Genomic DNA, 113,493 nt, shown 5'->3' with positions numbered 1-113,493 from the left:
TCGCCAACACGGCGTTCATCAGCGCCCGATCTGTGTCTCCTTGCCACCAGGAGAGGTAGCCGGCCATGGCGGCGGGCGCCGGTTCGGCGTCGTCGGAACGCTCCGCTAGGTATTCGAAGAGGTCGATCATGATCCCGATGCGCTCGGGCGCGGGCTCTCGAACGGCGCTCAGCTTCTTCATGAGCTGCTGGGCCGAGATTCCTCCCATCTTCACCGTGCCCTTGTCCACACCGAAGAGTATGAGCTGGTCGCGTAGCAGGATGTCGTGCATCGCGGCGATGAGCTGACCGGCCGTCTCCTCGCTTCCGATCGCGCTTGCGGGGTCTGCCCCGGCGTCGAGCGCGTCGAGAACGCCCTGCCACAGCTTCACTCCGCGCCGCTTGCCTCCCTTCCAGGCTCGCGCGGCGGCTACGGCGTCACGACGCTCGGGCCACTCCAGGCGCATCCGCTTCTGCGGCGGCTCCCTGCCCGCGGGCGCGTTGCCGTCGAAGACGGCCTGGGCGACGGCGGGGGCAGCCTCGAGTTCGGCGAAGGGCATAACGAGATCCTCGGCGCACAGGTCCTCCCAGGTGCCGTGGCGGGCGTCGAGGCAGGCGGCCCACGAGTCGTAGTCGGTCATCCCCACCGTGACGCAGCCGTCGCCACCCGTGCGCATGTTGATCAGTTGCTGGCAGGCAAGGCCCACCGTGTCGAGGATGTCCACCGAATCGCGGTCATCGAGCATGGTGTGCAGGTCGGAGCCGTACCAGCCGATGTAGAGGTCCTTGACGCAGAACGTGTCGACGAATTCGAGTGCGACGTCGATGATGCCCGCGTGCACCCTGGGGGCATCGACGCGAGCGACGGGCCCGCCCACCCTTCCGTGGATTCCAGTCAGCGCCACAAGGACCACGGATTCCTTCGGTTTGAAGCCGAAGAGGTAGGGGAAGAGGGCGAGCATTTCATGGGGGTGATTGAGTCGTATTCTTTCCATGACGCAAGTATTGCGAACGCCCTGCGTAATCCTTGCCGTGTATACCCACAAATGTGGATAGGGTGTACGCGAAGCGCGGATGTGGTTAACTTTCGCCCTTGCCGATAGGCTCAGGGCATGGAGAGTTTTAGCTCGGCTGTCTCGCACAGCCTCATCCGCGCGCTTGACGAATCTGCGCCCTTTATCGACGACCCCGCCGCCACCTGCCACTGGCGGGAGTTCCTCGCCCCGGCCCGCACGCTCGCCGCGTCCGGTAAGCGTACACGCGCCCTCCTCATCGCGGCCGGCCACGAGGCCTTCGGCGGGGATGGCCGCCCCGTCTACGCCGGCACCGCGGCCGAGCTCTATCAGCTCTCCGCCCTCGTCCACGACGACATCATCGACGAATCTCACACCCGCCGCGGCGCACCCGCCTCACACCGCGCCTTCAGCGCCACGCACGCCGACCTGGGCATGATCGGCCAGGCCGAGGACTTCGGGGCCAAAGCCGCGATCTTGCTCGGCGACTTCCTGCTCTCCCTCGCGGCACTCGAGATTGACCGGGCAGAGGCCGCCGACGCCGCAGCGCTTTCCCGCGCCCGTACGCTCTTCCACGAGATGACGGCCGAGACCGCCTACGGCCAGTACCTTGACTTGCGCGCCGAAACCACCCCCCTGCGCGACGACCTCGGCACCGCACTGGACGAGGCCCTCCTCGTCCTACGCCACAAGTCCGCCCGCTACTCGGTGGAGCTGCCCCTCATGATCGGTGGCGCGCTCGCCGGGGCCTCCCCCGCCGATATCGACGCCCTCTCGGCTGTCGGCCGCCCACTCGGCATCGCCTTCCAATTGCGCGACGACGAGCTCGGCATCTTTGGCAGCCCCAACCAGACCGGCAAACCCGCCGGAGGCGACCTCCGCGAAGGTAAGCACACCGCCCTCCTCGCGCTCGTACGGGAGATGGCCAGCGACGCCGACCGCGCCCTGGTCGACGGGGCCCTCGGGCGCGACCTCACCGACGCCGACGTCGAGGCGGTGCGTGACATCGTGCGCTCCTCGGGCGCGTTCGCTGCGCACGAGCAGATGATCCGGGACTACGAGGAGCAGGCGCTAGCGGCGGCCGACGCCCTGCCCGAGGCACCCCTGCTGCGCGCAGCGATGAGCAGCCTCGAAGAGCGGCGCTCCTAGCACTTAGCCGAGCCCCAAGATGACGCGGCGCACGGCCCTGTGATGGCCGGCGCGTAGCGCGTCGATCGGCGCTACCCCCAGCTCCGACTCGTCGGTGTGGAGCCAGGCGAAGGCCTCCTCCTCGTCAAAACCGCGGTCGGCGAGCATGGTAAGCGTGCCGTGAAGCGAAGGCAGGGCGACGTCGGAGCCATCCTTGGTTGCGATTTGGTCAACGCTGATCATGAGCGCGCGATTGGGCCCGCGCCGCACGGCGAGCAGCCGACGGTCGTTTAGCATTGTGCGCACGTCCTGCTGGCGAATTCCCAGCCGATGGCCGACTTCTGGCACTGACAGATACTCAAGGTCGTCAAACACGCGCACAATATAGCCCACTTTTCAAGATTTGGGTGGAAACACGCCGCCGAGTCGACTAATGTCTCAGGTGAATCATTAATAACATTCTTACCACTTTGCACATATGTCACATGTGCAAAGCCCTAATGGAGGTTCCATGTCCTCATGGCTTCGGCGCTCCGGTGTCGCGCTCGCAGCAACCACGGCCGCCACGTTCATCACACCCGTCGCACAAGCGGCCACCGCTCCGGCCCCGCAAGCCCCGGTCTTTAAGACCCCGGTCTTCAAGGACCCCGAGATGACTTATCAGGTCAAGCCTGGCGACACGCTCTCCACAATCGCCAAGCGCGCCGGTACCACCATTACCGCGATCGCCCGGGCCAACTCCTTAAATTCGGTCAACCTCATCTTCCCCGGCCAGCAGCTGAAGATTCCCTCGGCCGCACAGGCGGCGGCCCCCGCGGCTCCTGCGGCGCCCGTCCAGTCCGCCCCGGCCACCACGGCCTACGTGGTCAAGGCCGGCGACACGCTAGGCCGGATCGCCTCCGCCCACGGCACCACCGTGGCCAAGCTCGCCGCCGATAACGGCATCGCGAACCCTAACCTCATCCACGTGGGTCAGCGCCTGACGATCGCACCGGCCACGACACCTGCCACCACAGCTCCCGCAGCTAAGCCGGCCACCCCCGCCGCTCCTGCCACCAAGCCCGTCGCCCCGGCCGCCACCACCTACGTGGTCCGCGCGGGCGACACCCTGTCGGGTATCGCGGCCAAGCACGGCACCACGGTCGCCGCACTCGTGGCCGCCAACGGTATCTCGAACCCGAACCGCATCGGCGTGGGCCAGACCCTCGTCATCAGCGGCGCGGCGCAGTCCGCTCCGCAGGCGAACGCCGGCCAGTCGTCGTCGGGAACGCAGACCTCCCGCCCGCAGCTGGTGCAGAACAACTTCCCCGGCTACACGTACGCCGATTCCACGGTCGAGGCCGCGAACGACAACAAGTACGCGCTCATCAGCAAGGCCCAGCCCTCGCGCGCCGAGGTCCAGTCGATGATCGTCAGTGTGGCTCGTGACATGGGGGTCGACCCGCGCCTGGCCCTCGCGCACGCCTTCGTCGAATCCGGCTTTGACGCCACGGCGGTCTCTCCTGCCAACGCGATCGGCGTCATGCAGGTCATCCCGTCCTCGGGCCAGTGGGCCTCCCAGATGGTCGGCCGCAACCTCGACCTGCTCAATCCGTATGACAACGTGGTGGCGGGCGTGTCGATCATCCGCTACCTGCAAAACAATGCATCGAGCTTCGATGAGGGCATCGCGGGCTACTACCAGGGCCTTGGCGGCGTGAAAAAGTACGGCATGCGCTCCGACACCGTCGCTTACGTGGCGAAGGTAAAGGCGGCCATGGCCCGCTTCTAAAGCGAAAGACACGGCCGGTCACTGCCTATGGTAGTGGCCGGCTTTCGCTAAGGTAGGAAGCGTGAAACTTGATCCACTTCTCGGCGAGGTCATTGACGATCGCTACGTAATCAGCGCGCGCATCGCGCGCGGCGGCATGGCGACCGTCTACCAGGCCTCGGACCGGCGCCTGGAGCGCAAGGTCGCGATCAAGGTCATCCACGCCCACTTGGCCGAGCAGCCTGACTTCGTGCGTCGTTTCATCTCGGAGGCGCGCGCGGCCGCAGGCCTGTCCAGCCAGCACGTGGTCGCCGTCCACGACCAGGGGGTGGCCACGCTGCCCACGGGCGATCGCCCCTACCTCGTCATGGAGCTCATGTCCGGGCCGGACCTGCGTTCGGAGCTCAACACCTACGGCTCGCTCCCCCTCGGCATCAGCCTTGAGCTGACGCGCCAGGTGCTCGAGGGCCTCGCGGTTGCTCACGACGCCGGCATCATCCATCGCGACATCAAACCCGAAAACGTCCTGCTCACCGAACCACTGGAGACCACCGCACTCGAGCCGCGCTTCCAGGCCAAGCTCACCGACTTCGGCCTGGCCCGCGCCGCCACCGACGCCACCTCCACGCACACGAATTCGATGCTGGGCACCGTGGGCTACGTGGCCCCGGAGTTCATCTCGGATGGCACCACGTCCAAGACGGCCGACATCTACTCGGTGGGCGTCATGCTCTATGAGCTCATCGCCGGCCAGTTGCCCTTCCGCGGCGAGACCGCGATGAACGTCGCGTTCAAACACGTCAATGAGACGATGCCGCGCCTGTCCGACCAGGCCGACTGGATGCCCGCCACCGTCGACTCCCTCATCGCGCTCTTTACCGCCAAGAGCCCCTCGAAGCGCCCGGTCAATGCCCGCGCCGCGCTCGACGCGCTCACCGACGTCATCGCCTCCCTCCCGCAAGAAACGCTCATCCGTCGCATCCCCGTCTTCCCAGCCGAGTCGGCGCGGGTACCCTCCGGTGGCACGTCGGTGTTGCCCGCCGACGCCGTAGCCCCGGTCGCGTCCAAGGCTCCGGCTCCCGGCGGCTCGCGTTCGGACGCGTCGCCCGAACGCGAGCCGGCCGACGACGCCCTGCCGGCGTCCATCCCGCCAGCCATGTCGCACACTGCGGTGCTCGAACGCCGCCACGACACGGAGGTCAGCCAAGACAGGCCGCGCCGTCGGCGCTGGCCCGTCCTGCTGTTGCTGCTCATCGCCCTCATCGGGGGCAGCGCCTACGGGCTGTGGTGGTACTACGCGGAGGGCCCCGGCCTGCGAGTCAACGTCCCCAACGTCATCAACCTCGCCCAGGCCGACGCCGAGGCCGCGCTCACGAACGCCGGCCTCACCTACGAGGTCACGGAGGACTATTCCGACGACATCGAGGCCGGATCCGTCATCAGCGTGGATCCCGACGTCGGCGAGCCGATCCACCCCTCCCAGCCCGTCACTATGGTCGTCTCGCTCGGGATCGAACACGTGGTCGTACCGGACGTCGCCGGCAAGACCCAAGATGAGGCAAGCACGATCCTGCAAGACGGCCGCCTCACCCTCGACGTCACGGAGGCCTACTCGGAGACCGTGCCCGCGGGCACGGTCATCTCGCAGTCGCCCGAGCCCGGCCAATCCGTGCCTCACTCAAGCCTGGTGCAGCTCACCGTGTCCAAGGGGCGCGAACCCATCTCGGTACCTGACCTCACCCGCGACAAGCTGGACTCGGCCAATGCTCGCCTCGAAGAACTGGGCCTGACCAGCACGGTGACCGAGGAATTCTCCGACACGGTGGAGGCCGGCGTCGTCATGACCCAGGAGCCCGTAGCGGGCGAATCGCGCTACCGGGGAGACTCCATCGCGCTCACGGTCTCCAAGGGCCCTGAACTGATCGAAGTGCCCAACGTGTTTGGCAAGCAGGAGGGAGAGGCCACGCAGATCCTCGAAGACGCCGGATTCGTGGTCGCCTACGACCGCTTCCTCGGAGGCTACTTCGGCACCGTGCGAGCTCAGTCGCCCGGCGCGGGCGAGAAGGTCAAGCCCGGCTCGGTCATCACGATCACGATCGTCTAGCGCCCAGGCGTCCGAGGCGCGCCCTGCGCTAGAAGTCCTCGCGCAGGATCTCAGAGACGAGGAAGGCCAGCTCGAGGGACTGCTGGTGGTTGAGGCGCGGGTCCACGAGCGTCTCGTAGCGCTCGCCCAGCTTGGCCTCCACGATCGCCTCGGAACCGCCGAGCACCTCGGTGACGTCGTCGCCCGTGAGCTCGATGTGCAGGCCACCAGGGATCGTGCCCAGCTCGCGATGGACACGGAAGAAGCCGCGCACCTCGTCCAACACGTCGTCGAGCCGGCGGGTCTTGAAGTCCCCCACCGAAATCGTGTTGCCGTGCATCGGGTCGCACATCCAGGTGACCGGCCGGCCGTCGTCGCGAACAGCGTCGATGATCTCGGGGAGCTTATCCACCACCTTCTCAGCCCCAAGCCGCGTGATGAAGGTCAGCCGGCCCTCCTTGCCCTCCGGGTTGAGCTTGTCGATGAGCGCGCGGATCTCGTCCGTGGTGGCGTTCGGGCCAAGCTTGACCCCGATCGGGTTTTGGACGTGCGAGAGCATCTCCACGTGCGCGCCGTCCGCATCGCGCGTGCGCTCGCCGATCCACAGGAAGTGCGCGCCCGTGTTATAGGGCAGGCCCGTGCGCGAATCGATGCGGGTCATCGCGTCCTCGTAGTCAAGCAGGAGCGCCTCGTGCGAAGAGTAAAAATCAACCGTCTTCAGCGAATCGGTGTAGGCTCCGGCGGCGCGCATGAACTGCATCGCCCTATCGATCTCGCGTGCCATCGCCGTGTAGCGGTGATAGGCGGGGTTCGCGGAAAAACCGCGGTTCCACTCGTGGACCTTCGCCAGGTCCGCAAAACCGCCGCCCGCGAAGGCGCGGATCAAGTTGAGGGTGGCCGCTGAGTGCTGGTAGGCCTCTACCAGCCGGTGCGGGTCGGGCGTACGCGCCTCGGGGGTGAAGGCATGCCCGTTGACGGCGTCGCCCATGTAGGAGGGCAGCTCCAGCCCGTCGCGGCCCTCCATCGGGTTCGAGCGCGGCTTGGCGTACTGACCGGCCATCCGGCCCAGCTTCACCACCGGCACCGACGCCGAGTAGGTCAGCACCACCGCCATCTGCAGGATCGTACGGATCTTCGCCCGGATCCTGTCAGCCGTGGCGTCCACGAAGGATTCGGCACAGTCCCCGCCCTGGAGCACGAACGTCTCACCGCGGGAGGCTCGCGCCATCTCCGCCGTGAGGGAATCGGCCTCGCCCGCGAAGATGAGCGGGGGCAAGGAGCGCAGATAGTCGACCGTGGTGCCAAGAAAATCCGCGTCCGGGTAGGCCGGCTGGTGCTTGGCCGAGCGCTCCTTCCATGCCGACAGGAGCTCGCGGGTCATCTCATCTGCATCTTCGAACATAGAACGATTCTAGGCATAAACCGCCCCGGCGCGAATCTGGTCCGGCACACGGAAGGCGGGGAGCGCTCGCTCCCCGCCTTCTATGAGTTGCTCAGCCGTTACTCGGCCGTGGGCTGGGGCTCCCAGTCCTGGCCGATGGCCTCCATGAGCTCCGTGAACCACGGCTGGGTCACGTCGAAGGCCTTGTGGCCCGCGATGCGCGTAAAGTCGATCGTGGTGAGCACGTCGCCGTTCTCCTCGTCGTGGCCGACCACGCCGGAGACGCCCTTGATCGCGGACTCGACCGCGAGGTCGCACATCTGGCCGATCAGCTCCAGGTCACGCTCGTTCGACTTCGCCGAGCGGGAGAAATAGCCCGACTTCTGGACCATGACCTTCTCCGCGCCGATGATCTTGGAGAACTTCTTCGCAAACCACTCGCCGGGGTTGATCGTGTCGAGCTTGACGTGGCCGAACGGATCACGCTCCACCTCGCCGCCGTCCTCGAGGATCTCCTCGACGATCTCCTTCACGCCAGCGCCCTCGGAGAGGAAGATGTTGACGTTGCCCTGCTCGTCCATGATCTTGCGCAGGCGGGAGCCCTCGACGTCGAGGTCGAAGGTGATCTCGGGCAGGTAGAGCGCGTGGATGTCCCAACGCTCCTTCGACAGGCCGGCCGAGGGCACCCAGTCCTGGGCCTCGAGCCACTCACGGTAGTAGCGGCTGGTCTCCGCGGCGAGGTAGCCGCAGCCGCGGCCCATGATCTCGTGGATGATGAGCATGCGCGGGTTGACTCGGTGCTCGCCCACGATGTTCTGGGCAAACAGCGCGCCCTGCTCGGCCGCCGAGTAGGCGCCCAGCGAGTGGCGGATCGGGACGATGTCGTTGTCGATCGTCTTGGGCAGGCCCACCACGGTCAGCTCGTAATCGTGCTCGTGGAGGTAGGCGGCAAGATCGGCGGCCGTGGTGTTCGTGTCATCGCCACCGATCGTGTGCAGCACGTCCACGCCATCCTTGCGCAGCTGCTCGGCCGCCACCTCGAGGGCGTTCTCGCCGGGCTTAATGAGGCCGCGATCCACCAGGTTCTGGGAGTTGGTGAGCTTGACCCGGGAGTTACCGATCGGCGAGCCACCGAACTTGGTGAGGATGTTGGCCTTGGCGCGCGCCTCGTCGTCGAACACCACGAAGTTGCCCGTGAGCAGGCCGTGGTAGCCGTGCTGGTACCCGATGATCTCGGCGTCGGGAAGCTCCTTGGTGTAGCGCTCGATGAGGTCACCCACGGCGGTGGAGAGGCAGGGGGCGTATCCTCCTGCGGTCAGCAGTGCGATGCGGCGAATAGTCATAGGTACCTTCCTTAACTGAGAAACATGTGCCCGCCACAATCTTAGCGTCAATCGTGAAGCCGGTGCGTGCGCTTGGGCCTAGCACGTGACGCGGTAGAGTGGGCGCATGCGTGAAGAAGATGGCCACGACTGGGATGGCGAGTGGATCAAGCTCCAGCAGGAGATAGAGCGCGGGCCGCGCGAGCAGTTTCGCACGTGGACCCCGGCGGAGGTCGACGACGAGGCCTTCGATCCGGCCGACCTGCCGCCGGCCGAGCCCATCGCGCCTGCCTCTCAGCCCGTGCTATCACGCCTGTTCTTCCTGGTGACCGGCGCCGTCGCAGTCCTCTTCATCCTGGGCGTGGCCGACGTGTTGTACTTCTCGCGCGACTGGTGGATGGTCTTTGGCATGATCGGCCTGGTCTCGGCTGCCGCCGGCGTGTATTTCAGCGCGCCCTGGGCCCACCGCCAGGGCGACGACGGCACCCGAGTTTAATTGTCGGAGCTGGGTTCTAGGCTTGGGGCATGACTGAATTACACCCCGGCCGCTCACTCGACCTCACCCCGCGCCATGCCCATCGCGAGGGCGCTCCCCCGCCCGCGCCCGTCCAGCTCGCGCTCGATGAGCTGGGCCCGTCGTTGTTTGACGTCACCTTCGTGGTAGTGGACCTGGAGACGACGGGCGGGCGGCCCGGCCTCAACTCCATCACCGAGTTCGGGGCGGTCAAGGTGCGCGGAGGGGACGTGATCGAGGAGTTCACTTCGCTCGTCAATCCCCGCGTGCCGATCCCGGCCAACATCACGATGCTGACGGGGATCACGAACTCGATGGTGGCCCTCGCCCCTGACTTGGCCGAGGTCATGGCCGGCTTCCTCCGGTTCGTCGGCACCGAGCCGGCCGTGTTCGTGGCCCACAACGCCCGCTTTGACATCTCCCACCTCAAGGGCGCCTGCAGTGAGCTGGGCTACTCGTTCCCCGCCCACCCGGTGATCGACACGGTCAGGCTTGCACGCAAGGTCTTTACCCGCGACGAGACTCCGAACTACAAGCTCGCCACGCTCGCGCGCGTGTGCGGGGCGGAGGTTCAGCCCACCCACCGAGCGCTTGACGACGCGCGGGCGACTGTCGATCTGCTCCACGCCATCCTCTCCCGCCTGGGCGGGATCGGGGTCACGCACCTGGCCGACCTCATGACTGCCACGGACCCGGTGCCGGCCAAGCGCCGCGCCCGGGCCCACCTGGCCGACGGGCTGCCGCGCGGGACGGGCGTGTACCGCTTCATCGGCCCGGGCAGCGAGGTGCTGTACGTGGGCACGTCGGTCAACGTCTACAAGCGGGTACGCCAGTACTTCACGGCGGCAGAACGCCGGGCACGGATGGCCGAGATGGTCGACCTAGCGGTGTCGGTGGAGGCTACTGCCACCGCCACCCAGCTCGAGGCCAGCGTCCTCGAGGTCCGCCTCATCAACGAACTGGACCCGCCCTACAACCGCAGGTCGCGCCGCTCCGCGCAACGTCCGTGGCTAGCGCTTACCTCCGAGCCCTTTCCGCGCCTCAAGGTCACACGCAAGGTGAGATTCGACCAGTTGGGCCAGGTGCTCGGCCCGTTTGGTAGCGCCAAGCAGGCGAGTCGGGCGGTCGAGCTGTTACAGGCGGCAACGGGCCTGCGCGAGTGTACGCCGCGCCTGCCCGCCACCCCCGACGGGCGCCCGGCCTGCCACCTGCATGAGCTCGGCAAGTGCGACGCGCCCTGCCTCACCGGCGCTCCCCAGGAGCAGGCGGTAGCCGCAGTGAGTAGCGCGCTCGCCGGCAACGTGGCGCCCGCGGCCGCGCACGCCCTGGCCAAGATCCGCTCCCTTGCCGCCGAGGCGCGCTACGAGCAGGCAGCCGGCGAACGGGACCGCCTCTACGCTCTGGTCGGCGGGGCGAAGAGCCTCGAGGAGCTACGCAGCCTCGTGGGCAATCCGCGCATCGTGGCCGCGCGCAGGGGCAGGCGCGGCTTCGACGTCGTCGTGATCGACTACGGCATGCTGCGGGCCAGCGCCGCCACCCGGCCGGGCGAAGACCCGGAGGCACTCGGTGCGTGGCTGGACGCGGCCACCGAGCAGCTGCCCGTACCGGAGCTCGCCGCCCACGTCACAGCAGACGAGGTACGCCTGTTGTCCACCTGGCTCATGCACGAGGACGTGCGGCTCATCAAGGTCGCCCGGCCCGAGTTGCTCACGCGCTCGCTCGCGGGCGGCTACGCTGTGGCCCTCCCCCTGCTGCCCCAGTCGCGCGCGGAGGAATAATCCCAGGCCACGGCCCGCTAAACTAGGCCTATCGATCGAACGAAAAGGAGCACCCATGATCACAGCCATTGTCATGATCGACGCCGAAGTCGATCAGATCCCCGAGGTTGCCGACGCCGTGGCAGGGGTGTCGTCGGTGCGCCAGGTCTACTCCGTGACGGGGGACGTGGACCTCATCGCGCTCGTCACTGTCCCCCAGCACGAGGACCTGGCCCAGGTCATCCCCGGCAACATCGCCAAGGTGCCGGGAGTCAAAAATGTCAAGACCTACCTGGCCTTCCAGGAGTTTTCCAAGGCTGACCTCGAGGCGGCCTTCGACATCGGGCTCGATTAAACACCGCGAAGTCGGGTGTGGGGGGGGTGACGGCCGCTGCCGTCACCCCCCACACGCGTATCCGAACTCTCTGGCCCGGTACTCCTTAGCCCCGCGCGCTCTCGGCACGGGCCAGCTCGGCCCAGCGCGTCAGCAGCTCGGAGGCCTTGCCCGAATCGAGGGCATCCTCGGCGATCGCCAGACCGGCGCGCATGCGCGTGACGAAGTCCCCGTCGCCAGGGCGCACGCCCTCGAGCCGCCCGTCGGCCACAATCGCGCCGGCGGCATTGAGGGCCACGGCGTCACGCACCGCTCCCCGCTCGCCGTCCAACACCCGACGCGCGGCGGCCGCGTTGTAGCGGGCGTCCTCACCCCGCAGATCATCCACCGTGGCGGACGCCAGGCCCAAATCGGCCGTGGCGTCCAGGTCATGATAGGTGACCTCGCCGTCGCGAATCTCCCACACCTCGTTCGGCGCGGCGGTGGAGAGCTCGTCGAGTCCGTTCGTGCCGCGGAAGACAAGAGCGCGCGTGCCGCGCCGGGCAAGCACTCCCGCCACCAGCGGCGCCTGCCGCGCGTTCGACACGCCGATCGCGCCTGCCTCGGGCCGGGCCGGGTTGGTCAGCGGGCCGAGCACGTTGAACGCGGTGGGGAGGGCGAGCTCACGGCGCGCGGTGGCCGCGTGCTTCATCGACGGGTGGAACTTGTTGGCGAAGAGGAAGGTGATGCCGATCTGATCAAAGATCCGCTCCACCGCCTCCACGGGCAGGTCAAGGTTAACCCCGAGTTCCTCCAGGCAGTCGGCCGCGCCTGACTTCGAGGAGGAGGCGCGATTGCCGTGCTTAACCACCTTGACCCCGGCCGCGGCGATGACCAAGGAGGCCGTGGTCGAAATGTTGACCGTGCGGAGCCGATCGCCGCCAGTGCCCACGATGTCGAGCGAATCCGAGGGCAGGCTGACCGGGGTGGCGTGGGACTGCATCGAGTCGGCAAGCCCGAGGATCTCGTCGATCGTCTCGCCCTTCGTGGCGAGCGCCGTGAGGAAGCCGGCCAGCGACACGGGAGAGGTCTCACCGCTCATCACCTTGTCCATCGCCCAGGCCGTCTCTTCGGCCGTCAGGTCCTGGCGGCTAATGACTTTGGCGGTGATCTCCGGCCAGGTCATCATGAGTTCAGGGTCTCCCCAAGGACATCGGCGACTGCGGCCGAGAGAGCGCGCGCATCGACCGGGTGGTTGAGGATCGCGTTCGGCGCGGACACGCGCGCCAGCCACTCGTCCTGCGGGCGGCCGATGAGCACGATGTAGGGCATGTCCTCCACCAGCTCGTCGCGTACCATTTTTCCAAAGCCAATTCCGCCAAGCTTGGCCGCCTCGCCATCAAGGATGAGCAGATCGAAGTGGTTTTCCTCCACCAAGAGGTAGGCGCCCTCCCAGGTGGCCGCTTCGGTCCAATTGATGGCGGGACCCTTGCCGACGCGGCGCCCCACGGCCCTCATCACATCGTTACGGGTATCGCGGTTATCCGAATACACCAGCACGTCGACCGAGGTCTTGCCAGCGTCCTGAGTCATTTTTACCTCCACTAACTCGGCTCTGAGCCAATACTACCGATTCGTGCCAGTTTCGTAGAACTCATCCACGATCGCCGATCGGGACGAGTTTCTCTGTGCGCGCATATACGGACTTAATACCCACATGGGCCTGTCCTTGCGAGATACTGGAGGGCGTAGACCTCCGCGGCCACGAGGGCCCGCGGGTTCAACGTTGGAGGAAACATGGTGTACACACTGCCCGAACTTGATTACGACTACGCCGCTCTCGAGCCGCACATCTCGGCCAAGATCATGGAGCTGCACCACAGCAAGCACCACCAGGCCTACGTCGACGGCGCCAACAAGGCCCTCGAGAACCTGGCCGCGGCGCGCGAGGCGGGCGATTTTTCCAAGATCAACCAGTTCCAGAAGGACCTGGCCTTCAACCTGGGTGGACACTCTAACCACTCCGTGTTCTGGAAGAACCTCTCCCCGAACGGTGGCGGCGAGCCCGAGGGCGAGCTGGCTGAGGCGATCAACGAGGCCTTCGGTTCGTTCGAGAACTTCAAGAAGCAGTTCACCGCGGTTGCTACCGGCATCCAGGGCTCCGGCTGGGCCGTCCTCGCCTACGACACGATCAGCAAGAGCCTGACCACCTTCCAGCTGTTCGACCAGCAGGCCAACGTCCCGGTGGGCACTTACCCGATCCTCATGCTCGACATGTGGGAGCACGCCTTCTACCTTGACTACCTCAACGTCAAGGCCGATTACGTCAAGGCCGTGTGGAACGTCTTCAACTGGCAGGACGTGGCTGCCCGCTACGCCGACGCGAAGAACGCTACCCTCATCGTCCGCTAAGACGCAATAAGAAAGTGGGGCCCGTGAGGGCCCCACTTTTGTGTCTCGACTAGTTGCCGGCGAGTCTCGATTAGTTGCCGGACGACGCGGCCGGCGCGGCTTCGATCTGCCCGAGGATGTCAATGACGACGGCGTAGGCCGGCGCCGCCGCATCCTCACCGCCCTCGGAGGCCGGGACCTCCACGAGCACACGGGAACCCACCGGGATCCCCGCAAGGGAATCGAAGAAGCTACCCGCGCCGAGTGTCTGCGATTGCGGCCCGTAAGTGCCGTAGGTGACTTCGGAGGCGGAGTTGTCCCAGAAGGACATCGCGTACTGGTCGTAGATCGTGGTGCCTTCGCCACCGACCGGCTCGCCGTTACCACGGGCGATCACGGTCACCACGGGTTCGCCGGTGGGGGCCTCAGCGCCCTCCTTGACCGTAACCGTGACCGGTTCGCCGAGCGCACCCTCGATCTCCACGGGGAGGTCAGCCAGGTCGGCCTGCATCGTGGCGTTCGCATCGCCCGCCTGGTCCACGCCGTATGCGTCGACCAGCTCTATGTAGAACGCGATCGTGTCCGTCTCACCAATGCCCGCCGCCTCGTTGCCACCGCTCGGACCGTAGCCGAGGTCGGAGGGGATGGACAGGATGAGCTTCGAGCCGGCGGTCTGCCCCGCGAGCCCCTGCGTCCAACCCTGGATCACCTTCGACAACGAGAACGCTGCCGGCGCCCCGCGGCTGAAGGAAGAATCAAAGGGCTCCTCCGAGCCCCACACCTGGCCCACGTAGTGGGCCACCACCGTGTCGGTGGCCGCGATCTCGCGGCCCTCGCCCTTCTCCAACACCTCGACCTTCAAGCCCGCGGGCGCATTCGAGTCGGGGAAGGACAGGATCGGGTTCTCCCCCGAATCGTCGAGCGTGGGCATCTGCGTGCCCGGCGTCTGGTTGGCTGACGTGGTGGTCTCCTCCGGCGCCTGCAGATCGGACTCCGAGCTGCAGGCGGCGGCGCCAAAGGCGAGCGCGAGAGCGGTCACACTAGCAAGTACGCGCATTCTTCTCCTCACATAGTTGTTCCCCACCACGTGGCAGGGAACTCTGGTCTCAGTGGAACGACTCTCCGCACGCGCAGGTGCCGTGTGCCTGAGGGTTGTCGATGGTGAAGCCCTGACGCTCGATCGTGTCAGCAAAGTCGATCGTGGCGCCGTCAAGGTAAGGAGCCGACTTGGCGTCCACGAGGACCTCGACCCCGTCGAACTCCGCCACCGCGTCATCGTCGAAGAGACGCTCGTCGAAGTAGAGCTGGTACATGAGGCCGGAGCAGCCGCCCGGCTGAACTGCGATGCGCAGGCGAAGGTCGTCACGGCCCTCCTGCTCGAGCAAGGACTTGACCTTGGCTGCGGCGACCTCGGTGAGGGTAACGCCGTGGGTTGCGACGGTTTCGCTCATGAATACCTCCATAAAATAGTGTTCTGGACACACACTACCGCCTCACGCTGGCAGTCTCTATGTTGGCCACGTCCCATTCAGCTGAGCGTGATCGATTGGGCAGGCCTAATCCCAGCCCCAGGTGGAGGCGATCGTGCGCATCGAGGTGGTGACGAGCTGGGGCAGGCGGGACAGGTCGGCGAGCGTGTCCGCGTCGTCGACGAAGCGTTCGGGGCGCATCTCGTAGGCGCCGTGCAGCCCGAGGCGGGGTAGCTCGCCCTTGCGCATGCCTGCGGCGTCACTGAGCACGACGACGGGCACGCCCTGTTCTTCGCCCGAACGGGCGGCCGCGTGGAGCCCCGAGGGCAGATCCACGCCGATGGTTCCCAGCACGTAGACGATGAGGTCGGTTTCCGGGATGTGCCCGGCCACGAGGTGGTCGCCCACCAACGACGTCGATGCCCCCAGTAGCTGCAGCATGAGGCCTAGTCCCCCTCCCGGGCCCGCGTACCCGGCCCGCGGGTCGATATCGGCGCCCACGAGTGAGCGCCGCGTGCTGGCACCCGCGGCCTGACCCAGCTCGTGGATCCACGCGCCCGCCTCGCGTTCGAAGTCCTGGGCGCGGTAGCCGTCGAAGCCACGGGTGGCCCACGCCCGGGCCATCCCGTTGACCCCGAGCAGCGGCAGGTCGGAGGGGTAGGTGACGGTCAGTGCCATATCCCGCAGGGCCGCGCGCGCCGCCTCGAGGGCCGCCCCCAGCCCGTCATCCCCGAGGGACTCCCCCGCCAGTTCCCCCAGGACCCCGCGGCCGAGGTCGGTGGGGCTCATGAGGTCGGGCAGGTGCACGTGAATGCGCCGGGCGCCGGCATCGCGCAGCGCGAGGAGGTCGGCGCCCAGGAAGGCCGTGGAGCCCTCTGGGCGCCCGTTCCAGGAAAAGGAATCGGCCAGGTCGATCATCGCCCCGCCGTCCCACACCCAGTGCACTCGCCGCTCCGCCCCGGCGCCCACCTCAACCGCCCGGGCGCTCAGGTGGCGCGATTGCACGACGTCGTCGAGCCCCGTGCCCGCGTGGGCTACGGCCGCGCCTTCGGACGTGAGAAGTGCGAGGACGTCGTCGTACGGGCGGACCTCACGCCACGCGGCGCTCGCCCGCTCACACACGGCACGCGGCCCCATCCCGGGGAGGGCGGAGCAGACGAGGGTGACGTGCATCTACTCGCCGAGCCGGGTGAGCAGCAGCGCCTCGGCGGCGATCGCATTACGCCAGTCGCCGATGTGGAGCGACTCGTTGGCCGAGTGGGCGCGCGTGTCCGGGTCCTCGATGCCGGTCACGAGGATCTGAGCCTGCGGGAATTCACGGGCTAGGTCGGCAATGAACGGGATCGAGCCGCCCACGCCGATGTCCACCGGGTCCGTGCCCCAGGCCTCGCCAAGCGCCCACTCCATGAGCTGGGAGGCCTCGCTCTGGCCGGAGGCTTGGAAGGCCGGGCCGCGCTCGTTGATTACGCAGTCCACGTGCGCGCCGAAGGGCGCGTGGGCCTTGAGGTGATCGATGAGTTTCTCGGCCGCCTCGCCCGAATCCTGGCCGGGGGCCACGCGCAGGGAGAGCACGAAGGTGGTGGACGGGGAGATCGTGTTGGAGGTGAGGCGGACGGGGGTGACGTCCATGGCGGTGACGGCGATCGCGGGCTTAGTCCACAATCTCGAGGTGATCGAACCCGAGCCGGCCAGGCGCACGCCCTCCAGTAGGCCCGCATCTGAGCGGAACTCCTCCTCGGGGTAGTCGACCGGCGTGTCGTCGGTGGCGAGCAGGCCCTCGACTGCAACGTCGCCCGCGTCGTTGTGGAGCGTGGCGATCAGGCGCGAGGCGAGGGTGACCGAGTCGAGGACCGGGCCGCCGTACATGCCCGAGTGCAGCGCGTGGTCGAGCGCGGTGACCGTGACCGACACCTGGGTGACGCCACGCAACGAGGTGGTGAGCGACGGCGTGCCCACCTTCCAATTGTTCGAGTCGGCCACCACGATGACGTCGGCGTCGAGCTCGGCCTTGTAGGCGTGCAGGAAGTCGACGAACGTGGGCGAGCCGACCTCCTCCTCGCCCTCGATGAAAAGGGTGATGCCCACGCCCGGGCGCGCTGCGGCGACAGCGGCGAGGTGGGCGACGACGCCGGCCTTGTCATCCGCGGTGCCGCGGCCGTATAGGCGCCCGTCGCGCTCGGTGGCCACGAACGGGTCAGTGTCCCACAGGGCCAGGTCGCCCACGGGCTGGACGTCGTGGTGAGCGTAGAGGACCACGGTGGGCTTGCCCGGTTCGCCCGCGCGCGTAGCGAGGACGGCGGGGCGGCCCGTTCCGGCCTCGCCCTCGACCTGGATGACCCGCGTGTCAAAGCCGAGGCCGCGGGCCTTGTTCGCGATCCACTGCGCGGATTCGGCAAGGGTGGACTGGTCGAAGGAATCGGCGGAGATTGACGGGATGGCGACCAGCTCAGACAGCGCGGCCAGGGAGTCGTTCATTGATTCATCTACTGAAGAAACTACGTCGTGGTACATACCCACCACTTTAGCGCACACCGTGGCGGGCATAACCGCCGCGGTTTCCAGAAATGTCGGGCCGTGCCGTTAGACTGAACACCAACAGCTCAAAGATAAGGATGGCCGTGTTCGGATCAAAGAAGACGTCGGATTTGGAAGACTCCTCGCTCTCCACTCCTGTGGAGCCACAGCGCAAGGGCTACACCGCTGCCAAGGGCGCGCCCACGCCTCGGCGTAAGGACGTCGAAGCGCGCAACCGCCGCCCCCTTGTTGCCGACACCAAGTCCCTGTCCAAGGCCGAAAAGCGCCAACGCAAGGCCGAAGAGCGCGCCCGCTCGAATGAACTGTACGAAAAGCAGCAGCAGGCCATGCGCACGGGCGACGAGCGCAACATGCCCGCCCAGCACCGCGGCCCCATCCGCTCCTTCGGGCGCGATTACATCGACGCCGCCGCACCCATCTCTGCATTCTTCATGCCAGCCGCGCTACTCCTGCTCCCCCTCATCCTCTTCCAGGGCCGCTTCCCGCAGATCGTAATCCCCGTAGTGTGGGGCATGTACGTGGTCTTCCTCATCATGCTACTGCACGCCATGTGGGTCAGCCGCCGGGCGAAGCAGGCGGCCATGCACAAGTTTGGCGAGGTCCCCTCGGGCTTCTACCTCCAGATGCTCGGCCGGTGCTTCTACCTGCGCCGCTGGCGCCTGCCCGCCCCGCAGGTGTCACGGGGCGAATACCCGGCGGGCGGCACGCGCGCAGAGATGAAGGAAGCCCGCGGCGCAAAGTCGAAGTAGGCCCTACTTTTCCATCTGGCGCGCGGCCATCGCCGCGGGCCTTGACCACATGAGCCACGCGAAGGCCGCAATCGCTCCGAGGGTCGGCAGGTAGAAGTAGGTGCGCCCCGCCTCGAACCACGGGTTGGAGTAGTGGAAGTCCACCACCAGTCCGGCGAGCGGGGCAAACACGTTAATCCCCCACGCCCCGAAGGCCAGGTAGCGCATGCGCCGGCCGTTGTGCTTGGCGCCGGCGAATCCGAGCACCCAGCACAGGGCGGCGAGGATGGAGGTGACCGCCAGCCCGTAGTGCCCGCCCACCATCGAGTTCGTGGCCGCCACCACGGCCCGCCACAGGAAGATCACGGCCCCAACCCCGAGGGCATAAATGAGGACGGAGGGCCACCCGTGGGCGCGGGTGCGGGTGTCTGTCAGTTCTTGGCTCACGGGCCTCTCCTCAACTCGGTTCGCCTCAGTTTACCCCGCCGCCATCCAAGCCGCGGAGGCCGGGAAAGAAATCTCTGGCTATCGCGACATATACTGGGGCAATGACCAATATTATCTGTCACGAATTCACCCAGGACCTTTCTCGCCACCTCGCGATCCTCGCGTCGAAGGATGGCGAGTCCTACACCCTCGACACGCTCGTTGAGGACGCGGAGTTCACTGGCGGCGTTGTTGCCGCGCTGACCACGCTTCAGCCCGGCGAGGGGGTTGCCCGGCTAGTGAACCCGGCCGATACGAGCAAGCTGGTGTTCGTCGTCGTGAACGGCGATTCTACCCGCGACAAGTTTGGCGAGCTCGCGCGCGCTGCCGCCGGGGTCGATGAGCTGTACGTCGCATCCCCCGTCGCCGAGGTGGCCGAGGCTGTTGAGGGCGCGCTGCTCGGCGCCTACGTCTTCGACGAGTACAAGGAGCCGAAGAAGGCACCGCTCGGCGCGCTCGTGCTGCCAGAGGCCGATGACGACGCCGTGGCGCGCGGCGAGATCCTGGCCGAGGCGGGCAACCGTATCCGCGACCTTGTCAACCTCGCCCCCAACGATCTCTACCCCGAGGTGCTCGCCCAGATCGCCGAGGACGAGGCGAGCGCGGCCGGCTGCACCGTCACCGTGTACCGGGAGAAGGCGCTGGAGGAGATCAACGCCGCCGGCATCATCCACGTGGGCCGTGGTTCGAAGCGCCACCCGCGCCTGGTGCGCATCGAGTGGGCCCCGGAGGGCGCGCCGGAGGGCACGATCGCGCTGGTGGGCAAGGGCATCACGTTCGACACGGGCGGCTACTCGCTCAAGCCGTCGAATGCCATGACCGAGATGAAGACCGACATGGGCGGCGCCGCCACCGTGCTCGAGGTGCTCGTGGCCGCCGCGCGGCTGGGCGTCAAGCGCCGCATCGTGGGCTGGATGTGCATCGCGGAGAACATGGTCTCCGGTATCGCCGGCCACCCCGACGACGTCATTACCTACCGCAACGGCACCTCGGTAGAGATCAACAACACCGACGCCGAGGGCCGCCTGGTCCTCGCCGACGGCCTGCTCATGGCCAGCGCCGAGGGCAGCGAGACCATCATTGATATCGCCACCCTGACGGGCGCCCAGATGGTGGCGCTCGGCGAGCGCACCACCGGCATCATGGGCACCGACTACGCCAAGACCCTCACCGACCTGGCGGGCGAGGTGGGCGAGGACGCCTGGCACATGCCGCTGCCCGCTCACCTGCGAGAGAGCCTCGACTCGGACGTTGCCGACATGAAGAACTCCGGCTCGCGCTACGGCGGCATGCTGGTGGCCGGCCTGTTCCTCAAGGAGTTCGTGGACGCGCCGAACTGGGCGCACGTGGACATCGCCGGCCCGTCGTTCAACCGCGGCAAGCCCTACGGGGTGATGCCGAAGGGTGCCACCGGCGCCATGCTGCGCACCCTGCTCGCCGCCGTGGAGAACTAGCGGCCCCGGTTCTTCGCCGACCACTCGCGCATCTCGCGCGGGTAACCGGTGCGGGCCACCTCATACAGCTCAATCCCCAGATCGCGGGCGACCTCAGCGGCGTCGGCGATGCTGGGGATTTTGCGTCGGGTCCATTCCCCGTCGCTCGCCACGAGCACGATCGAGCTCGGGTCACGCGAGGTGGCGGCCTCGAAGTAGGCGGCGACCCCCTGGCGGGTGGCCACGAACTCGGTCAGGTGTTCGACCGTTACCTTCTTGGCGCGGCGCTGGGAAAGCGGCCCCTTCTTTTTCGAAAACAACATTCCCCCAGCCTACCGCGCGCCCTGTTGGAGTCACGCGATTGTCCCCGCCGAGGAAGAAATGTCGGCCGCAAAGTGGAATAATTATAGGGAACGGGTCTGGACCCACCGGGCCATGGCGATCTCGAGGGAGAGGTAAGTGACTGAAAAGGAATACGATGTAGTGATTCTTGGCGCGGGTTCCGGAGGCTACGCATGCGCTCTGCGATCCGCCCAGCTCGGTATGAAGGTGGCGCTCATTGAGGGCGACAAGGTTGGTGGAACCTGCCTTCATCGCGGCTGTATCCCCACCAAGGCTCTCCTACACGCTGCCGAGGTTGCAGACGAAATGCGCGAAGGCCCCTCCATTGGCGTTAAGGGCACCTTCGAAGGCATCGACATGGGGGCGCTCAACACGTACAAGAATGGCGTGGTTGAGAAGATGTTCAAGGGCCTGACCGGCCTTGTGAACGCCGCGGGTATTGACACGATCGCCGGCTGGGGTCGCCTGGTTGCGAAGGACACGGTTGAGGTCAACGGTGAGCGCATCAAGGGCAAGAACATCGTGCTCGCCACGGGTTCATACTCGAAGACGATCGGCCAGACCATCACCGACCGCGTCATCACCTCCGACAAGGCGCTGACCATGGATGTTGTGCCGTCGTCGGTCATCGTGCTTGGCGGTGGCGTGATTGGCTGCGAGTTCGCCTCGGTGTGGAACTCCTACGGCGCCGACGTGACGATCATCGAGGGCCTCGATCATCTCGTGCCGAACGAGGACGAGGACGTGTCGAAGATGCTCGAGCGCTCCTTCCGCAAGCGCAAGATCGCTTTCAAGACCAAGACCATGTTCGACCGGGTTGAGGAGGACGAGAGCGGCGTTCACGTCTTCACCCAGGACGGCAAGCAGTACGACGCCGAATACCTGCTGATCGCCATCGGCCGCGGCCCCTCCACCGCCAACCTCGGCTACGAGGAGCAGGGCATCACCATCGATCGCGGCTTCGTCATCACGAACGAGCGCCTGCACACCGGGGTTGGCAACATCTACGCCGTTGGCGACATCGTCCCCGGCGTTCAGCTCGCCCACCGCGGCTTCCTCCAGGGCCTGTTCGTGGCCGACGAGATCGCGGGCAACAACCCCGCCGTCGTTAATGAGGACAACATCCCGAAGGTCACCTTCTCCAACCCTGAGATCGCCTCCGTGGGCCTGTCGCAGAAGAAGGCCGAGGAGAAGTTCGGCAAGGACAACGTGGAGACCTCCACCTTCAACCTCGCAGGTAACGGCAAGTCCCAGATGCTTGGCACCACCGGTTTCGTTAAGCTGGTCCGTGAAAAGGACGGCCCGATCGTGGGCTTCCATTCGATCGGCGCCCGCATGGGTGAGCAGGTGGGCGAAGGCATGCTGATGGTCGCGTGGGAATCCTACCCGGAAGACTTCGACGGCCTGATCCACGCTCACCCCACTCAGAACGAGTCGGTGGGCGAGGCCATCCTGGCCCTCGCCGGCAAGCCGCTTCACACCCACAACTGACCTAGGAGCAAGACATGTCTGAACCCATTAAGATGCCCGCACTGGGCGAATCCATCGATGAGGGAACGGTCACGACGTGGCTGAAGAACGTTGGCGACACGGTCGAGGCCGACGAGCCCATCGTCGAGGTCTCCACCGACAAGGTTGACACCGAGGTTCCGGCCCCGGCAGCCGGCGTCCTCGAGTCGATCGAGGTCGGAGAAGATGAGACGGTCTCGGTTGGCACCGTGCTCGGCTACATCGGCGACGGCTCCGGCGCCGCTGCTCCGGCCGAGACCCCGGCTAAGGAGCCCGCTGCAGAGCCCGAGGCTCCGGCCCCGGCTCCCGAGGAGCCTGCTGCCCCGGCGGCGTCGGACTCGGGCGTTGAGGTGAAGATGCCCGCGCTCGGCGAATCCGTTGACGAGGGCACCGTCACCACCTGGCTTAAGCAGGTAGGCGACGAGGTGGAGGAAGACGAGCCGATCGTCGAGGTCTCCACCGACAAGGTCGACACCGAAGTCCCGGCCCCGGCGTCGGGCATCCTCACGCAGATCAAGGTCTCCGAAGATGAGACGGTCTCGGTTGGCACCGTGCTCGCCGTCATCGGTGGCGAGGCCCCGGCTGCCCCGGCGCCGGCTGCCCCGAAGGAAGAGCCGAAGGCCGAGCCCGCTCCGGCTCCGGCTCCCAAGGCTGAGCCCGCACCTGCGCCTGCTCCGGCCCAGCCTAAGCCCACTGAGCCCAAGCCCGCCCCTGCGGCTCCGGCACCGGCCGATGGCAAATCGGCCTACGTGACCCCAATCGTGCGCAAGCTCGCCAAGGACCTCGGCGTGGACCTGGCCACGGTCTCCGGCACGGGCGTGGGCGGTCGCATCCGCCGCCAGGATGTCGAGGCCGCCGCTGAGGCCGCCAAGGTCGCGCAGGCCGCTCCGGCACCCGCAGCTCCGGCCGCTCCGGCTGCCCCGGCTGCCCCGGCGGGCGGGATCAAGACTCAGATCGCGCAGAAGGCGAAAGAGGCCGCAACCCTGCGTGGCACCCGCCAGAAGATGACGGGCGTGCGCAAGGCGATCGCCAAGCACATGATCGACTCGCTGGCCACCTCGGCCCAGCTGACCACGGTCATGGAGGTCGATGTCACGCGGATCGTCAAGCTTCGCGCCCAGGCGAAGGCCACCTTCCAGGCGCGCGAGGGCGTGAACCTCACCTACCTGCCGTTCTTCGTGCAGGCGGCCACGGAGGCGCTCAAGGCCCACCCGATCATCAACTCCTCGGTGGAGGACAACGAGATCGTCTACCACGACGTGGAGCACGTGGGCATCGCTGTTGACACCGAGCGCGGCCTGTTCGTCCCCGTGATCAAGAAAGCTGGCGACCTCAACATCGCCGGCATCGCCAAGCAGATCGCAGACCTGGCCGCCCGCACGCGCGACGGCAAGATCAAGGCCGACGAGCTGGCGGGTTCCACCTTCACGATCACGAATACCGGCTCCGCTGGCGCCGCGTTCGACACGCCGATCATCAACCAGCCCAACGTGGCCATCATGGGCACAGGCGCGATCTTCAAGGCGCCGGGCGTGGTCAAGGATCAGGACGGCAACGAGGTCATCGCGATTCGCTCGAAGTGCTTCCTGTCCATCTCCTACGATCACCGCATCATCGACGGCGCTGCCGCCTCGCGCTTCCTGCGTGATGTGAAGTTCCGCCTCGAAGAGGGTGACTTCCCCGAGGTCCTCTAAGTCCTCAGCAAGGGGCCCGGCGCGAGCCGGGCCCCTTTTCTTCCCCTGAACCCACGAGCTTTTAGCCCGATTCCATCAGGCACGGCCGCACCCGGTAGATCTTGGCGTTCCGAATGGCCCACCGCCGGCAGATGCGCTGGCTTTCGTTGGCCGAGTCCGACCCTTCGATGTGTGCCCCGCTTTGGTAGGAGATCACTTCGAGGACGGGACCGTCCGAGGCGCGCATGTTCACCGAAATCACCTCGGTCACCACGGCCTCCACTCGCACGCCGTTGTCTTCCATCCAGGCCTTGAGCTGTTCGTCTTCGGCCCTGGCGGGCGAGCCGTCGACTGTCAGGGCCCACAGCACCTCCCAGTTCTCGCCGACGATCGCGGCGTTTCGCGCGTCGACCATCGCTTGGGCGTACGCCTTCCAGTCCGTCGGATCCGGAGATAGCCCCACCCCGAATCCGACCACGACCGCGAACGCGATCAGCCATATCCTCCACCGCGGCTCGTTCTTCATGCCTCAAGCAGACCACAACCGTCGCCACCCATGATGGCCTTTTCCACAGGCGGTGATGGGCCACCTCGGCACCGCGCTGTCTACAATGGCCGGGTGAGTACGAATTCTTTTGGTGGTTATCGCGATCTTCCCTCGCTGGTGGGCGGGCCCCACTTGGTGGTGTCGTTTTTTGGCCGCCTTCCCACCTCCATGATCATCATCGGCGTGTTGACCCTCATCGTGGCCGAGACCGGCTCGGTGGAGGTCGCCGCCTACTGCTCGGCGTCCCTTGCGATCGCGAACGGGTTGGGCAACATCATCATCGGCCGCCTCACGGACCATTTCGGGCAGCGCAACCCGCTCTTGGTGTTCGCCCCGCTTAACATCGTGGCCCTGTTGTTGCTCGTCTGGTTCGCGCCCCGCGAGCCGGCCACCGCGGCACTTATGGCGATGTCGGCCTTCATCGGGATCACCACCTCCCCCATCGGCCCACTCTCGCGCGTGCGCTGGTACCCGATCGCAAGCCCGGCCCAGCTGCCCGCCGCGATGTCGTGGGAGACGGTCAACGATGAGCTGATCTTCGTGCTCGGCCCCGCCGCCGTGGGCATCCTCGCGGCCGCTGTCTCCCCCAGCCTTCCGCTGCTCGTAGCCGCCGGCCTTGTGCTCACCTGCGTTTTCCCGTTCGCGCTCTCGCGTCACGCCCGCGGCCCGGCCGTGTTCGACGACGACGAACCGCGCCCCTCCTTCCTCGCGGTCATGAACCGGGTCCGCACACCGCTTGCCGCCATGTTCTTCATGGGCATGTTTTTCGGCGCAATGCAGACCACGGTGACGGCCTTTGCCGAGACGCGCGGCCTGTCGGGCCTGGGTGGCCTCATCTACGCGGCCCTTGGCCTTTCGGCGGCGGTCACAGCCCTCATGGCGGTGGCGCTGCCCGAGCGCCTGAGTTACAACCGCCGCATCCTCCTGGCCGGAAGCGGGCTTCTGCTCGGCGCCGCGGCCTGCATGATTGCCACCGGCGGCGTCGCCCTGTCCCTCCTACTGCTCGTGGCCGGAGTCTTCATAGGCCCGCTCGGCGTGTCCATCTTTACCCTGGCCGGCAAGTGGGCCCCGCGCGGCGGCGACGGCGTGGCCAATACCGCCATCGTCTCCGCCAACGTCCTCGGCGTGGCGAGTGCCTCGGCGATCGTGGGGCGCTTCGTGGATTCCAACGTCGCCGTGGGATTCCTCGCCGCAGCAGTGTGTGCCGGTTTGATTACGCTCGTCTCGGCCACCCTGGGGCGCAAGGACGAACGGGCGCTTGGCTGAGGCATCTTTGAGCACGGCCGTGCAATCTACTAAACTCTTGATGAAACCGAACAAGGAAGTGCGATGACCAAGAAGAACAAGCCCAAGAAGAAGCGCTGGTGGAGTTACGTCGCCGATGCGTACCGGGTGGCGAAGAAGACGTACCCGTGGACTGCCTGGGCGTTGCTCGCCGGCTTCGTGGTCGGCGTCGTTCTTGGCCTGCTGGGCGGACTTGCCACCAGGTTCTGGTGGGTGTGGGTCCCGCTCTCAATCTTCATGGGCGTGGTCCTCGCACTGTTGGTGCTGACGCAACTGGTGCGCCGTGCGTCGTACGCGCAGATTGACGGCATGCCCGGTGCCTCCGCCGCGGTGCTTGGCCAGATCAAGCGAGGCTGGGTGATCGAGCAGGAGCCGGTGCGTTTTAACGCCCGCACGCAGGACATGCTGTTCCGTGCGATTGGCCGCCCCGGCATCGTCCTCATCTCCGAGGGCCCGGCCGACCGGGTGGATCGCCTCATCCAGGATGAGAAGAAGGCAATCAAGCGCGTGGCCCCCTCGGTGCCCGTTGAGGTGATCAAGGTGGGCAATGGCGCTGGCCAGGTGCCGATTGCGAAGCTGGAGCGCCACCTGAAGAAGCTGCCGAAGAAGATCTCCCACCAGGAGGTCGCGGCGGTCACGGCCCGCATGAAGGCGATCCAGACCAACGCACTGCCGATCCCGAAGGGGATTGACCCGTTCAACGCCCGCCCGGACAGGCGAGCGATGCGCGGACGCTAAGCAAAGGGGCGCGGCCACGATGTGGCACCGCACCTTTTGTCTTGCCCTCACCCCGTACAATGGCGGTCGGATCCGTCTTTTCCGTTAGGAGTACCACGTGTTTTCAAGTGTTGATGAGGCCAAGGATTACCTTGCCAAGGAGGGGGTCGAGTTCGTCGACATCCGTTTCTGCGACCTTCCCGGAGTGATGCAGCACTTCGCCATCCCCATCGGCACCTTTGACGACGACGCCCTGCGCGATGGCCTCATGTTCGACGGCTCCTCCATCCGCGGCTTTACCGAGATCCACGAGTCGGATATGAAGCTCATCCCGGATCTTGGTACGGCCTACATTGATCCGTTCCGCGCGCGTAAGACGCTGGTGATGAACTTCTTCGTGGTCGACCCGTTCACGGGCGAGCCCTACTCGCGCGACCCGCGCACGATCGCCCGCCGTGCCGAGGACTACCTGCGCGCCTCCGGAATCGCCGACACGGTCTATTTTGGCGCCGAACCCGAGTTCTATGTTTTCGACGACGTCCGATTCGACGACTCGCCCAACAAGGCGGGCTACCACCTCGACGCCCGTGGCGCGTGGTGGAACACTGGCACAGAAGAGCGGCCAAACCTGGGCTACAAGACCCGGATCAAGGGCGGCTACTTCCCCGTCTCCCCCAACGATCAGGAGGCGGACCTGCGCGATGAGATGACGCGCCTGTGCCAGGAGGTGGGTTTGAGGATCGAGCGCGAGCACCACGAGTGCGGGACCGGCCAGCAGGAGATCAACTACAGGTTCGACACGCTGCTCGCCGCCGCGGATGACCTCATGAAGTTCAAGTACGTCATCAAGAACGCCGCCTTTGCCGCGGGCAAGACGGCGACCTTCATGCCCAAGCCTCTCTTCGGAGACGCGGGTTCGGGCATGCACTGCCACCAGTCGCTGTGGAAGGACGGCGTGCCGCTCTTCCATGACGAGCGCGGGTATGGTGGCCTGTCAGACCTGGCGCGCTGGTACATTGGCGGCCTGCTCGCCCACGCGCCGTCCCTGCTCGCCTTCACCAACCCCTCGATCAATTCCTTCCACCGGCTGGTACCGGGATTCGAGGCCCCGGTCAACCTCGTCTACTCGGCGCGCAATCGTTCGGCGTGTACGCGCATCCCGGTCACGGGCACGTCTGCGAAGGCCAAGCGCATCGAGTACCGCACCCCGGACGGCTCGTCGAACCCGTACCTGGCGTTCGCCGCCCAGCTCATGGCGGGCTTGGACGGTATCCGCAACCGGATCGAGCCCCCGGCGCCGATCGACAAGGACCTCTACGAGCTGCCGCCCGAGGAGCACGCGGAAATCGAACAGCTGCCCCAGTCGCTCCAGGACGCGTTGCGCGCCTTGGAAGAGGACCACGACTACCTTACCGAGGGCGGCGTGTTCGACGAGGACATCATCGACACCTGGATCCGCTACAAGCGGGAAAAGGAGATCGAGCCGCTGCGCCAGCGCCCGCACCCCTACGAGTTCGCGCTCTACTACGACTTCTAGGAGCTAGTGCCCTGGCTCCTAGAAGGTCATGTGCATCCAGGAGTTGAGGGTGTAGCCCTCGTCGAGGCTGCCGGTGAGGCGGGCGATGCCCGTGTTGGTCAGCGGCACGAAGGCGTTGCGGTCGCGCTGGGCGTTGCGCGCGCGGGCGCCCACCCAGTAGGCAATGACTCCCCCGTGGGCGAAGGCGACTGCGCGTTCGTGCCCGGCGGCTTCGATGACCCGGACGGCGTCGTCGACCCGCTCGAGGACGCTACGCCCGGTCACGGCCGTGTCCTCGCCCATGGGCAGGTCGAGTTCGCCGTTGATCCAGCGAAAGATCGTGCTCGTGTAGCCGTCGTAGTCGTCCTCGGTGTCGCCGCCCTCATACGATCCGGCACCGATCTCGCGCAGGCCGTCGTGGACCTGGATGTCGAGCCCCAAGCGGGTGGCGAGCGGGGTAGCGGTTTGTTGCGTGCGCGTGAGGTTCGAGGCCCAAATCGCGCCTGGTTCGAGGGCGGCGAGCGTGGCGACGACGTCGTTGGCCTGGGTCCAACCCGCCTCGGTGAGCGCAGCGCCGGGTATGACCGTGTCGATCGTGTGCTTGGCGTTCATGTAGGTCTGGCCGTGACGGACAAGAATGAGTTCCACAGTTACTCCTCGTAGACGATGCGTTCCACAACAGCTCGGGCCCGACGCGCGGCGCGCAGGTAGTCTTCCTCGATGGCGTGCAGCTCCCCCTCGCGCCCGAGCAGAGCGGCAGTGAGGGCCAGTTCGCGTGCCCCGTGCGGGAGCAGGTCCAGCTTGGCGCCACGCGTGCGCCCGGAGGCGAGCACGTTTGCGTCCCTCAGCGCCGAGGCAAACGACCAGGCCTCGATCAGCTTACCAGCGCCATCGGCGCTGATGAGGCCACTTTCGCTGGCCGCGTCAAGGGCGGAGAGCGTGCCGGTAGTGCGCAGCGCCGGGATGCGGCCCGCATGGCGCAGCTGGAGGATCTGGGCGGCCCACTCGACGTTGGCGAGCCCGCCCGGGCCGAGTTTCAAGTGCCGGGTCTTGTCCACGCCGCGCGGGATGCGCTCGGACTCCACGCGCGCCTTCATTCGCCGAATGTCACGCACCTCGGCGTCCGCCAACCCTGAGCTAGGGTAGCGCAGCGGGTTGATGAGTGAAATGAAGCGCGCCCCGACGCCGTCGCCGGCCACGAACCGCGCCCGCAGCAGGGCCTGGCGCTCCCAGGTCTGCACCCACTGATCGTAGTAGGCGCGGTAGGAGTCGAGCGAGCGGGCGAGCGGGCCATTCTTGCCCTCGGGGCGCAGATCGGCGTCGGCGGGGAAGCCCGGCTCGGGCGCGGGTGTGGAGAGCAGGGCGATGAGGTGGCGGGCCACTTCGTTCGCCGCCGCGCTCGCCTCCTGCTCGGCAAGCTCGGGGCCGTGGTCGAAGACGAACAGGAGGTCGGCGTCCGAGATGTAGCCCAGCTCCCCGCCTCCGAAGCGGCCCATGGCGATGACGGCGAACTGGAGCGAGTCGGGCGCGCTGGCCGCGATTCGCGCCCCACGCAGCGAGGCCTCCACCGCCACCTGGCCCGCGTCCGTGATCGCTTGGCGCGAGTCCGTGCCAAGGCGCAGCGTGTCAGCCATCGCGGTGCGCAAGAGTTCACGACGCCGGAGCGCCCGGCCCGCGATCGCGATCTCACGCGGGTCGGTGCGCCGGTTAAGCACGGAATCGAGTTGGGCGGTGAGCTCGGCCGGCCCGAGCGGGGCGAGCTCGTCGGCCTCCAGCCAGGCGATGGCCTCGGCCTGCGAGGGGAGCTCGTTGGCCACGTAGCGCGAGGTGGACAGTAGCCGTGCGAGGCGTTCGCCCACCACCTTCGAGTCGCGCAGGAGGCGCATGTACCAGGGGGTCGAGCCCAGCTTTTCTGACACGTCGCGGAAGGCGGCGAGCCCTCGGTCGGGTTCGGGGCCCTGCGTGAACCACTCGAGCATGACGGGCATGATGTGCCGGGCGATCGCGGCCGTGCGGTTGAAGCCGGAGGTGAGGGCGAGCGCGTTGGCGTAGGCCGAGCGCGGGTCACCGTAGCCGATCGCGGCCAGCCGCGCCTGGGCGGCCTCGGGCTCGAGGGCAGCGTTGTCGGCGGAAAGCTTGGCGGTGGCCGGCAGCATGGGCCGGTAGTAGATCTCCAGGTGCAGGGCCCGCACCTCTTTGCGCACGCGCGCCCACATCTCCCCCAGTTCCTCGGCGGTGTCGAGGCCGGGGATGCGGAGGGATCGGGCGATCCGGCGCAGGTCGGCGTCGGCGGTGGGTAGCACGTGCGAGCGGCGGATCCGGTGGAGCTGGACCCGGTGCTCGAGGGCACGCAGGAGCCGGTAGTCGGCGTCCATGGTGGCGGCGGCGGTGCGGCCGATGTAGCCAGCGTCCCGCAGGGCGGCGAGGGCCTCGAGGGTGGAGCGCTGGCGGACGGACGGGTCGGTGCGGCCGTGGACGAGTTGGAGGAGCTGGACGGTGAACTCGATATCGCGCAGGCCCCCGCGCCCCAGCTTGATCTGCCGCTCGGCGTCCTTCGCGGGAACCAGGCTCTCCACTCGGCGGCGCATCGCGCGCGTCTCCTCCACGAAGCCGTCCCGGCCCGCGGCGTTCCACACGAGTGGGGTGAGGGCTGCGACGTAGCGCTCCCCGAGCTCCCGGTCGCCGGCCACGGGCCGGGCCTTGAGCAGGGCCTGGAACTCCCAGTTTTCGGCCCACTTTTCGTAGTAGGCCACGTGAGAATCGAGGGTGCGCACGAGCGGGCCTGCCTTGCCCTCCGGGCGCAGTGCCGTGTCGATCTGCAAGATCGCGGGCGTGCGGCCCGGGGCGGCCACGGCGTGGGAGATGTATTCGGCGAGCTTGGTGGCGGCCGGGAGGTCGGCCTCGTCGTCGCCGGAACGGGAGCCTGCCACGTAAATCACGTCGACGTCGGAGATGTAGTTGACCTCGCGCCCGCCCGTCTTGCCCATGGCGATAATGGCCAGGGCGACGTCGTCCGCCTCGGGTCCGTAGACCGCGCGGCCCACGGCCAGTGCTGCCTCGAGCGCTCCACCCACGACGTCCGACAGCGCGCGGGCCACCGCCTCCACGTGATCGGGGGCCGGGCCGGCCGTGAGGTCGAGCGCCGCGATCTGGGTGAGTCGATACCAGTAGTGCAGGCGCAGCGCCTCGATCGCGCCGGCCTCCCCAAGCTCGGCCAGGTCGGCGCGCGGGGGTTCACCCGGCCCGGGAGAAAACGAGCGCACGGCCGCGAGCGCGGAGGCCCTCTCCCCTTCGAGCGTCGTGTAGAGCCCGGCTTCGGCGATCTTGGCGTCGGAGAGGATGTGGACGTTAGTGGGGTGGGAGATGAGGTGCTCGGTGAGGGTGGTGGACATGCCGAGGATGGCGAACAGGCGCGCGGGCGCCGCCTGGCAGGCGTCGGTCAGCGCGCGCCGAGCCTCGGGCCCGGCCTCTTGCGCGGCTTCGGTGAGGCGCAGATAGCCGAGGAGGGCCTGGTTGGGATCGGCGGTACCGGCGGCGTGGGCGAGCAACCAGTCGGCGTCCGTACCCGCGAGCGCGGGGCTTTCCAGCAGGCGCGCGGCGCGGTCGGGCGGGGAGAAGCCCGCCCTGCGAAGCTTAGCCGCCTCCCACATCAGTTCGACGTCATGAACGCACGCCGCTCAAACGGCGTGACCTGGTGGCGGTAGGCTTCCCACTCGTGGCGCTTGTTGCGCAGGAAGTAGGCGAACGCGTCTTCCCCGAGCGTGTCGGCCACGAGCTCGGACTCGCGCATCTCCTTCAGGGCATCCGATAACGACGCCGGCAGGGCGCGTAGCCCCATGGCGCGCCTTTCGAGGTCGGTCAGTTCGGAAACGTCCACATCGAGGTCCTCGGGCAGCTCGTAGTCGCCCTCGATGCCGGCCAGGCCCGCGTTGAGGATGACGGCGAAGGCGAGGTAGGGGTTCGCGGCCGAGTCGAGGGCGCGGTATTCGACGCGGGCCGATTCGGGGTCGCCCTGGTCGAGTGCCGGGATGCGCACGAGCGACGTGTGGGAGTTGCCCCAGGAGACGTAGTTTGGTGCCTCGTACCCGGCCCACAGCCGCTTGTAGGAGTTGACGTGCTGGTTGGTGATCGCGGTGATCTGTGGGGCGTGGCGGAGCAGGCCGGCCACGAATTTGCGCCCGGTGGGCGAAAGGTGGAAGGTGGCGAGCGGGTCGTAGAAAGCGTTCTTGTTGCCCTCGAAAAGGGAGAAGTGGGTGTGCATGGCCGAGCCGGCCGCGTCGATGAGCGGTTTGGGCATGAAGGAGGCCATCACGCCCTGGGAGATCGCCACCTGTTCCACTACCACGCGCAGGGTCATGATCTGGTCGGCCATGGTGAGGGCGTCACTGCGGCGCAGGTCGATCTCGTTTTGGCCCGGGCCGATCTCGTGGTGGGAGAACTCCACCGTGATCCCCATGTCCTCCAAGGTCTTGACGGCACGCGATCGGAAGGACTGCGCGATCGACCGCGTGACGTGGTCAAAGTAGGACCCGTTGTCGATGGGGACGGGGGCGGCGTGCTCGTCCGTCGTCGGGTGGAAAAGGTAGAATTCGCACTCGGGCTGGGCGTAGAACGAAAAGCCCATGTTCGCGGCGCGCTCGAGGGCACGCTCGAGCACCGCGCGTGGGTCGGAACGGGCCGGTTCGCCGTCGGGAGTGTAGATCGAGCAGAACATGCGCGCCGAGGGCGAATCGTCCTCGCCCCAGGACAGGAGCTGGAAGGTGGACGGGTCTGGGCGCATCACCATGTCGGACTCGTGCCCGCGTGTGAGGCCCTGGACCGCCGAGCCGTCGAAGGAGATGCCGCCCTCGAACGCGGCCTCGAGCTCGGCGGGCGCGATCGCCACGGATTTGAGCGTGCCTGTGATGTCGGTAAACCACAGGCGAATGAAGCGCACGTCGTGGTCGTCAACCTCGCGCAAGACGTATTCGGATTGGGGATTCACCAGTTTTCCTTCCACTCGCGCTCAGCCGCGTCATAGTCATCCTCCGGCTCGGGGGCGTCCGCCTCCGCGTTGCGCTGCTCGGAGAGGAGGAGCGCGCTCTCCGCCTCCAGCCGCGTGGCGTAGGGGCCCATGCGCTCGGCAGCCGGGAACGACGGCGCCTCCGATTCGGCTACCTCGCCCGTTGCTACGTTAAACCAAAAAGCCATGCGTGCTCCCTCCCCCGGCGGCGGGATTTGAGCCCGCCTCACATAGGACTAAGCTTAATATTATGCAAGCAGATCGCGCTCCCCTAGGAACCCTCACGCCCGGCACCCTGTCGCCCATGCGGCACGTGCCCGAGTACATTGAGCGGCCCGAATACATGTTCCACGACGGCCCCGAAGTGGTCACCGCCCCCGAGATCAAGTCTGCCGAGACCATCGAGAAGATCCGCGCCGCCGGCACGATCGCCGCCGACGCCCTCTACCTCGCCGGCGCCGCCATCAAGCCCGGGATCACCACTGACGAGCTGGACGCCATCGCCCACGACTACATGGTCTCCCAGGGCGCCTACCCCTCCTGCCTGGGCTACATGGGCTTCCCCAAGTCAATCTGCACCTCGATCAACGAGGTCATCTGCCACGGCATCCCCGATTCACGCCCGCTCGAGGAGGGCGACATCATCAACCTCGATGTCACCGCCTACAAGGACGGCGTGCACGGGGATACGAACGCCATGTTCTACGTGGGCGAGGTGGACGAAGAATCGCGCCTCCTGTGCGAGCGCACCTACACCTCGATGATGCGCGGCATCAAGGCCGTCAAGCCCGGGCGGGAGATCAACGTGATCGGCCGCGTGATTGAGTCCTACGCCAAGCGCTTCGACTACGGCGTGGTGGAGGACTTCACCGGGCACGGCGTGGGCGAGGCCTTCCACTCCGGCCTCATCGTCCCCCACTACGACGCCGCCCCGCGCCACAACGAGGTGATCGAGCCGGGCATGGTTTTCACCATCGAACCCATGCTCACCCTTGGCCAGATCGACTGGTTCCAGTGGGACGACGACTGGACCGTCCTCACCAAGGACCGCGGGCGCAGCGCCCAGTTCGAGCACACGATCGTGGTGACCGAGACCGGCGCCGAGATCCTCACCCTGCCCTCCATGGGGCAAACCACCCCGGCGATCCCCGCCTAAGTCCCCGGCGCCGACGACGACGGGCGCCCCTACCTTCGGAGGAAAGAGATGAAGAAGAAGTTTCGCAAGGTCGCCATCGGAGTCGACGTGGGCGGATCGGGCATCAAGGGCGCGCCGGTTGACCTCAAGACCGGCCAGTTCATGGATAAGCGCGTGCGCATCCCCACGCCCGAAAACGCCGAGCCGGCCGAGATCGCCGCGATCATCGGCGAGATCGTGGCAAAGTTCAACCTGCCGGGCGAGGTCCCGGTGGGCCTGTCCTTCCCCGCGCCGATCGTGCGCGGGCAGATCCCCTTCATCGCCAACCTGTCGAAGAAGTGGGCGGGCACCTTCCCGGCCCGCCTCATTGCGGAGAATATCCAGCGCCCGGTGGCCGTGATGAACGACGCCGACGCTGCCGGTTACGCCGAGGTCCACTTTGGCGCCGCCCGGGGCAATAAGGGCACGGTCATCATGCTCACCCTCGGCACCGGCATTGGCTCGGCGCTCGTGTCCCAGGGCACTCTGGTGCCCAACACCGAGTTCGGCCACCTTCTCCTGCCCAACGGCATGGAGGCCGAGCACTTCGCCTCCTCCGCGGTCTACGAGCGTGAGGGGCTGAGCTTCGAGGAGTGGGGCGCGCGGCTCAACACGGTGTTTGGCCACTACGAGATGCTCTTCTCCCCCGACCTTTTCATTGTGGGCGGCGGCATCTCCAAGAAGCACGCCGAGTTCCTCCACCACATCACCACGAACGCGCCGATCGTCCCCGCCGACCTGCTCAACACGGCCGGCATCGTCGGCGCGGCGCTCTTCGCCAAGCAGGAGCTCGGCGAAGACTAGGCTCGCGGCTGGAAGCCGAACGACGGCGTCGTGAAGGCTACGGCTAAGAGTGTGGCCCGCCGGAGCGGGCCACACGTGCAGCTGGCCTATACGCCGGGTTCTGTGCCAAAAGGCGGCGGCCATCTATCTAGGCCCATCGTTGCCGGTGGGCTCAAGCAACCAACCCGCGCGCGAGCGGGATCTCACAGCGCGCTGCTCGGTCTTGCTCCCGGTGGGGTTTACCCTGCCGTCCCAGTCACCTGAAACGCGGTGAGCTCTTACCTCACCCTTTCACCCTTACCGCCCGTGGGCGGCGGTTTGCTTTCTGTGGCACTAGCCTGCGGATCACTCCGAGTGGACGTTATCCACCACCGTTTCCCGTGGAGCCCGGACGTTCCTCGGGGGCATGCGCCCACGCGGCCGCCCGGCCAACTGCGCTTTGGATTATACCGCCGGGCGGGTTATACATGAAACATGCTCATTGCCCTGCCTCCGTCTGCCGGGAAGACGACGCCGGCCACCGGCCCCGCCCTCGACCTCGCCTCGCTCACCGCGCCGCAGCTCAACCCCGTGCGCGAGCGTGTGATCGACGCGTTGCAACGGGTGTCGGGGGCGCCGGATGCACTCAGCGTGCTCAAAGTGGGCGCCTCGCTCGAGCCGGAGATTCGGGCGCAGATCGACTTCTACAGACGCCCGTGCGCGCCGGCGTGGCAGGTGTACACCGGGGTGCTGTACGCGGCGGCAGGCTTCGATACGCTCACCGACGCCGAACGGGAGCGCAGCGCACGGATGGTGCGCATCTTTTCCGGCGCGTTCGGGGTGCTCAGCCCCGAGGATCTCATCCCCGCCTACCGGCTGTCGATGAACACGAAGCTGCCCGACTTCTCGGTGCAGGCGCTGTGGCGGCAGGCATTGCGCGAGCAGGCGGTGCTGCCGGAGGACGAGCTGGTGGTTGACGCGCGATCGGGCGAGTACATGGTGTGGTCGCCCGCGCCAGAGCGCCACGTGACGGTCGGGGCCGTGCGGCTGAGGAACGGAAAACGCTCGGTCGTCTCACACTGGGCCAAGCACTACCGCGGGTTGCTCGCCGGGTACCTTGTGCGCGAGGCCAACGCTCCCAGCACGCCTCTGGAGCTGGCCGAATTCGCCCAGGTGCTCGTGCAGGACGGGCACGTGAGCGGGGTCGAGCTCACCCCGGCCGGGCGCGGGCCAGCCAAGCTCACGCTCGTCACCGAGGAGTAGTGCGAGGCCGTCGGGACGCGGCTAGGCGTCAAGCAGGACGACGATGCACTGGTAGTCGTCGGAGATGTGGATCTGGTCGGGGTCGGAGTTCTTGATCTGGTTGACCTCGATCGGTGAAATCTGCACGCCGCCCGAGGTCTCGCCGTTGCGGTGCAGGGCGATGACGGTCAGCCCGCCGCTGCGCTGGGCACGCTCGTAGGCGTCCTTGAGCTCGGCGGCCAGCGGCTCATAAAGAGCGTCGCGCTCCCGGCGCACGTCCGCAGCGTCCCGCTCAAGCATCGCGATAGCGTCCTCCAGCGCGGCGCGCCCGGTGACGATCCGCTCGTTCAACACCGCCTGCTGGGCCTCGATGTCGGCGATCGCCGACTCCGCCGCCTCCACCCGCTCCAAGGCCACGAACTCCGCATCGCTGGCCTCGTCCAGGAAGGCCTGATTGGCATTGATCTCGCTTTCGAGGGTAAGCAGTTGGCGCGAGTCCATGCCCGTGCCCGCGTTCAGCCGGCCCTGCTTCTCGGCGACGATGCCGGCGAGCTCGCGCGTGCGGCGCTCGGCCTCCTCCAGCTGGGCCTGCGCGGTGTCGAGTTCGGCCCGCGCCTCCATGAGCTCCCGGCCCTTGGCCGCCACGAGGTTCATCTGCTCGCCGACCTCCGCGCGTAGCGGGTGGCGCTCCCCCTCGGCCTTGAGGCGGGCAAGCTGGGCGTCGAGCTGGGCGACGTCGAGCAATTGGAGCTGGTCGGAGCGGGGTGCGCGTGCCATCAGAGCCTCTCAATCCAAGGGTCGGTGATGAGGGTGGAAATGTAGGTGTCGACGCCGGCCGCGGCCACGGCGTCGCGCATCTTGGGCAGCACCGGCCACTCGCTGGCGAAATGCGTGGCGCCGATGAGGGCGCAGCCGCCGGCCCAGAGGTGGTCGGTGGCGGGGTGGTGGCGTAGGTCGGCGGTGATGTAGACGTCCGCGCCCGCTCGGTTCGCCGCCGAAAGGAAGGAATCGCCCGAGCCCGGAGAAACCGCCACGGTCTTGACGATCCGCTCGGGATCTCCCCCGATCGTGATGCCCGCCGGGGTCTCGGGTAGGAGCACCTGGAGGCGGAGAGCCAGTTCGCGCACGCTCATCGTCAGCTCGAGCTCGCCCACGCGGCCCAGGCCCAGCTCCGGGTGTTCGGCATTCGGCTCGATCGGGCGGGTATCGCACAGCCCGAGGAGCTCGGCCAGCGCCACGGCCGAGCCGTTGGCCGCCGAGTCGGCGTTCGTGTGAGCGGCGAAGAGGGCCACGCCGTTGCGGATGAGCTTGTGCACCCAGGCACCCTTCGCGGTGTCCGTCGCCACCGACGACGTCCCGCGCAGGTAGAGCGGGTGATGCGTGATGAGCATCTGGGCCCCGCGCTCAATCGCCTCGTCCACCACCGCACCGCACGGGTCCACCGCGAAGCCCACCTTCGTGACCTCGTCTGCCGGGTCTCCCACCACGAGCCCCACACGATCCCAGTCCTCTGCGAGGGCGGGCGGGAAGTGCTCGTTCATCACGGATACGATGTCCATCACAGTGCTCATGAGTTCAACACTACCGGAGCAAGGTTTAGGCTGGAGCCGTGAATGTCATACTCGTTGGACTCGGCGGCGCGATCGGCGCGGCCCTCAGGTTTTTCCTCTCCAACGGGGCCACCTACCCCGTGCTCGTCATCCTCGCCATCAACGTGGCCGGCGCCTTTGCGTTAGGCGTGGTCTCCTCGATGGTGAGCGGGCAGGCCCGGCTCTTCGTGGGCACCGGGATGCTCGGCGGCTTCACCACCTACAGCGCACTGGCCGTGGATACAGTCGAACTCTTGCAGGACAACGCTGCCTGGGGGCTGGCCTATGCCGTAGGCTCCGTGGTGCTCGGCGTCGGCGCCGCCTGGCTGGGGCTTAAGGCCGGTCGGGTTGGCGCTGAGCGTCGAACCACGAGCCACACGTCTGAGGCGGGGTGAACAATGATCTTCGCCGTCGCGCTCGGGGGTGGGATCGGTGCCGGCGCCCGCTACCTCATCGACAAGGCGCTCCCCCACCCGTGGGGAACCGTGACCGTCAACTTTGTCGGCTCCTTCCTCTTGGGCTTGCTCGCTTCCCTCTTCGTGCGGGAAGACGCGCTGGCTGGTTCCGCCACCTGGTACGCGATGCTCGGCGCCGGCTTTTGCGGCGGGCTGACCACGTTCTCCACCGCCTCCATCAACGCGCTCCAGGTCAGCGACGAACAGGGGCACGGCAGGTCGGCCGCCTTTGTGTTCGGGATGCTCGCGGGGGCGATTGCGCTTGCCGCGCTCGGGATGCTGGTTGGCGCGCGGTTACTCCCGGGCCCAGGCACATCGCACTAAAGGAGCTCTTCCCACTTGAGGGTGTCGGGTTGGCGCCCTCCCATGCGCCTATAACCCGGCCCGCCGGCCCAAGGCCCACCCGGCACCAGCTACCCCCGACACAGCTCGTGAACCAGAGCCCGACCAGGTCCCTATAGCAATCGGTAGCCGGTATATTCACAAGTTCTGCCCACTGAAGTGTCCCGAGTTTTGTTCCTAGCATTTGCCCTGGTTTTCATTTCCTCTGATGTGCTGGCGCTGTGCCAGTAGTCGTTCTCATCCTCGACCGGGGTGCGGTAGTCAAGGGCTTGGTGGATCCGGGTCTGGTTCCACCATGACACCCACTCGAACGTGGCGATTTCTACCTCGATAACGTCTTCGCACCTGCGGGTATGGATTAGCTCGTTCTTGTAGGAGCCGTTGATGTTTTCAGCCAGAGCATTGTCGTAGGACTCGCCGAGGCTTCCGGTGGAGCGGTAATAATGTGCTTGGTAAGTCGCTCGTTGAAGACAACGCTGACGTACTGCGACCCGTGATCCGAATGGTGAATGAGACCTGTTGTTTCCTTAGCACACACGATTGCCTGGTTAAGAGCTTGCATTTGGCGTGCTCGACCATGGAGACTGTCACCGTGGAATAAATCTGTGAGCGCAGCGAACTTTTATGCCGCGAAAGGGCAGCCGGAGTGGTTGCGTACCCGGCATCGGCTCGCGCAAGGTAATTCGTTGCAGAGCACTGCGATCCATGTAGAGACGATGTGAACCTCGCGAGATTCCTTGACCACTCCAGCCGACATCGCACCAAGTGAGGCAAAGATGAGCGAAACTAGAGGTATGACAATCCTTGGATTACGTGAGGCCAACGACGCTGACGTCGACTGCGTGATCAGCTTTGTGCCGGAAAAATGCTGCCTGCCGATCTCGCTTCCCATTAGAAGAAAAATGGAACTGCCATGCCAAAGTTAACTGAAGAAGATGTCAAGCAGAGATACATAACTCCCGCAATCGTCGAAGCTGCGGGTTGGCACAAAGATCAGATATTCATGGAAAAAATCATCACTCCGGGGCAGGTGATTGTGCAGGGCACCAAGACCAAGCGCGGCGAGGTCGGTAAAGTCGACTACGTGCTTCTGGGCTCGAAGTCGCGTAAGCCCCTCGCAGTTGTCGAAGCAAAAGACATGACACACACAGTAACTGCGGGTATACAGCAAGCGCTTGGGTACGCATCAAAACTCGACGCTCCATTCGCCTACTCCTCAAATGGCAAAGGCTTCATCGAGCACGACTTCTTCACCGGCGTTGAACGGGAACTTGGGATGGATGAGTTCCCCACTGAGGAAGAATTGTGGCAACGTTACCTTACTGGCAAGGGGCTAGACACCGCTGGTGCGGAGCTAGTTGCCGAACCCTACTACGTTGATCCGTTCAACCGTCAAGAAGCCCGCTATTACCAACAGGTAGCGGTGGACCGCACGTTGGAAGCAATCGCTCATGGCGACCGCCGTCTACTTCTGGTCATGGCCACCGGAACTGGTAAGACGTTCACCGCGTTTCAGATCATTTGGCGGCTTCTCAAAGCTGGCTCTGTGAAGCGGGTTCTCTACCTGGCCGACCGCAATGTGTTGATTGATCAGACCATCATCGGTGACTTCGAGCCGCTCTCAGGGCGCATCACCAAGGTCAAGGGCAAACAACTGGATTCCTCCTACGAGGTCTACATGAGTTTGTATCAGCAGCTCGCCGGTGAAGAGGGGGAAGAACCATTCCGGCAGTTCAAACCCGAGTTCTTTGACCTCGTCATCGTTGACGAGTGCCACCGTGGATCAGCGCGTGAGGAATCGTTGTGGAGACGCGTTCTCGATTACTTTTCGAGCGCCATCCACATTGGTATGACGGCGACGCCGAAGGAAACCAAGGAAGTGTCGAACATCGACTACTTCGGTGAACCCGTCTACACCTACAGCTTGAAACAGGGCATCGAGGATGGCTTCCTCGCCCCGTACAAGGTGATTCGTGTTGGTCTGGACGTCGACTTAGAAAACTGGCGACCGTTCGAAGGGCAGGTCGACGTCGACGGCAACGAAGTCGAAGATCGCGAGTACAACGTCAAGGACTACGACCGTAACCTCATCATTGACGAGCGCACCCAGATGGTTGCTAAGTACGTGACGTCCTGGTTGGCGAAGTACGGCACGGACTCGAAGACCATCGTGTTCTGCGTTGACATTGAGCACGCCGAGCGGATGCGTCAAGCCCTCGCGAATGAGAACCTTGAGCGGGTTATCGAGGACTACCGGTACGTTATGAAGATCACCGGCGATGATAAAGAGGGCAAGGCTCAGCTCGACAATTTCGCTGATGTCAACGAGCAGTATCCGACACTGGTCACCACGTCGAAACTGCTCACCACGGGTGTCAACGTCAAAACGATCAAGCTTATCGTCTTGGAGTCCAACATCGGGTCGATGACAGAGTTCAAGCAGATCGTCGGACGCGGCACCCGGCTCGATCCTGAACACGGCAAAGAGTTTTTCACAATCATGGACTTCCGTGGATCAACCCGGCTCTTCGCCGATCCTGACTTCGACGGCAACCCAGCAGGCGGTATCGACATGCCACCGCCCGAGCCTGGAGATGATGGCGAGATCCGTGAACCCGAATGGCCAGACGACGAAACAGTAGACGACCCCGGGTTTGAAGCTGGCACCGAGGACTTCGACCCAGATGATGTGATCGACCGTAATCCGCCGTGGATCACCGACCCGGAGCCTGAAAAGCAAGGGAAGGTGCGAGTTCGGGGTGTTGAAGTCAAACTGCTCAACGAACGTGTGCAGTACGTCGATCCTGTCACCGGAAAACTCGTGACCGAGTCGATCCGCGACTTCTCGAAGCGTTCATTGCTGAATACCTACTCCAGCCTCGACTCATTCCTCAACGCTTGGTCGCAGGCCGAGCGAAAAGACGAACTGATCGGCCAGCTCACCACTCGAGGCGTTTTCCTTGAAGCCATCCGAGAAGAAGCCGATGACAGATTCTTCGACGTCGACGACTTCGACCTTATTCTCCACATCGCGTTCGACAAGCCTCCACTGACAAAGCAAGAACGCATCGATCACGTCAAGAAGCGCGGCTACCTCCATAAATACTCAGATACCTGCCGCGAAGTATTGGAAGCGCTCTTGGATAAGTACGCAGATATCGGTATTTCTGAAATCGAAACAACCAGAATCCTCAGTGTTGACCCGTTCACTCAGTACGGATCACCGCAGAAGATTGCCCGTCTCTTTGGAGGGCGCGACGCCTACCTCCAGGCTATTCGTGACCTCGAAGATGCCCTCTACGAAGCTGCATAAGGAGCACAAGTAGCCGATGAGCTTGAACTCGTTTATATCCACCTCCCGCAAAATCATGCGCGGAGACGCCGGGGTCGACGGGGACGCCCAACGCATCGCCCAGCTTACCTGGCTATTGTTCCTCAAGGTCTACGACGCGAAAGAAGCTGAATGGGAGTTCCACAACCCCGCCTACGAGTCCATCATCCCTGAGGCGCTCCGCTGGCGCTCATGGGCACCCGACCTAAAAGACGGACGCTCCAAGACCGGTGAGGAACTGCTGACGTTCCTCAACACTGAACTCTTCCCAGCCCTCAAAGCACTGCCGATCACCGCATCGACGCCACTAAGCCAATCAGTCGTGCGCGCCGTATTCGAAGACTCAAACCAGTACATGAAGGATGGCATCTTAATCAGGCAGCTAGTCAACCTGATCGACGAGATCGACTTCGAGGATTACGCAGACCGGCACGCATTCGGCGAGATCTACGAAACACTCCTGAAAGAACTCCAAAGTGCGGGCAGTTCAGGTGAGTACTACACGCCACGCGCGGTCACCGACTTCATGATTGAGATGATCAACCCCAAACTCGGCGAGACCGTCGCGGACTTCGCTGCCGGAACAGCTGGGTTCCTCACCTCAACGCTCAAACACCTAGACGAACAGGTCGAAAGCGTTGAAGACCGCGAGGCGTACCGTTCCAGCGTTTACGGCATCGAAAAGAAGCCAATGCCGTACTTGCTCGGCGTGACCAACCTGTTGTTGCACGACGTTGACCAGCCCCAGTTCATTCACGGCAACTCGCTCGAACGGAACGTACGCGACTTCAAAGAAAGCGAGAAGTTCGACGTCGTCACCATGAACCCTCCCTATGGTGGAACGGAGCAAGAATCGGTCAAGGCGAACTTTCCGCAAGCCTTCCGCTCATCCGAGACCGCAGACCTCTTCATCGCGCTCATCACCTACCGGCTCAAACGAAACGGACGAGCCGGGGTAGTGCTACCTGACGGGTTTCTCTTCGGTAACGACGGAGCGAAACTTGCGCTGAAAGAGCGGCTCCTCAAGGAGTTCAACCTCCACACCATCATTCGCCTGCCAGGCTCAGTGTTCTCGCCCTACACCTCGATTGCCACCAACCTGCTGTTCTTCGACAACACCGGCGCAACCAAAGAGACCTGGTACTACCGAGTAGACCTCCCCGAAGGTTACAAAGCCTTCTCAAAAACCAGACCAATGCTGAGGGAACACCTGGATGACACCGCTGAGTGGTGGGCGGATCGCCAAGAGATCGAAGATGCTGACGGGAACCCCAAAGCCCAGCGGTTCACCGCCGATCAGCTCATCGAAGGCGGCTACAACCTCGACAGGTGTGGCTTCCCCCAAGCAACGACCATTGTTCTCAGTCCAGAAGAGACCATCGCTGAGTACAAGGCAAAGCGCGCTGAACTTGATGCGCAAATCGATGCAAAAATTGCCCAAATCGAAGCACTATTGGAGGTGACCGAATGATCGCCGACCGACTTCGTGCCTCCATCCTTCAGGCAGCGATCAGCGGCAGACTCACCGACCAGCGCCCAGAAGACGGCACCGCCAAAGAACTCCTCGAACAAATCGCTGCCGAACGAGACGCCTTGGTCAAAGGAGGGAAGCAGAAGAAGCAGAAACCATTTCCACCAGTTAGCGCAGATGAGCAAGCGTTTGTTTTGCCAGCGAACTGGGCATGGACCAGCTTTGGGGAAACCATTAGCCTCCTGTCGGGGAGAGACCTCACGCCTGAACAGTATTCAGATAGGCCCGATGGTATTCCCTACATTACTGGTGCGAGTAACTTCACAAATGGCTCTCTAATCGTCAATCGATGGACTGTGCAGCCACTGACGGTAGCGCGACAAGGCGATCTGCTCATCACCTGCAAGGGCACTATCGGTGATCTGGCTGTTCTGGAAGAGCCGGAAGCGCATATAGCTCGACAGGTCATGGCTATAACTTGCTTGCAGGTCCGTCGAGACTACGTCGCTGCGTTCCTCGAATATTCAGTTGCTACCTTGAAAGCGCAAGCGAAGAGCATGATTCCGGGAATTAGTCGTGACATGCTACTTTTCGCCCCGCTTCCTCTGCCACCGTTGGCAGAGCAGGATCGGATCATTTCCAAACTTGATGAGGTGCTGCCGATCATTGACCAACTTGCTGAACTCGAGAGAGAGAGAGAGAGCATCTAGACCGCGAGTTCGTACAAGCAATCGAACGTGCGATCCTGCAAGTCGCAATCAGCGGCAAACTCACCAAGCAGCTGCCCGAGGACGGTACTGCCACCGAACTCCTCGAAACCATCCAGACCCAGCGCCAACAACTCGAAAAGGAGGGCAAGATCAAGAAGCAGAAGCCACTGCCACCAGTAGACAAAGCCGACGAGCCCTTCGAACTACCAGACAGCTGGGAATGGGCACAGATCGGATCTGCTGTTGATCTCATCAACGGGCGTGCCTACAAGCAGCAAGAACTGCAAACCTCTGGTAAGTGGCCAGTACTGCGGGTCGGCAACCTATTCACAAACGAGAGCTGGTACTACTCTGACCTCGACCTTGAGGATGACAAGTACTGCAGCAACGGCGACCTGCTTTATGCATGGTCAGCTTCCTTTGGCCCTCACATATGGCATGGGGAGAAGTCGATTTTCCACTACCACATCTGGAAGGTACGTCATTATTTGATGAATCGCGACTACCTCAACTATGTTCTGCAGTGGGACGTGGATCGCATTCGCACAGCGACAACCGGTTCCACGATGGTTCACGTGTCAATGACGAACATGAGGCCACGCACAATCCCAGTGGCTCCAATCTCGGAGCAAGATCGAATCGTAAACAGGCTAGATGGTCTGCTTCCTCTGGTAGGTCAGATGGGGGAGCTGGTGTCATGATCATCCATTGCGAATCCTGCAAGAATGTCGAAATGTTGGACAATCTCGAGGAGTTGCTTTCTCTCCAGTTGTTTGACTAGCGAGCAACTCGATCAGTGGACTCCTCGACGAGCAGCGCTGGACTGGATGGATCATCAACCGCGAGAGATCGAATCGATTGCGCGGAGAGTGATTGAAGAAACCGATACCTGGGATTTCTTCGCGATCGAAGCCCGTGACCGATTCCCTTCGAAAAGACATACTTCCCTCGTTCAAGACCTAGCAGACTGACGAATTCTACATCTAATGACGACTCCTAGAAATCCCGCTTTTACTCCGCATATTCGAGCGAAGATCAGGTAAGTCGACCATATCCAGAATCATTGCAAATATTGGGCAAACGAAGCCTAGCGAAGTCCGCGTAAACTCCTGAAAACAGTCACCTAGAAATCGAAGCTTCTCAGTCACTCGAGAGGCAACACGAAGAGCGGCCGAACGGAAGATTAACGTCGAAACGATAACAAGGCACGGAACACTGAAGAAAACCAACAATGGTACTGCATATGTGCGTTATGGGGTCTGGGAAGCTCGATTGAGTCTTCACAATAGCACTATTATGACTGTGGTGATTTGGTGATGAATCGGCTGGATACTAGAACGCTTACAGCGTACTGCTGGGCAGATGGTAGTGGGTTTGGGTGGAAGGCCCCAGGAGAAGCTCTATTTCCACAGACTGGCTATTTCGATGAGTCCCCTCTCCTCACGGTAGATGTTGATATCGAAGGCAAGATCATTGATGTTGGCTTTGCGCTTGATGCAACGAATGGGAGACTTGAGACTGATATCCAGTGCAGCATTGATCGCCATTGTGAGGACGAATGGATGATCTGGACGATTACTTTTTCGCAAGGAAGCCTTCTGATGTGCAATGAGGAGGAGACTTGGCGTGCAGTCGGAGAGTTGGCGGACACGCTCAGCGTTACCCTAACCCCTCACAATGAGATGCTTACTCTATCCGTTAAGTCTGGAAAGCTTAGCGCATAGCATTACCTCGACCTGGAGTCCTACCAGCCATAGTCGACGGGCATGGGGTGGGCCCCGGAAGAGCAGTTCTTCCGGGGCCCACCGCTGACTGGTGTCAGCTTGTCAGCCAGCTAACTAGCCAGGAGTGCTCATGCCTAGCTGATGGCGACCATCGCCTGCCAGCCATGTCCGACCTGGCGGGCAGTGCCCCACCAGCCATTGGCCTGGTTCTTGTAGGCAAACATCTTCCCATCCTCGCGGATACCGACCAGGTCAAGCCTGCCGTCCCCATCCACGTCACCAGGAACCGTGGCCTGGACAAAGGAATCCCAGCCGTGACCGATCTTGCCCGCGCCATACACACCACCGTCGGCAGCCCCGGCGTAGGCATACATCGAACCATCAGCCGCAATCGCCACCAGATCGCTGTAGGAGCTACCCACGAACTGGCCCGGGGCCAAGATCGTGGTCATATTCGACCAGCCGTGACCAATCTTGGTCCCACCAAACAGGCCGTTCACTCCCACCTGGTAGCGGTACAGATCACCGGTTGCCACATGACGCGCCACCACATAATCCGCACGCGAGGAGCCCAGCTTGCCTGCGAAGACGACATTATCCATGCCATCCCAGCCATGGCCAGCCTGCATACCCTCCACCAGGAAACCGTCACCCTGCGAGTAGTAGTAGAACAGGGAACCGTCAGCGTACTTGACCAGCACATCCGCCCGACGATCACCGTTGACATCACCCATCGCGGCGATGTCAACGATCTGGTTCTGGCCGCACATCACAATGCCCTTGTGGTAGAAGCCGCCCTTGCCATCATTAGCGTAGAAACGCACCGCGCCGACCTCATCCACCGACCACAGATCAGCCAGCTTATCGCCAGTCGCATCACCCAACACGCCCGTCGCACGCGACGGCGTAACCGGACGATCCATCACCTGACACTGAGAAGGCACCAGCTCAGCAATCTCCTCCTGCGTCATCGGGCGCGTACGAGACTCAGTGGTCACAACCCGGTCACCGACGACCCACTCGAGCTTGTCAGCATCCCACACGAACTCCGTGGTGGTCACCGTCCGCTCCTGATTGAAGGTGCGATCCTCGATGTTAGGAGTCGTGTCCTTCCACTCGGAATACTCGACCTTCATCTCAGGCTGGGCCGGGCGCTCCAACTCAAACTCCCACGAGGTCTCAGCGTCCGCTGCGAGGACATAGCCATCCGCAGCCACGGCAGTTACCGTCACGGTCTGACCAGGCTTCACCTCAACAGTTCCGGTGACCTCCCGATCACCGACCTTGTAAACCACACCCTCAACGGTCGGGATCGTGATGACACCAGAGTCCTGATCAAAAGCCGGATCCTCCGGAGTGACCTGCGTCGGCAACGCCGGCATCGAGAACTCCCACGAAGCCGGAGCGCCCTCGGCCAGGACATAACCCTCCTTGGCCACAGCAGTCACCGTGATCGTCTGACCCGGCTCCACCTTCACCGAATCCTGGACAACGTCCTCACCAACCTTGTAATCCACGCCCGTAACGGACGGGATCGTCACAACACCGGTCGCCATATCGAGAACTGGCACCTCCGGAGTCACTTCCTTCGGCTCAGGTGCGGCCTTCTCCTGGACGAGCACCACTGCCGAGCGGGCGGGAACCGTCACCGTACCTGTCTCGGAATCCCACGTCGTACCCTGAAGGACCGGATCATCATCCTGGCCGTCGGTGAGAACGGGCGAGAGCGAGAGCGTCAGGCCCTTCATCTCGTCGATGCCCTGGCTCAACTCCACCGGAGAAGCGTTGATCGCCACGAGCAGGCCGTCCGAGTCCGGATCGACGTCGGCGCCGACCGTGTCGTCCACGCGCATGAGGATGAGGCCCGCCTGCTGATCCTTGCCCGCACCCGGGAAGGTCACCTTCTCCTTGACGAGTTCAGCAGAGCCGAGCGTCAAGAGCGGGTGAGCGTGCCGCAGGCGAAGCAGCTCGAGCGCCTGGGCATGCGCCTTGGCGAGGTCCTGCGGGGAGGCCACGTTCGCAGTATTCTCCAGGAACGGCTTCATGGCATTCCACTGCACGTCGTTGTCCCGAGCCGGAGGAAGACCCACACCGAAGTTGTGCTTCTGGCCGGTCCAGTCGATTGCGTTGAAGTAGTCTCCCGAGTTGTAGGAGTTGCGATCCATCGACTTTGAGCGCAGCAGGTCAGTGCCCGCGTGCCAGAAGGACGGGGACTGGCCGAATGTGACCGTCGCGAGCGAGACGGTATTCATCCGCACGCGCGTATCCATGGTCGAATCGGCCGGTAGCTTCCACATGTTCGTGTCAAAGAGCGTCTCGTTGTCATGCGCGTCGACGTAGTTGACGTTCTCCTCCGGCGAGATGGCGTAACCTGCCTTCTGCCCGTTGTAGTCCAACTGATCGCCGCGCTTCTCCTCGCCCGAGCTGGTGACGAACGTGAAGTCCTTGAGGTTGCCCGCCATGCCAAGACGGATGAGGTCCTGGTTATGCCTCAGGCTTGCCAGCTGATCGTCGCTCGCCGAATTGAGCGCGTTCGGGTCCGTGTATTGGCCGTTGCCAAAGCCCTGGCCTTGCGACTTGTTCGAATCGAACCCGCTTCCACCATGCACGGCGTCGCGCAGCCGGTCGTTGAACGAGCCGATCCCGGTCCCGTCCAGCTGCCCCTGCGTGGCCTGCTCGAAGCGCTTGTTGTTCTGAACGTCGTCGCCGAAGTTCCAGCCCTCGCCGTACATGTAGATGTTCTTGCCGTCAACCCCGTCCTTCTCCGGCGTCAGCTGCGCAAGCCCGGCCTGGATGGCCTCCATGTTCGCCCGCGAGTGATGTCCCATGAGGTCGAAGCGGAACGCGTCAATCTTGTAGTCGCGCGCGAGCGTGACCACCGAGTCAACCATGAGCTGTTCTGCCATCGCGTTCTCGGTGGCGAGGTTCTCACAGCAGGTGGAATTTGCCACCGTGCCGTCCGCGTTCAGGCGGTGGTAGTAACCCGGCACCACCTTGTCGAGCACCGACTTCTCGCCCTGGCCAGACTGGGCCGTGTGGTTGAACACCTGATCGAGGATCACCTGGTAACCCATCGAGTGAAGGGCGCCGACCATCTCACGGTAGGCCATCGTGCGGTTCGCACCCGACTGGTTCTCCTCCGCCGCGTACGAGCCCTCCGGGGTCATGTAGTGGTAGGGGTCGTAACCCCAGTTGAACCCGTCCTCATCGGCCACAGCCATGACCGCCGCCTGCTGTTCCGACGACGCCGCCCCGGCATCCGGCACTGACGCCACCTTCTGTTCGGCGCGCTTTTCGGGAATCGTGGCGATGTCGAAAGTGGGCAGGATGTGAACCATGTTCATGCCCGCCGCCGCCAGCTCGCGCAGCTGCTTGACACCGGCGGAGTCCTCGAGGGCGAACGCCTCGTAGGTTCCCCGGAGCTTCTCTGGGACGGTCGTGTCCCCGATCGAGAAGTCGCGCACGTGCAACTCGTAGATGCTTCGCGCCGAGTCATTCGTGATGACGGGCGCTTCGCTGGTTTGCCAAAGCGTTGGCATATAGTCCGGATCCGACAGGTCAACGAGCACCGAGTGTGTCGAGTCCACCGTCAGGCCCACCGAATACGGGTCGGTCACCACGTTGTGCTCAACCTGGTTGGTCGAGGGCACAAAGACCTCCACGTCGTAGCGGTAGGCGCGGTTCTTCCAGGCACTTTCGCCCGTGATCGTCCACGTGCCATCCGCCTGATGCTCCATCGGCAACGACGCCGGATCGCCCGTCGCGTCCTCAGAGTCGAAGAGCTGCAGCGCGACCGACTTTGCCGTGGGAGCCCACAGTTTGAGGGTAGGAACGCCGTCGTTGAAGTGCACACCGAGCCCGCCAGCCTCACGCGCCGCGGAGGCGTAGAGAGCGTCGAGTACGCCCGGAATCTGCAACCCTGTGAAGGCGACCGGCGTCCCACTGGCGTCCTTGGCGAGGATCGCAAGGTTGCCTCGCAGGGCCTCCTCAACCGCGGAGCGCTCCATGGCGACCGTCAGCGTCTCATACCCGCGCAGATGCCCGCGATTCTTCAGCTGCTCCGAGGACAGTCCCGAGCTCGAGTGCGTCATCTTCGCCAGCTTGGTCGCGCCATCTCCGGCCACCGCCCCATTCGCCACGGACAGCGCACCTGTGCCGCCCCACAGTTCGAACGTGAGGTCGGTGCGCCCGCCGGTGAGCGCGCCCGGCCAGGCGAAAGTGGACTCATCCACCCAGTAAGCCGTGCGCTCGCCCTGGCCCGCGACCGGGACGTCACCTTCCGAAATCTCCAAGACGTGGTCCGAGATGCGGTAAGTGAAGGTGATGAGCTTGTTCGCGCCGACGGTGAAGTGATAATTATCAGCGCTATTGGGGGTGCCGCCAGGACCGTAGTTCTCTGCCCATCCTCGCCCATGAGCGACCTTCACCTGGTAGTCCCCCTGCGCGATCTTGGACGTGGAGAAGGTATAGGTGCCATCCCCGTTCGGGAACATGAGCGTGGCCAAGCACGCCGGGTTCCAATCCGCGCCGAAATCGCCAGACGGCTGACAGCCGAGCGTGGCATTGAAGTTGCCCGGGAGCGTCACGATCGGATCCGTGGCGGTGTTGAAGAACTTGTGGCTGACGGGGTTGTAGAAGAAGGTGACGTCCGTCTCCTCATCAAGGGTGTAGGCGACGTTCTGCCCCTTAGGCACGCCTCCTGCTCCGTAGTCCACGTCCCACGATCCGCCGATCGCCACCTTGTACTGGTATGAGCCCTTGGGCAGCTTCCACGTGCCCATGTAGAGCCCCGAGGCCTCGTCGAGGGTGAGGCGCGCGTCCACGCACGCAGGGTCCCAGTTTCCGCCGCACCCCATGGCCTGCTGGTGCGTGCCAGGGAGGACGACGTCGTTCGCGCCGATTCCCGCCGGTGCGGGCGCGGCAGAACCCAGGTCGGTACCGACGACCAGAAGGCCGGAGCCGGCCACCTTGCTGCCGTCCGCGTCAACCGAGACCGCGCGCACCTCGACGAGCGTGCCCGCCGGAAGTCCGAGATCGGCAAAGACACGCGGCTGGTCACCCTCGGCCACACCGAGCGGCGCGTATTCTTCGGTCCCCACCGGCCGGTAGGAGAAGGAGGTCTCCGCCCAGCGGTGGTCGGCGATATCCGCGGTCACCGAGGTAAGCCCGTTTTCGGGAGCCCCGGTCGACACCGCGATCGTCTGGCTCTGTCCTGCGTCAGCCACCTGCGTGTTCGCCTTGAACACGACCGCCGACAGCGCCGGCACCGTGAGGCTCACGGTATCCGTGGCAGTGACCGAATCCTGCGTCCCGTACAGCGGCGAGTAGGTTGCACCCGGGGTGAGGGTGGCAAACGTGGCCTCCTTCGCAGAGTCGGAGTTGTTGATGGCCACGAGGTATTCGACTTTCTCCTGGCGATCCACGCGGGCGAAGGCGAAGACGCCCTGGCCGTCGTCGTAGTGGAGAGTGGTCTGCGAGCCGGTGCCCAGCGCCTTGTGCTCGCTACGCAGGTTAGCGAGCGCGGCGATGTGCGTGCTCATCTCCGTCTCGCCGAAGCGGTCCTGCGAACCCGCGGGCGTGCCGTCGAGCAGCTTGTAGTTCTGGTATTCGGCGGTCTGCGTGGCGAACAGGGATTCGCGAGCGCCCTTGTCCGCGCCGTCGCCCACCAGGCCCTGCTCGTCGCCGTAGTAGAGCACGGGCTGGCCGCGCGTGAGGTACATCAGCGTGTGGGCGAGCTTGGTGCGGCCCATCGGGTCGGAGCTACCACGTAGGAGCCAGCCGATGCGACCCTTGTCGTGGTTGCCCAGGAAGGTGGGCATCGCGGCCGCCGACGAGTGTGGGGTGGTGTAGTAGGAATCAGCCGCGAAAGCCGAGGCGAGCGCCTTGGCCGAGCCGCCACCCGCGTAGCCCTCCGCCCAGGACTGGAAGGCGAAGTCGAGCACCGCATTCATGCGGGTGTCGCGCAGGTAGGGGGCGAGCAGGTGGGTCTGGGCGTCGTAGACCTCGCCGAACATGAAGAAGTCGTCGTTCCCTTGCTTGGCCGCGTAGTCGCGGATGACGTCGGTGAACTCCTGCCAAAACTCGAAGTTGACGTGCTTGACCGTGTCGATGCGGAAGCCGTCCACACCGAAGTCCACCCATGCCTTGTAGATGTCGATCATGCCGTCACGCACGGTCTTGTGCTCGGTCATGAGGTCGTCAAGATCGCCGAAGTCCATGTAGGTGGTCGGTTCACCCGCCGGCCACGACGAATCATGCCCGCGGTTATGGTAGAGCGTCGGATCGTTGAGCCACTGTGGGTACTTCGCGCTCTCCATGCCATCCGGGATGAGGGGCTTGTACGGGAACGACGTGGCGGCGTCCATCACCGGGAACGTGTCCGACGTCGCGTAGTCGGCCGGGTCGAACGCCGCGCCGCTCGCGTCCTTGTACGGGGTGTCCTTCTTATAGATATAAGGAGGGTTCTGCCCCTCATGGCCTTCGTAATAGATGACGTCCGCCGTGTGGTTGGCGATGATGTCGAAGTAGACCTTCATCCCCTTCTCATGAGCCGCCGCGATGAGGTCCTTCAGCTCCTGATTCGTGCCGAAGTGGGGGTCGATCTGCGTGAAGTCCGTAACCCAGTAGCCGTGGTAGCCCGCCGACGCATCCGCGCCCGTGCCCTGCACGGGGCGGTTGACGAATGACGGGGTTAGCCAAATCGCGTTCTGGCCCAGACCCTTGATGTAGTCAAGCTTGTCGTGGATGCCCTTGATGTCGCCGCCATGGAAGAAGGCACGGTCGGCCGGGTCGAAACCGGTCTCCATCCGGTCTGTCTTCGTGCAGTCGACCGGTAAAGCGCCGTCGGCACCGGCGTGACCCGTGGCGATACACCGATCATTATCCGGATTGCCGTTGTTGAAGCGGTCGGTCAGCAGGAAGTACATGTTGCGGTCGGCCGCCGGGTCCCTGTAGGGCGCGGCAATCAGCGACGCGTCGGAATCGGCGTACTCCCCCGGCAGGCCCGGGTCGGAGACGAAGACCTTCTTATTGACGTCGTCGAACGAGAAGCGCAGCGTCCGCGCATCGTCCAGGACCAATGGATAGTTGCCGTCCTTATGGCCATCCATCCCGTAGGCGCCGTCCCACGAGTTGTTGATGGTCACCTTGAAGGCGTGCTCCCCCGCCGGGATCGTCAGATCGGCTGTCCAGATCCGATCCCCATCCGGATCCTTCAGTGAGGTGGCGCCACAGGCCTCATCCCAGTTCTTTGGGCAGCCGAGGGCATCTTGGAACGTGCCGGCAACGGTCACGTTCGACGTCGCTGCAACAGCGGGCGTGGCAAAGCCAACAAATACCGGCAGTCCCACCGCCATGGCCAAGAGTAGGCCGAGGGCGCGGATCAGCCGCGAATCCTGTGTGCGTTTCACGGGCAGACTTCCTTGTCTCTTCAACAGTGTGCGTGTTGGAAGACAAGTGTAGAGGGTGGCTCCGACAAAACTACCCGCCGCCTGCAAATTGCAAGCAAGAAACTGCAAGGATATGCACCGCAACGCTGTGACCAGCAAAAACGCCCTCCATGCACGTGCAAGAAGGGCGTTTTTTGTAAGCGTGGACCCTACCGGGCTCGAACCGATGACACACGCGGTGTAAACGCGTTGCTCTACCAACTGAGCTAAGGGTCCGCAGGTTAGTGTAACCGGCAAGCACCCAGTTGGGAAATCTCCCTAGAAGGTACGGCCGTGCGCCACCTGGAACGCGTTCCACCCAGAATCGAGGTGGCGCGTGGTCGTCACCGAAAGTCCGGCCGTGCCCGCGGCGTCATTCACATCCTCCATCGGCACGCTCAGATCGGCCCGCTGATCGGGCACGAGGAGCCAGATGGGCGCGTCGTCGTCGGCAATCCCGCCCGTGCAGTCAACGAAAAGGTCAGTCAGGTCGTCAACATCACCGTCGTCCGCACGCCACCACAGGATCACGCCATCCACGCTCCCGCGGTAGTCCTCATCCTCAAGCTGTTCGCCCGTAACCTGGACGATGCTGGCGCGAAGAGCCATGTCGACGTCGTCGTCGTAGCCGAATTCCTGGATCAGTTGCCCCAACCGGAATCCCAACTCCTTACCGGATAGACCGGACACTGTTACCGCCTTCCCTGAAACAATAGTCTAATTCTAAGGTGCCGACGGCGAAAGTACAGCTTTAAACCGTGGCCGCGTCTTACCACGTGGCGCGTGTGAGCAGTCACCCAGTTCTGTCTTCCGTTAACTAGTGGGGTCTTAAGGCCTAAACCGGTACCCTTGAGGTATCGCATGACGCAATCGATCGTACAGAGGAGTAATCGTGAGTCAACAGCCCCTGAGGCCTCTCATTAACGGCTTGCTCAGCCAGGTTCCGGACATCAACCCCGAAGAAACCCAAGAATGGATCGACTCGGTCGATGGACTGATCGATTCCCAGGGTGGGCCGCGCACCCGTTACCTGCTGACCGCGATGGAGAACCACGCCCGCCGCAAGGGCATCTCCCTCCCGCCAAACATTGTGACCCCGTACGTCAACACGATCGGTATCGACGACGAGCCGTACTACCCCGGTGACGAGTCGCTGGAAAAGGAGATCCGCCGCTGGACCCGCTGGAACGCGGCCGTCATGGTGACCCGGCAGCAGGATCCGGACATCGCTGTCGGCGGCCACATTTCCTCCTACGCCGCTCAGGCCACCCTGTACGAGGTGGGCTTCAACCACTTCTTCCGCGGCAAGAACGCCCCGGGCGGTGGCGACCAGGTGCTCTTCCAGGGCCACTCCTCCCCCGGTAACTACGCGCGCGCCTTCCTCGAGGGCCGCCTCACGGAGAAGGACCTCGATTCGTTCCGCCAGCAGGCTTCACGACGCTCGGGCGGCCGCGGCCTGCCGTCCTACCCGCACCCACGCCAGATGCCGGACTTTTGGGAGTTCCCCACCGTCTCACTCGGCCTTGGCCCGATCTCCGCGATCTACCAGGCCTGGTACAACCGCTACCTGCATGAGCGCGGGCTGAAGGACACGAGCCAGCAGCACGTGTGGGCGTTCATGGGCGACGGCGAGATGGACGAGGTCGAGTCCCGCGGCGTGCTCCACCTGGCCGCCGGCCAGAACCTTGACAACCTCACGTTCGTCATCAACTGCAACCTTCAGCGCCTCGACGGCCCGGTGCGCGGCAATGGCAAGATCATCCAGGAGCTCGAGGCCCAGTTCAAGGGCGCGGGCTGGAACGTCATCAAGGTGATCTGGGGCCGCGAGTGGGACGAGCTGCTGACCGCGGATAAGGACCGCGCGCTCGTCAACATCATGAACGAGACGCTCGACGGCGACTACCAGACATTCAAGGCCAACGACGGCGCCTACGTGCGCGAGCACTTCTTTGGCCGCGATCCGCGCACCAAGGCGATGGTGGCCGACTGGTCGGATGAGAAGATTTGGGCGCTCAAGCGCGGCGGCCACGACTACCGCAAGGTGTACGCGGCTTACAAGGCTGCCACCGAGCACAAGGGCCAGCCCACGGTCATCCTCGCCCACACGATCAAGGGCTACGCGCTCGGCTCGAACTTCGCCGGTCGTAACTCCACGCATCAGATGAAGAAGCTCAACTCTGATGACCTCAAGCTCCTGCGCGACACGCTCGAGCTGGATATTGCCGACGACCAGCTTGACGATCCGTTCGTGGCGCCGTACTTCAAGCCGTCGCCGAAGAACCCGGCTCTGGAGTACATGCACGAACAACGCCGCAAGCTCGGCGGCTACCTGCCCGAACGCCGCGTGGTGGAGCAGGGCGTGACCCTGCCGGCTGAGAAGCATTGGGGCATCCTCAAGGGTGGTTCGGGCAAGCAGAAGGTGGCCACCACGATGGCCTTCGTCCGCCTGCTCAAGGACCTGCTGCGAGACAAGGACTTCGGCTACCGCTTCGTGCCGATCATCCCCGACGAAGCCCGCACCTTCGGCCTGGACGCTATCTTCCCCTCGGCGAAGATCTTCAACGTCCTCGGCCAGAACTACACCGCGGTCGATTCGGACCTGCTGCTCAACTACAAGGAGTCCCAGCAGGGCCAGATCATGCACACGGGCATCACGGAGGCTGGCTCGAACGCGGCGTTCACCGCGGTGGGCACCTCGTACGCCACCCACGGTCTGCCGATGGTTCCGATCTACATCTTCTACTCGATGTTCGGTTTCCAGCGCACGGGCGACCAGTTCTGGCACGCCGCCGATCAGCTCACGCGCGGCTTCATCATGGGCGCCACCGCCGGCCGCACCACGCTGACGGGCGAGGGCCTGCAGCACATGGACGGCCACAGCCACGTGATCGCTTCGACGAACCCGGCTGTCATCCAGTACGACCCGGCCTACGCCTACGAGGTCAGCCACATCTTCCGTGATGGCCTAGTGCGCATGTATGGCGACGGCTCGGATGGGCGCGACCAGAACGTCATGTACTACATCACGATCTACAACGAGCCGATCCACCAGCCGGCCGAGCCGGAGAACGTGGACGTTGAGGGCATCGTCAAGGGCATGTACAAGCTTGACGAGGCCGAAGGCGAGGGCCCGAAGGTCCAGCTCTTCGCCTCCGGCGTGGGTGTGCCGTGGGCGCGTGAGGCCCGCCAGATGCTGCGCGACGACTGGGGCGTGGCCGCGTCCGTGTGGTCGATCACGTCGTGGTACGAGCTTCGCCGCGACGGCCTCGCGGTCGACGAGTACAACTACCTGCACCCCACCGAGGAACCTAAGAAGGCCTACGTCACCCGCAAGCTTGAGGGCGAGTACGGTCCGATCATCGCCACCTCGGATTGGGAGAAGCAGGTCCAGGATTCGATCCGCCCGTGGGTCCCGGAGGCCTACTACACACTCGGCGCGAACGGCTTCGGCATCGCCGATACCCGCGCCGCCGCGCGTCGTCACTTCCGCATCGACTCCGCGTCCATGGTGGTACGCGCCCTCCAGGCGTTGGCCGACCGTGGCGAGGTCGACCGTTCCACGGTCCAGGCGGCGATCGACAAGTACCAGCTCCTTGATCCGGAGGCCGGCGACGACGGTCAGCCGGTGGCGAACGAGCCGGCTGTCTAAGCCCTGATTTCCCCGGTGCCTCGCGGTTAATCGCCGCGGGGCACCATTTTTTTGTGTGGCACAGTTGGATTTATTAATCCAGCAAAGTTGTCGGACCGTGGTTGTAGTCTGACATGGACGGTACGAGCTAAGGAGAGCTGTGACTCTAATCCACATCAGCTGGGAGTTTCTCAAGCGAAAGAAGGCGGCGTTCTTCTTTATTTTTCTGCTGCAAGTAGTGCAGATCCTCCTCAGCCTCGTCCTGCCCGCCTTGAACGCGCAGATTATTGACGACGGCATTTTGGGCAACGATCAGGCCCTCATTTGGCGCGTGGGCGGGGTGATGCTCGCGATCGCTATCGTGCAGATCATCTCAATGGCCGGAGCGATCTACCTAGGCGCGCGCACCGCCATGGAGCTTGGTCGGGAGCTGCGCGGGCGGGCGTTCCGCCACGTGCAGTCGTATTCCGCCACCGACCAGCACAAGTTTGGCGCGCCCACGCTCATCACCCGCGTGTCGAACGACGTGACACAGGTGCAAAACGTCGTGCTCCTCACCTTCACTGTCATGATCATGTCCCCGCTCATGGGCTTTGGCGGCGTGTTCATGGCGATCCAACAAAATGCCCGGCTTTCCCTTCTGCTCGTGGTCATCGTGCCGCTACTTGGCCTGCTCATTTTCTTCGTTATGCGGGCGCTCGCGCCGCGCTACACGGTCCAGCAGGAACGCATCGACCGGATCAACACCTTGTTGCGTGAGCAGTTGACGGGCGTGCGCGTGATCCGCGCCTTCGTCCGTCAGGATACGATCCGTGCCAAGTTCGACGACGCCAACCACAAGCTTCGCAAGATCTGGCTGGAGATCGGTGTGCTGTGGGCGTTCCTCATGCCGGCGGCGTCAATCATCATCGGCATCTCGTCCGCGGCCGTGGTCTGGTTCGCCGCCCACCTCATTTCGCAGGGCGCCATGCAGGTCGGCGCGCTGACCGCCTATATCTCCTACCTTATGATGATCATGATGTCGGTGATGTTGTCGGGCATGATGGTCATGCTGTTCCCGCGCGGCGAGGTCTCGGCCAAGCGTCTCCAGCAGATCTTCGACGTCGTGCCCGCTATCCAGGCCCCGGCCGATCCCGTGGCGTTGCCCGAGGGCCCGCTCACGTTCGAACTTGACCACGCCGGTCTGCGCTACCCCGGCGCCGAGGAGCCGGTCCTCTCCGACATCTCGATGACCTTCGCCCCCGGCACACAGGTGGCGCTCATCGGCTCCACCGGTTCGGGCAAGTCCTCGATCATCAAGCTCCTCCCCCGGCTCATTGACGCCACTTCGGGCGAGGTCCGTGCCGGCGGCGTGTCTGTTACCGACGTCGACCCGCAGGAGTTGCGCGCCCGCATCGCGCTCGTCCCCCAGCATGCCTTCCTTTTCTCCGGCACAATCGCCACGAATGTGGCCGGTTCGCCCGACGAGCACGCGCCCTACGACGCCGACCGGGTGGTCCTTGCCCTGCGCGCGGCTCAGGCGTGGGACTTTGTGAGCGAGCTGGAGGGCGGGATTGAGTCCAGTGTCGAATCGGGCGGTAAAAACTTCTCCGGCGGCCAGCGCCAGCGCCTGACGATCGCTCGTGCGATCTACCGGTGCCTGCCGGACGCACAGGGCCGCCGGCAGGCTGACCTGCTGATCTTCGACGATTCCTTCTCAGCGCTCGACTACCAGACCGACGCGCGGCTGCGGCGCGGCTTGCGCGCCTTCATTGGTGACGTTGCGGTGTTCATCATTGCCCAGCGCGTGTCGACCATCCGCCAGGCCACCCACATCCACGTGCTCGACCACGGCCACATCGTCGGAGTGGGCACCCACCATGAGCTACTTGATTCCTGCGAAACGTACCAAGAGATCGTCGCGTCGCAGCTGACCGCGGAGGAGGCACGATGAGGGGCGGACCTCACGGGGCGAACCCGTATTCGACCGAGACTCGCGACACGAAGGGAGCGCTGAAGCGCCTGCTCCGCATGCTGCGGACCGAGCGGCTGCGCGTGTTCGGCATCGCCGTCCTCATGTTGTTCGCGGCGGGCGGCAGCGTGCTCGCGCCGAAGTTCTTGGGCGACGCCACGAACGTGGTCGTCGATGGCATCTCCGGAAGCGGCGTGGACTTTTCCAAGCTTGCGCGGGTGTTGCTTTTCGTCGTCGGGCTGTACGCGGTCTCAGGCATCACGAACTTCGCCGCGGGCTACATTATCCGCTACACGGTCCAGGACCTGGGCTACAAGCTCCGCCACGACGCACAGGCCAAGATCGACGCGCTATCCCTGTCATGGCTGGATAAGCAGCAGCGCGGCGACCTCCTCTCCCGCGTCACGAATGACATCGACAACATCACCCAAACCCTCATGCAGACCCTCAACCAGGTGATCCAGTCGGTCTACCTGCTGATCGGCATCGTGGCGATGATGATTTGGGTTTCGCCGCGGCTGACCGTGGCCGCCCTGTTCGTCATGCCGCTTGGCGTCGTCGCTCTGCTCGTCATCCTCAAGAAGGCCCGGCCAGAGTTCCGCGCCCAGTGGGCGAAGACGGGCGAGGTATCGGCCATCGTGGAGGAATCCTTCACGGGCTTCGACGTGGTGAGCGCCTACGGCCTCCAGGACGACTTCGAGCGCATCTTCGACAAGGCCAACCACGGCCTGTACGAGGCGGGCTACAAGGGCCAGTTTCTTTCCCAACTCTCCCAGCCGATCATGGGTTTCGTGTCCAACCTCGGCTTTGTCATCATCGCGGTGTGGGGCGGGTTCCAGGTGATCAACGGCCAGCTAACGATCGGCGGCCTGCAGGCGTTCATCCAGTACAGCCGCCAGCTCAGTCAGCCGGTCTCTACGCTCGCGTCCATGACGGCGATGCTGCAGTCGGGTGCCGCCTCGGGCGAGCGCATCTTCGACTTCCTCGACAGCGAGGAGATGGACCATGACGCCGCCGTCGATTTCCACGACCTCATTCCTGCTGACAAATTCCATGGCCACATCACGTTCGAGAGCGTGGAGTTCTCCTACGAGGAGGGCATCCCAGTGATCAACGGCCTGTCGCTGGACGTGCATCGCGGGGATCAGGTGGCGATCGTGGGTCCCACGGGCGCGGGCAAGACCACGCTGGTCAACCTGCTCATGCGCTTCTATGAAATCAACGGGGGCCGGATCGCGCTCGACGGCGTGTCCACCCGCGACTTTTCCAAGGATTCGCTGCGCTCCCAAATCGGCATGGTATTGCAGGACACGTGGCTGTTCGAGGGCACGATTGAGGAAAACATCGCGTTTGGCAAGGAGGGCGCCACCCACGACGAGGTCGTCGCGGCGGCGAAGGCCACGGGCGTGGACCGCCTGGTGCGCCAGCTACCTGAGGGCTATGACACGATCATCGACGACGAGGGCGGCAACATCTCCGCTGGCGAGAAGCAGCTCATCACGATCGCCCGCGCCTATCTTTCCGACCCGGCCGTGCTCATCCTTGACGAGGCCACATCGTCGGTGGACACCCGCACAGAGATGCTGGTCCAGCGCGCCATGGGCGAGCTGCGCGAGGGGCGCACGTCGTTCGTCATCGCCCACCGTCTATCCACAATTCGCGACGCCGACCTCATCATCGTCATGGTTGACGGCGACGTGGTGGAGCAGGGCACACACGAGGAACTGCTCGCGCACCACGGCGCCTACTACGATCTGTACCAGTCGCAGTTCAGCGGGCCGGAGGAGTAGGGCGGCCTAGAAGCCGTTCGCCCGGGTATCGAGGAGTAGTTCGCGTAGCTCGTGCGGGGTGGAGACCGTGGCCCAGGCGAGCTCGCGCTCCTCGGGCCACGAGTCGGCCCATTCGACCAGGATGGTCCGCACGCCGTGGACGCCCGCGCCCTCGATGTCGTAGATGCGGTCGCCCACCATGATGACGTCGTCGCGCCACGGGCCCGACGTGGGCGAGCTCGCTGGCACTTCGGCCGAGCCCGTGAGCTGCCCGGCACCGGCGGCGAGGACGCCCTTGGCGCGTAGCTCGTTGAGCGCGGATTGGACCACCTCGGCCTTGCCGAAGAGGTTCTTTTCGGTGGTATCCCCGCACACCGCGGTGAAGAGGTGGGCGATGCCGAGGTGCTCGCACACGCCACGGGCGCTGCGCTGGAACTTGGAGGTGGCAAGGCCGAGCGCAAAGCCGTCGTCGTGAAGGCGCTCGAGTAGTTCGCGCGTGCCGGCGAAGAGGTCGACGTCGTTGCCTACGGCCGAGTAGCGGCGCCGGTATTCGTCGATGTAGTCCTGAACCTGGTCGGCGGGCACGCCGAGGTCGCCGAAGCTGGCCTTGAGCGGCGGGCCGAGGTACTTGCGGAACGCCTCGAGCGGGAGGTCGACGCCAGCGAGCGCCTTCATTGTGGCGGCGAGGGTGGAGGTGACGACGGGCGCGGAGTCGGTCAGCGTTCCGTCGAGGTCGAAGAGAACGGCTTTGATCATGAGACGTCAAACATCGACAGGTCGCCGGCGCCTTCGCGCGCGATGACGGCTTCACCGCTGGACAGGTCCACCACTGTAGTGGGGCCGCGGCCGACCGGGCCGTCCACCACGACGTCGACCGCGTTGCCCAGGCGGTCATCGACCACCCAGCCCTCCTCGAGGGGCTCCTCCTCGCCCGGCACGATGAGGGTGGAGGACAGCAGCGGTTCACCGAGTTCGGACAGGATCGCCTGGACGATCCGGTGGTCTGGGATGCGCACGCCCACCGTGTGCTTCTTCGGGTTCAACGTCATGCGCGGCACGTCCTTCGTGCCCTTGAGGATGAAGGTATACGGGCCGGGCGTGAGCGACTTGACCAGCCGGAAGAAAACGTTGTCGATGATGACGAAGTGCCCCAGCTGGGCGAAGTTCGCGCACAGCAGCGTGAAGTGGTGCTTGGAGCCGACCTGGCGGATTGTACGGATGCGGTCGAGGCCCTCCTTGTTGGCCAGGGTGCAGGCGATCGCGTACCCCGAGTCGGTGGGCAGGGCGATCACCTCGCCGCGCCGGAGCCGGTCAACCACCTTCGCCACGAGCCGGGGCTGTGGGTCTTGCGGGTGAAGTTCAACGTACGTCGCCATTTTTCGCCTTCCTCGTTGCAATCGCGATTTCCAGATCGTCCACGAGTTCGCCGACCTGGCCCGATTCTTTGAGAATCCGGACGTAAGAGCGGGCCTCATCGATCTTGTTGGCTGCGAGCGCCGCGCTCACGAGTTCCTCGGCCACGCCCAGCACCTGCTCGGCGGGCTTCCAACGGCCGAGTCCGAGCTGGATCGCCGCCTCGTTCTGGCCGGTTTCGCGTAGGAGCTTGATGCCTTCAGCGAGCGCGATTCCGGTTTCTTCCCGGTCCGCCGCCGTCTCAAGGTAACGCTGGGCCGCCTCCGGGTCCTCGGGACCGGAGAGCCGGGCGAGCTGAATGAGCGGGTACCAGGCCCGCGAATCCGAGCCGATCTCCTCGCTTAGTGCCCAGAGCACCAACTCCGGGTCCGCCTCGCTCGAGTCGCCCGTGAGCGGATCGGCGGGTTCTTCGGAGACCGCGAAGCCCTTGATGAGGTCTGCGAGCTCGTCGAACGAAACCACATCGTTGGGATCCTCCGCCAGTTTGTCGCGCAATTCGAGCGCTTCGGCAATGATGCCCGGTTCCTCGTCCTCGTGGGACGCGTTGACGAACCTACGCATGAGATCTAGAAATGCCATACTCTTAGCCTAGCTGATTCTGTTACCGATCGGCTGTCGGCTTCATCCAAGGAGTGAACATGGTGTCCCGCGAAGACCTTGCGCTCGCACGCGCCCGCGTGGTGTTGGCCGACGTCGCCCCCGAAATCCCAACATCTGAGATCGCCCCGGGCGCGCGCCTTTCCGAGGACCTCGAACTCGACCAGGTCTCCATTTGGGCGCTTGCCGCCGGGCTCGAGAAGCTGGCGAAGGTCCAGATTAACGACGCCGACATCTGCGCCTCCACGACGCTCGACGACCTGCTGGCTCACGTGCTGACGGACTTGCCGGCCGATTACGCCGAGGAGGTCGGGCTTGCGGGCGGAGCCGAGCCGGACGAAACCGAGGCCGGCGGTGGTGCGGGCGCGGACGGCGTCGTCGAAAACGCGCAGGAGGACGCGGCCGACGACGCCGAGGACCTCGCCGCCGCCATGGAGGACCTGGCCAACCTTTTCAAGTAAAGCCGGAGCAGGCCCACGGCAGGGGCGGCGGGCCTAACCGACCCGGTGCAGCCAGCGCACGGGAGCGCCCGCGCCGGCGTAACGGAAGACTTCGAGCTCGTCGTCCCAGGCCTGACCGAGGGCGACGTCGAGGAGGCGGCGCAGCTCCTCGGCGTCGCCGTTCGAGTCCTCAATCGCCGCGCGGATGCGGTTCTCAGGGACGACGACGTTGCCGAGCAGGTCGGTCTGAGCGTAGAAGATGCCGAGTCCGGGCGTGCAGGACCACCGGCCGCCGTCGCTGACCGACGTCGGCTCCTCGGTCACCTCAAAGCGCAGGTGCTCCCAGCCGCCAAGGGCCGAAGCGAGCTGCGCGCCCGTGCCGGACTCCCCTGCCCACGACACCTCGCCGCGGTTCATGTTGGGCAGAGCCGGCTGCTTGGTCCACTCGAAATGCACAGGGTATCCAAGCACGCTTGTGACCGCCCATTCAACGTGAGGTTGAACAGCCGGTGTCACTGAATGAATAAATATGACGCCACGTGTGGCTTTGTTGTTCACCGTAACCTCCTGCTTGGGTGAAATTCCCCTTGACACGCAAGCGAGGTTCGTTAGTTCAAGGATGCCACACGACCGGGCGAAAGTCACTCCAGTGGAAGCTCGCGGGCGAAGATCTCCTCAATGGTTGGCGCGAGGAAGGTAAAGCCGTGGTCGGTGAGCTCCTGAGGGTAGACGCGCTGGGAAGCGAGCACCGCCTCGCGCGCCATCTCCCCCGCAAGCCGGAGCGCCGGCGTCGGGACTGAAAGGAAGCCCGGCCGGTGGAAGTGGCGGGCGAGAGCCTCGTGCCAGTGCGCGTTACGGACCGGCTCGGGCCCGACCATGTTGACTGGCCCGGACACGTCGCGGGTAAGGAGGAAAAGGAGCGCGCGGACGTAGTCGTCGCGGGCGATGGCCGACATCCACGCCGAGCCATCCCCCAGCCGCGCGCCCATGCCCGCCCGGTACAGATGTTGCAGGATCCCGAGCATGCCGCCGTCCGCGCCCATGACCAGGCCTGTGCGCAACTGTACCGTCCGCACGCCCAGGTTTTCCGCCGCCGACGACGCCGCCTCCCAGGCCTCGCACAGCTCCGCGAGGAAACCCGACCCGGCCGCCGAGCTCTCCGTGAGGACCTCATCCCCGCGGTCCGGGCCGTAGTATCCGATCGCCGAACCGGCGAGGAAGACCTGCGGCCGGTGGGAGCCCATGGCACTCACCAGGGTCTCGACCGAACCCAGCCGCGATTCCCACAGCGCCCGCTTGTACGAATCGGTCCACGGGCGCGAGAGCAGTCCCGCACCGTTGAGGCAGATGATGCCGTAGGCACCGGCGAGGGCGGCGTCATCGATCGTGCCGGCCGCCGGGTCCCACGTAAACTGCGTGACGCCGGCTGGAGCTTGACGGCCCGGCGTGCGCAACAGTTGGCGCACCTCATACCCGCTCGCGACGGCGGCATCCACCAGGCGCGAACCGATGAAACCGGACGCGCCCGCGAGCACAAGGGCTCTTCTCATTGCATTTCCCTGAGCTTGCGGAAGGCCTCACGGCGCAGGTGGCGCTCGAGCCGGTCGATGAAAAGGTGGCCGTCGAGGTGGTCGATCTCGTGCTGGATGAGGCGCGCCCAGATCTCGCGGCCCTCCACCACCACTTTCTTCCCATCCAGGTCCGTGCCTTCCGCTCGGGCGTACATGGCACGCTTGGCGTGGAACCACAGGTCGGGGACGGAAAGGCAGCCCTCGTCACCGTCCTGGATCTCCTCGGACAGCTTCACGATCGTCGGGTTAAGGATGTACCCCAGCTCGCCCTCGATGTTCCAGGAGAAGGCGCGGAAGGACACGCCGATCTGGTTCGCGGCCAGGCCAGCGCGGCCGTCCTCGTTCACATTCTCCAGCAGGTCCTCCACCAGCTGCTTGATGCCAGGGGTGACCTCCCGGATCGGTTCGCACGGGGTGCGCAGGACGGGGTCGCCAACTACACGGATGTCTCGGTACGTCATGGACGTATTGTCTCACTTTCGCCTGGCGCGCGAGGGGACGGCTGGGTGGCAGCCGCCGGCGGCGTCGAGGGCGAGCACGAGGGCGAGCCGGGCGGCGCTGACGATAGCGGTCACGATTGAGGGGGTTAGTTACTCCCGAGTTACTCCGCGGGGCAAAAGCTAACCCCGGTTTCTCACTTTTCGTTGAGATTCCGGGGTTTTGTATGGCTCCCGCGGTTGGACTCGAACCAACAACCCTTCGATTAACAGTCGAATGCTCTGCCATTGAGCTACGCGGGAAAGCAACGTGAATACTTTAACCACAACCACCTGCGAAAGTGAAATCCGAAAGGGCCGTTTTCGAGCATTGTGTGTTTCTGCACAAGCGCAGGCTAGGCGGGTGGGCCGGCGTCGTTGGCACGACGCCGGAGCGGCCGCGGCACGCCCAGGAATCGCGGGCGCTAGTCGATGCCGACGGCCTCGCGCAGCTCGGTGTCGAACACGTCGAGGGCGAGGCGGTCAGCCTCGGTGATGTCGGAGTCGACGATGATCTGAGTGAAAAGCGAGTCGTCCGGGTTGCGCCGCACCTGACCGCGTGCCACGGCGCCGCTCGGCAGCTCGGCGACCTGTGTGAAGACGATCGAGCGGTCGATGCGTTCGCGGATCATCATGATGGCGAGCCCGTCGGCCTCGCGCGGAATGAGGAAGGACAGGGGCGGCGTGCGGGGGTCGACGAAGGTGAGGGTGAGCGTGTTCGTGTCATCATCCCAAGTGCCGGTTTCGAAGTCCGACCACACGAAGGTGGCCCGCTCCCCCTCGGCCGGGATCACGCCGAGGTAGCCGTCCCAACCGCCGATCCACGTGCCCTCGACTTCCGGCTCGACGGGCGTGGCGGCTGCCGGCATGCCGTTCTCATCCGCTAGGTAGCGGGGTAGCTTAGAGCGGCCAAACATTCATGGCCTCCCACGCTGCCGCGCCGCCGCTGATGTTCTGCGCGGCGAAATACCCCATGACCGCGAGGACGATCCCGCCCACGATCGCGAGCGCAAAATAGCGCTTGCGGGCGCGCATGAGCGTGGCCATGTCCTCGTCACTGAGCCCGTATTTGTTCGTGGGCTCCTGGGTTTGGTCTTCGGATCGCTCGTCGTTCGACATCGGCTTCCTTCCGCTGGGGTTTGTGCCCAGCCTACTGGAGAGACGCCGCGGCTAGCGATTCGCCGTGAGCACCGCCTCTGCCTCCACGGCCGTGAGCGGCTCGGAGGTCACGGTGGTGAGCGCCTGGCCGGGAACCGGGTACCATCCCGGCGAGCCCGCCACGCGGATCAGCACCTCCCACCCCACGCGCACGCTCGGCGTATACGCGCCCGGCTGGGTGTAGGTGTAGGTGACGCCGCCGTCCGGGTACGTCCCGCCCGGGTCGGAGGTCACGAAGCTGGACTCATCGCCCGGCAGCCACTCATACGACGACGGCGTGAACGCCAGCTCCACCTGCGTGCCCAGCACGGTCACCGACGTCGTGTAGTGCGCCGCCGACGAGGCAAAGTAAACCGGCTTGTTGATGACCACCTGGCCCGACGCCGGCTGCAAGGACATAACGCCGCCATCGATAATCGTCTGCGCGTTGGCCTGAATGTAATAGCCCAGGTCAGCCACGGTCATCTGCGGGGCCGGCGCCGCCGCATCAGACTCCCCCGCCTCGCCCGGCTCCTTCGGCGTGCGATACAGGCAGTACTCCGCCAGCGGGCCCGACATCCGCCCCGACTCAAAGTACGACGCCCCCGTATTCGACCAGTATCCCTGGTCGCACATCTCGTCCACCGTTAGCGCCTGCAGCTTGCTCGTGTCAACGCCGGAGCCGTGCCCGACGCCGGTGGCCGGCACGCCCGACTGTCCGCCGTTAGACCCAACGGTTTCATCCCATCGCGTGTTCGAGGCATCGATATTGATCGCCCCACCACCAGCGTCAATACCCCAGTCAACTGTGGTGCCGTCGGGTGTAACGACGCCGGTTAGCAGGATCGATGCCAGTGCCAAGACGTTCACGTTCACGGCAATTGCTCCTCACCGAAGTAAGAAGAACCAATGATGTCGAAGGAACGAACGAGCAGTGAATCGCCTTCCGCCTTAAGGCCAATTACTAACGTATTCTGGCCCGGATCGACCTTTTTGGCTTCGTCATCCGTGTAGTAAGTGATTTCACCACGTTCAATCAGGAAGTCAATCCTGAAGTCGATATCCCCAGTGGAATAGAAACGTTCAGAGTTCAGGATCCCAAAGTGGACGTCAGACCATGCCCCAATTTCGTTATCTTTCTCGGCATTAGCCTGAACCTTGGCACAGTAGTCGCATTCTGGATGAGCATACTTCTGCCAGTTAGTCGTGTCCCCCGTAGCTACAACGTACTGATAAAGCTCGAAGTAATACTTCGCAAGAACGTATGCATTTTCTATGTCGACGCCGGTCAACTCCGGCTCCGCCGGTGCCTCCATCGCCGGGCGCGGCGGGATCGTGTAGGTGCTAGAGGGCTCGGCGGTGGCAGTGCCAGTGGAAGTGCCAGTGGAAGTTGTTTCGGCCGGCGCCGTCTCCTTGGTGGTACACCCGGCCAGCCCGCTGGCCAGCACGGCGGCAGTCATAGCCATCGCAAAAATTCGCTTCTTCATGAAGCCAACTTATCCCCGGGGCCGACGGCCGTGCTTTCGTTATCCACAGGCAGACGTGGGTACCGGGCATACCCGGCTCGACGCCGCGCTTCGCCTTGCATGCCACGACAACGTCCGCCCGGCACACTGGTGCCCCCACCAGGACTTGAACCCGGGACCAAAGAATTATGAGTTCCCTGCTCTAACCATCTGAGCTATGGGGGCTTGCCCCGTAAGTGTACCAGCGGCCACCGCCAAAACGACATTTCCGCCGGTCACCCCGGCACCGGCGACTCCGGCTATGCGGGCCCGAGCCTCCCCGCCTGCTCGGGAGCCGCCTGCCCGGGAACCGCATGACCCGGCGGCATCATCGAGCCGAAGGGGTTCGCCGCTCGATAGGCGCACACTTGGCACAGCTCGCCTTCCTCGGCCGGGTGGGCGGCCCCGCACCGGGCGCAGCGTGCGCTGGCTACTGCGGCGAGCCGGCGTTCGGGTTCGTCGAGCAGGTCGCCGAGCCGCATCGGGCCCTGCACCCACACGGCGTGCACCGGGCACAGGCTCACGCACTGCTGCTCACCCCGGCACAGTTCGGAGTGCTGCCACAGCTCGGATCCACCCGCGCGGTGACGCAGTTCGAGGGCGCCCGTGGGGCACGCCTGCACGCACACGCCACACGCCGTGCATCCGGTCACCCCCAGCCGCACGCCGCCCAGCTGTGCCTGAAGTCCTTCTCCCCTGCCGATCTGCCCGCGTTCGGTGAGCAGCTCGATCGCGGCGAGTGTGCGCGTGGTGTCGTCTGCCTTGAGGGGGATCGGTTGGGCGTCGCGCAGGCCGAGGCCCAGCAGCACGCGCCGCGGCATCGCGATCTTCCCAAGGTGCAAAGGTTCGGGTCCGGGCCAGATCGCCCGCTTAACCTCTGCCTCGCCCACGAGCCCCGGTGTCAGCGACTGCCACCTCGCCACTTGCGCGCCCACGCCCGCCGGGTCGACCGGGCAGGGCAGTACGCTGACCTTCGCAATCCCCAGCGCCAGCAACTGGGCCGGCACTCCAATTGAGGAATCCTTCAGGCACCCGTCCCACACCACCAGCTGGCGGCCCCGCCCCAGCTTGGGCGCCACCGTGTGCTCGCACACCACCACGACCTCCTTGGGCAGGTCGTGGGCGTGCAGCCAACGCAGCAACGCGCCGACGTTGTCAGCCATCGGCACCCGTCAGCTCCTCCACGCCGGCCAGAGCGGCGCGGGTCAGGGCGACGACGCCGCGGTACGTCGCGGTCGTCGCCTGTGCCTCGAGCTCCTCGAGGAGCTCGGGAACAAACCTGTCGAGGTGCTCGCCGCGGAACCGACGAATTTCCGCGTCCTTCTCGCCATCGGCCGAGCCGATCACGAGGTGGGCGAGGAAGGCCAGTTCCACGGCCACGTGGTCACGCGGATAGCTCTCGGTCTTCTGCGAGGCATACCCCGCCGCACCGTACTGCTCGGCAAGCTCCTGCACGAGCGGCAGCGGGTCCTCGCCCGTGAACTCCGACTCCGCCATCCGCAAAGAACCCGACGGCCCAATCAGCGAGTTGAACTCGGCGTTGAGCACGTAGACGCTCTCGCCGGCCTGCCCTATCTCAGCCAGCGCCACTAGCGATTGCGGGTCGCGAAGTGGCCACGTCTGCACCATCGCTGAGTCCGAAAACCGGCCCACCACGTCGTGATTCGGCGCCTCCACATAGAAGCGCGCTAACGAATACAAGGCTGTTGCGAGCTGCACCGAACGCATCTTGCGCTCTGGTAGCGAGTCCTGCCACGGCGTCGTCATCCTACCTCCTGATGTTACTGGCTCACTCTACAACGACGCCGTCCCCCGCGCCCACGCCGACCCGGACAATCGCCGAACGAGACGATAGGATCGGGGCATGGAGTTTTTCGGGATCTCTGGAGGGGAGTTCCTCATCATCCTCGTGGTGGCCGTGATCGTGCTCGGGCCCGAGGCGATCATCAGCGCCCTGCGCGGCCTGCGCAAAGCCATCGACGCGGCCAAGGGCTTCTCGGCGCGGGTGCGCGAGGAGACCTCGGCGGACCTAAAGTCGGCGGGGCTATCCGACCTTGACCTGTCCGCCTTCGACATGCGCGACCTCGACCCTCGCCAGATGATCCGCGAAGCCGTCCACGAAGAAATGCAAGCGTGGATGCAGCAAACCAACTCGCTCAATCAGAAAAAGAACTAAAGACCATTCGCTACACTGGTGTCCCTGGTCATCGGAAAGGAAGCTCTATGAAGCCGACCCACATCCTCATCCTCGTCATCGTCTTGCTCATCATTTTCGGAACCGCGAAACTGCCTGACATCGCGCGCTCGCTCGGCCAGTCGGCCAAGGTGATGAAGAAGGAACTGCGCGAGCTGCAAGACGACGAGCCGAAGCAGATCCCGCCGCAGGGCCAGCCCTACCAGCAGCCCTACCAGGGCCAGCAACCGTATCAGGGCCAGCAGTACCAGCAGCCCGGCCAGCCGCCCTACCCCCAGCCTAGTCAGGCACCGCAGCCCGGCCAGGCACCGCAGCAGGACGGTTACGCGCCCGGCGAGCAGATCCCCGGCCAGGCGCTACCCCAGCAGCCCTACCCGCAGAACCCGCCCTTCCCCACGGGCCTTGAGGGCCAGGCGGATAGCCAGCAAAATCAGTGAGCGCCCGTAGACGCAAGAATCCCGAAGGGATCATGCCGATCCGCGAACACCTGCGCGAGCTGCGCAAACGGCTCATGTGGGCACTGCTCGGCATCGGGATCGGTTCGATTGCCGGCTGGTACCTGTACGGGCCGGTCATGGACTATATCACGGCGCCGCTCGCCGAAATCACGAAGCAGCAGGCCCTGCTCAACTTCGACACGATCGGCGCGGCCTTTGACCTGAAGCTGAAGGTGTCGATCTGGATTGGCACGATCATCACGAGCCCGTGGTGGGTCTACCAGATCTTCGCCTTCATTTCCCCCGGCCTCAAGCGCCGCGAGAAGATCCACGTGCTCGCCTTCGGGTTCGCGGGCGTCATCCTGTTCGCCGCGGGCGTCGTCTCCGGCATGCGGATGGCGCCCCTTGCGGTGGATATCCTCACCAGCTTCAACCCCGAAAACTCCGCCAGTCTGCTCCGGGCCACCACGTACGTGACGTTCTACATGCGTCTGGTCATGGCCTTCGGCCTGTCCTTCCTGGCACCGGAGGTGCTGGTGGCGCTCAACTTTCTTGGAATCCTCGGGTGGAAGCCGATGCTACGGCACTGGCGCTGGGCCGTGGTGCTCTGCTTTGTCTTCGCCGCGATCGCCAACCCGCTACCCTCCCCCTGGCCGATGACAATCCAGGCGTTCGTGCTCATCGGGCTCTACCTCCTGGCCGTCCTCGTCTCCTTTATCCATGACAAGCACCGCGAGAAGAAAACGAAAGAAAGGATCAGTCATGACTGATGAAGCAACCAAGATGGCGATCATGGGCAAGTGGCTCGACGCCGTCGCCACCGAGGTCGACGCCGACCCCGCCCTCATCAACACCCACCGCGACGAGCTGCTCGACCTGGTGAGCACGATCGCGCACGGCCCCTCCCGCCCCGGCGCGCCGATGACCCTGTTCCTGCTCGGCATGCGTGCCGGCCAGGGCGCCGACGTCAGCGAGCTTGTGGCCAAGGTCGAGGCCCTCGCCAAGAACTACGAGGAGCGCTAACCGCCTAGGTGTCGGTTTCGTCGAAGGCCCGCCTCTGATTCTCCAGTTCGATCAGGCGCGCGAACAGCACGTCCTGATCGGGGGAATCGGGGGCGGTTCTGCGCATCTGGCCGCGCACCTCCGCGATCTGCCGCGTAATGCCCTGCCGGATGAGCGACATCATGATCCCTCGCACGTACGGCCACTGATCCCCCGCCTCGGGTAGCGGTTCCACGGACAGCTGGGTGACCGCCTGGGCGACGACGCCGTCCGCGTGCTCCATCACCTGGTCCACGTACCACGCGGCCGCCCGCTCCTCGGGTGCCGCATCGCCCTGCTCGCGTAGCTGGGCTAGGCGTTCGTCGTAGATAAAGACGCCGCCTGCCGCCCGGATCGCGTCGTGAACCGCCTGGTGGGTGGGGACGGTGAAAGTGCGCGCGGGGAGCTCCTGGGCGTTGGCTGCGCGGGCGAGCCCGGGCAGTTGCAGCATGACCTCGAGGGCCTGGCGCTCGATCCGCTCGAGCGGGTCGCGGATCCGGTGGCGCGGGGGGAGCGCGCTCGGCATCGGCGGGAGCACCTCCTCGTATTCGGGCACCGGCGCATGCGGCGCAGAACGCACACCCTGAGCTACGATCCGCTCGTCCATCCCCAGGTAGCCGGCGAGCTCCCGCACGTACTCCGCACGCAACACCCTGTCCCGGATCGAGGCGACCACGGGCGCGGTAGTGCGCAGTCCGGCCGTGCGGCCCTCGGCGGTATTGAGCGGCAGGCCGGCAAGTAGCGAGCGCAACACGAAGGCGAAGAGCGGCTCGCGCGCGTCGATCATGTACCGCAGGGCTTCGTCCCCGTAGGCAAGGCGGTAATCGCACGGGTCGAGCCCGTTCGGGGAGACGGCCACGAAGGTTTGCGCACCGAAGCTCTGGTCTTCGTGGAAGGCGCGTAGCGCCGCTTTCTGGCCCGCCTCGTCGCCGTCGAAGGTGAAGATGACCTCCCCACCGAACGCCCGGCCCGAGGACAGGATGACGCCCGCGGCCGGATTCGCCGAGTCCCCCAGCAACCGGCGCACGATCTTCACGTGCTCCTCGCCAAAGGCCGTGCCGCAGGTGGCCACAGCGTGCGGAACGCCGGCGAGGTGGGCGGCCATGACGTCCGTATACCCCTCGACCACCACGATCCGCCGGTCCTTCGCAACGTCCTTCTTCGCCAGGTCCAGCCCGTAGAGCACCTGGGACTTCTTGTAGATCATCGTTTCGGGGGTGTTGAGGTACTTGGGCCCCTCCTCGTCCCCCAGCTTGCGGGCGCCGAACCCGATTGGCTCGCCCGTGATCGAGTGGATCGGCCACATCACCCGGTTGCGGAAGCGGTCGTAGTGCCCGCGGCTTCCAGCCGTGACCAGTCCCGACGCCGCGATCTCCTTTTCCGTAAAGCCCTTGCGACGCAGCTCGGACAGCATCGCGTCCCACGAATTGGGCGAGTAGCCCACGCGGAAGTACGCGATCGCCTCCGCGTCAAAGCCGCGCCCCTCGAGCAGCTCGCGCGCCTGCGCGCCCTCGGGCGTGTGGAGCTGCTTGACATAGAAGTCCTCGGCCACGCGGTGGGCGTCGATGAGCCGGGCCCGCGTCACGTCGCGCGGACCGCGCTGAACCGGTGCGCCCTCCTCATATTGCAGGGCCACCCCAAACTTCTCCGCGAGGTGCTCGACAGCCTCCACAAACGAAATGTGTTCGATCTTCTCGATGAACGAGATCGCGTCCCCGCCCTCGCCGCACCCGAAGCAGTGCCAACGGCCCACGTGCGGGCGCACGTTAAACGAGGGCGTCTTTTCGTCATGGAACGGGCACAGCCCCTTCATCGAGCCCACCCCGGCGCTCTTGAGCGTCACATACTGGCCGACCACGTCCTCGATACGCGCGCGATAGCGCACCTCATCGATACTCTCCCGTTTGATCAGCCCAGCCACGCCCCCATCTTAGCGGCAAGCGACCGCCCCTGCGCGCCCGAGTGCCCCGGCTCGCGGGTTTCGCCCCCGCGAGCGCGCCCGGTGGATAACTAATTCCTCAGCATCCCGCAGAACCGGGCGTGCCACAGGCGGGCCGACTGGTCGGTGAGGGAGGCAATCTGGTCGACGACCACCCGCAGCTTCGCGTCCTCCCCCGCCGCCTCGCACCACTGGTCGAGGAACTGCCGCTCGAGGCGTTCCTGCGGATTTTCCGTGATCGCGTCCACGAGGTCCATGAGCAAGGTGCGCTGCTCGTAGTAGACCGGTTCGAACTCGCGCGGGGCCATGACGTAGTGGACGGCCAGGCCCTTGAGGAACGTGATCTCGGCCAGGGTCTCGCGCGGCACGGTGAGGCCCGCAGCGTGGCGGTAGATCGGCTCCCCGCCGCTCGCCTCCAGGCTCACGCTACACACAGCCGACACGAAGCGCCCGATCAAATCCGAGGTAAGATCCTTGAGGCGGGCCAGGTCGCGTAGCGTGCCCTCGTAGCTCGCGGGCCAGGATTTCATGGCAAACAAGCGTTGGGAGGCGGCCACCAGCTCGTCAGCCGAAATCGCCGTGCCGTACCACAGGGTGGTTGCGGCGACGACGTCGTCGACCTGCCGCGTCCGGTCCGCCTGCAACGCCGAAGGGTCGAGCTTACCGCGCACGATCGCATCCTCGATGTCGTGGACGGAGTAGGCGATGTCGTCGGACAGGTCCATCATCTGCGCCTCGGCACACCGGCCCTCCTCGCCCCCGCGCACCCACGCGAACACGGGCTCGTCGTCGGCGTAGTAGCCGAACTTGGGGCTCAGGCTCCCAGCGGGCCCGCCGAAGAGCGGCCAGGGGTACTTGATCGTGGCGTCGATCGTGGCGCGCGTGAGGTTAAGGCCGGCCGGGCGGTCGTCGTCGTGAAAACGCTTCGGCTCGAGCCGCGTAATGACGCGCAAGGTCTGGGCGTTGCCCTCGAAACCGCCGATGCCGGCGCAGATGTCGTTGAGCGTGTGCTCGCCGTTGTGGCCGAAGGGCGGGTGGCCGATGTCGTGGCACAGGCAGGCGGCCTCCACCAGGTCCTGGTCCGCGCCGAGGTTCTTCGCCAGGCTCCGCCCCACCTGGGCCACCTCGAGAGAATGGGTGAGGCGGGTGCGGATGAAGTCGTCCGACTCAGGGCCGAGCACCTGGGTCTTCGCACCCAGCCGCCGCAGCGCCGAGGAATGCAGCACCCGGGCCCGATCGCGCTCGAAGTCGGTGCGGGACGGATTCTTCGAGGGTTCGTGCGCCCAGCGCTGGGTATCGATAGAAGAATAACTCACGCCCTCACCTTACCCGCTGTGGCACAATGGAACACGTGATTGCATCCAACCAGGGTTCTCCAACGGCCTCGCCGCTGTACCGCGCGCCGCGCGTTCCCGGCCCCTGGGCGCGACATCACCTGTGGTACCAGGCCACCCCTCAGGAAGTCCACACCACCAACGTCGCCCTCGGGCTCATCTCCGAATGCGCGCGCTTCGGCATGAACGTCATGTCCCTGCCCGCCCTGATTGCCGACGCCGAACCGGACTACATCGAGAAGGTCACCCGCGCAGCCTCGCGGCGGGGTGTCCGCCTCTTGCCGCACGTCGGCGCCGACGTCGTCGCCCGCGCCCCCGCACTCGCCGCGGAACGCTATGCCATCCTTAACCAATGGTTCGACCACGGCGCCTACGGCGTAGAACTCGGCACGATCGACCTCACCGACCCCGAAGAGCTCACCGACTCCGGCGCGCACATCCACGCCGGCTGGGACACCCGCGAACTCCTCGCCTACGTCGAATCCCACCAGGACGCGATCGTGTCCGCCAACGTGCGCTCCACCTCCTTTGCCGAGGCCAGCACCCACGCCCTCGAAGACTTCTTCGACGTGGTGCGCTTCCAGATCGCCACCCCACACGCCTTCACCCCGGACACCTTCCCCGGCGAGGTCGCCAACATCCTGCAATTCTTCGAAATCGCCGGCGCGATCCCCTCCTGGAACTGCTCCTTCGACGCGCTCGAAAACCGCGCCGGAAACCTGAGCGAGGGCGCGATCCTCCTCGCCTCGTGCTTCTTCCCCGGCTTCCTCCACTTCGAGCAGAACATCCCGGGCCGCTCGCCGTCAGTGCGCCACGCGCTGCGCCTGCGCAACTCGCTCTCGCTCCATCACTCCTCGATCCTCATCTCCACCGACAAGGCGGCCGACGGCTTCATCTGGCTCGCCACCGACAAGGTGAGCATGCTACTCAACTTCGGCCCCTACCCCTACCTGGTGCCCAACGACGGCCGAGTGCTCGTCTCCTCCCTCATCGAACTCCCCGAGGAGGGCACCAACCTTGTGATCCCACCCGGGGAAGCCGCCTGGCTGCGGCGCTAGGGTTGCCCCCGAATTGAGCGCTGCCCCCGAATTGAGCGCGGGCCTCACAGCGGGCGTCAGCCGCCCGAGATCCCGAGCTCGGCCTCGTGCAGGCGCGCCTTCTGCTCGGCGGTAAGCTCGTGGGAGTCGAGCCAGAATTCGGGCAGGTGTGGCTGCTTTTCCCCGCCGGCCCGGCCGCGCGGCCCGCTGGCCGCCTCCGGGTAAGGCTGGTCAAGGTCGAGCTGGCCGAGGCGGGCGCGCAGGTCCTCCAGCGTCTCCACCAGCCCCAGGTCGCGCCGCAGCTGCCCGCCCACGGCGAAGCCGCGCATATACCAGCCCACGTGCTTGCGCATCTCGCGCATCGCCCGGCGATCATCCCCAAAGTGTTCCACCGCGAGCTCGGCGTGGCGCATGATGATCTCGCACACACGAGCCAGGTTCGGCCGCATACGCCGATCCGAGCCATGCATAGCGGCCACGAGGTCGTAGAACAGCCAGGGCCGGCCCTGGCATCCGCGCCCCACCACGGCTCCGACCGCTCCCGTTAGCTCCATCATCGCTGCCGCATCCTCGGCCTCAAACACGTCGCCGTTGCCGAAGACCGGCAGGGACGATTCGCGCACCAGATCGCCAATGACCTCCCAACGGGCCGTACCAGCATAGTGCTGGGCGGTGGTGCGGGCATGCAGGGTGAGGGCCGCGATCCCGGCATCCTCGCAGATCCGGGCCACGTCGCGGAAGGTCTCGTGGTCGTCGTCGATACCGATACGGAACTTGGCCGTGACCGGCACGCGCCCGCCCGAGGCCTCGTCGGCCGCGCGCACGGCCTCGCTCACGATCGCCTCGAACAGGTCGTGCTTCCACGGCAGCGCAGAGCCGCCGCCCTTGCGGGTCACCTTGGGCACAGGACAGCCGAAGTTGAGGTCGATGTGGTCGGCGTACCCGTTCCCGACCACCAGCCGCACCGACTCCCCCACCGCCGCTGGGCCCACGCCGTAAATCTGGATTGAGCGCACCGGGTCGCCCATATCGGGCTGGATCATCCGCATCGTCTCGGGCGTGCGCTCCACCAGCGCCCGCGACGTGATCATCTCGCACACGTACAGCCCCGCCGGCGCAAACGTTCCCTCCGCGTGATCAGGATTCACGACGCCGTCCGGCCCGGCCACGCCCGAATCGCCGGCGACGTCGGCCAGGGCCTGCTCGCCAAACTGCCGGCACAGCTGGCGGAAGGGCGGGTTGGTCACGCCCGCCATCGGGGCGAGCATGAGCGGGGTGCCGAGCCCGAGGGAGCCGATGCGCACGGCAGGGACGCCGCGCTGCGGCGTCGTGAGGCGAGCGGACGCGGACGGGAAGCTCATGCGTCCGCCTTCCGCGAGGGCGCAATGGGCGCAAGCAGGGTGGCGATCGCCGTGGTCATCGGGATGGCGAGCACCAGGCCGATCGAGGCAACGAGCGTACGGACGATCTCCTCAGCGATCTGGCCCACCGTGAACAGGTCGAGCACCCCGCGGTTGACCAGCGCCGCGCTCATGAGGAGCGGCAGCGAGGTGCCCACGTAGGCGAAGGCGAGGGTGTAGACAGTGGAGGCAATGTGGTCGCGGCCGATCACCATCGCCTGGCTGAACACCTTCGCACGGCTCGCCGCCGCGTTCGCCGCCTGCAACTCCCACACGGTGGAGACCTGCGTGATCGTCACGTCGTTAAGCGCGCCCAGGCCAGCCAGGATGATCCCGCACAGCAGGATGTCGCTCATGTTGAGGTAGGTCAGCTGCCCGGCCAGCGAAATCGCGTCGTCCGACAGCGTGCCCGTGAGGTTATTCGCCCGCACCGACACCGCCGCCAGAACACCCGTAATGAGCAGGCCGGCAAAGGTGCCAAGCACCGCCGTCGTGGTACGGATCGAGACCCCGTGGGCGAAGTAAATGGAGGCGAACATCATCGCCGATGCCCCCACCACGATGACGGCCAGCGGGGCAGTACCCACCATGAGAGCCGGCAACATGAAAGTGCCCACCACCGCGAGCGAGGCGGTCAGGCCTAACAGCGCCGCGAGCCCCTTCCAGCGGGCCACCGCCACCACGACGATGACGTAAAGCGCCACCAGCGCCGACAACGGCACGTCGCGCACGAAGTCCACAAAGATATAGGGAGAGCCAAACTCCACCGCGCCGGGATTGAACAGGGCCTTAATCTTATCGCCCACGTCCAGCCCGTTGCCCACCACCTCGAACGGCACGTGGACCGGCACCTCCACCCCGTCCACCACCATCGTGACCGGGTACTGGCCCACCTCGTCCATCGCGCCGATCGACGTGACCGTGCCGATCGCAGTCGACGAACCGGAATAGTTGAGCTCCACCGAACCCACCGGGGTCTCACCCCGCGGCCACAACCACACCAGGCCAACGAGGGTGGCCACCGCGAGCGGCACCACGATCGCCGCAAGGATCAGCCGTACCTTCCGGCGCTGCTGCGGGCCCATGGAAAGGTGGGCCGCGTGCGAGTGCACGTGGCCCACCCCGTCGTGAGAGCTACCCACTAACAGCCCGCCAGCTTCTCAGACAGGAAGGACTTGACCTCATCCATTGGGATGCGGACCTGCTCCATCGTGTCGCGGTCGCGGATCGTCACCGCCTTGTCATCCAGGGAGTCGAAGTCGATCGTCACGCAGTACGGCGTGCCGATCTCGTCCTGGCGGCGGTAGCGGCGGCCCACGGCCCCGGCGTCGTCGTACTCGACGTTCCAGTACTTGCGCAGGTCAGCCGCGAGGTCTTTCGCCACCGACGTCAGCTCCTCCTTACGCGAGAGCGGAAGCACGGCCACCTTGACGGGGGCCAGGCGCGGGTCGAGCTTGAGTACAACGCGCTTATCCACGCCGCCCTTCGTGTTGGGCGCCTCGTCCTCCGCGTAGGCCTCCACGAGGAAGGCCATAAGCGAGCGGGTCAAGCCCGCCGACGGCTCGATGACGTACGGCGTGTAGCGCTCGCCGGACTGCTGGTCGAAGTACTCCAGTTTCTTGCCCGAGGCCTCCGAGTGGGCCGAGAGGTCGAAGTCCGTACGGTTCGCAATCCCCTCGAGCTCGCCGAACTCGGAGTTCGGGAAGCCGAAGCGGTACTCGATGTCCACCGTCCGCTTGGAGTAATGCGAGAGCTTCTCCTGCGGGTGCTCGTAGAGGCGCAGGTTGTCCGGATCAATGCCGAGGTCGGTGTAGAAGGCCAGGCGCTCATCAATCCACGCCTGGTGCCATTCCTCGTCCTCGCCCGGCTTGACGAAGAACTCGATCTCCATCTGCTCGAACTCGCGGGTGCGGAAGATGAAGTTGCCCGGCGTGATCTCGTTGCGGAAGGACTTGCCCGTCTGGGCGATGCCGAACGGGGGCTTCACGCGCGCCGACGTCATGACGTTGGCGAAATTAACAAAAATGCCCTGGGCGGTCTCCGGGCGCAGGTAGTGCAACCCCGCCTCGTCGTCGACCGGCCCGAGGAAGGTCTTGAGCATGCCGGAAAACGCGCGCGGTTCAGTCCACTTGCCGCGGTTGCCACAGTTGGGGCAGGCCACGTCCGCCATCGTCACGTCCGCCTCGTCCACGCCGTTCTTGGCGGCGTACTGCTCGATGAGCTCGTCCTCACGCAGGCGCTTGTGGCACTCGAGGCACTCCACCAGCGGGTCCGAGAACGTGTCCACGTGCCCGGACGCGTGCCAGACCTGGCGCGGCAGAATGATGGAGGAATCCAGGCCGACGACGTCGGCGCGCCCCTGCACGTTCCGCTTCCACCACTGGCGCTTGATGTTTTCCTTGAGCTCGACGCCGAGCGGCCCGTAATCCCACGCGGAGCGCGTGCCGCCATAGATTTCACCCGAGGGGAAGACGAAGCCGCGCCGCTTGGCGAGGGAAATTGCTTGATCGAGACGCGAAGGTGCCTGCTTGGCCACTGTTTCGCTCCTTTCTTTGCCGCACCTGGATGGTGCGGAATACCACCCCGCAGCTGGCTGCTGCGGGTCACCGGAAACCCGGTGGCCAGACGAAGGTCCACTTTTATTCTATGGTGAACGCCCCCTTTCCACGGCCTCGCCCCATGTGGAAGGCATCACCGGAGATTGACTGTCATTCTCAAATACTCCGATAATAGTTCCCATGAAGATGTTAAAAACTGCTTCCGTGTTCTTCGCCAGCGCCCTCGCGCTGAGTGCCTGTTCCTCCGCGCCCGATGCCGGCAGCACCGATAGCGCCGACTCCTCGGCCCTCAAGGTCACCACCTCCTTCTACCCGCTGACCTACCTGGCCGAGCGCATCGGCGGCGAGCACGTAGCTGTCACCGACCTCACCCCGCCCGGGGCCGACGCCCACGGCGTCGAGCTGTCCCCCAAGGAGGTCTCCGAGCTGTCGGACGCCGACCTCGTGCTCTACATCGCCAAGCTCTCCCCCGCCATCGACGACGCGATCGATGCCTCCGACGTCTCGGCCGTCAACATCGGCGATTCGGTCAACCTCCTGCCCTTCGCCGAGCTCGGCACCGACCCGCACGAGGGCCACGATCACGACGCCGAGGCCGAAGATCACGATCACGACCATGACCACGACGCCGAGGCCGAAGATCACGATCACGACCATGACCAGGACCACGAGGACGGCGACGGCCACGACCACGGCACGCACGATCCGCACTTCTGGACCGATCCGGCCCGCATGATGCTCGCCGCGGACACGATCGCCCAGCAGCTCATCAACCTGGACGAGGCGAACAAGGCCACCTACGAGGCGAACGCCGAGGCCGTCAAGGCCGACCTGCAGGGCCTGTTGGACGAGCTCGAGGGGATCGACGCTACGCAGTGCCGCACGGATTCCTTCCTCGTGTCGCACAAGGCCTTCTCTTACCTCGCGCTTGAGGCCGGGCTCAACCAGATCGGCATCGCCGGTTTCGACCCGGAGATTGAGCCCTCGCCGGCCCGCATCCGCGAGATCCAGGAGCTCGTGACCGAGCACCAGATTGACACGGTCTTCGCCACCTCGGATGGCGAGACGAAGACCGCGAAGGCGATCGGCGACGACCTCAACCTCACGGCCGACGTCCTCGACCCGGCCGCCACCCAGCGTGACCCGAACATGGATTACCTCGACGTGATGAAGCACGACATCGAACTGCTGCGCACGTCCATGGGGTGCTAATGACGCCCGCAGTTACTGCGAGTGGCCTGCACGTCCAGCTCGGATCGGCCCACATCCTGTTAGGGATCGACTTCGAGCTGGCCCAGGGCCGCACCCTCGCCGTGCTTGGTGCGAATGGCTCCGGCAAGTCCACGCTTGTGCGTGTGCTTGTCGGGGCCATCCCCACGTCTGCGGGCACGATCACGCTGTTCGGCACGGACCTCACCGCGCGCCGCAAGGTGGACTGGGCCCGCATCGGATTTGCTCCCCAGCGCACGACGGCGACCTCCGGCGTTCCCGCTACCGCGCTCGAGACCGTCATGGGCGGCCTTGTGTACGGCAATCTCCTGCGCCCCCGGCGCGGCGGACGGGAAGCCGCGATGGCCGCGCTCGAAACAGTCGGGCTGGCCGATCGCGCGAACGAGTCTGTGCAGACCTTCTCCGGCGGCCAACAGCAGCGCATCCTCACCGCCCGCGCCCTCGTCCGCGACCCGGACCTGCTCATCCTCGACGAGCCCTTTGCCGGCGTCGACAGCTCTTCGCGCGAAACCATCCTCGCCACGCTCGCGGCTGAGAAGGCCAAGGGCAAGACGATCATCCTCGTCTTGCACGAGGTCCACGAATACCGCGAGCTGGTGGACGAGGCGCTCATCCTCGACGCCGGCCGTGTACTCGAGCACACCACCGACATCGCTGACCTCCACGGCTCTGGCCACCACGCCCTGCCCGGGCACGACCACGTCCACGAGCACGGCGACAACGCCCCGCACTACCGATCCCCCTGGCTTGGAGGCCCTCTGTGATTGTCGACATGCTCTCCTCCACCTTCATGCAGCGCGCCCTCATCGTCGCGGTCCTGGTGGGGCTCGCCGCCCCGGTGGTCGGCACCTACCTCGTCCAGCGACGCCTCACCCTACTCGGGGACGGGATCGGCCACGTGGCTCTCACCGGTGTGGCCCTCGGCTGGCTCGCGGCCAGCGCCGCCGGCGCCATCGACAAAGATGCCTGGGCCGTCCCCGGCGCGATCATCGCCTCGGTGGTCGGCGTCCTCCTCATCGAGTGGATGCGCACCCACGGCCACGCCTCGGGCGACGTCGCCCTCGCCATGCTTTTCTACGGCGGCATCGCCGGCGGCGTGCTCCTTATCGGCATCGCCGGGGGCACGACGTCAAACCTCAACGCCTACCTCTTCGGCTCCATCTCCACCGTCACCAGGACCGACACCTACCTCACGATCGGACTGACCATCGTCATCCTCGCCGTCGGGATCGGGTTGCGCCCCGCGCTCTTCGCGTTGTGCCACGACGAGGAGTTCGCTCGCGCGTCGGGCCTGCCCACCGGCCTGCTGTCGATCCTCATCTCCGTCACGGCGGCTCTCACCGTGGCCCTGGCCATGCGGATCGTGGGAGCGCTCCTCGTCTCGGCACTCATGGTGATCCCGGTGGCGATCGCCCAGACGCTCTCCCGCTCGTTCAAAACCACGATGCGGGCCGCTATGGCCATTGGGGTGGTCGTGGCAGTCGCCGGCCTCGTCATCACCTACGTCAAGCCCTGGTCCCCCGGCGCCACCATCGTCGTGCTCGCGGTGGGCCTGTACGCGATCGTCGTCGCGTTGCGCCCCCTCGTCATGCGGGCCCTCAAGCGCGATGTGCACCGCCACCCGCACCCCCACCACGCTCCCGACGTCAAGGTCAACGTTGACTGCGACACCGCGCCGCTACGCTAGGATAGAGGCGGAGGTTCCCCATGAGAATGACTAGGCAGCGCAACGCGATCGCCACCTTGCTGGAAGAGACGGAAGAATTCCTGCCCGCCCAGCGCATCCATGAGCTGTTGCTCGAACGCGGCGAGAAGGTGGGGCTGGCCACCGTCTACCGCAACCTTCAGGCACTCGCCGAGCAGGGAAGCGTGGACGTGTTACGCCAGGAAGGCACCGACGTCCAGCTCTTCCGCCACTGCAAGGACGACGGCCACCACCATCACCTCCTGTGCCGCAGCTGCGGGCGCACGGTTGAGCTTTTCATCCCCCAGCTCGAGGACCTAACCAAGGGTGTCGCTAAGGAACACGGCTTCACCGACATTTCGCATGACATCGAAATCTATGGCCTATGCGCTAATTGCGCGGAAGACGCTGCCAGCTAACACTTTCCTTTTTCCCTGAGTGTCGCGTAGTGTAGGCCTGGTGGGACTTATTGACGCGATCGCCGAATTCGTCCGGAGCGGGCCGGTGGCTTTCGTGTACCTCTTTTTCCTTTTCGGCGCGTTTTCCCGCTCGCAGGCGATCTACTGGCTCGGCCGCTACATGGGGTCCTTCATCACGAAGCGGGGCCGGCCGCACGGCGGCTGGCGCCTGCGGATGTACAACCGCGTCCACGCCGATTCCACCCAGAACGCGATCGCGGCACTTCGCCGGCGCGGGTGGCCGATGATCCCGTTCTCCTTCGTCACGGTAGGCCTCCAGACTCTCATCCAGCTCTCCGCCGGGGTCATCGCCATGCCCTGGCTGCGCTACTCCATTGCGAGCATCCCGGGCGCGATCGCCTGGGCCCTCATCTACACCACGATCGGCTGGGCCGTGTGGTCCGCCGCCTTCCGCGCGGCCACGGGCTCGCCCTGGGCCCTGCTCGCCCTCCTCGTCGCCGCCCTCGCCCTCGTGTGGCGGCGCACCCGCAACACGCCCACCGCGGCGTAGCCCTGGCCGGCTTCGGGCCGTGCCCGTGAGACAATAGAGTCATGGAAGAAATACCCGTACGCCTGCCGATTAAGCTCAGCCAGTTCCTCAAGCTCGCCAACCTTACCGAAACCGGCGGGCACGCCAGCGAACTCATCGCCGCCGGCGAGGTTGCAGTCAACGGACAGGTGGAGACCCGCCGCGCCCACAAGCTCGCCGCTGGCGACGTGGTCGAGGCCGGCGGCTACCGCGCCAAGGTGATCGAAGGCTAACTACACCACGCAGTCCCGCCCGAGTAGCACCTTGAGCTCCGTGTAGAGCGACGGCTCCGGGGAGACCCAGAAGTTGCTCGCAACCTCGGCCACCACGGTCTTGTTCGGCGCGGCACGCCACACGTGTAGACGCACCGGCGACTGGCCCGGATAGCGGGCAAGGATCTCCGCCAGCTGATCCATTTTCACCGCGCTACACGCCCGCTCGTCGATCTTGATGTCGATCGGGTGGTCCAGCTCGATTTCGCCCGCCGGCGGTAAGGTCATCGTCCTGGCAGACAGCTTGACCGGCCCCTCATCTTCGATCTGGGCCCGGGCCTCTACGATGACTACCGCGTCCGGGATCAGGATCGAAGACACCTGCTGATAGGTGGCCGGGAAGAAGTTGACGTCGATCGGGCCGGTGCGGTCCTCGATCGTGGCGATCGCCCACGCCTTGCCCGACTTCTTCGTGATCTTCGTTTGAACGGCGGATATGAGGCCCGCGATCGTCACCATCTGCCCGTCACGCACGTTGTCTGATTCGAGCAGGTCAACCACCGTGGTGTCCGCGGCGCGGTTGAGGAAGTTCTCCATGCCCGATAGCGGGTGGTCCGAGACATACAGGCCGAGCATCTCCCGCTCGAAGTTGAGCTTTTCGCGCTTGTCCCATTCGGGGATGTCAGGGATCGCCACGTCGAACCCGTCGCTACCGCCAACCCCCAGGTCTCCGAAGAGATCGAACTGGCCGGCCGCCTCGTTGCGCTTGACCGGGATGACCGCATCGATCGCCTCCTCCACGATCGCCACGAGCGCCCGGCGGCACTCCCCCAGCGAGTCAAAGCCACCCGCCTTGATCAGGCACTCGATCGAGCGCTTGTTGCAGGCCGACAGCGGGATCTTGTCCAGGAAGTCCTGGAACGAGGTGAAGGGCCCCTTCTCCTCGCGCGCCTTGATGATGCCGTCCACTACGTTCGCGCCCACGTTGCGTACGGCCCGCAGGCCCACGCGGATCTCATCGCCGACCGCCGTGTAGTCGGCCAGCGAACTGTTGACGTCCGGCACCTGCACCTTGATGCCCATGCGCCGGCATTCAGCGAGATACGTGGCCACCTTCGTCTTATCCGACATCTTCGAGGTGAGCAGGGCCGCCATGAATTCGGCCGGGAAATGGGACTTGAGGTAGGCCGTCTGGTAGGACACCAGCGCATAGGCCTCCGAATGCGACTTGTTGAAGGCGTAGGAGGAGAAGGGCAGCAGGATGTCCCACAGGGTGTCGATCGACTCCTGAGAGAACCCGTTGTCCCGCATACCTTGGGAGAAGCTGGCGAACTGCTGCTGGAGCACCTCGGCCTTCTTCTTGCCCATCGCCTTACGTAAAATATCTGCCTGGCCCAGCGTGAAGCCCGCCAGCTTCTGGGCGATACGCATCACCTGCTCCTGGAACACGATGAGGCCGTGGGTAACGCCCAGGATGTCTTCGAGGCCCTCCTCCAGCTCCGGGTGGATCGGCGTCTTTTCCTGCAGCCCGTTCTTGCGCAGGGCGTAGTTCGTGTGCGAGTTCGCGCCCATCGGGCCCGGGCGGTAGAGGGCGGAGACGGCCGAGATGTCGGCGAAGCTGTCCATCTTCATCTGGCGAAGCAGCGTGCGCATGCCGGCGCCATCGAGCTGGAAAATGCCGAGCGTGTCGCCGCGAGCCAGCAGCTCGTACGTCTTCGGATCATCCAGCGGGATCGCGTCAATATCCGGGGCATCCTTTCCGTTGACCCGGATGTTTGCCAGGGCCGCCTCGATCACCGTGAGGTTCGACAGGCCGAGGAAGTCCATCTTGATCAGGCCCAGTTCCTCGCACTCAGGGTATTCGAACTGGGTGAGGATCGCGCCGTCCTGCTGGCGCATCATGACCGGAATGACATCGGTCAGGGGCTTGGAGGACATGATGACGGCGCAGGCGTGCATGCCCGTCTGCCTAGTCATTCCCTCCAGGCCACAGGCCAGGTCATAGACCTTCTTGCAGTCCGGATCGTTGTCAATCAGTTCGCGGATCTCCCCCGCCTCCGCATACCGCGGGTGATCCTTGTTGAACAAGTCATTGACCGGGATGTCCTTGCCCATCACCGACGGCGGCATCGCCTTGGTGAGCCGATCGCCCATCTCGAACGGGTAGCCGAGCACGCGAGAGGCATCCTTGAGCGACTGCTTGGCCTTGATCGTGCCGAACGTGACCACCTGGGAGACCTTGTCCTTGCCGTACTTGTCCTCCACGTACTCGATCACCTCGTCCCGCCGGCTATCGTCGAAGTCGATATCGAGATCGGGCATGGAGATGCGCTCCGGGTTCAAGAACCTCTCAAAGAGCAGATCGTGCTTGATCGGATCGAGCTGGGTGATTTCGAGTGCGTAGGCCACCATCGATCCCGCACCCGATCCGCGCCCCGGGCCCACGCGGATCCCGTGCCGCCGCGCCCAGCGGATGTAATCCGAGACCACCAGGAAGTAGCCGGGGAAGTCCATCTGCAAGATGACGTCCATTTCGTAGTCCGCGCGCTTGCGCACGTCATCCGGGATGACATCCCCGTAGCGGCGGTGCAGCCCGTCATTGACCTCCCGCACGAACCACGACTTCTCATCTTCCCCGCTCGGCACCGGGAACTTGGGCATGTAGTTCACGCCGTCGGCCGTGGTGTCGAAGTGGACGTTGCAGCGCTCCACGATCTCCAGCGTGTTCTCGCACGCGCCCTCGAGGTGGCCGAAAGAATTCCACATGTCCTCCGAGCTACGGATGTAGTAGCCCGTACCCTCGAAGCGGAAGCGGTCCGGATCCATGAGCGTGGAGCCCGAGTTCAGGGCGAGCATCGCGTCCTGCACCGTGGACTGATCCTGGGTGACGTAGTGCGAATCGTTCGTGGCCAGTAGGGGCGCCCCGATCTGGCGCGCGATCGCCAGCAGATCGTCCTTAACCCGGCGTTCGATATCCAGGCCGTGGTCCATGAGCTCGAAGTAGAAGTTCTCCTTGCCGAAGATGTCCTGGAACTCGCCCGCAGCCTTCAGCGCCTCGTCAAACTGGCCCAGCCTCAGCCTGGTCTGGATCTCCCCCGACGGGCATCCCGCCGTGCCGATGAGCCCGTGATGGTATTTCTCCAGCAGCTCCCTATCGATGCGCGCAGCCTTGCCGAGCGTGCCCTCGATCGAGGCGAGGGACTGCATGCGGAACAGGTTGTGCATGCCCTCCGTGGTCTCCGCCAGCAGCGTCATGTGCGTGTAGGAGCCACGCGCCGACACGTCGTCCTTCCGCTGGGCTTCCGTGCCCCAAAATACGCGTGTCTTATCGTGGCGGGAGGTGCCCGGCGTCATGTAAGCCTCCAGCCCGATGATTGGCTTGATCCCCGCGCCGTTTGCCGCCTTGTACAGTTCGTAGGCGCCGTGCAGATTCCCGTGGTCGGTAATCGCCACGGCAGGCTGGCCAAGCGCCGCCACTTCCTTGACCAGGCGCCCGATCTTCGCCGCTCCATCGAGCAGCGAGTAATCGGTGTGGACGTGAAGGTGCGCGAAGTTCTTAGCCATGGGATTCAGTCTAGCGAGGGCCTCCGGCAAAGTTCTCGGAGCCCGATGTGATCCCACCTAACCGCACCGCCGCCCGCAATTCTACTGGGCCTCGGCGCGTCGCAGTGTGAGGACCATGTCCTGGTGCCAGATCCCCTCGTCCAGGTAGCGCTCCCGGTTCACGACGCCGTAGCCCAGGCTTGCGTAGAAACCCATCGCGCTCTCCTGGGCCGACAGCTCCACGCGAACGTCGTCACCCGCCACATCAAGCGCCAGCTCGTGCATCGCGTTCATCAGCGCACGGCCCACCCCGGTGCCGCGGGCCCAAGAATGGACCGCCACGCGGCCCACGTGCACGTGCCCGGCCTCGTCGATCAAGAGCCGGGCAGTGCCGGCGTCATGCCCGCCCACCTCAGCCAGGACGTGGCGGGTGGGCGGAGCGAAATCGAGCGCGTCGATCTCGTTGGCCGCCTCCACGTGCTGCTCGTCGACGAACACGGCCATCCGGATCGCGAAGCAGCGCTCGAGCTCCTCGCGGGTGGTCACCTGCCAGACCCTCACGGCAGGCCGTATCCCTCACGCACGGTCGTGAGCGCCCGGGCCAGATCCTCCGCGTACGGCGACTCGAACTCGATGTAATGCCCTGTGGTTGGATGCTCGAAGCCGAGCTTGACGGCGTGCAGCCACTGCCGTTCCAACCCGAGCCGCTCGGCCTGCACCGGATCCGCGCCGTACATGACATCGCCCAGGCACGGGTGCTTGATGGCGGACATGTGCACGCGGATCTGGTGCGTGCGCCCCGTCTCCAGGTGAACCTCCACGAGCGAGGCCCCGGGCATCGCCTCGATCACGTCGTAGTGCGTGATCGCATGCTTGCCGTCCGCGCGCACGCCCATCTTCCACTGATGGCGCATGTCGCGCCCGATCGGCGCCTCCACCGTGCCCGACATGGGATCGGGGTGGCCTTGGATGAGCGCGTGGTAAACCTTCGTGACCGTCCGCTCCCGGAACGCGTGCTTGAGCCCCGAATAGGCCCGCTCGGACTTGGCCACCACCATGGCCCCCGACGTGCCTACGTCCAGCCGGTGCACGATCCCCTGGCGCTCTTGTGGGCCCGACGTCGTCAGCCGCACCCCCGAGGCGAGCAGTGCGCCCAGCACGTTGGGCCCCTCGAAGTTCTGGGAGGCATGGGCGGCCACCCCCGCGGGCTTGTCCACTACGATGATGTCCTCGTCCTCGAAGATCACGCCCATGCCCGCCACCGGCGTCTCGCGCACGAGCGGCTCCTCAACCGGCAGTTCCACCTCGAGCACACTACCCGGGCCCACCTTGGTCGAGTTCTTAGGGCGGGCACCGTCGAGCAACACGTCCCCGCGCTCCACGAGCTCTGCGCACTTGGCCCGCGAGAGCCCGGTCATCGTGGCAAGGGTGGCATCGACGCGGCCGCCGGCCAGCCCGTCGGGAACGAGGTAGGTGTTCACTGGGTTTTCTCCGGGGTGCGTCCGAATTCGTAGGCGAGGAGGGCCACCACGCCCACCACCAGCGCGATGTCGGCCACGTTGCCCACGAAGTAGCCGTTGTAATCGATCATGTCCACCACGTGCCCGCTGGGGAATCCTGGCTCCCGGAAGAGCCGGTCGATCAAGTTGCCCACGGCGCCGCCCCAGACAAAGCCGAGGATGATCGCCGGCACCTGCGCCGAGCGCGCGATGACCACGGGCAGGCCCACGCTCACCACCGCGGCGATCGCCGTGATCACCCACGTCATCGAGTTGCCAAGCGAGAACGCGGCTCCTGAATTGAACACGAGGCGCAGCGACAGGAAGGAGCCGAGGAGCTCAATGCGTTCCCCGCCGCCGAGTGCGCCGAGTGCCCACTGCTTGACCAGCTGGTCGATCGCAATGGTGAGAAGGCCAAGAATAAAGGGAAGGGATTTCTTCATCTCACAAACAAGAAGAGGAGGACACAGCCGCGCCCTCCTCCCCCGAAAAACGAGTTACTGGTTACCCTGCATCTCAACGTTCTGCAGCAGCGACTCGAGGTAGCTGCGCAGGCGCGTGCGGTAGTCACGCTCGAACTCACGTAGCTCGGAGATCTTGCGCTCGAGCAGGGAGCGCTCCTCCTCCAGCTTGGTGAGCGTGCGGTTGTGGATGTCCTCCGCTTCGGTGATGATGCGGGTGCGCTCGGCGTTCGCCTCGGAGATGATGCGCTCCTCCTCGGCCTTGCCGTTAGCCACGTGCTCGTCGTGAAGACGCTGGGCCAGAGCGAGCATCGAGGTGGCGTCCGTGACCTCGTTCACCGGCTGGTCAACCTGGGCGAACTGGGCAGTGGAGGTGGCGTCCGACGGCGCGGCCTGATCGGACTGCGGGGTGGCAAGGCCAAGCTGGTTCTCGAGCTCCGTGATGCGAGCCTTCGCTGTCTGCAGCTGGGCCTCGAGCTCAGCCTTCTCCTTCGTCAGGGCCGCGATCGTTTCGGCGACCTCGTCGAGGAAGAAATCGACCTGATCCTTATCGAAGCCATCCTCGGCGCGCTGGGGTTCATTGAAGCGCATATTGACGACATCGTGCTCGGTTAGCTGAGCCATGTTCTTCACCTCGTGATCAATAAAGAATTGTTGCGGAGGGCATACCCGCGGTATAAACCCTCGTCTCGGCTTAGACTACTAGACCTGCGCCCCTTATACATAACGATTAATCGACTACCCGCGCGCCTCAACCGTTTAACACGTCACAGTTTTCGGCTCTAGCACCCGAGCGAAAGCCCACGTCCCACTCTCGCTACCGCGCGGATCCTAGAGCAGGTAGGCGAAGCGCTGGATCACCTGGACAGCAATGAACAGCACGATGAAGCCCAGGTCGAGGCTGACCCCGCCGAGGTTGAGCGGGGGAATGAACTTCGCCAGGAGCTTCAGCGGAGGGTCAGTCAGCTTGTAGATAAGGTTGGCGAGGACCACCAACGCTCCCGAGGGATACCAATCCCGCGAGAGAATCTGGACGAAATCCAGCACAACACGCCCGATGAGGACGAGGACGTAGAGCTGGCACGCCCAGAACAGGACTAGCCCAAAGATCGTCATCAGGAGAAGGCGCGCGGGGCTTCAGTGCCGTAGGAGTCGATCTTGACCGACTTCGGGGTCAGAAGGAAGACGTCCTCGGAGATGGAGTTGAAGGAGCCCTCGAGGCCGAAGGTGAGGCCGTAGGCGAAGTCCACGATGCGCTTGCGCTCGTCATCGGCGGCCTCGGACAGGTTGAGCACCACCGGCAGACCGTTGCGGAACTCGAGCGCGAAATCGGCGGCGTCGCGGAAGCTAGAGACCCACACAGTGACGATGCGCGCTACTTCGGGAGCCTGGGAGACCGGGCGGATCGGGCTCACGCTTTCGTAGTCCTCATCCTCCGGGTAGTCTTCGTACTCGTCGTAATCGACGTCGTCGTACTCGTCCTCCGGCATGGCCTTCGCTGCAATCTTGTCAAACAAACCCATGGGTGCACCTCTCTCGCATTGGCTGACTCTAAACTATTAGAGAAAACCGGGATTTCCGTGAGCGTCACGGGCGTGTCGCAAGATCTGAAGCACACCGGCGAAGCGGCCCGTCTGGGTTCCGGCGTGCGTGGCGCGGCGGTGTGAAAAATGGTCGGCGGATTCGTACGTGCACACGTCCGAGCGGTAAATCTGGCGTACACCGCACGCGCGCAGCTGGGCCTCCAGGCCCGCGGGGATGTCGAGCGAGGGTGTTCCCGACGACGTCGTGGCGAGACTTTCCGGCCACCTCCCACCGACCTCCTCGGCCAGTTCCTCCGAGACCTCGTAGCAGCGCCCGCAGATCGACGGGCCGAGGATTGCGATGACCTCCCCCTCGAGGTCGGCAACTGCGGACGGGCCGACGCCGAGGTCGAGCCCCGCGCGCCCCACGTGCACCACGGCGCCGCGTTGTCCGCTTTCCTCGACGAGGATGAGCGGCACGCAGTCGGCCACCATGACGGCGCCCACCTGCCCCTTGCCAAGGGCGATCGCGTCGGCCTCACCCACCTCGAGCCAGCCGAAGCGCAACCGCGCGTCGAGGGCGTCGACGATGCGGGACCCGTGGACCTGGTCCATCCAGGTGATCTCCTGGCCGATGTAATGGCCCAGTGCCAGGCGGTTGGCGTGGACATGAACCGGGTTGTCCCCCACGTGTATTCCCAAGTTGAGCGAGGCGTACTCGCCCGTCGACGACCCGCCGTGAACCGTGGTGAAACCGGCCCTCACGCCAGGCGGCAGCGGGCCCTCGAACCAGTCAATCATGGAAGAAGACACCCTCTCATTTTGCCAAAAAAACCCCGGCGCGCATTCGCGCGCCGGGGAATAGGTTGGAGGAAGAAGCTATTCGTCGCCGAACAGGAAGGGCGGGATGTCGAGGTCCGGGCGCTGGCGCTTCGGCTCCTCAACCACGGGCACCTCAAGCGGGGTGCCGCTGACCGCCGGGCGGTGGGCCGTCTGCACCGGCTCCTCCTGCTGGTAGGCCTGGCCCGGGGTGCGCTCCTCGGTGGCGGGCGGCACGGTCGGGACAGCCGGGGCGGACGTGGCGGCCTGCTGAACGGGAGCCGCCGGGGCGGCCGGGGTGTCGAGTAGCACGTCGTCGGCCTCGTCGAAACCAGCGGCGATCACGGTCACGCGCACGTCATCGCCCAGCGACTCGTCCACGATGATGCCGATGATGATGTTCGCGTTCGGGTCCACGGCCTCCTTGACCATCTGCGCCGCCTCGGACTGCTCGCGCAGGCCCAGGTCGGTAGAGGAGGTGAAGGCGAGGAGCACGCCGTGAGCGCCGTCGATACGGGCCTCCAGCAGTGGGGAGGAGATTGCGTTCTCGGTGGCGCGCAGCGCGCGGTCCGGGCCATTGGCGGTGCCGATGCCCATGATCGCGGTGCCGGCGTCCTTCATGATGGTCTTCACGTCCGCAAAATCGACGTTGACCACGCCCGGCATGGTGATGAGGTCGGAGATGCCCTTCACGCCGTTCTGGAGCACCTCGTCCGCCAGGCGGTAGGCCTCGATGATCGACAGGTCCTCCTCGGTCACCTCAAGCAGGCGATCGTTGGGGATGACGATCAGGGTGTCGACGGCGTCGCGAAGCTCTCGGATGCCGTCGTTAGCGTTGCGGGAGCGCTGGAGGCCCTCAAAGGAGAACGGGCGGGTGACCACGCCCACGGTGAGCGCGCCCTGCTCGCGGGCGGCACGCGCGATGACGGGAGCGGCGCCGGTGCCGGTTCCGCCGCCCTCGCCGGCGGTGACGAAGACCATATCCGCGCCCTCAAGGGTGGAGACGACGACGTCGAGGTTCTCCTCGGCAGCGCGCTTTCCCACCGTGGGGTCAGCGCCGGCACCCAGGCCGTTCGACACGTCGCGGCCGATATCAATCTTGGTTTCGGCCTCGGACTTGGCCAGGGACTGGCTGTCGGTGTTGACGGCGATGAAATCGACGCCGGCAAGGCCGTCCTGGATCATGCGATCGACAGCGTTGACGCCGCCTCCGCCGACCCCGACAACCTTGATGCTTGCAGAGTTGTTCAGAGCGTACATGTATCTTCCTTCCGAACTTCAAGTTCTACTTGAAGTTTTCTGTCTCCAACCTCGCGAAAAAGGTAGAGATCTCGGAAGGCAAATTCAATGACCTCGCCGGTGTGTTGCGAGATTCATCGGCTCACAGGCGCGTCCGGCACGGACACGTCGAAGAAGCTCGCCTGCTGGGAGAGCAGAACGGCCAGCACCTGGGCCTTGAACTCCCCGCGCTCGAGGCTACCCCAGTAGACCTGGCGCCCCTCGGTAAGGTTGAGCGTAACCAGGTTGCCCTTGGCCACCGACACCTCGGTCACCTGCGCGAGCACGGCCTGATCGAGCGCGCTCAAGACCTCGAGCCCGTCCGAGATGGCCTCGGCCGGGTCCAGCCCGTCGCTCGCCCCGATGCGCGGCAGTCCGGCCGCAACCTCGGGCGGCACCGTGAGCTTCGTCCCGTCCGCCGTCACGGCGCTACACGAATCCTTCGGGCCCAGGCATGCCACCGGCACCGACTCGGTGATCTCGATGCTCAGCGCGTGGCGGTAGTCCTTGGTCACCGTGGCCGAGGCGACCTCCGGGATGTCCCGGATATCTCCGGCGAGGGCCTCGGCGTCGAGAAGTACGAGGTTCTGACCGTCGTGTGCAGCCACGAGCTGTTCGAGCTGCGTTCGGTTGACGATCGAGGTTTCTGCGTATCCCGAGATCTGGTCTGTTGAGTACTGGTAGCGCAGGAGCGGGGAGGCGAGCACGATCCAGGCGAGCAGGGCGAGAAGGCCGACGACGCCTGCGCCGAGCCCAGCCCGCCGCAGGCGCACCCGCCGCGCCTCACGCTTGCGCTCCACGCGCCGGGCATCCAGCTCCCCCTCGTCCGCGCGCCTCGACGCCAGACGGCCGCGAAGCTCACCCCCGGCTGCCCGGGCCGACTGCATGAGGCGGCTGAACGCCCCGGGGCGCGCGAGCGCGCCGGGGTCCTCCGCACGGCCTCGCTCCCGCCGCATCTCCACGGGCTCGAGGTCTTCAGCCTCGGGATCCTCAGAGGCGGCGGAGTCCCCCGCCTCCGCGCTGTCCCAGTCGCCGCTCGCCCAATCCTCGGCCTCCCACTCGTCGGCGTCCCACTCGTCGTCGAGCGGCACCATCGGTGCCGTGGGGATGTAGTCCTCAGCGCTCGGACGCGGCCGGCGCAGCTCACCCCCGCCGTCACGATCGGTGGGACCGGTGAGCTTGCGCGGCTTCTTCGGTTGCCGGGGAGCCCTCATAGCGCCTCGAGTACGACGTCGGCTAGCTCGGTCACGTCGCCGGCGCCCATCGTGATGATGATGTCTCCAGGCGCCGACAGCTCGGCAATCCGGCGCGCGGCCTCAACGCGATCAGGCACCAGCTCCGCACCCGGCAGCTGGTCGGTGATGACATTCGACTCCGCGCCATCCTCCGGCACCTCGCGCGCGGCGTACACCGAGGTGAGGACCACCGAGTCCGCCAGCGCGAGCGCCTCGGCAAACTGCGTGGCGAAGATCTGCGTGCGCGAGTACAGGTGGGGCTGGAAGAGCACCCGCACGCCCGCGGCGCTCTGCTGGCGAGCAGTCTCGAGCGTGGCGCGCACCTCCGTGGGGTGGTGGGCGTAGTCATCGATGACGCGCCGGCTCGCGACCTCGCCGCGCAGCTCGAAGCGCCGCCCGGTGCCGTGGAAGGTAGCAAGGGCCGCGGCCATCTGCGCCGGATCCTCGCCCAGCTCGATGCCCACCAGCAACGCGCCGGTGGCGTTCAAAACGTTGTGCTGGCCCGGAACGGACAGCGCCAGGTCGATCGGCTTGCCGCGGAAGCTCACGCGTGCCCCATCGCCCGTGTCCTCGATCCGGGCGTGGTTCTCCAGCCCGTCCCCGCGCCCGTATGTCCACACGCGGATCCCCTCGGAGCGCGCACGCTCCCCCAGCTCAAGCGCGTCCTCACTGTCCGCACAGCACACGATCAGGCCGCCAAACTCGATCCGGCGGGCAAACTCCACGAAGGCCTCGAAGAAGGCCTCCTTCGAACCGTAGTGGTCGAGGTGGTCAGGCTCCACGTTCGTCACCAGCGCCACGCGCGGGCGGTAATTGAGGAAGGAGCCGTCCGATTCGTCAGCCTCCGCAATGAACATCTTGCCCGTGCCCAGGTGCGCGCCGGAAGCACCGCCGGCCAGGCGTCCCCCGATCGCGCGGGAGGGATCGCGCCCCAGGGATGCGAGAGCGACCGCGAGCATACCCGACGTCGTCGTCTTCCCGTGTGCCCCGGCCACCGCCACGAAGTCTTTGTCCGCCGCCGCGATGGCGAGGGCCTGGCTGCGGTGGATGATCTCCTGGCCGCGTTCGGTGGCAACCATCAGCTCGGGGTTGTCGGCCTTGATCGCGGTGGAGACCACCACGGTGGCAGCCGGATCCACGTGCGCCGCGTCATGGCCCACAAAAACCGTGGCGCCCGCAGCCTTCAACCGCTGCAAGTTCGCCGAATCCTGCCGGTCAGAACCGGTGACGGCCTCGCCGCGCTCGAGCAACAGCTCACCCACAACGCTCATGCCCGCGCCGCCCGCTCCAATGAGGTGGTACATCATCGCTCCTCCGCCAGGCGCATCGCGATACTGGCCAGGCGGCTGGCCGCGTTTAGCGGCGAGACACCCTTGGAGCGCTCGGCCATCGTCTCCAGCTGATCGCCCTCGAAGAGGGGAAGGATCGCGGAGCGCACCTTCTCGGCCGTCAGCGCCTTGTTTTCGATGAGAATCGCTCCCCCGGCGCTCACCACGTCGCGCGCGTTGAGCGCCTGCTCGCCATTGCCCACCGACAGCGGCACGAAAACGGCCGGGATGCCGAGCGCAGACAGCTCCGCCACCATGCCCGCCCCCGAACGGGAGACCGCCAGGTCCGCCACCGCGTAGGCGCTCTCCATGTCAGACAGGTAGTCGAGAACAACGTAGCCCGGGTCGGGCGCGGCCGCGCGGACGGCGTCGTCCTTGTCCTTGCCCGTGATGTGGAGGACCTGGACACCGGCGGCCCGGATGTCGGCGGCGGCCTGGGCGAACACCTCGTTCATGTGGAGGGCACCGGACGAACCGCCCGTGACCAGCATGATCGGCGACGCCGGGTCGAGCCCGAAGCGCGCGGCGGCCTCCTCACGCAGGCTCTTCCTCCCACCCGGGCGCGCCGAGAGCTGCTCGATCGCACGCTTGAGGGGAAGGCCCACGCTCACCGTGATGCCCTTCGCAGCGCGCAGCGGAGTGGAGGGGAAAGTGAGGGCCACCGTGGCCGCGAAGCGCGCTCCAAGCTTGTTCGCCATGCCCGGGCGGGCGTTGCCCTCATGCACAATCACCGGGATCTTGCGCTTGCGTGCCGCGAGGTAGACCGGGGTGGACACGTAGCCACCGAAACCAATGACCACCTCGGCGTCGTGGCGCTCAAGGATCTCCCCCGCCGCCGCGATCGCACCACGGAAAATCATGGGAAAGCGCACCACATCCAGGGAGGGCTTGCGCGGCAACGGCACCCGCGGGATGGTCTCTAGCCGAACGTCGGCCGCAGGAACCAGGGTGGTCTCAAGTCCGGCGGCGGTGCCCACCGCCACTACCTGCGTGCCCGGGTATTCCTCCGTAATGGCGTTGGCCGTGGCCAACAGAGGGTTGACGTGGCCGGCCGTTCCCCCTCCCGCAAGTATGATTGCCATTATCGATTGCTCCTCACTACGGTCCGGATTCGTTGCACAAGCCTACCGCGAACCCGCCAGCTCTCCCGAACCCCCGGCACGGCCAGTGCGGCGGACATGACACACCCCACCATCGCCAGCGTGGCGAGCATGGACGATCCGCCCATGGAGATGAAGGGCAGCGGCACGCCGAACACGGGAGCGAGGCCGGTGACCACGTACATGTTGGCCAGCGCCTGCCCGCACAGCCACAGCGCCGCACCCGCGGTCATGAGCTGGGCGTACCTGTTGGGGTGCTTGCGGCAGATCTCCACCAGGCTCCAGCCAAGCGCGAGGAAGAGGACGATGACGGTCACCGTGCCGAGCAGGCCAAGCTCCTCGCCGATGACCGCGAAGATGAAGTCGGTGTGGGCCTCGGACAGGTCGCGCCACTTCTCCTTGCCCGCGCCGATCCCGGCGCCCGTCAGCCCGCCCGTGCCGAAGGCGAACTGGGCGAAGTCGGACTGCTTGGGCAGGTGGGTGTCGGGCAGGGTAAACAGGTCAGAGACGAACTCGCCGATGCGGCGCAGACGCGAGGGGTTGGCCGCCACCATGGCACCCACGCCCAAGCCGCCGAAGAACGCCACGATCCCCAAATGCTTGAGCCGCAGGCCCGCGAGGAAGAACAGGCCGCCGGCGATGAGAATATAGATGAGGCCCGTTCCCACGTCTCCGCCAGCGAGCACCAGGCCCACCGCCACGAGGAAGCCGAGGGCTGGGATCCACAGCGTGCGCAGATCCTCGACTTCCTTCAGCTGAAGGCGGGCGAGCATGTGGGCGAGCCACAAAACGAGCGCGAGCTTGATGAACTCCGAGGGCTGGACCGTGATCGGGCCGAGCGAAAGCCAGTTGTTATTACCGGCCACGCCCCCACCCTGGGCGAGCACGCCAATCTGGAGCAGGCAACCGATGGCAAGGAAGAGGTGCACGAAGCGCCTGGTCACCTGGTACGGGATGAGCGCCATGACGATGAGGCCCACGATCCCGATGAGGGTGGTGAGCGCCTGGCGGGTCGCCACAGAAAATAGCGTGAGGTCCGGGTTGGCGTCCACCGCCCGGATCGAGCTAGGGGCCGTGGCCGAATACACCATGACCACGCCAAAGATCGTGAGGAGGAACGTGGAAGCGACGACCACCACGAGCGCCCGCTGAATGTCATCGCGGCGGGTGAGCTCGCGCTCCGAGAGCGCCGGACTATCAATGCTCGTCATCGTCACCGCCCAGCCTCGCCGCCGCCGCAGCGAACTTCTCCCCGCGCTCGGCGTAGGAGGCGAACTGATCCTGGGAGGCGCAGGCCGGCGCCAAAATGACCGTGTCGCCCGGCTGGGCAAGGTCGGTGGCCGCCCCGACCGCGTCATCCATCGGCGCGTCAGCATCCTCGGCCACGTAGTGGACCGGTACCTCGAGGCCGGTAAGCGCCGAGCGCCACGGCTCCTGATCACGCCCGATCACGACGACGGCGCGCAGGTTCGCGGCCACCTTCGCCACGAGCGCCTCGAAGCGGGCACCCTTGGCCAGCCCGCCCACGATCCACACGGCGTTCTCGAGCGCGCGCAGGGAGGCCTCGGCGGCATGGGCGTTGGTGGCCTTCGAGTCATCGACGTAGCGCACGCCGCCCACGTGGGCCACGGTCTCGATGCGGTGGTGGCCGCCCGTGAACTCTCGTAGCCCCTGGCGCACCGCCTCCGGCTCCACCCCGACCGCGCGCGCGAGTGCCGCGGCGGCCAGTGCGTCCTTGGCGATGTGCACGGGCAACGCCGTGCCCTCGGGGGCGAGGTGAGCGATGTCGGCAACATCGAAAAGCACCTCGGCGTGCGTGTGGCGGCGGGGAATGAAGGCGCGGTCCACGGCGTGCTCGTCCACGAAACCCAGCTGGCCCACGGACGGCACTCCCATCGACAGCCCGATCGCACGGGCTCCCTCCACTACATCGGCGCCATCCACCATCGCCTGCACCGTCTCATCCCCCACCGGGTAGAGGCACGCCGCGTGCGTGTTGGTGTAAATCCGGGCCTTCGCATCCCGGTAGTCGGCGAAAGTGCCGTGCCACTCGAGGTGGTCGTCGGCGATGTTGAGGCACACGGCCGCGGCCGGCTCCATTGAGTAGGAGGCGGCCAGCTGGAAGGAGGACAGCTCGAAGGCGAAGACCTCCGGCGCGTCCTCACTCGTCTCGCTCACGGCCGTCACGGCCGGGGTGCCGACGTTTCCGACGGCGAGCGCCCGGCGCCCGCCCGCTCGGAGGATTGCCTCGGTCATGGTCACGGTGGTCGTCTTGCCGTTTGTGCCGGTGATGCAGAGCCAAGGCGCGAAGACGCCGTCGTGCGCGGCACGCAGGTGCCAGGCAAGCTCGATCTCGGACCACACGGGCACGCCGGCTGCGCGTAGCGCCTGCCACTCGGGGCCGACCTGCCGGAAGCCCGGGGCGATAATCACTAGGTCCGGGCCCCAGGAGAGCAGCGCCTCAAGCAGGGCGGCCGGATCCGCCTCCGAGCCACCGTCCAGGTGGGCGTAGGGTTCGCGGGCCGACGGATTCGCGTCCCACGCCGACAGCACGGCCTGCGTGTGCCGCGCGAGCGCGTCAAGGGAGGCCCGGCCGGAAATCCCCAGGCCGAGCACCGCCACGCGCATGGAGGAAAACTGCGCCGCGCCGGGAATCGAACGCGTCATTGCCGCGCCAACCATTCTGCGTAGAACAGGCCAATACCGGCGGCCGCCATGAGAGCCTGGATGAGCCAGAAGCGCACCACGATCGTCACTTCCTTCCAGCCCTTGAGCTCGAAGTGGTGGTGCAGCGGCGCCATCCGGAACACGCGCTTGCCCGTGGCCTTAAACACACCGATCTGGATGACGTCCGACATGACGATGATGACGAACAGGCCGCCCAGCATGACGCCGAGGATCTCGGTGCGGGTGAGGATGGTGAGCCCGGCGAACGCGCCGCCGAGCGCGAGCGAACCGGTGTCCCCCATGAAGATCGCGGCCGGGGAGGTGTTGTGCCACAGGAAGCCCAGGCACGCGCCCACAATCGCGGCGGCCACGATCGCCAGGTCGCGCGGGTCGCGCACGTCGTAGCAGCCCGGGGCGGGGTTCACCACTGACGAGCACGTCTGGTAGGACTGCCAGATCGTGACGAAGGCGTACCCGGCGAACGCGATCGCGGATGCGCCAGAGGCAAGGCCGTCCAGGCCGTCGGTGAGGTTGACCGCGTTCGACCAGGCCGTGATGAGGAAGTTGGCCCAGATGATAAAGAGGATCAGACCCACCACGATCCCGAAGTGGGCAAGATTAATGTTCGTGTCGCGCACGAAAGAGATCCGGGTGCTTCCGGGCGTGCGGTTGTAATCGTTGCGGAACTGCAACACTGCCGCGGCGAACGAAATGCCCACCACCGCCTGCCCGATGATCTTCGCGATCGGGGTCAGGCCGAGCGAGCGTTCGTTGCGGATCTTGGCAAAATCGTCGAAGAAGCCAATGAGGCCCATGCCCACCATGAGGCCGAGCAGCAAGACGCCCGAGGCGTTCGGGCCGCGCCCGGTGGCGATGTTCGCCATCGTGTAGCCAACGATTGTGGCGAAGATGATGACGATGCCGCCCATCGTGGGCGTACCACGCTTAACGAGGTGCGTGGTCGGTCCGTCCTCGCGGATGAACTGGCCATAGGAGCGTTTCCGCAAGAAACGCACAAGCACCGGCGTGCCGAGCAGCGCCACGAGCAGCGATGCCGCCACCGAGATGAGAATTGCGAGCATTTAGTCCTCTCTCACCAGCGCGTCAGCCACGCGCCACACGCCCGAACCGTTCGAACCTTTTAGCAAGACTACGTCACCTTTGGCCATGATCGTGGTAGCCACGTCGAGCGCTGTTTCAGATGAGGCGGTCTGTGTGGCGAGCCCGGCCGCGGCCGCGGCGTGCGTCAGGGGCCGTGTTTCTTCGCCGACGCCGATCACGACGTCGACCCCGCGGGCGGCGGCATAGTGCCCGATCGCCTCGTGCTCGGCATCCGCGTCCGCACCGAGCTCGAGCATGGCGCCAAGGATTGCGACCTTGCGCCGGCCCTCCCCAAGCCGCTCGAGGGCGTCGAGCCCGGCCCGCATGGAATCGGGGTTGGCATTGTACGAATCGTCGATGATGAGGATGCCGCCGCGCTCGGAGACAGACATGCGGTGCGGGCTAGCCGCGCCCGTCTCGCTCAGCACGCGCGCGACCTCCTCCACGCCAATCCCGTAGTAGTCGGCCACGGTTGCGGCGGCCAGTGCGTTGGACACGTGGTGCTCGCCCACGAGCGCCAACGTCACCGGCGCACGGCCGGTGGAGGTGACGAGCACGAAGGTGGCCCGACCGGCGTCGTTAACGCTCACGTCCTCGGCATGAACGCCGGGAAGGGCCGGGTCGCCGAAGAAGAGCAGGTCGCGATCGGTGAGCTTGGCCATGGCCCGCACTCGCTCGTCAAGGGCATTGAGGATGACGGTGCCGCCCTCGCGCACGCCTGTCACCATCTCCGACTTGGCCTTGGCCACGTTCTCGATCCCACCGAAGTGGCCCAGGTGCGCGCGGGCCACGATGAGGACCACGCCCACGTCGGGCGGCGCGATCGAGGTCAGGTAGTCGATGTTGCCCATGTGGTCGGCGCCCATCTCGAGGACGAGGGTGGCGGTATCAGCGCCGGCGCGCAGGACGGTGAGCGGCAGGCCGAGCTCGTTATTGAAGGAGCCGGGCGGGGCGATGATCGGCCCGCGGATCGCCAGCAACGCGGCGAGTAGGTCTTTCGTGGTGGTCTTGCCCACCGAGCCGGTCACAGCCACCACCTGCAGGCGCGGGTTCGCCTCGCGCGCCCGACGCAGGCTTTCGCGGGCCAGGCGGCCGAGGGCCGCGAGCACGTCGTCGACCACGATGAGGCGATTGGCCGGCGCCCCGGAGGCGAGGGCCACCTCGCGGCCGGCGGTCATGACGGCGCTGGCCCCGGCCTCAATGGCCTGGCCCGCCAGCGTGGAGCCGTCCACACGCTCGCCTGCGATCGCCACGAAAAGCTCCCCGCCGCGGATCTGACGCGTGTCGGAGACAACCGCCACCACCTCGCCGGTGGCCGGCGCCTCGATGCGGCCACCGGCGTCCGCCGCCGCCTGTTCGATCGAGATCGGAATCATTCGCCCTCCCTGAGCCTCAGCGCCGTGCGTGCCACCACGCGGTCATCGATGTCGATGGCGCGGCCCGCGACGTCCTGAACCGCCTCGTGCCCGCGCCCTGCAATAAGGATAGTGTCATCCTCCCCCGCGCCCATGATCGCCGAGGTGATGGCCCGCTCACGGTCGCCGATCTCGGCGTAGTCAAAGCCCGCCGGAATCCCCTCGATCATCTCAGCCCGGATTCGAGCCGGGTCCTCGGTGTGCGGGTCGTCGTCGGTGATAATCAGGTAGTCGGCGTGCTCGGCCACGGCAGCAGCCATCATCGGGCGCTTGCCCCGATCCCGATCACCCGCCGATCCCGTCACGACGACGAGGCGCCCGCCACGCGCGGCGCGCAGCGACGTCATCGCCTTGACCAGGGCGTCGGTGTTGTGCGCGAAGTCCACCACGGTGTAGGGACGCTCCCCCACCAGCTCCATGCGACCCGGGATCGCCGGGCTGATCCCGCGCTCGCCGAGGGCTGCCGCCAGTTCCTGCGGGGCCACCCCCGATTCCATCACCATGACGGCGGCCAGCGCGGCGTTGGCCACGTTAAAGTCGCCAGGCAAGCGGGTGAGCGTCTCCAAGCTTCCGAGCGGGCCGGTCAGGCTGATCGTCTGCACGCCCGTCTCGAACGCCGAGGTGCCCTGCCAGTCGGCGTCGTTACCCCGAACGGAGAGGGAGACAACCGCGCCCGGCCTGCGCCCCGATACCTCGCGAAAGAGCCGGCGCCCCCACTCGTCGTCGACCATGATGACGCCGCGCGTCGAGTGCTCCTCGTCGAAGAGCAGCGCCTTGGCCTGGAAGTACTCCTCGAAAGTCTTGTGGTAGTCGAGGTGGTCCTGGGTGAGGTTCGTAAAGCCCGCCACGTCGAAGCGGATGGGGTTCGTGCGGCCCTGGGCGAGGGCGTGGGAGGAGGTCTCCATGACGAGGTCGGTGCCCCCACGGGCCACGAGGTCGGCCAGCATGCGTTGGAGGTCCACCGGCTGGGGCGTGGTCAGCTGCGCCGGCATCGCCTCCCCCGCGATCCGCACCTCGACCGTGCCGATGAGGCCGGTGGTGCGGCCCAGGCGGGCGAGCGCGTCCTCGATCATGTAGGCCGTGGAGGTCTTGCCGTTCGTGCCGGTCACGGCGAAGGTGGTGAGCCGCTCGTCCGGGCGGCCGAAGCAGAAGGAGGCCACGAGCCCGGCCACGCGCGCCGGGTCGGCCACAACGAGCACGGGCACACCGACGTCGCCCGCAATCTCCGCGCCCTCGGCGTCGGTGAGCACCGCGGCGGCACCCGCATCGACAGCGGCGCGCGCAAAGCGGGCGGCGTGCACAGTGGCGCCACGGACTGCCACGAAGAGGTCACCCGGGCGGACCTGACGGTTGTCGGCGCACACCCCCGTGACCGATCCGACCGCGGGGGCGATGTGCAAAAGCTCGGCGAGGTCGGCGAGCTCAGTGAGCGATGGAGGCATCATTTTTCCCTACTGCTGCGACTGCTGGGATTCGATCAGTTCCGCCTCGGTCCACGGCAGGCGCACGAGCGGCACCTGGGACGGGGCCACCTTCATCTGGCGCATGGCGAACTCGGCGGTGCCGCTGAAGACGGCCGCGGCGGTGTCGCCACCGTAGCCCGCGCCCGCGGCGTTGTAGATGATGGAGGCGAAGATGATCTTCGGGTCCTCGGCCGGGATCGTCCCCACGAACGTTCCGGCTCGCTTGGTGAGCGCGCCCGAAGCATCCGGCACCTGTGCCGTGCCCGTCTTGCCCGCCACGTTGTAGCCCTCCACGCGCGCCCGCCAGCCGGTGGAGTGCGGGTCGGTGACCGCCTGCATCATCTCGAGCATCGTGTGGGCGGACTGCTCGGTGATGACCTGGCGCGATTCGCCGACCGCCGTGGGCGTGTAATCACCGTCCACGCTTTCCACACCATCCACCAGATGCAACGGGATGTAGACGCCCTTATTGGCAATGACGCTCATCATCTGGCCCAGCTGGAGCGTGGTGGCGCTCCACGCCTGGCCAAACATCGTGGTGTAGTGGGTGCGTCCGGCCCAGTTTTCATACGGGTAGACGACGCCGGAGCTCTCGCCCGGCAGCTCGATGCCGGTGCGCGCGCCGAGGCCGAAGTCCATCATGTACTGGTAGCGCACCGAGTCCTCGATCGTGTCGCCGATCTGGACCAGGCCCGTGTTGTAGGACTTCGCCAGCGTGCCGGCCACCGTGAGGCGCTCGGTGGGGTGCTCGTCGTTGTCCTTGATGACCTCACCGTTCGGCATCTCCAGCCGGCTCGCCACCGTGAACATGTCGAGCGGGGTGACCGTGCCCTCGTTGATCGCGGCAGAGTACGTCACCAGCTTGCCGGTGGATCCGGGCTCGACCACCGCCGAGACCGCCCGCGAGTTCCAGTCTTTCGGATCGGAGGCAGACAGGTTCGCCGGGTCCGGCGATCGCGAATCGGCCAGGGCCAGCACTCTCCCGGTGCCCACTTCGATGACGACGGCGGCGCCCCACTCAGCGCTCTGGCCTGTCACCACCTCGTTGAGGGCGTCCTCGGTGGCCTTTTGCAGGTCGGCGTCGATCGTGAGGTGGACCGAGCCGCCGTCGACGGCGGGGGTCTCGCGGCGCTCGGAGTTGGGGAAGACGGCGCCGCCGGCCGCCACCTCGTATTGGATCATGCCCTCGGTGCCGGAGAGCAGGTCGTCATACTGCTGCTCGATGCCGGCCCGCCCGATCGGGTTGCTCGATTCTTCGGTCTCACCCAGGTAGCCCAGGATCGTGCCGGCCGTGGTACCGCCCGGGTACTGGCGCTGCATGAAGCGCTCGGGGTAGATCCCGCGGATGCCGAGCGCGTTAATCTCCCGCCACTCGTCCGGGGAGATGTCAGAGGCGATGAGCTGCCACTTCGACTTCTTCTCCCCGCCCAGCAACAGGCCGCCCAGCTCGGCCGGGTCGGCGTCGAGCAGGGGCGCGAGGATCTTGGCCGCGGCCGCCGCGCCCGAGCCTGTGACGTTGCCGTCGTCGTCGCGCGTGACGAACTCGGCGATCTCGGTCTGGTCGGCGCGCACGTTGTAGCGCTCAACGGAGGTGGCGAGCACGGCGCCATTGGCGTCCACGATGTCGCCGCGCTTGGCTTCGAGGGGGTAGGTACGCCAGCGGAATTCGCGCGCGGTTTCCGACAGCGCGCCCGCCTGGATCACCTGGAGATAGAAGAGGCGAAGCCCCAGGATCGCGGCGAGGACCATGACCACCAGAGCGGTTGCCCGCATCCGGCGGTTGGTCGTCTTCCGCGCAGCGGTATCGGGCCCCTTCCCGGTTCCCAGACCTCGCCGGATGCCGGCGCGAATCGCCGAAGCAACCGATTGGTCTTGTGCCATCTCATCCCCTAGTCCTGGGCCGGAGCGGTGATCACCCCGGTTTCAAGGTCGACGTGCAGCGCGTTGGTGGCGGGAACCAGGCCGAGTCCCTCCGCGCGCGCACGTAGCTGTTGCGGAGTCGCAACGGCGATGACGTCCTTCTTCAAGGTCGCCTCGCGCGCCGCGGCTTCATTCAGTTCCACACTAATGTTTTTGATCTCGTATGCACCCTGCACCATCCGCGTGTTGAGGTGAAATGCGACGCTGAAAGAGCCGATGAGCAGCAGCGCACACATGAGCACCGCCCCCCAGAAGCCGCGCGCGGGCGCGGGAGTGGGCACCACAGACAGCCCCGGCATCTCGATAACGGGACGGGAGGTGGGCGCGTTCCATGCGCGCTGGCGATCGACAGCGATGCTCATAGGTGATCTCTCCGGTGGTCGGGGTTGGACAGGTGGGATGGGGTGGGTGCGATGCGCTCCACGGCGCGCAGGCGCACGGAGGCACTTCGGGGGTTGGCGGCGATCTCCGCCTCGGTGGCTTTGATCGCACCACGGGTGAGCGCCTTGAGATAGGGTCCATGGCCCTCAAGTTCGAGCGGAAGGCCGGCCGGGGTGGTGGACCTGGTACCCGCGGCGAAGGCGTCCTTGACGATGCGGTCCTCCAGTGACTGGTAGGACTCCACCGCGAGCCGCCCGCCCACCTTGAGCGACTCGATCGCGCGGGGCACGGCCAGTCGCAACGAATCGAGCTCGCCATTGACGGCGATCCGCAGGGCCTGGAAAGTGCGCTTGGCGGGGTTGCCGCCCGTGCGTCGTGCCGGGGCCGGGATCGACTCGCGCACAATCTCCACCAGCTCGCCCGTGCGGGTCAGCGGCTCCTTGTCACGACGACGAACCACCGCCTCCGCGATCCGGCCGGCGAACTTCTCCTCGCCGTACACGCGCAGGATCCGCGCGATCTCGGCCTTGGGTTCGGTTGCCAGGATGTCGGCGGCCGTGCGCGGGCTGGTGGTGTCCATCCGCATGTCGAGCGGGGCGTCAGCGGCGTAGGAAAACCCGCGCTCCTCCTCGTCCAGCTGGAGGGAGGACACGCCCAGGTCCATGAGGATCGCCTCGACCTTCCCGCCCTCGCCGAAGCGGGCGGCGACCTGGTCGACGTCGTCGTACGTGGTGTGCACGGCGGTGAAGCGCTCGCCGAAACGCGCTAGGCGCTCGGAGGCGAGCCGGATGGCCGCCGGGTCGCGGTCGATGCCGACCACGCGGATGTTCGGGAAATCGGTGAGGAACGCCTCGGAGTGCCCGCCCATGCCGAGCGTACAGTCGATGAGTACGCCGCTCTCCAGCGCGGGCGCCAGCAGATCAAGGCAGGTGCGGGCAAGGACCGGCACGTGCAGTGCGTTGTTCGAAGCGTCTGCCACGGCCGCTCCTTTCTTGTTGTGGCCCTCCACCGCTGGCCTGAAGCTGGGGAATTGCCGCAGGACACCGGTGGAGGACCGGCCGTTAGAAGAGCCCGGGGATGAGCTCGTCCTCCCGATCCGCAAACTCGGATTCGTTCGATTCGAGGTACGAATTCCACTTGGCCAGGTCCCACACCTCGACGCGCGTACCAGATCCGATCACGGCTACCTCACGGCCGAGGTCGGCGTATTGACGCAGCGAGGCCGGGATGGTGACCCGGCCCTGCTTGTCAGGAATCTGATCGTTGGCCCCGGAGAGGAAGACGCGGGTGTAGGTGCGTGCATCCTTCGAGGTCATGGGCGCCTGGCGCAGGTTGTCCAGAATGCTTTCGAACTCCGACATGGGAAAGATGTACAGGCAGTGCTCCTGCCCGCGCGTCATCACGAGGCCGCCCTGAAGCTGGTCACGAAACTTCGCAGGGAGGATCAGACGACCCTTGTCGTCCAAACGTGGTTCGTACGTGCCAAGGAACATCTACACCCCCTTTTTCCCGTTGCCACCACTTTACCCCACTTTGCTCCCCTGGCAAGCATTAGACGCGCCAATTTCACGATCTTTTCCGGAATTATCAATGAAAGATCGGGTGGAGGGATTTTCTCACAACGGGCCGGCGGACAGGCCCGCGGGCGGGCCCAATATCCGACAACTCACATATTTCGGGCGAGCGCGGGCAAAGAAAATGCGGCCGAAGCCGCATGTGGTGGAAAGTGGAGGGCTAGCCTTCCTGACGCTTACGCCACTGCTCGCGCTGCCTCTCCATGAAGTCCGACTGGCCAGCCTGCTTGCGCGGCGCCGCCGGCGCGCTGACCTTCGTCATCCCCGCCGACAGGTACCACAGGCCACCGAACACGACGACCACGCCCGCCACGCCCACGATCACCACTTCGCTCGCCACGCCACCGAGCACCACGAGCAGGCCCAGCACGGCCACGATGAGGCCAATCACCAGGTGCTTGGGCGAGAAGCTGGTCTGAACCGCGCCCCTTTCCTCGGACTTCAAGGATTGCGCGAGATGCGGATCGTCGTCGGTCAACTGCGCCTCGAGCTGCTCGAGCATCCTGCGTTCGTAGTCGGAAAGAGCCATGGTTTCTCCCTTGGTCGGTCCGCACATTCTATCAAATGCCCTGACCCGGACGCTCGGCGCTTTCGCCGCGCGGATAACCGCCGCCCTCTCCGGCCCGTTCCACCAACGACGCCGGCCCGAGCACCCCGGCCCCAAACCGGGAGCGGACCTGGTCCATCGCCGCCTCGGCCCGCCCGCGCCGGCCGTCGTCGCCGATCGAAAGCTGGATCCCCTCCTCGATCCCCGCGAGGTTCTCGGCCCGCACCCCGAGCAGACGGATCCCGCCATCAGGCACGCCAGCCGAGTCGAAGAGGCGGCGCGCGGCGTCGAAGATCTCAGCGGCGAGCGCGGTGGGAGCCCCGAGGGTGACCGTGCGGGAGATCGTGGAAAAGTCCGCCGCGGAGCGCAGCTTGATCCCGATCGTCCAAGATACGAAGCCGGCGGCGCGGAGCCTGCGGGCGACGTCGTGGGACAGCTCGAGCAGGGCCCGCTCTCCCTCGGCGCGCGCAGTGAGGGGTTCGAAGTAGGTCTGCTCGCGGCTGATCGACTTTTCCTTGCGGTGCGGGGTGACGGCGCGCGGATCGTGGCCCATCGCGAGCGTGTAGAGCTGGGAGCCGGCCGCCTCCCCGAGCAGGCCGCGCAGGCGGTGCTCGCCGAGGGCGGCGAGGTCGGCCACGGTGTAGATGCCCTTGCGGTCGAGCTTTTCGCGGGTCTTGTCTCCCACGCCCCACAGCGCGCCGACAGGCAGGCCGTGGAGGAAAGGCACGGTTTGGTCGTAGGGAATGAGGAGGAGGCCGTCGGGTTTGGCCTGGGCCGAGGCGATTTTGGCCACGTGCTTGGTGGCGGCAACCCCGATGGAGGCGGTGAGGTGCTCTTGGGCGTAGATGCGGCGACGGATCTCGGTGGCGATGGCCACCGGCGAGCCGAAGATCTTCCGGGCGCCGGCCACGTCGAGGAAGGCCTCGTCCACCGACAGCGGCTCGACCCGCGGGGTGAACTCGTGGAAGATCGCCATGATGCGGGCCGAGACTTCGCCGTACAGGCCCTTCGAGTGGGGCAGGATGATGAGGTTCGGGCACAGGCGTTTCGCGCGGGCCACCGGCATCGCCGAGTTCACCCCGTAGCGGCGGGCTTCGTATGAGGCGGCGGAGATGACGCCGCGATCCTGCCCGCCCACTGCCACCGGCTTACCCACCAGCTCCGGCTTGGTCAGCAGCTCCACGGAGACGAAGAAGGCATCCATGTCCACGTGCAAGATGGGGGTGCGTGAATCGTCACTCCCCCAGTCTCGCTTGGCGTTACGCGAACGCGGTGCCCGGGACATGATGCCCTCCTTTCCTTTCCTCTTGAGTTTAGACTGTGGCCATGGCCCGCAAATCGAATGCAGGAATCACGCGCGTCCAGACCGCCATGTCCACCGTGGATCTCGTGGAGCTCGACGGTCTGCTCACCTTGTACGTGGACGGCGTGGAGTCCTCCGCGATCGACCCGAAGGATCCCGCCCACCTCGAGTTCGAGTACATGCAGCACATCCGAATCGCGCTCGACGCGATGATCGAGGGCCCCGTACGCGCCCTACATCTGGGCGGGGCCGGGTGCGCGCTGGCACGGGCGATCGACGCCGAACGGCCCGGCTCGCACCAGCTGGCCATCGAGATCGACCCCGAGCTCGCCACGCTGGTGCGCGAGTGGATCGACCTGCCCTCCGCGCCGCGCCTGCGCATCCGCGCCGAGGACGCCCGCGTCACGCTCGAAACGAACCAGGGCTCGTGGAACCTCATCGTGCGCGACACCTTCGCCTCCGGCCGCATCCCCCGCTACCTCACCACCGTGGAGGCCCACGCTCACGCCGCACGCCTGCTCGCCGACGGCGGGCTGTACGCACTCAACATCGCCGGCGAGGCGGGCCTGGCCCCGGTCTACCGGGAGGTGCGCGCGTTGCGGGCCAGCTTCACTCACATCGCCGCGATCGCCGACCCCGCCATCGTCAAGGGCCACCGCTTCGGCAACGTCATCCTGCTCGCCTCCCAGGCGCCGCTCCCGCTCGAGACCATCTCGCGCGCCGTGCGTCGCCTGCCGCTACCCACGGTGGTCGTGGGCCAGGCGCGCCTGGAGGAGTCGGCCGTGGGGGCCACCCTTCTCCACGACGCCGATGTGGGATGGCCGCCGCAGGCCCAGGCAGCGCAGAGCTAACTATTCGCCTTTGGGTGCCTCAGGATCGTCGTCGTCGCGCGAACGCCGGCCGAGCCCCACGCGGAAGCCCTTGCCGATCCGGCGCAGGTCCGAGGTGAAGCCGCGCTCGGTCTTGGTCTTGTGCACGCGGTCGAGCGGCGAGGTCTCCTGCGAGGCGAGGAACTGCTCCACGGCCTGGCCGATCTCATCCGAGGACGGGATGACGGGCGCCGATTCCTCGTTCGTGACGAAGCCGATGTCGGAGGAGTCGTAGTCCTTCTCCAGTGAAGCGACGAGCTCGTCAAACTCGGAGCCCTCCGTGCGCATCTGTTCGATGGCCGCGCGCTGGGAATCCTCCAGCTGCTCCAGGTCACCGAGCGGGAAGGTGGGACCACCGCGGGCCGCCAGCATCTTGATCGCCGCGAGCGCGCCCGCGAAGAACGGGCTCTCCCCGCGCACCAGGTAGAACGGCACGCGCACCCGGATGTTGATCACGGGAACCGAGCGCTGGGCGGCGGCGTGCTCGAAGATGTCGGATAGTTCGGCAAAGTGCTCGGCGAAGCCCTCCACCACCGGGTGCTTTCCCGCCGATTCGGTGGTGCGAATAAGCATGTCCACCGGGCGAGTGTGCGGCACGGGCGCGGGCATCGCGGCGAAGGAGTAGACGGTCTGAACCCCGAAGTGCTCCACGATCTCCAGAACGTCCTCCGCCAGGGCGTTCCACCGGAAATCGGGCTCGGCGCCGCCGAGGTAGAGGAAAGATTCGCCGTGGACGTCGGTGACGAGCATGAGCTCGATGCCCGGCATGGTCATCCCCACAATGTGGCCATCGGAATAGCTGACGATGGGGCGCTGGGCGCGGTAGTCAAACAGCGGGTCCGGGTCGAAGGTGCCGATCCGTTCGGCGTCGAGGGTCTTGATGGTCGCGTCGATGGCGTGGGCCGTGTTGCCGGCATCTACCAGCGGGTCGACCAGGTTGAGCACGAGCGTGCTGACACGCAGGTCATCCGTGCCCGGCTCAAGTGTGTAGAAATGTGCCACGTTCAATCCTCCTCGTTCTACATTCTCACAACGTGTCCGCCGCCGTGAAATATTCCGCGCGTCGGCTTTGCTCACGGCCGAACGTGCATCCGCCGGCAAAAAGGAGGATAATTGAAGCCTTAAAAAGTTTGGGGGTCACCATTGCACACATCCGCCATCGAACGTGCCATTGCCGAGGAGCAGGAGTTTGTTGACGTCGCTTACGCGGCGCTCGACCGCCAGCGCGAGTACTACCGCGACCAGCTCACCCGGGTGCGGGCGGCCGGCGGGCGCGGCACCCCGGGCGCCGTCTCCGAGCGCGACTCCTTCGCCACGCACTACGAGGACAACCTGCTGCGCCTGCGCAACTTGGAGAACCGCCTCGTCATGGGGCGCCTCGACCACAACGACGGGGCGGTGACCCACATCGGGCGCATGACGTTGCGCGACGAGGACCAGCGCATCCTTCTCACCGACTGGCGGGCCCCGCAATCCGAGCCCTTCTACCAGGCCACCGCTGCCCAGCCGGGCACCGTGGTGCGCCGCCGCCACATCCAGACCCGAATGCGGGACGTGACCGGGGTGGAGGACGAGCTGCTCGATAAGGCCACCTCCTCCGACCTCAACCTCACGGGCGAGGGCGCGCTCATGGCCGCCATGGCCCAGGCGCGCGATGGGAAGATGGGCGACATCGTGGGCACCATCCAGGCCGAACAGGACCGGGTGATCCGCTCCGAGGACGCGGGCGTGCTCGTCGTCCAGGGCGGGCCGGGCACGGGCAAGACGGCCGTGGCCCTCCACCGGGCCGCCTACCTGCTCTACACCCACCGCGAGCGCCTGGCCCGCTCCGGTGTGCTCATCATCGGCCCCTCCCCGCTCTTCCTGCGCTACATCGACCAGGTGTTGCCCTCGCTCGGCGAGTCCGACGTCGTGTCCACCACCATCGACGAGCTGCTGCCCGGGATCAGCCCCACGGCGAGCGAGCCGGTGGAGGTGGCCGAGATCAAGGGCCGGGCGGTATGGACAGACATCGCCAAACGGGCGGTGCGACAGATCGTGCAAAAGCCGCTTCCCGCGCCCGTGTCCTTCAAGGTGGACGGCAAGACGCTCACGCTCACCCCGGACATGGTCGAGGACGCCCAGCGTCGCGCCCGCCGCTCGGGCAAGCCACACAACCAGGCGCGCGAGGTCTACGCCCGCCGCCTCGTCACGGCCCTCGCCGAACAGCTCGCCGCAGCGCTGGAGACCACCGTGGAGGACTCGGACTGGCTCATTTCCGACGTCGCCGAGTCGATCGATGCCCGGCGCGAGATCAACCTTCGCTGGCTGCCCTCCTCCTCGGTCACCCTACTCGAGCGCCTCTACCATTTCCCCGAGCTCCTCGAGCGGGTGGCCCCGCAGCTGAGCCCGGCCGAGCGCGCCGCCCTACGCCGCGAACGCGGCAGCGGCCTAACCCCGGCCGACATCCCCATCCTCGACGAATTGTCCGAGCACCTGGGCGCCTTCGCCTCCGACACCGAGCGCCACGCCAAGACCGCCAAGGAGGCCGAGGAGCGCCAGCTGGGCGAATACGTCAGCTCCACCATGTCCGCCATGGGCCTCGGCGGCGGTATCGTCAATTCCGACATAATGACGCGAAGGGTAGCCGACTCCGACTCCGGGGTCACGCTCGCCGAGCGCGCGATGAACGACCGCACGTGGACGTACGGACACGTGGTGATCGACGAGGCCCAAGAGCTGTCCCCCATGCAGTGGCGAATGATCGAGCGACGCAATCCCTCGCGCTCCATGACGATCGTGGGAGACCTGGACCAGCGCCCGGCCGGCGCTCCCGAGGGCGGCTGGGCCAGCGCACTCGGCCCGCTCGCCCAATACCACCGGGTTGAAAGGCTCACCATCTCCTACCGCACGCCCGCCACCGTCCTCACCAAGGCCGCCGAAGTCATGGGCGCTCACGGCCACCCCGTGGGCTTCATGCGCGCCGCGCGCGACTTGGAGGGCTCCCTCGCCTACCACAAGGGTGGGGATGACCAGCTGATCGAGCTGGTTGCCAAGGCATGCGCCGAGCTCGACGCCGACTTCGACGCTGGGCGCGGGTCGATCGGCGTCGTCGTCGCGAAAGCGGACCACGAGCGCGCCGGGGAGCTCCTCAAATCCTCCCCGCGTCTCAAAGACTGGACGTTGGACCGGCACGGTTTCGATATTTCGGCGAGAATACATGTGTTGACCGCGGGGATGTCGAAGGGGCTGGAGTACGACGTCGTCGTGCTGGTGGAACCTGAGGCCATCCTTGCGGACGGGCCGGGTGACCTGTACGTCGCAATGACTCGCCCCACCAGGCGACTCGACGTCCTGACGCGCGGCCCACGCCCAACTGGTTTCTAGCGAAAGAGTAGACGGTGGCACGGGTCCTGCTTCTTGAAAACCCACACGAGGTCGCAAACGAGGTCTTCGGACAGTACGGGATCGAGGTGGAACGCGTACCCGGCTCCCTGGACACCGACGAACTCATCGCCCGCCTCCAGGGCTTCGACATGGTTGGTATACGCTCCAAGACCAACATCACCCGCGACGTCATCGAAGCCTGCCCGCAGCTGACCGCGATCGGCGCCTACTGCATCGGCACCAACCAGATCGACCTCGAGGCCGCCTCCGACCACGGGGTGGCCGTCTTCAACGCCCCCTACTCCAACACGCGCTCCGTGGTGGAGATGGCGATCGGCGAGCTCATTGCACTCGTGCGCCGCATCCCGCAAAAGAACGCCGCCCTCCACAAGGGCGTGTGGCAAAAGACCGCCGAGGGCGCCCACGAGGTGCGCGGCAAGACGCTCGGCATCATCGGCTACGG

105 protein-coding genes, 3 tRNA genes and 1 other RNA gene (2 of these 109 only partly in view) are annotated in these 113,493 nt (G+C 65.6%); 42 read left to right on the top strand and 67 right to left on the bottom strand.

The genetic code is table 11. From position 1 onward, the window contains the following. Positions 1-973 carry the 5' portion of a DUF4192 family protein gene (locus AQZ59_RS01045; protein ID WP_082661066.1) on the bottom strand. 131 nt of this gene lie to the left of the window's left edge, so 973 of the gene's 1,104 nt are visible here — the first part of the coding sequence; the start codon lies at positions 971-973; its stop codon lies off the left edge, out of view. A gap of 117 nt (positions 974-1,090) precedes the next feature. Here AQZ59_RS01045 and AQZ59_RS01040 point away from each other — a divergent pair, with 117 nt between their 5' ends. Continuing rightward, positions 1,091-2,140: a polyprenyl synthetase family protein gene (locus AQZ59_RS01040; RefSeq protein ID WP_062612322.1), complete on the top strand. Its 1,050-nt coding sequence runs from the start codon at positions 1,091-1,093 to the stop codon at positions 2,138-2,140. Between the two features lie 3 nt (positions 2,141-2,143). Here AQZ59_RS01040 and AQZ59_RS01035 read toward each other — a convergent pair whose 3' ends face one another. Then, positions 2,144-2,494 carry an Rv2175c family DNA-binding protein gene (locus AQZ59_RS01035; RefSeq protein WP_236698628.1) on the bottom strand — a complete coding sequence of 117 codons (351 nt, stop codon included), beginning with the start codon at positions 2,492-2,494 and terminating at the stop codon, positions 2,144-2,146. Between the two features lie 136 nt (positions 2,495-2,630). Between AQZ59_RS01035 and AQZ59_RS01030 the strand changes: the two genes are divergently transcribed. Both AQZ59_RS01030 and pknB read left to right on the top strand, forming a co-directional pair. Then, positions 2,631-3,890, top strand: a complete 1,260-nt coding sequence (locus AQZ59_RS01030) for a lytic transglycosylase domain-containing protein (protein WP_062612320.1) — start codon at positions 2,631-2,633, stop codon at positions 3,888-3,890. Positions 3,891-3,951: 61 nt separating this feature from the next. Then, the gene (gene pknB / locus AQZ59_RS01025) at positions 3,952-5,973 is read left to right on the top strand and encodes a Stk1 family PASTA domain-containing Ser/Thr kinase (RefSeq protein ID WP_062612319.1); all 2,022 of its coding nucleotides are present in this window, start codon (positions 3,952-3,954) and stop codon (positions 5,971-5,973) included. A gap of 28 nt (positions 5,974-6,001) precedes the next feature. On the opposite strand, the gene AQZ59_RS01020 is transcribed toward pknB, so the two are convergent. Further along, entirely contained in the window at positions 6,002-7,354 is a 1,353-nt protein-coding gene (locus tag AQZ59_RS01020) for a class II 3-deoxy-7-phosphoheptulonate synthase (RefSeq protein WP_062612317.1), read from the bottom strand. Positions 7,355-7,452: 98 nt separating this feature from the next. After that, positions 7,453-8,676, bottom strand: a complete 1,224-nt coding sequence (locus tag AQZ59_RS01015; RefSeq protein ID WP_062612314.1) for a pyrophosphate--fructose-6-phosphate 1-phosphotransferase — start codon at positions 8,674-8,676, stop codon at positions 7,453-7,455. 106 nt (positions 8,677-8,782) lie between these two features. On the opposite strand from AQZ59_RS01015, the gene AQZ59_RS01010 reads away from it, so the two are divergent. Genes AQZ59_RS01010 through AQZ59_RS01000 form a run of 3 tightly spaced genes read left to right on the top strand, consistent with a single transcriptional unit; the run spans position 8,783 to position 11,281 of the window. Next, positions 8,783-9,151, top strand: a complete 369-nt coding sequence (locus AQZ59_RS01010; protein ID WP_062612313.1) for a hypothetical protein — start codon at positions 8,783-8,785, stop codon at positions 9,149-9,151. Positions 9,152-9,180: 29 nt separating this feature from the next. Then, positions 9,181-10,947 (top strand): DEDD exonuclease domain-containing protein, encoded by a 1,767-nt coding sequence (locus tag AQZ59_RS01005; protein WP_062612311.1) that lies wholly within the window; start codon positions 9,181-9,183, stop codon positions 10,945-10,947. Between the two features lie 55 nt (positions 10,948-11,002). After that, positions 11,003-11,281, top strand: coding sequence for an Lrp/AsnC family transcriptional regulator (locus tag AQZ59_RS01000; RefSeq protein WP_062612309.1), 279 nt, complete (start codon positions 11,003-11,005; stop codon positions 11,279-11,281). Between the two features lie 85 nt (positions 11,282-11,366). Here AQZ59_RS01000 and trpD read toward each other — a convergent pair whose 3' ends face one another. Together trpD and AQZ59_RS00990 are read right to left on the bottom strand one after the other, a co-directional pair. Next, positions 11,367-12,428 (bottom strand): anthranilate phosphoribosyltransferase, encoded by a 1,062-nt coding sequence (trpD, locus tag AQZ59_RS00995; RefSeq protein WP_101923443.1) that lies wholly within the window; start codon positions 12,426-12,428, stop codon positions 11,367-11,369. Next, positions 12,425-12,832: a response regulator transcription factor gene (locus tag AQZ59_RS00990; protein WP_062612305.1), complete on the bottom strand. Its 408-nt coding sequence runs from the start codon at positions 12,830-12,832 to the stop codon at positions 12,425-12,427. The genes trpD and AQZ59_RS00990 overlap by 4 nt, the downstream gene beginning before the upstream one ends. Before the next feature lie 204 nt (positions 12,833-13,036). Here AQZ59_RS00990 and AQZ59_RS00985 point away from each other — a divergent pair, with 204 nt between their 5' ends. Continuing rightward, positions 13,037-13,651, top strand: coding sequence for a superoxide dismutase (locus AQZ59_RS00985; RefSeq protein WP_062612303.1), 615 nt, complete (start codon positions 13,037-13,039; stop codon positions 13,649-13,651). A 70-nt stretch (positions 13,652-13,721) separates the two neighbouring features. On the opposite strand, the gene AQZ59_RS00980 is transcribed toward AQZ59_RS00985, so the two are convergent. The 4 genes from AQZ59_RS00980 to AQZ59_RS00965 all read right to left on the bottom strand — a co-directional run bounded on the left by AQZ59_RS00980 (position 13,722) and on the right by AQZ59_RS00965 (position 17,610). Continuing rightward, positions 13,722-14,687 carry an FKBP-type peptidyl-prolyl cis-trans isomerase gene (locus tag AQZ59_RS00980; protein ID WP_082661064.1) on the bottom strand — a complete coding sequence of 322 codons (966 nt, stop codon included), beginning with the start codon at positions 14,685-14,687 and terminating at the stop codon, positions 13,722-13,724. A 49-nt stretch (positions 14,688-14,736) separates the two neighbouring features. Then, positions 14,737-15,081, bottom strand: a complete 345-nt coding sequence (locus AQZ59_RS00975; RefSeq protein WP_062612299.1) for a HesB/IscA family protein — start codon at positions 15,079-15,081, stop codon at positions 14,737-14,739. A 105-nt stretch (positions 15,082-15,186) separates the two neighbouring features. Beyond that, entirely contained in the window at positions 15,187-16,272 is a 1,086-nt protein-coding gene (locus AQZ59_RS00970; protein WP_062612298.1) for a hypothetical protein, read from the bottom strand. Continuing rightward, entirely contained in the window at positions 16,273-17,610 is a 1,338-nt protein-coding gene (locus AQZ59_RS00965) for a dipeptidase (RefSeq protein WP_062612296.1), read from the bottom strand. A gap of 101 nt (positions 17,611-17,711) precedes the next feature. Here AQZ59_RS00965 and AQZ59_RS00960 point away from each other — a divergent pair, with 101 nt between their 5' ends. Continuing rightward, positions 17,712-18,383: a DUF3043 domain-containing protein gene (locus tag AQZ59_RS00960; RefSeq protein WP_062612294.1), complete on the top strand. Its 672-nt coding sequence runs from the start codon at positions 17,712-17,714 to the stop codon at positions 18,381-18,383. A 3-nt stretch (positions 18,384-18,386) separates the two neighbouring features. Here AQZ59_RS00960 and AQZ59_RS00955 read toward each other — a convergent pair whose 3' ends face one another. Then, on the bottom strand, positions 18,387-18,809 hold the full coding sequence (locus AQZ59_RS00955; RefSeq protein ID WP_062612292.1) for a hypothetical protein: 423 nt from the start codon (positions 18,807-18,809) through the stop codon (positions 18,387-18,389). 101 nt (positions 18,810-18,910) lie between these two features. On the opposite strand from AQZ59_RS00955, the gene AQZ59_RS00950 reads away from it, so the two are divergent. After that, positions 18,911-20,302, top strand: coding sequence for a leucyl aminopeptidase (locus tag AQZ59_RS00950; protein WP_062612291.1), 1,392 nt, complete (start codon positions 18,911-18,913; stop codon positions 20,300-20,302). Here the strand turns inward: AQZ59_RS00950 and AQZ59_RS00945 are convergent. Beyond that, positions 20,299-20,604: a hypothetical protein gene (locus AQZ59_RS00945; RefSeq protein WP_062612289.1), complete on the bottom strand. Its 306-nt coding sequence runs from the start codon at positions 20,602-20,604 to the stop codon at positions 20,299-20,301. The genes AQZ59_RS00950 and AQZ59_RS00945 overlap by 4 nt on opposite strands. A gap of 136 nt (positions 20,605-20,740) precedes the next feature. On the opposite strand from AQZ59_RS00945, the gene lpdA reads away from it, so the two are divergent. Both lpdA and sucB read left to right on the top strand, forming a co-directional pair. Further along, the gene (gene lpdA, locus AQZ59_RS00940; protein WP_062612287.1) at positions 20,741-22,114 is read left to right on the top strand and encodes a dihydrolipoyl dehydrogenase; all 1,374 of its coding nucleotides are present in this window, start codon (positions 20,741-20,743) and stop codon (positions 22,112-22,114) included. Positions 22,115-22,128: 14 nt separating this feature from the next. Further along, positions 22,129-23,826, top strand: a complete 1,698-nt coding sequence (gene sucB / locus AQZ59_RS00935; protein WP_062612285.1) for a 2-oxoglutarate dehydrogenase, E2 component, dihydrolipoamide succinyltransferase — start codon at positions 22,129-22,131, stop codon at positions 23,824-23,826. A 61-nt stretch (positions 23,827-23,887) separates the two neighbouring features. Here the strand turns inward: sucB and AQZ59_RS00930 are convergent, their stop codons facing one another. Then, the gene (locus tag AQZ59_RS00930) at positions 23,888-24,331 is read right to left on the bottom strand and encodes a hypothetical protein (protein ID WP_062612284.1); all 444 of its coding nucleotides are present in this window, start codon (positions 24,329-24,331) and stop codon (positions 23,888-23,890) included. A gap of 93 nt (positions 24,332-24,424) precedes the next feature. Between AQZ59_RS00930 and AQZ59_RS00925 the strand changes: the two genes are divergently transcribed. From AQZ59_RS00925 to glnA, 3 genes are all read left to right on the top strand, one after another. Continuing rightward, on the top strand, positions 24,425-25,618 hold the full coding sequence (locus tag AQZ59_RS00925; RefSeq protein WP_160326855.1) for an MFS transporter: 1,194 nt from the start codon (positions 24,425-24,427) through the stop codon (positions 25,616-25,618). A 63-nt stretch (positions 25,619-25,681) separates the two neighbouring features. Beyond that, entirely contained in the window at positions 25,682-26,374 is a 693-nt protein-coding gene (locus tag AQZ59_RS00920; protein WP_062612281.1) for a DUF4191 domain-containing protein, read from the top strand. A gap of 97 nt (positions 26,375-26,471) precedes the next feature. Beyond that, positions 26,472-27,890: a type I glutamate--ammonia ligase gene (glnA, locus tag AQZ59_RS00915; RefSeq protein ID WP_062612279.1), complete on the top strand. Its 1,419-nt coding sequence runs from the start codon at positions 26,472-26,474 to the stop codon at positions 27,888-27,890. A gap of 18 nt (positions 27,891-27,908) precedes the next feature. On the opposite strand, the gene AQZ59_RS00910 is transcribed toward glnA, so the two are convergent. From AQZ59_RS00910 to AQZ59_RS00895, 4 genes are read right to left on the bottom strand one after another with little or no spacing between them, the layout of a single operon-like run. After that, positions 27,909-28,517 (bottom strand): histidine phosphatase family protein, encoded by a 609-nt coding sequence (locus AQZ59_RS00910; protein WP_062612277.1) that lies wholly within the window; start codon positions 28,515-28,517, stop codon positions 27,909-27,911. A gap of 2 nt (positions 28,518-28,519) precedes the next feature. Beyond that, positions 28,520-31,519, bottom strand: coding sequence for a bifunctional [glutamine synthetase] adenylyltransferase/[glutamine synthetase]-adenylyl-L-tyrosine phosphorylase (locus AQZ59_RS00905; RefSeq protein ID WP_062612275.1), 3,000 nt, complete (start codon positions 31,517-31,519; stop codon positions 28,520-28,522). After that, on the bottom strand, positions 31,519-32,853 hold the full coding sequence (locus AQZ59_RS00900; RefSeq protein WP_062612273.1) for a glutamine synthetase family protein: 1,335 nt from the start codon (positions 32,851-32,853) through the stop codon (positions 31,519-31,521). The genes AQZ59_RS00905 and AQZ59_RS00900 overlap by 1 nt, the downstream gene beginning before the upstream one ends. Then, complete coding sequence (locus AQZ59_RS00895; RefSeq protein ID WP_062612271.1) at positions 32,850-33,059, bottom strand: hypothetical protein; 210 nt, start codon at positions 33,057-33,059, stop codon at positions 32,850-32,852. The genes AQZ59_RS00900 and AQZ59_RS00895 overlap by 4 nt, the downstream gene beginning before the upstream one ends. Before the next feature lie 62 nt (positions 33,060-33,121). On the opposite strand from AQZ59_RS00895, the gene map reads away from it, so the two are divergent. Beyond that, positions 33,122-34,027 (top strand): type I methionyl aminopeptidase, encoded by a 906-nt coding sequence (gene map, locus AQZ59_RS00890; protein WP_082661061.1) that lies wholly within the window; start codon positions 33,122-33,124, stop codon positions 34,025-34,027. Between the two features lie 48 nt (positions 34,028-34,075). After that, positions 34,076-34,849: a polyphosphate--glucose phosphotransferase gene (gene ppgK / locus AQZ59_RS00885; protein ID WP_062612268.1), complete on the top strand. Its 774-nt coding sequence runs from the start codon at positions 34,076-34,078 to the stop codon at positions 34,847-34,849. 73 nt (positions 34,850-34,922) lie between these two features. Here the strand turns inward: ppgK and rnpB are convergent. Continuing rightward, positions 34,923-35,264: RNase P RNA component class A (gene rnpB, locus AQZ59_RS00880), an RNA gene on the bottom strand. Positions 35,265-35,302: 38 nt separating this feature from the next. Between rnpB and AQZ59_RS00875 the strand changes: the two genes are divergently transcribed. Beyond that, the gene (locus AQZ59_RS00875) at positions 35,303-36,070 is read left to right on the top strand and encodes a YaaA family protein (protein ID WP_062612266.1); all 768 of its coding nucleotides are present in this window, start codon (positions 35,303-35,305) and stop codon (positions 36,068-36,070) included. 21 nt (positions 36,071-36,091) lie between these two features. Here the strand turns inward: AQZ59_RS00875 and AQZ59_RS00870 are convergent, their stop codons facing one another. Further along, complete coding sequence (locus AQZ59_RS00870; RefSeq protein WP_062612264.1) at positions 36,092-36,826, bottom strand: zinc ribbon domain-containing protein; 735 nt, start codon at positions 36,824-36,826, stop codon at positions 36,092-36,094. After that, positions 36,826-37,620, bottom strand: a complete 795-nt coding sequence (locus AQZ59_RS00865; protein WP_062612262.1) for a Nif3-like dinuclear metal center hexameric protein — start codon at positions 37,618-37,620, stop codon at positions 36,826-36,828. Before AQZ59_RS00865 ends, AQZ59_RS00870 begins: the two co-directional genes overlap by 1 nt. A 38-nt stretch (positions 37,621-37,658) precedes the next feature. Here AQZ59_RS00865 and AQZ59_RS00860 point away from each other — a divergent pair, with 38 nt between their 5' ends. Together AQZ59_RS00860 and AQZ59_RS00855 are read left to right on the top strand one after the other, a co-directional pair. Then, positions 37,659-38,033 (top strand): fluoride efflux transporter FluC, encoded by a 375-nt coding sequence (locus tag AQZ59_RS00860; protein ID WP_062612260.1) that lies wholly within the window; start codon positions 37,659-37,661, stop codon positions 38,031-38,033. Between the two features lie 3 nt (positions 38,034-38,036). Further along, positions 38,037-38,417, top strand: coding sequence for a fluoride efflux transporter FluC (locus tag AQZ59_RS00855; RefSeq protein WP_062612258.1), 381 nt, complete (start codon positions 38,037-38,039; stop codon positions 38,415-38,417). A 131-nt stretch (positions 38,418-38,548) separates the two neighbouring features. Here AQZ59_RS00855 and AQZ59_RS09895 read toward each other — a convergent pair whose 3' ends face one another. Then, positions 38,549-38,794 carry an IS3 family transposase gene (locus AQZ59_RS09895; RefSeq protein WP_413788358.1) on the bottom strand — a complete coding sequence of 82 codons (246 nt, stop codon included), beginning with the start codon at positions 38,792-38,794 and terminating at the stop codon, positions 38,549-38,551. A gap of 554 nt (positions 38,795-39,348) precedes the next feature. Between AQZ59_RS09895 and hsdR the strand changes: the two genes are divergently transcribed. The 5 genes from hsdR (at position 39,349) to AQZ59_RS09305 (ending at position 45,671) form a co-directional block, all read left to right on the top strand. Next, positions 39,349-41,748, top strand: a complete 2,400-nt coding sequence (gene hsdR / locus AQZ59_RS00850) for an EcoAI/FtnUII family type I restriction enzme subunit R (protein ID WP_062612257.1) — start codon at positions 39,349-39,351, stop codon at positions 41,746-41,748. Between the two features lie 16 nt (positions 41,749-41,764). Beyond that, the gene (locus tag AQZ59_RS00845; RefSeq protein ID WP_062612255.1) at positions 41,765-43,237 is read left to right on the top strand and encodes a class I SAM-dependent DNA methyltransferase; all 1,473 of its coding nucleotides are present in this window, start codon (positions 41,765-41,767) and stop codon (positions 43,235-43,237) included. Continuing rightward, entirely contained in the window at positions 43,234-43,947 is a 714-nt protein-coding gene (locus AQZ59_RS00840) for a restriction endonuclease subunit S (protein WP_062612253.1), read from the top strand. The genes AQZ59_RS00845 and AQZ59_RS00840 overlap by 4 nt, the downstream gene beginning before the upstream one ends. A gap of 20 nt (positions 43,948-43,967) precedes the next feature. Further along, complete coding sequence (locus tag AQZ59_RS09890; protein WP_201783130.1) at positions 43,968-44,648, top strand: restriction endonuclease subunit S; 681 nt, start codon at positions 43,968-43,970, stop codon at positions 44,646-44,648. A gap of 612 nt (positions 44,649-45,260) precedes the next feature. Continuing rightward, complete coding sequence (locus tag AQZ59_RS09305) at positions 45,261-45,671, top strand: hypothetical protein (RefSeq protein ID WP_143601928.1); 411 nt, start codon at positions 45,261-45,263, stop codon at positions 45,669-45,671. 134 nt (positions 45,672-45,805) lie between these two features. Here the strand turns inward: AQZ59_RS09305 and AQZ59_RS00835 are convergent, their stop codons facing one another. From AQZ59_RS00835 to AQZ59_RS00825, 3 genes are all read right to left on the bottom strand, one after another. Further along, positions 45,806-53,080 (bottom strand): alpha-1,6-glucosidase domain-containing protein, encoded by a 7,275-nt coding sequence (locus tag AQZ59_RS00835; RefSeq protein ID WP_070808028.1) that lies wholly within the window; start codon positions 53,078-53,080, stop codon positions 45,806-45,808. Positions 53,081-53,262: 182 nt separating this feature from the next. Then, positions 53,263-53,335 (bottom strand) — tRNA-Val (locus tag AQZ59_RS00830). A gap of 42 nt (positions 53,336-53,377) precedes the next feature. Further along, positions 53,378-53,788 (bottom strand): DUF3052 family protein, encoded by a 411-nt coding sequence (locus AQZ59_RS00825; protein WP_068538371.1) that lies wholly within the window; start codon positions 53,786-53,788, stop codon positions 53,378-53,380. A gap of 202 nt (positions 53,789-53,990) precedes the next feature. On the opposite strand from AQZ59_RS00825, the gene aceE reads away from it, so the two are divergent. The 3 genes from aceE (at position 53,991) to AQZ59_RS00810 (ending at position 60,467) form a co-directional block, all read left to right on the top strand. Then, positions 53,991-56,747 (top strand): pyruvate dehydrogenase (acetyl-transferring), homodimeric type, encoded by a 2,757-nt coding sequence (gene aceE, locus AQZ59_RS00820; protein ID WP_062612249.1) that lies wholly within the window; start codon positions 53,991-53,993, stop codon positions 56,745-56,747. 139 nt (positions 56,748-56,886) lie between these two features. After that, a complete protein-coding gene (locus AQZ59_RS00815; RefSeq protein ID WP_082661057.1) occupies positions 56,887-58,659 on the top strand; it encodes an ABC transporter ATP-binding protein in 1,773 nt (590 codons plus the stop codon). Then, on the top strand, positions 58,656-60,467 hold the full coding sequence (locus tag AQZ59_RS00810) for an ABC transporter ATP-binding protein (protein WP_062612247.1): 1,812 nt from the start codon (positions 58,656-58,658) through the stop codon (positions 60,465-60,467). Before AQZ59_RS00815 ends, AQZ59_RS00810 begins: the two co-directional genes overlap by 4 nt. A 6-nt stretch (positions 60,468-60,473) precedes the next feature. Here AQZ59_RS00810 and AQZ59_RS00805 read toward each other — a convergent pair whose 3' ends face one another. The 3 genes from AQZ59_RS00805 to AQZ59_RS00795 are packed head-to-tail and all read right to left on the bottom strand — an operon-like array spanning position 60,474 to position 62,438. Beyond that, positions 60,474-61,202, bottom strand: a complete 729-nt coding sequence (locus tag AQZ59_RS00805; RefSeq protein WP_062612245.1) for an HAD hydrolase-like protein — start codon at positions 61,200-61,202, stop codon at positions 60,474-60,476. Beyond that, entirely contained in the window at positions 61,199-61,822 is a 624-nt protein-coding gene (locus tag AQZ59_RS00800; RefSeq protein WP_062612243.1) for an L-threonylcarbamoyladenylate synthase, read from the bottom strand. The genes AQZ59_RS00805 and AQZ59_RS00800 overlap by 4 nt, the downstream gene beginning before the upstream one ends. Further along, positions 61,806-62,438 (bottom strand): hypothetical protein, encoded by a 633-nt coding sequence (locus AQZ59_RS00795; protein ID WP_083200501.1) that lies wholly within the window; start codon positions 62,436-62,438, stop codon positions 61,806-61,808. The genes AQZ59_RS00800 and AQZ59_RS00795 overlap by 17 nt, the downstream gene beginning before the upstream one ends. Positions 62,439-62,497: 59 nt before the next feature. Between AQZ59_RS00795 and AQZ59_RS00790 the strand changes: the two genes are divergently transcribed. Next, positions 62,498-62,917 (top strand): phosphopantetheine-binding protein, encoded by a 420-nt coding sequence (locus AQZ59_RS00790; protein WP_062612240.1) that lies wholly within the window; start codon positions 62,498-62,500, stop codon positions 62,915-62,917. Positions 62,918-62,950: 33 nt separating this feature from the next. Here AQZ59_RS00790 and AQZ59_RS00785 read toward each other — a convergent pair whose 3' ends face one another. From AQZ59_RS00785 to AQZ59_RS00735, 11 genes are all read right to left on the bottom strand, one after another. Continuing rightward, complete coding sequence (locus AQZ59_RS00785) at positions 62,951-63,454, bottom strand: DUF3145 domain-containing protein (RefSeq protein WP_062612238.1); 504 nt, start codon at positions 63,452-63,454, stop codon at positions 62,951-62,953. Between the two features lie 83 nt (positions 63,455-63,537). Then, positions 63,538-64,446, bottom strand: a complete 909-nt coding sequence (locus tag AQZ59_RS00780; RefSeq protein WP_068538374.1) for a TIGR01777 family oxidoreductase — start codon at positions 64,444-64,446, stop codon at positions 63,538-63,540. Then, positions 64,443-64,928 carry a peptide deformylase gene (gene def, locus AQZ59_RS00775; RefSeq protein ID WP_062612235.1) on the bottom strand — a complete coding sequence of 162 codons (486 nt, stop codon included), beginning with the start codon at positions 64,926-64,928 and terminating at the stop codon, positions 64,443-64,445. Before def ends, AQZ59_RS00780 begins: the two co-directional genes overlap by 4 nt. Before the next feature lie 204 nt (positions 64,929-65,132). Next, positions 65,133-65,207: transfer RNA gene (locus AQZ59_RS00770), tRNA-Asn, on the bottom strand. Positions 65,208-65,368: 161 nt separating this feature from the next. After that, positions 65,369-65,860, bottom strand: coding sequence for a hypothetical protein (locus tag AQZ59_RS00765; protein WP_148132196.1), 492 nt, complete (start codon positions 65,858-65,860; stop codon positions 65,369-65,371). Next, on the bottom strand, positions 65,844-66,062 hold the full coding sequence (locus AQZ59_RS00760; protein WP_062612231.1) for a hypothetical protein: 219 nt from the start codon (positions 66,060-66,062) through the stop codon (positions 65,844-65,846). Before AQZ59_RS00760 ends, AQZ59_RS00765 begins: the two co-directional genes overlap by 17 nt. A 51-nt stretch (positions 66,063-66,113) precedes the next feature. After that, on the bottom strand, positions 66,114-66,956 hold the full coding sequence (locus AQZ59_RS00755) for a hypothetical protein (RefSeq protein ID WP_062612230.1): 843 nt from the start codon (positions 66,954-66,956) through the stop codon (positions 66,114-66,116). Next, entirely contained in the window at positions 66,953-67,567 is a 615-nt protein-coding gene (locus tag AQZ59_RS00750) for a DUF6318 family protein (protein ID WP_148132371.1), read from the bottom strand. The genes AQZ59_RS00755 and AQZ59_RS00750 overlap by 4 nt, the downstream gene beginning before the upstream one ends. A 127-nt stretch (positions 67,568-67,694) precedes the next feature. Further along, positions 67,695-67,771: transfer RNA gene (locus AQZ59_RS00745), tRNA-Ile, on the bottom strand. A 74-nt stretch (positions 67,772-67,845) separates the two neighbouring features. After that, positions 67,846-68,748, bottom strand: coding sequence for a 4Fe-4S dicluster domain-containing protein (locus AQZ59_RS00740; RefSeq protein WP_143601935.1), 903 nt, complete (start codon positions 68,746-68,748; stop codon positions 67,846-67,848). Next, positions 68,741-69,352, bottom strand: coding sequence for a TorD/DmsD family molecular chaperone (locus tag AQZ59_RS00735; RefSeq protein ID WP_062612224.1), 612 nt, complete (start codon positions 69,350-69,352; stop codon positions 68,741-68,743). Before AQZ59_RS00735 ends, AQZ59_RS00740 begins: the two co-directional genes overlap by 8 nt. Before the next feature lie 97 nt (positions 69,353-69,449). On the opposite strand from AQZ59_RS00735, the gene AQZ59_RS00730 reads away from it, so the two are divergent. The 4 genes from AQZ59_RS00730 to AQZ59_RS00715 are packed head-to-tail and all read left to right on the top strand — an operon-like array spanning position 69,450 to position 71,239. Next, entirely contained in the window at positions 69,450-69,761 is a 312-nt protein-coding gene (locus AQZ59_RS00730) for a Sec-independent protein translocase family protein (protein ID WP_068538379.1), read from the top strand. Positions 69,762-69,808: 47 nt separating this feature from the next. Beyond that, on the top strand, positions 69,809-70,216 hold the full coding sequence (gene tatA / locus AQZ59_RS09820; protein WP_070808027.1) for a Sec-independent protein translocase subunit TatA: 408 nt from the start codon (positions 69,809-69,811) through the stop codon (positions 70,214-70,216). A gap of 32 nt (positions 70,217-70,248) precedes the next feature. After that, positions 70,249-70,986 carry a twin-arginine translocase subunit TatC gene (tatC, locus tag AQZ59_RS00720; protein WP_062612223.1) on the top strand — a complete coding sequence of 246 codons (738 nt, stop codon included), beginning with the start codon at positions 70,249-70,251 and terminating at the stop codon, positions 70,984-70,986. Further along, a complete protein-coding gene (locus tag AQZ59_RS00715; RefSeq protein WP_062612221.1) occupies positions 70,979-71,239 on the top strand; it encodes a DUF6457 domain-containing protein in 261 nt (86 codons plus the stop codon). Before tatC ends, AQZ59_RS00715 begins: the two co-directional genes overlap by 8 nt. Before the next feature lie 4 nt (positions 71,240-71,243). On the opposite strand, the gene dnaG is transcribed toward AQZ59_RS00715, so the two are convergent. Both dnaG and AQZ59_RS00705 read right to left on the bottom strand, forming a co-directional pair. After that, entirely contained in the window at positions 71,244-73,178 is a 1,935-nt protein-coding gene (dnaG, locus tag AQZ59_RS00710; RefSeq protein ID WP_062612219.1) for a DNA primase, read from the bottom strand. A gap of 89 nt (positions 73,179-73,267) precedes the next feature. Next, positions 73,268-74,512 (bottom strand): deoxyguanosinetriphosphate triphosphohydrolase, encoded by a 1,245-nt coding sequence (locus AQZ59_RS00705; RefSeq protein ID WP_062612217.1) that lies wholly within the window; start codon positions 74,510-74,512, stop codon positions 73,268-73,270. 35 nt (positions 74,513-74,547) lie between these two features. Here AQZ59_RS00705 and AQZ59_RS00700 point away from each other — a divergent pair, with 35 nt between their 5' ends. Then, positions 74,548-75,588, top strand: coding sequence for a hypothetical protein (locus tag AQZ59_RS00700; RefSeq protein ID WP_148132195.1), 1,041 nt, complete (start codon positions 74,548-74,550; stop codon positions 75,586-75,588). A 56-nt stretch (positions 75,589-75,644) separates the two neighbouring features. On the opposite strand, the gene dusB is transcribed toward AQZ59_RS00700, so the two are convergent. The 3 genes from dusB to AQZ59_RS00685 are packed head-to-tail and all read right to left on the bottom strand — an operon-like array spanning position 75,645 to position 79,503. After that, complete coding sequence (dusB, locus tag AQZ59_RS00695; RefSeq protein ID WP_169791782.1) at positions 75,645-76,928, bottom strand: tRNA dihydrouridine synthase DusB; 1,284 nt, start codon at positions 76,926-76,928, stop codon at positions 75,645-75,647. Next, on the bottom strand, positions 76,925-78,109 hold the full coding sequence (locus AQZ59_RS00690) for a YibE/F family protein (RefSeq protein ID WP_236698625.1): 1,185 nt from the start codon (positions 78,107-78,109) through the stop codon (positions 76,925-76,927). Before AQZ59_RS00690 ends, dusB begins: the two co-directional genes overlap by 4 nt. Beyond that, a complete protein-coding gene (locus AQZ59_RS00685) occupies positions 78,109-79,503 on the bottom strand; it encodes a glycine--tRNA ligase (RefSeq protein WP_062612210.1) in 1,395 nt (464 codons plus the stop codon). Before AQZ59_RS00685 ends, AQZ59_RS00690 begins: the two co-directional genes overlap by 1 nt. A gap of 202 nt (positions 79,504-79,705) precedes the next feature. Here AQZ59_RS00685 and AQZ59_RS00680 point away from each other — a divergent pair, with 202 nt between their 5' ends. Genes AQZ59_RS00680 through AQZ59_RS00655 form a run of 6 tightly spaced genes read left to right on the top strand, consistent with a single transcriptional unit; the run spans position 79,706 to position 83,659 of the window. Continuing rightward, positions 79,706-80,737 carry a metal ABC transporter substrate-binding protein gene (locus tag AQZ59_RS00680; protein WP_082661056.1) on the top strand — a complete coding sequence of 344 codons (1,032 nt, stop codon included), beginning with the start codon at positions 79,706-79,708 and terminating at the stop codon, positions 80,735-80,737. Next, positions 80,737-81,519 carry a metal ABC transporter ATP-binding protein gene (locus tag AQZ59_RS00675; protein WP_062612207.1) on the top strand — a complete coding sequence of 261 codons (783 nt, stop codon included), beginning with the start codon at positions 80,737-80,739 and terminating at the stop codon, positions 81,517-81,519. Before AQZ59_RS00680 ends, AQZ59_RS00675 begins: the two co-directional genes overlap by 1 nt. A gap of 8 nt (positions 81,520-81,527) precedes the next feature. Continuing rightward, complete coding sequence (locus tag AQZ59_RS00670) at positions 81,528-82,442, top strand: metal ABC transporter permease (protein ID WP_062612683.1); 915 nt, start codon at positions 81,528-81,530, stop codon at positions 82,440-82,442. 26 nt (positions 82,443-82,468) lie between these two features. After that, positions 82,469-82,858 (top strand): Fur family transcriptional regulator, encoded by a 390-nt coding sequence (locus AQZ59_RS00665; RefSeq protein ID WP_306467460.1) that lies wholly within the window; start codon positions 82,469-82,471, stop codon positions 82,856-82,858. Between the two features lie 40 nt (positions 82,859-82,898). Beyond that, positions 82,899-83,408, top strand: coding sequence for a DedA family protein (locus AQZ59_RS00660; RefSeq protein ID WP_160326854.1), 510 nt, complete (start codon positions 82,899-82,901; stop codon positions 83,406-83,408). 41 nt (positions 83,409-83,449) lie between these two features. Continuing rightward, the gene (locus tag AQZ59_RS00655; protein ID WP_062612202.1) at positions 83,450-83,659 is read left to right on the top strand and encodes an RNA-binding S4 domain-containing protein; all 210 of its coding nucleotides are present in this window, start codon (positions 83,450-83,452) and stop codon (positions 83,657-83,659) included. On the opposite strand, the gene dnaE is transcribed toward AQZ59_RS00655, so the two are convergent. The 23 genes from dnaE to dinB all read right to left on the bottom strand — a co-directional run bounded on the left by dnaE (position 83,660) and on the right by dinB (position 108,777). Then, on the bottom strand, positions 83,660-87,202 hold the full coding sequence (gene dnaE / locus AQZ59_RS00650; protein ID WP_062612200.1) for a DNA polymerase III subunit alpha: 3,543 nt from the start codon (positions 87,200-87,202) through the stop codon (positions 83,660-83,662). Positions 87,203-87,283: 81 nt separating this feature from the next. After that, complete coding sequence (locus AQZ59_RS00645) at positions 87,284-87,742, bottom strand: GNAT family N-acetyltransferase (protein WP_201783125.1); 459 nt, start codon at positions 87,740-87,742, stop codon at positions 87,284-87,286. Next, on the bottom strand, positions 87,739-88,599 hold the full coding sequence (locus AQZ59_RS00640; RefSeq protein ID WP_371258051.1) for an RluA family pseudouridine synthase: 861 nt from the start codon (positions 88,597-88,599) through the stop codon (positions 87,739-87,741). The genes AQZ59_RS00645 and AQZ59_RS00640 overlap by 4 nt, the downstream gene beginning before the upstream one ends. A 59-nt stretch (positions 88,600-88,658) precedes the next feature. Further along, the gene (gene lspA, locus AQZ59_RS00635; protein ID WP_062612195.1) at positions 88,659-89,123 is read right to left on the bottom strand and encodes a signal peptidase II; all 465 of its coding nucleotides are present in this window, start codon (positions 89,121-89,123) and stop codon (positions 88,659-88,661) included. 54 nt (positions 89,124-89,177) lie between these two features. Then, positions 89,178-89,765 (bottom strand): DivIVA domain-containing protein, encoded by a 588-nt coding sequence (locus AQZ59_RS00630; protein WP_062612681.1) that lies wholly within the window; start codon positions 89,763-89,765, stop codon positions 89,178-89,180. A gap of 207 nt (positions 89,766-89,972) precedes the next feature. Further along, positions 89,973-90,257: a YggT family protein gene (locus tag AQZ59_RS00625; protein ID WP_062612193.1), complete on the bottom strand. Its 285-nt coding sequence runs from the start codon at positions 90,255-90,257 to the stop codon at positions 89,973-89,975. Beyond that, positions 90,257-90,664, bottom strand: a complete 408-nt coding sequence (locus AQZ59_RS00620; RefSeq protein ID WP_062612191.1) for a cell division protein SepF — start codon at positions 90,662-90,664, stop codon at positions 90,257-90,259. Before AQZ59_RS00620 ends, AQZ59_RS00625 begins: the two co-directional genes overlap by 1 nt. A gap of 36 nt (positions 90,665-90,700) precedes the next feature. After that, complete coding sequence (locus tag AQZ59_RS00615; RefSeq protein ID WP_062612189.1) at positions 90,701-91,465, bottom strand: purine nucleoside phosphorylase YfiH/LACC1 family protein; 765 nt, start codon at positions 91,463-91,465, stop codon at positions 90,701-90,703. Between the two features lie 78 nt (positions 91,466-91,543). Next, a complete protein-coding gene (gene ftsZ, locus AQZ59_RS00610; RefSeq protein WP_062612188.1) occupies positions 91,544-92,743 on the bottom strand; it encodes a cell division protein FtsZ in 1,200 nt (399 codons plus the stop codon). A 113-nt stretch (positions 92,744-92,856) separates the two neighbouring features. Beyond that, entirely contained in the window at positions 92,857-93,975 is a 1,119-nt protein-coding gene (locus AQZ59_RS00605) for a cell division protein FtsQ/DivIB (RefSeq protein ID WP_062612186.1), read from the bottom strand. Further along, positions 93,972-95,303 carry a UDP-N-acetylmuramate--L-alanine ligase gene (murC, locus tag AQZ59_RS00600; protein ID WP_062612183.1) on the bottom strand — a complete coding sequence of 444 codons (1,332 nt, stop codon included), beginning with the start codon at positions 95,301-95,303 and terminating at the stop codon, positions 93,972-93,974. Before murC ends, AQZ59_RS00605 begins: the two co-directional genes overlap by 4 nt. Further along, positions 95,300-96,406, bottom strand: a complete 1,107-nt coding sequence (gene murG, locus AQZ59_RS00595) for an undecaprenyldiphospho-muramoylpentapeptide beta-N-acetylglucosaminyltransferase (protein ID WP_152994703.1) — start codon at positions 96,404-96,406, stop codon at positions 95,300-95,302. The genes murC and murG overlap by 4 nt, the downstream gene beginning before the upstream one ends. Then, positions 96,406-97,635, bottom strand: coding sequence for an FtsW/RodA/SpoVE family cell cycle protein (locus tag AQZ59_RS00590; RefSeq protein WP_062612179.1), 1,230 nt, complete (start codon positions 97,633-97,635; stop codon positions 96,406-96,408). Before AQZ59_RS00590 ends, murG begins: the two co-directional genes overlap by 1 nt. Continuing rightward, complete coding sequence (murD, locus tag AQZ59_RS00585) at positions 97,622-99,091, bottom strand: UDP-N-acetylmuramoyl-L-alanine--D-glutamate ligase (RefSeq protein WP_201783124.1); 1,470 nt, start codon at positions 99,089-99,091, stop codon at positions 97,622-97,624. Before murD ends, AQZ59_RS00590 begins: the two co-directional genes overlap by 14 nt. Further along, complete coding sequence (gene mraY / locus AQZ59_RS00580; RefSeq protein ID WP_062612175.1) at positions 99,088-100,173, bottom strand: phospho-N-acetylmuramoyl-pentapeptide-transferase; 1,086 nt, start codon at positions 100,171-100,173, stop codon at positions 99,088-99,090. The genes murD and mraY overlap by 4 nt, the downstream gene beginning before the upstream one ends. Beyond that, complete coding sequence (locus tag AQZ59_RS00575) at positions 100,174-101,568, bottom strand: UDP-N-acetylmuramoyl-tripeptide--D-alanyl-D-alanine ligase (RefSeq protein ID WP_062612173.1); 1,395 nt, start codon at positions 101,566-101,568, stop codon at positions 100,174-100,176. Continuing rightward, positions 101,565-103,052, bottom strand: a complete 1,488-nt coding sequence (locus tag AQZ59_RS00570) for a UDP-N-acetylmuramoyl-L-alanyl-D-glutamate--2,6-diaminopimelate ligase (RefSeq protein WP_070808025.1) — start codon at positions 103,050-103,052, stop codon at positions 101,565-101,567. Before AQZ59_RS00570 ends, AQZ59_RS00575 begins: the two co-directional genes overlap by 4 nt. A gap of 6 nt (positions 103,053-103,058) precedes the next feature. Beyond that, positions 103,059-104,951, bottom strand: coding sequence for a peptidoglycan D,D-transpeptidase FtsI family protein (locus AQZ59_RS00565; RefSeq protein WP_062612171.1), 1,893 nt, complete (start codon positions 104,949-104,951; stop codon positions 103,059-103,061). Between the two features lie 8 nt (positions 104,952-104,959). Next, a complete protein-coding gene (locus AQZ59_RS00560) occupies positions 104,960-105,352 on the bottom strand; it encodes a cell division protein FtsL (RefSeq protein ID WP_062612169.1) in 393 nt (130 codons plus the stop codon). Further along, positions 105,349-106,350, bottom strand: a complete 1,002-nt coding sequence (gene rsmH / locus AQZ59_RS00555; protein ID WP_101923417.1) for a 16S rRNA (cytosine(1402)-N(4))-methyltransferase RsmH — start codon at positions 106,348-106,350, stop codon at positions 105,349-105,351. Before rsmH ends, AQZ59_RS00560 begins: the two co-directional genes overlap by 4 nt. Before the next feature lie 82 nt (positions 106,351-106,432). Continuing rightward, positions 106,433-106,864 carry a division/cell wall cluster transcriptional repressor MraZ gene (gene mraZ, locus AQZ59_RS00550; RefSeq protein WP_062612165.1) on the bottom strand — a complete coding sequence of 144 codons (432 nt, stop codon included), beginning with the start codon at positions 106,862-106,864 and terminating at the stop codon, positions 106,433-106,435. 241 nt (positions 106,865-107,105) lie between these two features. Next, positions 107,106-107,474 (bottom strand): DUF3040 domain-containing protein, encoded by a 369-nt coding sequence (locus tag AQZ59_RS00545; protein WP_062612163.1) that lies wholly within the window; start codon positions 107,472-107,474, stop codon positions 107,106-107,108. Between the two features lie 31 nt (positions 107,475-107,505). Then, positions 107,506-108,777, bottom strand: a complete 1,272-nt coding sequence (dinB, locus tag AQZ59_RS00540) for a DNA polymerase IV (protein ID WP_062612161.1) — start codon at positions 108,775-108,777, stop codon at positions 107,506-107,508. A 41-nt stretch (positions 108,778-108,818) separates the two neighbouring features. Here dinB and AQZ59_RS00535 point away from each other — a divergent pair, with 41 nt between their 5' ends. Continuing rightward, on the top strand, positions 108,819-109,646 hold the full coding sequence (locus AQZ59_RS00535) for a spermidine synthase (protein ID WP_062612159.1): 828 nt from the start codon (positions 108,819-108,821) through the stop codon (positions 109,644-109,646). Here the strand turns inward: AQZ59_RS00535 and AQZ59_RS00530 are convergent, their stop codons facing one another. After that, entirely contained in the window at positions 109,647-110,666 is a 1,020-nt protein-coding gene (locus AQZ59_RS00530) for a PAC2 family protein (RefSeq protein ID WP_070445393.1), read from the bottom strand. It abuts the gene before it with no gap. A gap of 141 nt (positions 110,667-110,807) precedes the next feature. Here AQZ59_RS00530 and AQZ59_RS00525 point away from each other — a divergent pair, with 141 nt between their 5' ends. After that, positions 110,808-113,030: a HelD family protein gene (locus AQZ59_RS00525; RefSeq protein ID WP_062612155.1), complete on the top strand. Its 2,223-nt coding sequence runs from the start codon at positions 110,808-110,810 to the stop codon at positions 113,028-113,030. A gap of 14 nt (positions 113,031-113,044) precedes the next feature. Continuing rightward, positions 113,045-113,493: the 5' portion of a phosphoglycerate dehydrogenase gene (gene serA / locus AQZ59_RS00520; RefSeq protein ID WP_062612153.1), read on the top strand. The gene runs 757 nt beyond the window's last position; the window shows 449 of its 1,206 coding nt (coding positions 1-449); it begins with the start codon at positions 113,045-113,047; its stop codon lies beyond the right edge, outside the window.

It is taken from the genome of Trueperella bernardiae (assembly GCF_001469025.1).
Classification (GTDB): domain Bacteria; phylum Actinomycetota; class Actinomycetes; order Actinomycetales; family Actinomycetaceae; genus Trueperella; species Trueperella bernardiae.
Note: the sequence above shows the minus strand (reverse complement) of the source record. Positions and strands in the feature narration are given on the sequence as shown.

Coding starts and splice junctions, on each gene's coding strand:
- AQZ59_RS00735 (WP_062612224.1), bottom strand. CDS start 69,352: ATGACGACGCCGTGGCAGGACTCGCTACCAGAGCGCAAGATGCGTTCG.
- AQZ59_RS01010 (WP_062612313.1), top strand. CDS start 8,783: ATGCGTGAAGAAGATGGCCACGACTGGGATGGCGAGTGGATCAAGCTC.
- AQZ59_RS00945 (WP_062612289.1), bottom strand. CDS start 20,604: ATGTTGTTTTCGAAAAAGAAGGGGCCGCTTTCCCAGCGCCGCGCCAAG.
- AQZ59_RS01020 (WP_062612317.1), bottom strand. CDS start 7,354: ATGTTCGAAGATGCAGATGAGATGACCCGCGAGCTCCTGTCGGCATGG.
- AQZ59_RS00965 (WP_062612296.1), bottom strand. CDS start 17,610: ATGTACCACGACGTAGTTTCTTCAGTAGATGAATCAATGAACGACTCC.
- AQZ59_RS00620 (WP_062612191.1), bottom strand. CDS start 90,664: ATGGGTTTGTTTGACAAGATTGCAGCGAAGGCCATGCCGGAGGACGAG.
- AQZ59_RS00575 (WP_062612173.1), bottom strand. CDS start 101,568: ATGATTCCGATCTCGATCGAACAGGCGGCGGCGGACGCCGGTGGCCGC.
- AQZ59_RS00905 (WP_062612275.1), bottom strand. CDS start 31,519: ATGTGGGAGGCGGCTAAGCTTCGCAGGGCGGGCTTCTCCCCGCCCGAC.
- AQZ59_RS00535 (WP_062612159.1), top strand. CDS start 108,819: ATGGCCCGCAAATCGAATGCAGGAATCACGCGCGTCCAGACCGCCATG.
- AQZ59_RS00615 (WP_062612189.1), bottom strand. CDS start 91,465: ATGATTGACTGGTTCGAGGGCCCGCTGCCGCCTGGCGTGAGGGCCGGT.
- AQZ59_RS00605 (WP_062612186.1), bottom strand. CDS start 93,975: ATGAGGGCTCCCCGGCAACCGAAGAAGCCGCGCAAGCTCACCGGTCCC.
- AQZ59_RS00670 (WP_062612683.1), top strand. CDS start 81,528: ATGCTCTCCTCCACCTTCATGCAGCGCGCCCTCATCGTCGCGGTCCTG.
- sucB (WP_062612285.1), top strand. CDS start 22,129: ATGTCTGAACCCATTAAGATGCCCGCACTGGGCGAATCCATCGATGAG.
- lspA (WP_062612195.1), bottom strand. CDS start 89,123: ATGAAGAAATCCCTTCCCTTTATTCTTGGCCTTCTCACCATTGCGATC.
- AQZ59_RS00840 (WP_062612253.1), top strand. CDS start 43,234: ATGATCGCCGACCGACTTCGTGCCTCCATCCTTCAGGCAGCGATCAGC.
- ppgK (WP_062612268.1), top strand. CDS start 34,076: ATGAAGAAGAAGTTTCGCAAGGTCGCCATCGGAGTCGACGTGGGCGGA.
- AQZ59_RS00565 (WP_062612171.1), bottom strand. CDS start 104,951: ATGGCACAAGACCAATCGGTTGCTTCGGCGATTCGCGCCGGCATCCGG.
- AQZ59_RS00950 (WP_062612291.1), top strand. CDS start 18,911: ATGACCAATATTATCTGTCACGAATTCACCCAGGACCTTTCTCGCCAC.
- AQZ59_RS00630 (WP_062612681.1), bottom strand. CDS start 89,765: ATGGCTCAGCTAACCGAGCACGATGTCGTCAATATGCGCTTCAATGAA.
- AQZ59_RS00665 (WP_306467460.1), top strand. CDS start 82,469: ATGACTAGGCAGCGCAACGCGATCGCCACCTTGCTGGAAGAGACGGAA.
- ftsZ (WP_062612188.1), bottom strand. CDS start 92,743: ATGTACGCTCTGAACAACTCTGCAAGCATCAAGGTTGTCGGGGTCGGC.
- AQZ59_RS00730 (WP_068538379.1), top strand. CDS start 69,450: ATGGAGTTTTTCGGGATCTCTGGAGGGGAGTTCCTCATCATCCTCGTG.
- mraZ (WP_062612165.1), bottom strand. CDS start 106,864: ATGTTCCTTGGCACGTACGAACCACGTTTGGACGACAAGGGTCGTCTG.
- dnaE (WP_062612200.1), bottom strand. CDS start 87,202: ATGGCTAAGAACTTCGCGCACCTTCACGTCCACACCGATTACTCGCTG.
- AQZ59_RS01005 (WP_062612311.1), top strand. CDS start 9,181: ATGACTGAATTACACCCCGGCCGCTCACTCGACCTCACCCCGCGCCAT.
- trpD (WP_101923443.1), bottom strand. CDS start 12,428: ATGATGACCTGGCCGGAGATCACCGCCAAAGTCATTAGCCGCCAGGAC.
- murC (WP_062612183.1), bottom strand. CDS start 95,303: ATGATGTACCACCTCATTGGAGCGGGCGGCGCGGGCATGAGCGTTGTG.
- AQZ59_RS00875 (WP_062612266.1), top strand. CDS start 35,303: ATGCTCATTGCCCTGCCTCCGTCTGCCGGGAAGACGACGCCGGCCACC.
- AQZ59_RS00920 (WP_062612281.1), top strand. CDS start 25,682: ATGACCAAGAAGAACAAGCCCAAGAAGAAGCGCTGGTGGAGTTACGTC.
- AQZ59_RS00855 (WP_062612258.1), top strand. CDS start 38,037: ATGATCTTCGCCGTCGCGCTCGGGGGTGGGATCGGTGCCGGCGCCCGC.
- dinB (WP_062612161.1), bottom strand. CDS start 108,777: ATGTCCCGGGCACCGCGTTCGCGTAACGCCAAGCGAGACTGGGGGAGT.
- AQZ59_RS01030 (WP_062612320.1), top strand. CDS start 2,631: ATGTCCTCATGGCTTCGGCGCTCCGGTGTCGCGCTCGCAGCAACCACG.
- AQZ59_RS01040 (WP_062612322.1), top strand. CDS start 1,091: ATGGAGAGTTTTAGCTCGGCTGTCTCGCACAGCCTCATCCGCGCGCTT.
- AQZ59_RS00980 (WP_082661064.1), bottom strand. CDS start 14,687: ATGCGCGTACTTGCTAGTGTGACCGCTCTCGCGCTCGCCTTTGGCGCC.
- AQZ59_RS00760 (WP_062612231.1), bottom strand. CDS start 66,062: ATGTCGAACGACGAGCGATCCGAAGACCAAACCCAGGAGCCCACGAAC.
- AQZ59_RS00970 (WP_062612298.1), bottom strand. CDS start 16,272: ATGCACGTCACCCTCGTCTGCTCCGCCCTCCCCGGGATGGGGCCGCGT.
- AQZ59_RS00715 (WP_062612221.1), top strand. CDS start 70,979: ATGACTGATGAAGCAACCAAGATGGCGATCATGGGCAAGTGGCTCGAC.
- AQZ59_RS00895 (WP_062612271.1), bottom strand. CDS start 33,059: ATGGCTTTTTGGTTTAACGTAGCAACGGGCGAGGTAGCCGAATCGGAG.
- AQZ59_RS00640 (WP_371258051.1), bottom strand. CDS start 88,599: ATGACCGGGCTCTCGCGGGCCAAGTGCGCAGAGCTCGTGGAGCGCGGG.
- AQZ59_RS00560 (WP_062612169.1), bottom strand. CDS start 105,352: ATGAGCATCGCTGTCGATCGCCAGCGCGCATGGAACGCGCCCACCTCC.
- AQZ59_RS00680 (WP_082661056.1), top strand. CDS start 79,706: ATGAAGATGTTAAAAACTGCTTCCGTGTTCTTCGCCAGCGCCCTCGCG.
- AQZ59_RS00740 (WP_143601935.1), bottom strand. CDS start 68,748: ATGGCTGACAACGTCGGCGCGTTGCTGCGTTGGCTGCACGCCCACGAC.
- AQZ59_RS00975 (WP_062612299.1), bottom strand. CDS start 15,081: ATGAGCGAAACCGTCGCAACCCACGGCGTTACCCTCACCGAGGTCGCC.
- AQZ59_RS00845 (WP_062612255.1), top strand. CDS start 41,765: ATGAGCTTGAACTCGTTTATATCCACCTCCCGCAAAATCATGCGCGGA.
- AQZ59_RS00545 (WP_062612163.1), bottom strand. CDS start 107,474: ATGGCTCTTTCCGACTACGAACGCAGGATGCTCGAGCAGCTCGAGGCG.
- map (WP_082661061.1), top strand. CDS start 33,122: ATGCAAGCAGATCGCGCTCCCCTAGGAACCCTCACGCCCGGCACCCTG.
- AQZ59_RS00795 (WP_083200501.1), bottom strand. CDS start 62,438: ATGGCATTTCTAGATCTCATGCGTAGGTTCGTCAACGCGTCCCACGAG.
- AQZ59_RS00930 (WP_062612284.1), bottom strand. CDS start 24,331: ATGAAGAACGAGCCGCGGTGGAGGATATGGCTGATCGCGTTCGCGGTC.
- AQZ59_RS00870 (WP_062612264.1), bottom strand. CDS start 36,826: ATGGCACGCGCACCCCGCTCCGACCAGCTCCAATTGCTCGACGTCGCC.
- AQZ59_RS00590 (WP_062612179.1), bottom strand. CDS start 97,635: ATGACGAGCATTGATAGTCCGGCGCTCTCGGAGCGCGAGCTCACCCGC.
- AQZ59_RS00625 (WP_062612193.1), bottom strand. CDS start 90,257: ATGACGATCTTTGGGCTAGTCCTGTTCTGGGCGTGCCAGCTCTACGTC.
- AQZ59_RS00960 (WP_062612294.1), top strand. CDS start 17,712: ATGGCCGTGTTCGGATCAAAGAAGACGTCGGATTTGGAAGACTCCTCG.
- mraY (WP_062612175.1), bottom strand. CDS start 100,173: ATGCTCGCAATTCTCATCTCGGTGGCGGCATCGCTGCTCGTGGCGCTG.
- AQZ59_RS00570 (WP_070808025.1), bottom strand. CDS start 103,052: ATGATGCCTCCATCGCTCACTGAGCTCGCCGACCTCGCCGAGCTTTTG.
- AQZ59_RS00790 (WP_062612240.1), top strand. CDS start 62,498: ATGGTGTCCCGCGAAGACCTTGCGCTCGCACGCGCCCGCGTGGTGTTG.
- AQZ59_RS00655 (WP_062612202.1), top strand. CDS start 83,450: ATGGAAGAAATACCCGTACGCCTGCCGATTAAGCTCAGCCAGTTCCTC.
- AQZ59_RS01000 (WP_062612309.1), top strand. CDS start 11,003: ATGATCACAGCCATTGTCATGATCGACGCCGAAGTCGATCAGATCCCC.
- AQZ59_RS00805 (WP_062612245.1), bottom strand. CDS start 61,202: ATGATCAAAGCCGTTCTCTTCGACCTCGACGGAACGCTGACCGACTCC.
- AQZ59_RS00985 (WP_062612303.1), top strand. CDS start 13,037: ATGGTGTACACACTGCCCGAACTTGATTACGACTACGCCGCTCTCGAG.
- AQZ59_RS00765 (WP_148132196.1), bottom strand. CDS start 65,860: ATGTTTGGCCGCTCTAAGCTACCCCGCTACCTAGCGGATGAGAACGGC.
- AQZ59_RS00750 (WP_148132371.1), bottom strand. CDS start 67,567: ATGAAGAAGCGAATTTTTGCGATGGCTATGACTGCCGCCGTGCTGGCC.
- tatA (WP_070808027.1), top strand. CDS start 69,809: ATGAAGCCGACCCACATCCTCATCCTCGTCATCGTCTTGCTCATCATT.
- murG (WP_152994703.1), bottom strand. CDS start 96,406: ATGGCAATCATACTTGCGGGAGGGGGAACGGCCGGCCACGTCAACCCT.
- AQZ59_RS00675 (WP_062612207.1), top strand. CDS start 80,737: ATGACGCCCGCAGTTACTGCGAGTGGCCTGCACGTCCAGCTCGGATCG.
- def (WP_062612235.1), bottom strand. CDS start 64,928: ATGACGTACCGAGACATCCGTGTAGTTGGCGACCCCGTCCTGCGCACC.
- AQZ59_RS00780 (WP_068538374.1), bottom strand. CDS start 64,446: ATGAGAAGAGCCCTTGTGCTCGCGGGCGCGTCCGGTTTCATCGGTTCG.
- AQZ59_RS00810 (WP_062612247.1), top strand. CDS start 58,656: ATGAGGGGCGGACCTCACGGGGCGAACCCGTATTCGACCGAGACTCGC.
- tatC (WP_062612223.1), top strand. CDS start 70,249: ATGCCGATCCGCGAACACCTGCGCGAGCTGCGCAAACGGCTCATGTGG.
- AQZ59_RS01015 (WP_062612314.1), bottom strand. CDS start 8,676: ATGACTATTCGCCGCATCGCACTGCTGACCGCAGGAGGATACGCCCCC.
- AQZ59_RS00865 (WP_062612262.1), bottom strand. CDS start 37,620: ATGAGCACTGTGATGGACATCGTATCCGTGATGAACGAGCACTTCCCG.
- hsdR (WP_062612257.1), top strand. CDS start 39,349: ATGCCAAAGTTAACTGAAGAAGATGTCAAGCAGAGATACATAACTCCC.
- murD (WP_201783124.1), bottom strand. CDS start 99,091: ATGACGCGTTCGATTCCCGGCGCGGCGCAGTTTTCCTCCATGCGCGTG.
- AQZ59_RS00990 (WP_062612305.1), bottom strand. CDS start 12,832: ATGACTCAGGACGCTGGCAAGACCTCGGTCGACGTGCTGGTGTATTCG.
- dusB (WP_169791782.1), bottom strand. CDS start 76,928: ATGAGCTTCCCGTCCGCGTCCGCTCGCCTCACGACGCCGCAGCGCGGC.
- AQZ59_RS00800 (WP_062612243.1), bottom strand. CDS start 61,822: ATGGCGACGTACGTTGAACTTCACCCGCAAGACCCACAGCCCCGGCTC.